Raw genomic sequence first — 92202 nt, 5'->3', positions numbered from 1 at the left:
ACGGACGGCTCCCTTGTTTGAGATCTCAACGAACTCATTCTGGCACATCCGATGCCGTCGGGCGCCGTCCACCCCATCATGCCGTCACGGCAACCGAAGAATACAGCGGCTCAGAACGGCGCTTGTATCCGCAACTGTGCCAGCTACCCTTCAGCCATGACCGGCTATACCTACATGACCGCGAGCCAGAAGCGCGGCACGATCTACATCGGCGTCACCAACGATCTCGGCCGCCGCATGCCGGAGCACAAATCCGGCCAAGGTTCGCGCTTCACCGGCCGCTACGGCGTGCAGCGCCTGGTCTGGTGCGAGGAACATTTCGACATTCGTGACGCCATTCAGCGCGAGAAGTCGCTGAAGCGCTGGCCGCGCCAATGGAAGATCGAGCTGATCGAGAAGACCAACCCTGAGTGGTTCGAGCTTTTTCGCGGGACGGGGTGGTAGTTCGGTTCTGGTCCGCAGGCGCACTGCCGCGTGGTAACGGCATGGATCCCAGGGTCTGCGCCGCGTCGCTTTGCTCCTTGCTCCGCCCTGGGATGACGAATTGGAGGGATATTTCAGCCAATCTCCAAGGTTTGCGATTTGCCACTGAACGGAACTATCGACGTTCGCTGCCGATGACCGCAACCTGTCAAAATCACTATGCGGCGGAACTCGCTTCCGGGGGGACGCGCAGCCAGAGCGCCTTTTCGCCCAATGTGCCAACCATGCCCGCGTGCGCGGTGCGCTCGGCATCGGTCAGGCGCGAGGGCAAGGCGATCGGCCGCACACCGATCGAAATATCGATGTAGTCGACATTCTGCCTGCCGCCCGCCGGAGTCAGGATGCTGTCGAGGATGAGGCTTGCCTGCTTGCCGCCGATGAGCTCGATATAGACCTCGGCCAGCAATTCCGAATCGAGCAGCGCGCCGTGCTTGGTGCGGCGGCCGTTGTCGATGCCGTAGCGGCGGCAGAGCGCATCGAGCGAATTGGGGCCCATCGGATGCTTGCGGCGCGCCAGCGCCAGCGTGTCGACGATCCGTCCCGGATCGATGGCCGGATGGCCAAGCCGGCCGAATTCGAGATTGAGGAAGCCGATGTCGAAGCCGGCATTGTGCGCGACCAGCTTGGCGCCGTCGATGAAGGCCAGAAACTCCTCGGCAATCTCCATGAAAGTCGGCTTGCCCTGAAGATCGGCGGCGCTGATGCCGTGCACGGCCTGCGCCTCGTGATGGATCTGGCGGCCTTGCGGGTTGATGTATTTGTGGAAGGTTCGGCCGGTCGGGAAGCGGTTGACCAGCTCGACGCCGCCAAGCTCGATGACGCGGTCCTCGCGCGTGTCGAGGCCGGTGGTTTCCGTATCGAAGATGATCTCACGCATCGAATCAGTCCACTGGTTCCGGCATCATTCTAGCCGAATCACACCTGGAACAAAATGGCAACAGGTAAAGCGGGCTGCAAGCCTCTTAACCAGGCCTGGCTGCCTTATCCCCGACTAGTTCGGCGACGATCGCATTGACAGCCGCGCGCGCCGCATCAAAGCCCTGGCCGGTGTCGATGACGAAGTCGGCGCGCCGGCGCTTTTCGGCGTCGGCAACCTGCCTGGCCAGGATCGACGCCAGTTTCTCCTCGCTCATGCCCGGGCGCGCCAGCACGCGGGCGCGCTGGACTTCAGGCGGCGCGGTGACGACCACGACCTTGTCGACGCGATCACGGCCGCCGGTCTCGAACAGCAGCGGTATATCGAGCACCGCAAGCGGCGCGCCGGCGGCACGATGTTCAGCCAGGAAGGCATCGGCATCGGCACGGACCAACGGATGGATGATCGCTTCCAGACGTTTCAGGGCGGCGGCGTCGCCGAGCACCCGTTCGGCCAGCTTTGTGCGATCGACCGCACCGGATCGGGTGGTCCCGGGAAAGGCCGCCTCGACCATGGGGGCGGCCTGGCCGGCATAGAGGCGATGCACCGCCTCGTCGGAATCATGGACCGGCACGCCGGCCTCGGCAAACATCTTTGCGGTGGTCGACTTGCCCATGCCGATCGATCCGGTGAGGCCGAGCACGATCATTTTATCGCGCCGATATCGGCGATGATCATTTGCCGCAGTTCGGCGGTGACCTGCGGCCTGGTGCCGAACCAGCGCTCGAAGCCGGGCACCGCCTGGTGCAGCAGCATGCCGAGCCCATCGACGGTTCTCAGGCCGCGCGCTTTGGCCGCGGCAAGCAGCGGCGTCTCCAGCGGCACGTAGACGATGTCGGTGACGATCGCGCCGTCCGGCAGTCTGCGGGGATCGGCGGACAGGCCTTCATTGCCATGCATGCCGAGCGCTGACGTGTTGACCAGCAAGCCGGCATCTTCGAGCAATTCGCCGGTCGCCGCCAAGCCATGGGTGGAGACGCCGGCACCAAAGCGGTCGCGCAGCTCCTGCGCCCTCGCAAGCGTCCGATTGACGATGCGGATGTCGCTGACGCCGCGCTGCTTCAGCGCATGAATAACCGCGCGAGCGGCGCCACCGGCGCCGAGCACCACGGCGCGGCCGTTGGCCGCCCAGCTCGGTGCATATTCGTCCAGATTGGCGGCAAAGCCATGGGCATCGGTGTTGCCGCCCCACAATTCGCCATTCTCGAACCACAGCGTGTTGACCGCACCGATCTGTTCGGCGTCGGCGTCACGCCGCTTGGCCAAAGCGAAGGCGGCTTCCTTGTGCGGGATGGTGACGTTGCCGCCGCGATAGCCTTGTGCCTGCAGCGTCTGCAGGAATTCGGCAAACGCCTCCGGTGCAACGTCGATGGCCTCGTAGACGCCGCTGATACCGTATTTCGCCAGCCAGTAGCCGTGGATCTTCGGAGACCTGGAATGCGCGATCGGGTGGCCCGTGACAAACGCCTTTTTCGTGGCCTCAGCCATCGATCGCCCCGAACTCACGCAGCTTGGCCAGCACCGGCAAAAGTGGCAGGCCGACAATAGTAAAATAGTCGCCTTCGATTTTTTCGAACAGCTGGATGCCTTCGCCTTCGATCTGGTAAGCGCCGACGCTGGACAACGCCTTGGCGCCGACGCGCGCAAGATGGCGGCCGATGAAGGCCGGATCGAGCTTGCGCATGGTCAGGCTGGCGATGCCGACATGCCGCCACAGAACCTGGCCGTCACGGCCGAGCACGACGGCGCTGTTGAGATGATGCGTCTTGCCCGACAGCGCCAGCAGATGACGGCGCGCTCCTTCCATGTCGGCCGGCTTATGGAACAGCTCGTCGCCGAGCGACAGCGTCTGATCGCAGCCGAGCACCAGGGCGCCGGGCTTGCGCTCGCTGACGTCGGTGGCCTTGGCTTCGGCAAGCACCAGGGCGACGTCCTCCGGCGACACGCCACTATTCTGCAGCGGCGCCTCGAGCGCGCGCTCATCGACAGAAGCCGGAACCGCTTCGACAGTGACGCCGGCATTGACGAGCAACGCCTTGCGGAACGGGCTGCCCGAGGCAAGGATGATTTTTTCAGCCATTTTTTTCGCCTGATCTTTCCTTCTCCCCTTGTGGGAGAAGGTGGATTGGCGCGCAGCGCCAAGACGGTTGAGGGGTGCTGGACGGAGTGCAGGTGATGCCAAGCTGGAACACCCCTCATCCGAGCGAGCTTCGCTCGGCCACCTTCTCCCACAAGGGGAGAAGGTAAGGACCACCCACAGCACAAGCGCCCAAAACCCTAGCGCGTCTTGCCGCGCAGGGCAACGATGGCCGCCGCCGTCTCCTCGATCGAACGGCGGCTGACGTCGATCATCGGCCAGCCATGCCGCGTGCATATCTGGCGGGCATAGGTGAGCTCTTCCGCGATCGCGGCGCGGTCGACATAATCGGTCGGCTCATAGGCGCTGGTGCCGAGAATGCGGTTCTGCCGGACTTGCGATATGCGTTCGGCGGTGGCGACCAGGCCGACGATCAGCGGTCTCCTGGCATTGACCAGGGTTTCGGGCACCGGTACGCCGAGCACAATCGGAATGTTGGCGGTCTTGATGCCGCGATTGGCGAGATAGATGCTGGTCGGCGTCTTCGAGGTGCGGGAGATGCCGACGAGCACGATGTCGGCATCATCCATATTGGCCGGCAGCTGACCATCGTCATGCTCCATGGTGAAGTTGAGCGCGTCGATGCGGCGGAAATATTCGGCGTCCAGCACATGCTGGGCGCCCACGCGTCGGCCGGCAGGCGTGCCGAGATAGGACTGGAACACCGTCAGCACCGGCTCCAGCACCGAGACGCAAGGCAGGCCCATGGCCGCGCAGCGTTCGTCGATACCGCGGGCAAGCTTCTGGTCGACCACCGTGTAGAGGATGATGCCCGGCTCCTCCTCGATGTCCTCGAACACCTTCGTCACCTGCTTTTCGGTGCGGATGAGCGGGTAGATATGTTCGATGGCGCGCGCATCCTTGTATTGCGCGGAAGCCGCGCGGCCGGCGGCCAGCAGCGTTTCGCCGGTGGCGTCTGAAATCAGATGAAGGTGAAAGAAGCTCTGCGGTTTGTTCACAGGATACATTCCAGGCTGTGGGCCGATGTGGATAAGCCGGGCGGAAAACTCGGCCACCGCAAAGCGACTGTATCAGATGGCGGTTTGTCCACAATTCGATGTGCTGTCGGCTTCTCCGGGCGGTTGGGGACAAGTCCGGGGACCGAGCTTTTTGCCTTCGCTTCATCCACAGGGGCAATTTCCCTGGCCTGGCGGCAACGCATTGACTCCAGTCGTAAATTCCCGGTTTTCCACAAAGTCCTGCAATCCCGCTGGAGAAGCGCGCGACAATATGCTGGCTGGTCTTTTCGAGGGCAAAGCGGGACAGGAGACAACCACCACAACCAACAGACTCTTAGAATCATAAGATTCCTAAAAATAGAATATTTAATTATAGGGAAGCCTGGAAAGGCGAGCGCTCAATGCCTCAAGACCGGATCGTGCTGGACGTGTTGAGAGGCAAAGCGGCGTTTCCGCCGCCGCTCTGGATGATGCGCCAGGCCGGCCGCTATCTGCCGGAATACCGGGAGACGAGGAGACGGGCCGGATCCTTCCTCGATCTTTGCTACGACCCGGATCTCGCCGTCGAAGTGACGCTGCAGCCGATCGAACGCTTCGGCTTCGATGCATCGATCCTGTTTTCCGATATTCTTGTCGTGCCGCATGCGCTCGGCCGCGACGTGCGCTTCGAGGAAGGACGCGGCCCGCTGCTGACGCCGATCACGGCTGCGGAAATTGCGGCTCTCGACGGCGAAACGTTTCACGTGAATCTCGAGCCGGTCTACGAGACGGTGCGGCGGTTGCGCGCCAGACTGCCTGATGAAACGACGCTGATCGGCTTTTGCGGTGCGCCCTGGACGGTGGCGACCTACATGATTGCCGGCCACGGTACGCCCGACCAGGCGCCGGCCAGGCTGTTCGCCTATCGCGAGCCGACGGCCTTTCTCCGGCTCTTGAAAGTGCTCGCCGATCATTCGGCTGCCTATCTGATCCGCCAGATCGAGGCTGGCGCCGACGTGGTGCAGATATTCGATTCGTGGTCAGGCGTGCTCGACCAAGCGTCTTTCGAGTTGTTCTGCGTCGAGCCGGTGGCCTCGATCGTCCGGCAAGTGAAGGCTGCCCATCCCAATGTTCCGATCATCGGCTTTCCCAAGGGCGCGGGAGATCACTATCGAAGCTATCGCCAGAAGACCGGCGTGACCGGGCTGGGCCTCGACTGGACCGTGCCATTGTCGACCGCGAAGGAATTGCAGCGTGACGGCGCCGTGCAGGGCAATCTCGATCCGCTGCGGCTTGTAGCCGGCGGCAAGGCGCTTGACGACGGCGTGGGGGCGATCTTGAAGGCGCTGGGCGACGGGCCGCTGATCTTCAATCTCGGCCACGGCATCACGCCGGAGACGCCGCTCGCTCATGTCGAGCGGATGGTCAAGCTGGTGCGGAGCGCATCGTGACGATGATGGGCGCGGACAATGCGAACGGCACCAACACCGGTAAGGGCGCGATGCGCCGCGCGGCAATCGCGATCGCCATTTTCCTGGTGCTGGCCGGGCTGCTGTTGCTGTTCGGGCCCGATGATTTCTATCCCTGGGCGAAGGCGATCCACGTGATTGCCGTCATCTCCTGGATGGCTGGCATGCTCTATTTGCCGCGCTTGCTGGTCTATCATGCCGATGCCGAAAAAGGCTCCGTCCAGTCGGAGACTTTCAAGGTGATGGAGCGCCGCCTGCTGCGCGGCATCATCAATCCGGCAATGGTGATCACCTGGGCATTCGGCCTGTGGCTCGCCTGGAAAGGCTTTGGTTTTCAAGGCGGCTGGCTGCATGCCAAGATCGCTGCGGTGGTTGGCCTGTCGGCCGTGCATGGCTATCTCGCCGCCGCCGTCCGGAAATTTGCCGAAGACCGCAATGAAAAATCGGCAAGGCACTGGCGGATCGTCAATGAGATCCCTACATTGCTGATGATCGTCATCGTCGTCCTGGTTATCGTGAAACCGTTCTGACGTCTTCGGTTGCCCGCAAAAGGCGGCTTGCTCTTTCAACCGACCGACGATAAAAGACGGGTCTTCCTTCCCGTCATGCGCCGCCCATTTATCGCTTCGGCCGCGCCCGGCATTTGTCGCATCCCGCCGATATTTTTCCCAAAGCTTACTCAGAGTCCGTCTAATGATGCAAGAAATGAAACTCACAGAGTTCAAGAACAAGAAACCGCCAGAGCTGATCGCTTATGCGGAATCGCTCGAAGTCGAGAACGCCAGCGTCATGCGCAAGCAGGAGCTGATGTTCGCGATCCTGAAGAGGCTGGCGACCCAGGATATCGAGATCATCGGCGACGGCGTCGTCGAAGTGCTGCAGGACGGCTTTGGCTTCCTGCGCTCTGCCAATGCCAACTATTTGCCAGGTCCCGACGACATCTATATTTCACCGTCGCAGATCCGGCGGTTCTCGCTGAAGACCGGCGATACGGTTGAAGGGCCGATCCGCAGCCCGAAAGAGGGCGAGCGCTATTTCGCGCTGCTCAAGGTCAACACGATCAATTTCGACGACCCGGAAAAAATCCGCCACAAGATCCACTTCGACAATCTGACGCCGCTTTATCCGACGTCGCGGCTGAAGATGGAGATGGAGGTTCCGACCTCCAAGGATATTTCGGCGCGCGTCATCGACCTGGTGGCGCCGCTCGGCAAGGGCCAGCGCGCGTTGATCGTGGCGCAGCCGCGCACCGGCAAGACGGTGCTGCTGCAGAACATCGCCCATTCGATCACCACCAACCATCCGGAATGCTATTTGATCGTGCTTCTGATCGACGAGCGGCCGGAGGAAGTCACCGACATGCAGCGCTCGGTGAAGGGCGAGGTGGTGTCGTCGACGTTTGACGAGCCGGCGGTGCGCCACGTCCAGGTTGCCGAAATGGTTATCGAGAAGGCCAAGCGCCTGGTCGAGCACGGCCGTGACGTCGTCATCCTGCTGGATTCGATCACCCGCCTCGGCCGCGCCTACAACACCGTCGTGCCGTCATCCGGCAAGGTGCTGACCGGTGGTGTCGACGCCAACGCGCTGCAGCGGCCGAAGCGCTTCTTCGGTGCTGCCCGCAACATCGAGGAAGGCGGCTCGCTGACCATCATCGCCACGGCGCTGATCGATACCGGCAGCCGCATGGACGAGGTCATCTTCGAAGAGTTCAAGGGCACCGGCAATTCGGAAATCGTGCTCGACCGCAAGGTGGCGGACAAGCGCATCTATCCGGCCATGGACATCCTCAAATCCGGCACCCGCAAGGAAGACCTGCTGGTTCCGCGCCAGGACCTGCAGAAGATCTTCGTGCTGCGCCGCATCCTGGCGCCGATGGGAACGACCGACGCCATCGAGTTCCTTATCGACAAGCTCAAGCAGACCAAGACCAACGCGGATTTCTTCGATTCGATGAATACGTAAAGGTGGCAAAGGCGCTGTCCCGCCGGCGTTCCGGTTCTGTGCACCTCGACCTATCGATGGCTTAACTGCCGCTCGAGTTCCTCAGCGTCGGTTATCACCGGCAGGCAGACCTGCCCCGTGCAGAGCCAGGCGCCGGGCTCGGCCGTTGGCGGCAGGACGCCGCCTGGCAAGGCTGGCAGATTTGTCGCCGAGCCAACAGGCACGACGATGTCCACCCGGCGCGGGTCTGGATTTCGATTCGCAACCGGAACAAGCCTTGGAATCTCCGGTCTATCCACGATCACCAGCTTCAGCGGTTCAAGCGCCAAGGCACAGGCATTGACTATACCCGCCTGGCCATAGCCCTGGTGCTCCGCCCGCCCGCCCGCGTGCTCTGCGACTGTCCAGGCTTTTTCCCAGAGATCGAGATCGCCCGAAAGCGACGACAATCGGACCAGAGCCTCGATGATCTGGCCGGTAGCGGAAGGAATGGCTTCGTCGACATCGCCGCGGATGCGGATGGGCACATCCGCGCTGTCGGACGCGGTCAGATAGTAGCCGGTCTTGTCGCTGTCCCGGTGCCAAAGATCGAGTTGCTCAATGAAGTTCCCGGCGCGATCGATGTAGCCGGGATTGCCGGTCGCCTCGAACAGTGAGATGGCGGCGTTGGCCATGGCGGCATAGTCGCTCGACAGAGCCGGAAACAGCTTCTTTGCGCCGAGCATCGAATGCGGCAGGCGGCCGTCACGTCCGGCAGCCGCCATCGCGGCAAAGGCCGTTGCCGCCGCTTCGATCCAGTCGGATCGGCCAAGCGACCGTCCGGCCTCGGCAAGGGCTGCGATCATCAAGCCGTTCCAGTCGGTCAGGGCCTTGCCGTCACGCCCGGGCCGCACGCGCTGTTCCCTCGCTGCCAGCAGCCTGTGCTTGAGCGGAAACAGAAGGTCACGATCGACGACGCTCTGCGCCTGTTGAGCATCAGTCTGGCAAATGATCGGCTTGCCTTCCCAACCATGCGGACCGGCAAGCGTGAAGTATTTGAAAAACAATGCTGAATCGTCGCCAAGGGCTGCTTCGAGCTCATCCCTGCTCCAGGTGTAGAACAACCCCTCCTCGCCCTCGCTATCGGCATCAAGGCTGGCGGCAAAGGCATCGCCCTCGACTCGCATTTCGCGCAACAGCCAAGCAATCGTCTCTTCGATTCGCAGCCGGAACAATTCCTTGCCAGTCGACGCATAGGCCCAATTGCACAAGCGCATGAGCTGGGCATTGTCGTAGAGCATTTTTTCGAAATGCGGGACCAGCCATTCGGCGTCGGTCGAGTAGCGGCTGAGTCCGCCGCCAATATGGTCATAGATGCCGCCGGCCAGCATCTTTTCGAGGCTGAGGAGAACGGCGTCGCGGTGCGATGCGGTGCCGTCGCGCAGCCAGGACAGCCAGAGGCTCTGCATGAACGGCGCGTTGGGGAATTTCGGCGCGCCGCGCAGACCGCCCAAATCGCGGTCGATCATGCCGTCAATGCCATTGGCGAGGTTCGCCAGCATGCCGCGGTCGAGCACGGCCTTGGCATGGCTGCCAGCCAGCCGCGTCTCGACATGCGTGGTCAGGCCGTCGGCATTCTGGTTAACGCTTTCTTTCTTCTCCCGCCAAGCCTTGTCAACCGCCTCCAGCACCTGGACGAAACCCGGCCGGCCGTAGCGGGCTTCGCGCGGAAAGTAAGTGCCGCCCCAGAACGGCTTGCCCTTCGGCGTCAGGAACATGGTCAGCGGCCAGCCGCCCTGCTCGCCCATCGAGGATAACGCCGCCATGTAGATCTGGTCGATGTCGGGGCGCTCCTCGCGGTCGACCTTGATATTGACGAAGAGACGGTTCATGACGGCGGCGACGTCGTCGTTCTCGAAGCTCTCATGCGCCATGACGTGGCACCAATGGCACGCGGCGTAGCCGACAGAGAGCAGGATCGGACGCTGCAGCACCTTTGCTTCGGCCAGAGCGGCGGGCGACCATGGCCGCCAGTGCACTGGATTGCCGCTGTGCTGCTGCAGATAGGGGCTGGCCTCTTCGGCAAGCAGGTTTTTTGCAGGCAATGTCACGGCGTTACTCGATGGCGGATTGAACAAGCATAGCTAGGACGCTTCGGCAGAGCGGGCAAATGATTTCAAAAGACTCCATCGTGGCGCTGTCGAGCGGGCGCCTGCCGGCCGGCATTGCGGTGATCCGGATTTCGGGGCCGCAGAGTCGATTCGTTTTCGAAACGATTGCGGGATCGAAGGTGCCAAACCGCGTTGCCACCTATCGCAAGTTCCGGGCGCCCGACGGATCGGTGCTGGACAGCGGCCTGGTCGTCTTGTTTGCCGGCCCCGACAGTTTTACCGGCGAGGACGTTGCAGAGTTCCATGTGCATGGCGGGCGCGCCGTTGTGGCGAGGATGCTGGAAACGATCGCCTCCTTCGACGGCGTCAGGCATGCCGAGCCTGGCGAATTCACCCGCCGCGCCTTTCTCAACGGCAAGCTCGATCTGGTCGAAACCGAGGCGCTGGCCGATCTCATCAACGCCGAAACCGAGGCGCAGCGGCGCTTTGCCGTTCACAACGCCCAAGGCGTGCAGAGCGAACTCTATCTGGGTTGGCGCCGACGGCTGATCCTCGCCCGCGCGATGATCGAGGCCGAGATCGACTTTGCCGACGAGGATGACGTGCCGGGCTCGGTGGCCGATACAGTCTGGTCCGATGTCCGGGCGATGATCGGGGAAATAGAGCGTCACGTCGCCGGCTTCCGCGCTGCCGAAATCATTCGCGATGGGTTCGAAGTGGTAATCCTCGGCGCGCCGAATGCCGGCAAGTCCAGCCTGTTCAACGCGCTGGCGCGGCGCGAAGCGGCCATCGTCACCGACGAGCCGGGCACGACCCGCGACCTGCTCGAGGTGGTACTGGACCTTGAGGGGATGCGGGTCAGGGTAACCGACACCGCCGGCCTGCGCGAGGCGCGTGGCATGATCGAGGCGATCGGCATCGAGAAAGCCAGGACCAAGGCGCACAGCGCCGATCTGCTGTTGCTGCTTGAGGATATGGCGGAGCCAATCGCGATCGGTGTGCCGCCGGGCGACATTCAGGCGCTGAGGGTCGGAACAAAAATTGACCTGTTGGGGGGCAAATCGCCCTCGCCCGCGGCGCACTATAATTTCGCTATCTCGACGCGGGACGGCACGGGTCTGGCCGAACTGCTGGACGAGATCGGGCGTCGTGCCGCAGTCCAGATCGGCAAGGCCGGCGATATCCTGCCGTCGCGGCTGCGGCACGTCGAGCTGCTCAACGAGACGAAACGCTTCCTGCTCGCAGCAGTGGCCAGTGGTGATCGCGGGCAGGAGCTACGGGCCGAGGAACTGCGCCTGGCGGCGGATCGGCTTGGACGCATCGTCGGGGCGGTCGATGTCGAGGATATGCTCGATGTGATTTTTTCGCAGTTCTGTATCGGCAAATGACTCACGTGAAACATAGGGGAAGGAACACACCGGGGTGATTCACGTGAAACATGGGCCCAGGAATAGGGGGACTGTTTCACGTGAAACGATCTCGCTCGTAGCGTCTCCCCTTCTCCCCTTGGGGGAGAAGGTGGCCGAGCGAAGCTCGGTCGGATGAGGGGTGTTCCAGCTTGGCACCAACAGTGCTCCGTCCAGCACCCCCTCAACCGTCTTGGCGCTGCGCGCCAATCCACCTTCTCCCACAAGGGGAGAAGGAAAGACAAAACGGCGCCAGGCGATCTCTGTCTGCATTGTCGGGGGCAGTCATGCGTCTGAAGCGCCCCTGCGTCCTTGACAGCGCGTGCCTCCAGGGACATGTGTCGGTCCACTTGAATTCGGGATTCTGAAATGACCAATCACTATGATGTGGTTGTGGTGGGCGGCGGTCATGCTGGTTGCGAGGCAGCCAGTGCCGCTGCGCGGGCTGGCGCCAGGACGGCGCTGGTGACGCTGCGCTTCGACACGATCGGCGTGATGTCCTGCAATCCGGCGATCGGCGGCCTCGGCAAGGGCCATCTGGTTCGCGAAATCGACGCCATGGACGGGCTGATGGGGCGCGTCGCCGATGCCGCCGGCATCCAGTTCCGCCTGCTCAACCGCCGCAAGGGGCCAGCGGTGCGTGGTCCGCGAACGCAGGCCGACCGAAAACTCTATCGCCTCGCCATGCAGGCGGCAATCCGCCAGCAGGCTGGCCTCGATGTCATCGAAGGCGAGGTGCTGGATTTCGAAATCAACAACGGGGAAATCGACGACGGACGCATCGCGGCGGTACTATTGGCGGATGGGAGCCGGCTCGCCTGCGGCGCCGTGGTGCTGACGACCGGCACTTTTTTGCGCGGGCTGATCCATATCGGCGAAAAGAAGATCGTCGCCGGCCGTATGAACGAGCAGGCGAGCATCGGCCTGTCGGCGACGATGAGCCGCGCCGGCTTCAGGCTCGGGCGGCTGAAGACCGGCACGCCGCCGCGGCTGGATGGCAGGACGATCGATTGGGCGTCACTGGAGAGCCAGGCGGCGGACGAGGACCCCGTGCCGTTCTCGCTGCTGACCGATCGCATCGAAAATCCGCAGATCCATTGCGGCATTACCCGAACGACCAATGCAACGCACGAGCTGATTCGCGCCAATCTCGGCCGCTCGGCCATGTATTCGGGGTCGATAGAAGGCGTCGGGCCGCGTTATTGCCCGTCGATCGAAGACAAGATCGTCAAGTTCGGTGACCGCGAAGGCCACCAGATCTTTCTGGAGCCGGAAGGGCTGGACGACGACACGGTGTACCCGAACGGCATTTCGACCTCGCTGCCCGAGGACGTACAACTCGACATCCTGAAGACCATTCCGGGGCTGGAGCGGGCAACCATGCTGCAGCCGGGCTATGCCATCGAGTATGACCATGTCGATCCACGCGAGCTCAAGCCAACGCTGGAAACAAGGCGGATCGCCAGCCTTTTCCTCGCCGGCCAGATCAACGGCACCACCGGCTACGAGGAGGCCGGCGCGCAAGGGCTGCTTGCCGGCTTGAATGCAGCGCGCAAGGCGTCGGCGAGCGAGGAAATCGTGCTGAGCCGCACCGAAGCCTATATCGGCGTGATGGTCGACGATTTGACCAGCCGCGGCATCGCCGAGCCGTACCGCATGTTCACCTCAAGGGCCGAGTTCCGGCTATCGCTGCGAGCCGACAACGCCGATGAGCGGCTGACGCCACTGGCGATAAGGCTGGGGATTGCCTCGCCGGAGCGGATGCAGCGGTTCAACAATGTCGTGCAAGACCTTGAGAAGGCGCGACAGCTCGCCCTCGGCACCACCATGACCCCCAATGAGGCAGCGCGCCATGGGCTCGAAATCAACCGGGACGGCGTCCGCCGCTCGGCCTATGAGTTGCTGGCCTATCCCGGCGTCGACATCGCCTGGCTGGCGCGGATCGAGCCGGCTTTCGCGGCGATCGACAGTAAAACGGCCGAACGTCTTGAAACGGAAGCCAAATATTCTGTCTATCTCGACCGCCAGCAGGCCGATGTTTCGCAGATCAGGCATGAGGAGAGCAGGCTTATTCCCGAGTCGCTCGACTTTGCTTCTGTTCCCGGCCTGTCGAACGAGTTGAAGCAGAAGATGCTGGCACGCCAGCCGCGCTCGATTGCCGATGCGCAGCGCATGGAAGGCATGACGCCGGCGGCGCTGGCGATTATTGTCGCCCATGTCCGCAATGCCGAGGCGGCTGCGCGAAAGCAGGTCGCGTGAGCGCTGCGTCCTGGGCAAACCTGCAGACTGCAGCGGGCCCGGTTTCACGTGAAACATTCGATCGCCTGGTCGAGTTCGAGGCCGTCTTCCAGAAATGGAACCGCCGGATCAATCTGGCCGCGCAATCGACGCAGGATGATGTCTGGCGCCGCCACATCCTCGACAGCGCGCAGCTGGCGCGAATCAAACCAGAGGCGAAGCGCTGGGTCGATCTCGGCTCCGGCGGTGGGTTTCCCGGCCTTGTGCTGGCCTTTTTGCTTGCCGAGCGGGACGGCGCCGGTATCGACCTGGTTGAAAGCAACCGAAAAAAAGCATCGTTCCTGCAAGCGGTCATCGGACAGTTCAGGCTGCCCGCCAAGGTTATCGCGCGCCGCATCGACGACAGCTATCCTCTTGTTCCTGCACCGCAAATCGTCACAGCCAGGGCGCTTGCGTCGCTTCCGGCCTTGCTCGACCTGGCGGCACCGTGGCTGACCAAGGGGTCGCGCGGCCTGTTTCACAAAGGCCGGGATTACCGCGCCGAAGTGGCAGAAAGCGCTCAACGATGGTCTTTCGATCTGGTAGAACATGCCAGTGCAACCGACGCGCAGGGCGTCATTCTCGAAGTATCCGACTTGCGACAGCACCCTGGCTTGTGACCGGCGACCCAAATGAATTTCTGGCATAGACCCATGATGAAGAACGGCCCCCGAATCATCACCGTCGCCAACCAGAAGGGCGGCGTCGGCAAGACGACGACCGCCATCAATCTGGCCACCGCGCTGGCGGCCATAGGCGAACAGGTGCTGATCGTCGATCTCGACCCGCAGGGCAACGCCAGCACCGGGCTTGGCATCGACCGGCGCGACCGCACCGTCTCGTCCTATGATGTGCTGACCGGCGAGCTAGATCTCGAAGCGGCGGCGATCCCGACGGCGGTGCCTGGCCTGTCGATCGTACCGTCGACGCTCGACCTGCTCGGCATCGAGATGGAAATCGCCTCGGCGCCGGATCGGGTGCTGCGGCTGCGCAACGCTCTACGGGCTTCGGCCGAGCGCTCGGCCAATTTCGGCTATGTGCTGATCGACTGCCCGCCCTCGCTCAACCTGCTGACGCTGAATTCGATGGCTGCGGCCGATTCGGTGCTGGTGCCGCTGCAGTGCGAGTTTTTCGCGCTGGAGGGCCTGAGCCAGCTTTTGGAGACGGTCGAGCAGGTGCGCCGCTCGATCAACCCCGACCTGACGATCCAGGGCATCGTGCTGACCATGTTCGACGGGCGCAACAATCTCGCCAACCAGGTGGTGCAGGATGTGCGGGCGCATATGGGCGACAAGGTCTACGAAACCGTCATCCCGCGCAATGTCCGCGTTTCCGAGGCGCCGTCCTATGGCAAGCCGGCGATTCTCTACGACCTCAAATGCTCGGGCAGCCAGGCCTATCTGCAGCTTGCTTCGGAAGTCATCCGCCGCGAGCGCAAATTGCGTGCTGCCTGAACATAAACCCGATTCGATACCGAAACGATCTGGACGGACGATGAACGAAGACCCTTCGAGGAAAAGACTGGGACGGGGACTGGCGGCGCTGATCGGCGAAATCGATCGCCCGGCGGCACCGGAAAAGCCCGGGCTGGCGGCCGACGGCAAGGTGCCGATCGAGTTCCTCAGCCCCAATCCCAAAAACCCGCGCCGGCATTTTGGCGACGCCGACCTGACCGACCTCGCCCAGTCGATCCGCGAACATGGCGTGGTGCAGCCGGTGGTGGCGCGGCCGTCGAAAACCCAAACGGGCCGCTACGAGATCATCGCAGGCGAGCGTCGTTGGCGCGCGGCGCAACGCGCCGGGCTGACCGAAATCCCGATCATCGTACGCGACGTCAACGATCGCACGGCGCTCGAGCTGGCGATCATCGAAAACGTCCAGCGCACCGACCTCAACCCGGTCGAGGAGGCGCTCGGCTACCAGCAGCTGATCGACGACCATGGCTATACCCAGGCCGATCTCGGCCAGGTGATCGGCAAGAGCCGCAGCCATGTCGCCAATACGCTGAGGCTGCTCAAGCTGCCCGACGTCATTCGCGACATGCTGGTCGACGGCGCGCTCTCGGCCGGCCACGCCCGCACCCTGGTGACGGCCGAGGACCCGGCCGAGCTTGCCAAGCGGATCATCGACGAGGGGCTTTCGGTGCGCCAGGCCGAAGCCTTGGCGCAGATGCCGGTCGGCGCGCCGGCGGCAAAGCGCCAGCCCACCGCACCGCCGCAAAAGGATGCCGACACACTGGCGCTGGAGCGGCTGATGACCAGCACGATCGGCATGATCGTCACGATCGAGCACAACCAGCGCGGCGGCGTGATCAGCGTCGCCTACCGGACGCTGGAGCAGCTCGACGAGCTTTGTCGAAGGCTGAAGCGGGAGTAGGTAGGTTGCTAAAATTAGCCGGCAAATAACGTTTTGCTGCCGCGCGGTGATTGGCGAAATCGTCGAAGTAGTTAATCTCCCCCCTTGAGGGGGAGATGGCCGGCAGGCCAGAAGGGGTCGTCAAATTTCAAGCGCCCACGTCCTCTGTCTTCGCGGAAGGGGCTGGTGTTCTACGCGCTGTGACCCCCTCTGTCGCCTTTGGCGACATCTCCCCCTCAAGGCGGGAGATTAGGTGCGCTGCGCCAGCCTTGCGCTCTCCACCGCAATGCCGAGCAGCGCCTGCCGCGCCAGCGCCACCGACAAATCGGGCCGCCGGCGTGTCTGCAGGACCGCCGTCTGCAGGCGGTTGAGTGCGCGGCCAAGCGCCTCGCTGCTCCAGCGTTCGAGGGCTTTCTCGACCAGCTTGCGCCTGGAGAAAAACACCGGCGGGCGCGCCGCGGCTACGACCGAAGCGGCATTGCGGCCGCCGGCGTCCATCAGGCCGCGCATCGCCTGGATCGCCTGCAACTGCCGCATCGCCGATGAAAGCACCAGGAAAGGCTGGCCGCCTGACTGACAATGGCGGTTAAAGGCGGTGTCGAAGTCGGCGATCCTGCCTTCGAGCAGGGCGTCGACCGCCGCGTCGAAGGAGAGGCCCGAGACATCGCCAGACGTCGCCTTGACGTCGTCGAGGCCGATTTCGGGCTGGCCATGCGCATAAAGCACAAGCTTTTCGATCTCGCCGCGCGAGGCCAGCCGGTCGCCGCCGAGATTGCGGCGCAGCGCCTGCCGCGCCTCCAGTGTCATCGACATGCCGGCCTTGCGCAGTTCGTCGTCGATGACCGTATCGATATCCCTGGCCTCATCGGCATAGCAAGGCAATGCCATGGCATTGTCCGCCGCCTCCACCACGGCGCGCAGGCCGACGCCCTTCTTCAGGTCGCCGGCCTCGATGAGGATGATGGCGTCCCGCGCGGGCTCCGACGTCAGCGCCTTGACGTCGTCGGCAAGCGCCTTCTGGGCGCCGGCATTGCGCACCCATAGCAGGCGCCGCTCCGAAAACATCGGCACGGTGCGGGCCTCGTCGAGCAGGCGGCCCTCGTCGCGATCGACCTCCGAACCGTCCAGCCTGACGACCGAGAACGGATCGTCAAGCGGCAGGCCGGTCTTGCCGGCAAAGGCCTTTGCCCGCTCGGCAACCAGCCCGCGATCGGGACCGTAAAGCAGCACGATCGAGACGCGCGGATCCGGCTTCGCGAGCCATGCATCGACCTCGTATGCTTTCTTTTGTGCCATGGGCGCTGATTAGCATGACGCGGGCGCGGGGTGAACGGAGGGATGGCGGTATTGTATCGAGACGCCGACGGGGCAGAGGGGGCGCGAAGGAAGACCAGCCTCTCAAGACGTGGGTTCCTCTCCCCCACTTCCGTGGGGGCGAGGAACCGGAGCTGGGATGATGCCGCGATCCTCCGGCAGGACAGAGGGGGGCGCGAAGGAACTCGACCGAGCGATCTTCCCGCAGGAAGTTCCTGCTCTTGCGCCAGACTGGCCCGGGCATTCGCCAAATTGCGCGCCGGCGCGGAAGATCGACAAGAAATTTCGCCGACATATCTCCATCCTGTCGGCCGCGGGCAGCAGCCAGCGGCAGCGAAGCCTCGCCCGACGAATTGGCACTGCTCTGGCGGTGTGCAAATATCCTGGCCGGGCAACAGTGGAGGACCGAGATCATGGCCGATGCCGGAATGCTGCGCTTCCATGTTCCGGAACCGGAAGTGCGGCCGGGCGGGACGCCGGATTTCTCTAATGTGAGCATTCCAAAAGCTGGCTCGGTGCCGCGCCCGAAGATCGACGTCGACCCGCGCGACATCCGCGATCTGGCCTTCTCGATCATCCGCGTGCTCAACCGCGCCGGCGAGGCGGTCGGGCCGTGGGCAGGACTGCTTTCGGACGACGAGTTGCTGGAGGGGCTGCGCCATATGATGACGCTGCGCAGCTTCGATGCGCGCATGCAGATGGCGCAGCGCCAGGGCAAGACCTCTTTCTACATGCAGCATCTCGGCGAAGAGGCAGTGAGCTGCGCCTTCCGCAAGGCGCTGTCGCGGGGCGACATGAATTTTCCGACCTATCGGCAGGCCGGCCTGCTCATCGCCGACGGCTACCCGATGGTCACGATGATGAACCAGATCTATTCGAACGAGGCCGATCCGCTGAAAGGGCGGCAATTGCCGATCATGTATTCATCGAAGGAGCACGGCTTCTTCTCGATCTCCGGCAATCTGGCGACGCAGTACATCCAGGCGGTCGGCTGGGCGATGGCCTCGGCAATCAGCAACGATTCAAAGATCGCCGCCGCCTGGATCGGCGACGGCTCGACCGCCGAGTCCGACTTCCATTCGGCGCTGGTGTTCGCCTCGACCTACAAGGCGCCGGTCGTGCTCAACGTCGTCAACAACCAATGGGCGATCTCGACCTTCCAGGGCATCGCCCGCGGCGGTTCCGGCACTTTTGCCGCCCGTGGGCTCGGCTTCGGTATTCCGTCGCTGCGCGTCGACGGCAACGACTATCTCGCCGTCCATGCGGTGGCCAAATGGGCGGCGGAACGGGCGCGCAGCAATCTCGGGCCGACGCTGGTCGAATACGTCACTTATCGCGTCGGCGCCCATTCGAGCTCCGACGACCCGTCGGCCTACCGGCCGAAGGCCGAGTCCGATGCCTGGCCGCTCGGCGACCCGATCGTCAGGCTGAAGAACCATCTCATCCAGCGCGGCGTCTGGTCGGACGAACGCCACGCCCAGGCCGAGGCCGAAATCCTCGACACGGTGATTTCGGCGCAGCGGGAGGCCGAGCGCCACGGCACGCTGCATGCCGGCGGCAAGCCCTCGGCGCGCGACATGTTCGAGGGCGTCTATGCCGAGATGCCGCCGCATCTCAGGCGCCAGCGCCAACAGGCAGGGGTCTGACCATGCCGCGGCGGACCATGATCGAGGCGATCCGCGACGCCATGGACGTGTCGATGGCGCGCGACAGCCAAGTCATCGTGTTCGGTGAGGATGTCGGCTTCTTCGGCGGCGTCTTCCGCTGCACCCAGGGCCTGCAGGCGAAATACGGCAAGAGCCGCTGCTTCGATGCGCCGATCAGCGAATCCGGGATTGTCGGCGCGGCCATCGGCATGGCCGCCTACGGGCTGAAGCCTTGCGTCGAGGTGCAGTTTGCCGACTATGTATATCCGGCCTATGACCAGATCGTCTCGGAAGCCGCGCGGCTGCGCTACCGGTCGAACGGCGATTTCACCTGCCCGATCGTCGTGAGAATGCCGACCGGCGGCGGCATTTTCGGCGGCCAGACCCACAGCCAGAGCCCGGAGGCGCTGTTCACCCACGTCTCCGGCCTGAAGGTCGTCGTGCCGTCGAACCCGCATGACGCCAAGGGCCTTTTGATCGCGGCGATAGAGGATCCGGACCCGGTGATCTTTCTGGAGCCGAAGCGGCTCTACAACGGCCCCTTCGACGGTCATCACGAGCGCCCGGTAACGCCATGGTCGAAACATGAGCTCGGCGAAGTCGCCGACGGCCATTACACGGTGCCGCTCGGCAAGGCGGTGATCCGCAGGCAGGGCGCGGCAGTCACCGTGCTTGCCTACGGCACGATGGTCTATGTCGCCCAGGCGGCAGCCGAGGAGACCGGCATCGATGCCGAGATCATCGATCTGAGGACACTGCTGCCGCTCGATCTCGAGACGATCGTCGCCTCGGTCAACAAGACGGGGCGCTGCGTCATCGTGCATGAGGCGACGCTGACATCGGGGTTCGGCGCCGAACTTTCGGCGCTGGTTCAGGAGAGCTGCTTCTACCATCTGGAAGCGCCTGTGGCGCGGGTCACCGGCTGGGACACGCCCTATCCGCATGCGCAGGAGTGGGACTATTTTCCCGGTCCTGCCCGGCTAGGCCGCGCGCTCGTCGAAACGGTGGAAGCCTGAAGGGGGAACGATGGGCGAATATGTCATCAAGCTGCCCGATGTCGGCGAAGGCGTAGCCGAGGCCGAGCTCGTCGAATGGCAGGTCAAGGTCGGCGACCTCGTGCGCGAGGATGCCGTGCTGGCCGCTGTCATGACCGACAAGGCGACGGTCGAAATTCCTTCGCCCGTCGATGGCGAAATCGTCTGGTTGGGCGCCGAGATCGGCGACACGGTGGCGATCGGCTCGCCGATTGTCAGGTTGAAGGTGGCGGGCGAGGGTAACGTCAGCGATGCTGCGTCGCAGGCCACTGAGGCGGGCGCCAAGAATACCCCCACCGGGCGCAGTACCCCCACCCCTAACCCCTCCCCACAAGGGGGAGGGGGACGCGTCACGGCCGCCAAAGCCGATGCCAAACCCATTTCGCCATCATCCAGAAAAGTTTCAACGCATGAGGGTGGAAGTGGGCCGGCGGAATCCCCCTCCCCCTTGTGGGGAGGGGTTAGGGGTGGGGGTACTGCGCCGGCTTTCGGGGGTATAGCCCCGGTCGGCGCGCCGCGCCCCGAGGGCGAAAAGCCACTGGCCTCGCCGGCCGTCCGCTTGAGGGCGAAAGAGGCCGGCATCGACCTTCGGCAGGTCCCGGGAACCGGCGCGGCCGGGCGCATCCGGCACGAGGATATCGAGGCTTTCCTGGCGCGCGGACCCCGGCTCGCCAAGGTTTCCGGCCTTGCCCGCAACGAGGCGGTCGAGGACATCAAGATAGTCGGGCTCAGGCGAAAGATCGCCGAGAAGATGACGCTGGCCAAGTCGCGCATCCCGCATATCACCTATGTCGAGGAGATCGACGTCACCGCGCTCGAGGATTTGCGCGCCGCGCTCAACAAGGAGAAGCGGCCGGGCGGGGACAGGCCGAAGCTGACGCTGCTGCCGTTCTTGATGCGGGCGATGGTCAAGGCAATCGCCGACCAGCCCAATGTCAACGCACTGTTCGACGACGAAGCCGGCATCGTCCACCAGCATGGCGGCGTCCATATCGGCATCGCCGCGCAGACGGCTTCCGGGCTGATGGTGCCGGTGGTCAAGCACGCCGAGACGCGCGACATCTGGGACTGTGCAGCCGAGGTTGTCAGGCTGGCCGAGGCGGCAAAGTCCGGCACGGCGACGCGCGACGAGCTCTCGGGCTCGACCATCACCATCACTTCGCTGGGCGCCATGGGCGGCGTGGCGACGACGCCGGTGATCAATCATCCGGAAGTGGCGATCGTCGGCGTCAACAAGATGATGGTGCGGCCGGTATGGGACGGCACCCAGTTCATCCCGCGCAAGATGATGAACCTGTCCTCCAGCTTCGACCACCGCGTCGTCGACGGCTGGGACGCGGCGGTGTTCATCCAGCGGATAAAGGCGCTGCTGGAAACGCCGGCGCTGATTTTTGTGGATTGAGGAGATGAACAGAGGATCGCAGGGGCGCGGGATGAGAGCAGTAGTGATCCTTCGCGCCCCCCTCTGCCCTACCGGGCATCTCCCCCTCAAGGGGGGAGATCGGCCGTCATCCCGCCTTTCGCCAATCTCCAGCCTTGCAGGACTAAGCCGAACGCGAAAGCTGCCAATCTCCCCCCTTGAGGGGGAGATGTCCGGCAGGACAGAGGGGGGCGCTGCCCCGCCGGCTCGTCGAACTAAGGTGCAATGATGAAGGAAATCTCCTGCAAGCTGCTGGTCATCGGCGCCGGTCCGGGCGGCTATGTCTGTGCCATCCGCGCCGGGCAGCTTGGCATCGACACGGTGATCGTCGAGGCAGGCAAACCGGGCGGCACTTGCCTCAATGTCGGCTGCATCCCGTCAAAGGCGCTGATCCATGCAGCCGAAGAGTTCGAAAAGCTCTCGCACATGGCCGGCGGCAAAAGTCCACTCGGCATAACGGTCGCGGCACCGTCGCTTGATCTCGCGGCGACCATTGCCTGGAAAGACGGCATCGTTAGCCGGCTGAACAACGGCGTCGCCGGCCTGCTGAAGAAAGCGGGAGTGAAGACGGTGCATGGCTGGGCGACATTTCGCGACGGCAAGACCGTTGCCGTCGAGACCGAGATCGGCATGCAGGTGATCCGCGCCGAAACGGTGGTGATAGCAACCGGCTCGGCGCCGGTCGAGCTGCCATCGCTGCCGTTCGGCGGTCCTGTCATTTCGTCGACCGAGGCGCTGGCGCTGAGCGAAGTTCCGGAGAGGCTGGCGGTGGTCGGCGGCGGCTATATCGGGCTGGAACTCGGCATCGCCTTTGCCAAGCTGGGCGCCAAGGTGACCGTGGTCGAGGCGTTGCCGCGCGTGCTGGCGCAATATGATGCGGAACTGACCCGGCCGGTGGTGAAGCGGCTGGCCGAACTCGACATCGAGGTGCTCGTGAACGCCAAGGCCAAGGGGCTGTCCACTAAGCGCGACGCGCTGCTGGTCGAGACGAATGGCGGCAAGAACGGCAAGATCGCTGCCGACAAGATGCTGGTCACGGTCGGTCGCAAGCCGGTGACCGAAGGCTGGGGGTTAGAGCAGATCGACCTCGACATGGCCGGATCCTTCATCCGCATCGACGACCAGTGCCGCAGCTCGATGCGCGGCATCTTTGCCATTGGCGACGTCACCGGCGAGCCGATGCTGGCGCATCGGGCCATGGCGCAAGGCGAAATGGTCGCCGAGATCGTTGCCGGCCACAAGCGCAGCTGGGACAGACGAGCGATCCCGGCTGTCTGTTTCACCGACCCGGAGCTGGTCACCGCAGGCCTGTCGCCGGAGGAGGCCAAGACCCGTGGCGAGATCAAGGTCGGACAGTTTCCCTTCACCGCCAATGGCCGGGCGATGACGAAGTTGGGCGAGGACGGATTCGTTCGGGTAGTGGCGCGGGCGGACAACCATCTGGTGCTTGGCATCCAGGCCGTCGGCCAGGGCGTGTCGGAGCTGTCCACTGCGTTTGGGCTGGCGCTGGAGATGGGCGCGACGCTGGAGGATATCGCCGGGACGATCCATGCCCATCCGACACAGGGCGAGGGTTTTCAGGAAGCGGCGCTGAAGGCGCTGGGGCACGCACTGCATATCTGAGGGCTCGCGCTCTCCCCCCTTGAGGGGGAGATGGCCGGCAGGCCAGAGGGGGTCGGTTCGACTGGATGCGACCTCCCTTGCGACAGATGGAGGTTGGCGCTCTACGCGAGGCGACCCCCTCTGTCGCCTTCGGCGACATCTCCCCCTCGAGGGGGGAGATTACGCAGCTCATCCTGCAAGCCGGCTAACCATCTCGTGCTGCGCATAGGCGCGGCCGAAGCGGTTGGCCAGGAACGCGTCGAGCGCGATGTCCTCCTGCTTGATGAAACCTCTGGCCGGCAAGGTGCCGTCGGCGAGCATGTCGAGCACGGCGCAGATGGCCGATGCGGTGGTGATCTGGATGGCGCTGCGCACCGTTTCGCCGTCGCGCCTGGCGTAGATCTTGTTGGCGTAGGTTTCCTGCAGCAGACGGCCGTTCTTGCGGCCGCTGACGGTGACGAAAACGATGACGACGTCCTGCAGCGTCGCCGGCAGGGCGCTTTCGAAAATGTCCTTCAGCACGTCGCGGCGGTGGCGCAGGCCGAGGTCGTTGAGCAGCGCCTTCATGATCGCGGCATGGCCGGGATAGCGGATGGTGCGGTAATTCAGCGTGCGCACTCTGCCCTTCAGCGTTTCGGCCAGCGTGCCCAGCCCGCCCGAGGTGTTGAACGCCTCATAGGTGACGCCGTCGAGCGAGAATTCTTCACGCTCCTCGAGCGGCGGCACTTCGATCAGCTCGCCTTCGACGATCGCCTCGCAAGGCTCGCAATATTCGTTGATGACGCCGTCGGTGCTCCAGGTCAGATTGTAGTTCAGCGCATTCGACGGGTACTGGGGCAGCGCGCCGACCCGCATGCGCACGCTTTCCAGCGTGTCGAAGCGGCTGGCGAGATCGTTGGCAACGATCGAGATGAAGCCCGGCGCCAAGCCGCATTGCGGGATGAAGGCGCTGCTGCCGGAACGAGCCAGTTCCTTGACCCGCCTGGTGCTGACGACGTCCTCGGTCAGATCGAGATAGTGCACGCCGGCGCTGGCCGCCGCCTCCGCGATGCGCGTGGTCAGATGGAAAGGCGCGGCGCTGAGCACCGCGAATTTGCCGGCCAAGGCCGCTTCGAGGGTGCCGGCGGCCTCGATGTCGAGTTCCAGCGTCTCGACCGTTTCAGACAGTTCGGCCGCGCCGAGCTGCGCCGCCGAGTGGTCGATGAGCGTGACATGGTAGTCGCCCGTGAAAGCCAGCATCTCGGCAATGGTCGAGCCGATCTTGCCGGCGCCGACGACGATGATTTCCTTCATGACCGGTCCCTCGCACCAATGCCAAATTCACGGTTAGAATCGCAGCTTGCCTGTCGAAAGGAAGCGTGAGATTGTACGAAACGCAGTCTCTCTTTGCGCAATGTGCCGGCAGGGTTCGTCTAAATGCTCAGCGATGCCGACCTGGCTCTGCTTTCCCTGCTGCGTATCAATGCGCGCGCCTCGACCGCCGAACTGGCGCGGCGGCTCGGCGTCTCACGAACCACGGTGCAAAGCCGGATCGAGCGGCTGGAACAGCGTGGCATCATCGCCGGCTACGGGGTCAGGCTGTCGCCGGATTACGAGCAGGGGCTGGTCAGGGCGCATGTCCTGCTCACCGTCACCCCCAAGCTTGCCGACAAGGTGGTGCGCAGCCTGCAGGCGTTGGCACCGGTTCGCACGCTGCACTCGGTCAGCGGCAATTTCGACATGATCGTCATCGTCGAGGCGCCTTCGATCAGGGATCTCGACACGCTTCTCGACCAGATCGGCGCCATGGACGGAGTCGAGCGCACGTCGTCGTCGATCATCCTGTCGACGCGGATCGACCGCTGAGCCGGCTGGTGTCGCGGGTCCAGACGCTGGCGGGACAGCGTCCCCCTCTGCCCTGCCGGGCATCTCCCCCTCCAGAGGGGAGATTGGATGTCACCGCGGCTTTCGCCAATCTCCAAGGTGGCTGAATGGATGCTATCGGCGAAGCTGCCGATCTCCCCACTAGAGGGGGAGATGCCAAGTGATCGCAAAGAGGGCAGGACAGAGGGGGGCGCGAAGGATCACCAAGGGCGGTGATCGTTCTGGCGTTACCGCAGCAAAGCGATATAGGCTTTCAAAATGTGGATCGATGGCGTGCAGCCGCCCCCTATCTCTCGCAGCATCGCGCGTTCACCCAAAGAACCTAGATAGGAGGCCTCCTTGCCCAAGCAGTGTTTTGGAAAATCCCATGTGCCGTTGTCGCCGGCGGTCAGGGCCGGCGATTTCGTCTATGTCTCAGGCCAGGTGCCGGTCGGCACAGACGGGCTGGTGGTCAAGGGCGGCATCGCCGAACAGACCGAGCAGGTGCTGTCGAACGTCAAGGCGGCACTGGCGCTGGCCGGCTGTACCCTCGACGACGTAGTCAAGACGACGGTCTGGCTCGAAGACGCCCGCGATTTCGGCATTTTCAACACCGTCTATGCCAGGCATTTCCCGAAAGACCCGCCGGCGCGCACGACAGTGGAGTCGCGGCTGATGATCGACATCAAGATCGAGGCCGAGGCCGTTGCCTACAGGCCGGCCTGACGGGAAAGTGGAGACAGGCGCGATGCAATTCGATCTCCTGATAAAAGGCGGCCGCCTCATCGATCCGGCATCCGGCCTCGACGCGCAGCGCGATCTGGCGATTGCCGACGGCCGTATCGCCGCGATCGACACCGAAATCCCCTTCGAACGTGCCGCCCGCGTCATCGATGCCACGGGCTCCATCGTCGCGCCCGGCCTGATCGACCTGCACAGCCATGTCTATTGGGGCGGCACGTCGCTCGGCGTCGATGCCGACCGGCTCGCCGCAAAGAGCGGCACCACCACCTTCATCGATGCCGGAAGTGCCGGCGCCGGCAATTTCCTCGGCTTTCGCTGCCACGTCATCGAGCGCTCGAAAGTCCGCATCCTGGCCTATGTCAACATTTCCTTTGCCGGCATATTCGGCTTCTCGCAGACCGTGGCGGTCGGCGAGTGTAGCGACCTCCGGCTCTGCGAACCGCGCGAGACGGTAGCGGCGGCTCGCGAGCACGCGGACGTGGTTGTCGGCGTCAAGGTCCGCTCGGGTCGCCATGCCGGCGGCACCAGCGGCATCGCGCCGGTCGATCTCGCGCTCGAAGCCGCCGACAAAGCCGGCCTGCCGCTGATGGCGCACATAGACGAGCCGCCGCCGGGCCGCTCGGAAGTGCTGCCGCGGCTGCGCAAGGGCGACATTCTCACCCACTGCTTCCGGCCGTTTCCCAACGCGCCGATCTTCGCCTCGGGGGCGGTGCGGCCAGATATGCGGCTGGCGCGCGAGCGCGGCGTCATCTTCGACATCGGCCACGGCATGGGCTCGTTCGATTTCGAAGTGGCGAAAGCGATGCTCAGCGAGGGGCTGGCGCCGGACGTGATCAGCAGCGACGTGCATCTCTACTGCGTCGACGGGCCGGCCTTCGACATCCTGGTCTGCATGTCGAAGCTGCTGGCGCTCGGCATGCCGCTGGTCGAGGTGCTGCGCGCCGCCACGCAGCGCCCTGCCGAAGCGATCGCCAGGCCCGATCTCGGCAGGCTTGCGGTGGGTGCGGTCGGCGACATCGCGGTGTTGCGGCTGCGTCCGGGCCGCTTCACCTTTGTCGATTCGGTCGGCGCCTCGCTGGTCGCCGAGCAAAGGCTGGTCTCGGACGGAATCGTGGTCGGCGGCAGCTGGTGGCCGAACGAGGCGGTGGACGATCTCGGCGAGACCGAACGCTTCGAAGCGCATGCGCACGACACGCATGTCGAGGTGGCGAGCCGGCATTTCGGGCGTGGCCACGATTGAGGGCTGTGCGGCTCTTCCTTCTCCCCTTGTGAGAGAAGGTGGATTGGCGCGCAGCGCCAAGACGGTTGAGGGGTGTTGGGAGGATCGCCGTCTTTGCCAAGCTGGAACACCCCTCATCCGACCGAGCTTCGCTCGGCCACCTTCTCCCACAAGGGGAGAAGGGAAGGGCCGCGCAGCCTACTTCCCCGGCGCTCCATAGACCGGCGTCGCAATGCCTTCCATGCGCGCCTTGATCTGCAGCGCGACGTACTTCGAATAGAAGCGCGACAGCGCCAGATTGCCGCCGTGGAACCACAGCGCTTCCTGTGCCGTCGGCTTCCACATGTTGCGCAATTCGCCTTGCCACGGCCCGGGATCGCCTTTCACGCCCGAGCCAATCCCCCAGCACGGGCCGACCTTGTCGGCGACTTCGCGCGAGACGATCGCCGCCACCGTTTCGTTCATCGACTGATAGCCGGTGCAGGCGATGATCGCGTCGGCCGTGAGTTCGGTGCCGTCGTCGAAGAGAATGCCTGTCGGCGTCAGCGACTTGATCCCGACGCCGCTGCGGATGCCGATCTCGCCGTCGATGATCAGATCGCAGGCGCCGACGTCGATATAGAAACCCGAGCCCGTGCGGTAGGCCTTCATCAGGAGCCCGGTCTCGTCGTCGCCGAAATCGATGGCGAAGCCGGCGCCGCGCAAGCGATCGTAGAAGGCCGCGTCGCGCGCCTTGATGATGTCGTAAAGCGCGCGCTGGCCTTGCGGCAGCAGCGCGAACGGCGTCGAGGCGACGATCATGTCGGCCTTCTCGGTGGTGATGCCGCGGGCCAGCGCCTTTTCCGAAAAGATCTCGAAACCGATCTCCATCAGCGTGTCCGACTTGACCACCGTCGTCGGCGAGCGCTGGACCATGGTCACCTCAGCGCCGCTCTCCCAGAGGTCGACGCTGACGTCATGGCCGGAACTTGCCGCGCCGATGACGGCGACCTTTTTGCCGCGGAATTTCTCGCCGCTGGAATACTGGCTGGAATGCAAGATTTCGCCGTCGAAGACCTCGGCGCCCGGCAGGTCGATGCGCCTGGGCGGGCCATAAGCACCGGTTGCAAAGACGATGTGCCTGGGCTTCAGCGTGATGCGCTCGCCGGCGCGATCGAGCTCGACCGTCCAGATTTTTTCGGCGTCGTCGTAGGACGCGCTGACGCATGTCGTGGAGGTCCAGTAGTTGAGCTCCATGACGCGCGTATACATTTCCAGCCAGTCGCCCATCTTGTCCTTGGGCGTGAACACCGGCCAGTTCTCGGGAAACGGGATGTAGGGCAGATGGTCGTACCAGACCGGGTCGTGCAGCACGAGCGAGCGATAGCGATTGCGCCAGGAATCGCCGGCCTGCGCATTCTTCTCAATGACGATGGCCGGCACGCCCAATTGCCTGAGCCGCGCCCCCAGCATGATGCCGCCGTGGCCGCCGCCGATAACCAGGCAGTAGGGCTGCTGGCTAACGCCGAGATCACGCGCCTCGCGGCGCCTCGCCTCCAGCCAGGTCTCGCGTTCCGGATCCGCCTTGTGGCGGACGCCCAGCGGCCGCGCCGGGCCCTTGCGCTCCTCCAACCCCTTGAGATCGCTCATCGCCGTAAACAGCGTCCGGCATTTGCCGTCCCTGAGGCGCATGATGCCATGGCCCCACGCCGATGACGTCTCGAAAGAAAACCAGGCCTCGATCGTGCCCTCGTCCGAAGTCGCTTCGCCGCTGAGCTGCCACTGGGCAGGCCTAGTCATTGCCAGCGTCGCCGCCAGCATGTCGCGGATCGCGGCGCGGCCTTCCATCGTCTTGATGTTCCAGGTGAAGGTCAGCAGATCGCGCCAGTAGCAGTCCTCGACGAACAAATTGGTTGCGGCCTCGACGTCGCCGGCCTCGAGCGCCCGGGCAAAGGAATCGAGCCAGGTGGCCGCCTGTTTCGTCGGTGCGATGTCGAGCATCTGTCTTCCCTAACTTCCAGTGACGTTTGCGCTGCCCTCATTCTTACCCTTTCCGGGTTCTTTGCGGGAGAGGGTGAGGGCAGCGCAAACAGTCCGGAAGCTAAGGGGCCAACGTAGGCCGAAGCGATCGCCGCTGCCGTCAGGCCCGCGCGCGGGCCTGATCCGAACCGCTATCCAGCCATGCAAGATCGTCCGGCGAAAGTGAAATGTCGAGCGCCTGGAGGCTGTCTTCCAATTCGTCGAGCGTGCGCGGCCCGATCAGCGGGACGGACGGAAAGGGCTGCGCCAGGACATAGGCGAGCGCGACGTGGATCGGGCTTTTGCCCAGCCGTCTGGCGAGCTCGATGGCGCGGTCGCGACGGCCGAAATTCCTCTCCGAATACCAGACCCGGACCAGCTCCTCATTGTCGCGCCGGTCGCGGCCGGCGCGGTCGGTGAAGAAGCCGCGGCCTTGGCTCGACCAGGCGAAATTCGGCATCTGCCGGGCGGCGAGCCAGGCCTTCCATTCGTCGCTGGAGGAGGTGACGCAGCCTGCCCAGATCGGCTCCAGCATTTCGGCCAGCGAGAAATTGTTGGAAAGCGCGCCGGGCTTCTGCTTGCCGGTGCGCTCGGCATAGGCAATCGCCTCATCCATGCGTTCCATCGTCCAGTTCGAGCCGCCGAACGGACCGCGAATGCGGCCGGCCTTGACCTCGCGGTCCATCGCATCGACGAATTCGTCGACCGGCACATCCGGATTGTCGCGGTGCATGAAATAGACGTCGATATGGTCGGTCTGCAGCCGTTCGAGCGACTGGGTGAGCTGCTTGCCGATGACGTCGGGATAGCAGAGCGGCGAGTGCGCGCCCTTGCCGATGACCACCGACTGCTCGCGCACGCCGCGGTTCTTCAGCCACTGGCCGAGCAGCGTCTCGGTATAGCCGGAACCGTAGACGAAGGCGGTGTCGAACAGATTGCCGCCGGCCTCGAAATAGGCATCGAGCAGGATGGCGCCTGACGAAAAGGTGCGGAAATCCTCGAAGCCGAGCGCCAGGCACGAGGCCGGCCGCGGCAGGCCAGGAATGCTGCGCTTGGGGATGGTGGTTCCGCCGGAGCGCAGCTTCCGTCCGGAGATCGTGTTGACGCGCTTTGCCGGTTTCTCGATGTCGTATTCGAGCCCGATTGCGGCCCGCCATTTGTCGAGCACGCGCAGATTGCCGAGACTGTCGGCCCAGCCCATGCCGGGCCAGGCGAACTCCTGCTTGCCGCCGAGAATGGCCTCGCCGGCGGCGTCGGCCTCAAATGCGTACAGCCAGCCGTCCTCCGTGACCTCGACCACCTCGGTGACACCCGGACGGATGATGCGGATTTCGCCGGTGCCGCCTTGCTGGCCGCCGGCATACCAGAAATCCGCCACCTCGATGCGGCCTTTGCTGCCGAGAATACGCAAGACATTGTCCTGAGCGAGCGAGATGCTGCAGGACACTTCCGCGACGATGCCGCCCGGAAAATGCAACAGCGCCGACGCCCATTCGTCGACGCCGGATTGGCCGAGATGCGCAGCGCCGACGACTTTGTCCGGCTCGGCGAAGGGCTTTCCCGCCGCGGCGCCGGCAATCAGCCGCGCCATCGAGACGGGATAACCGCCGACATCGAGAATGCCTCCGCCGGCGAGATCCTTGGCGTAGAGACGGTGCTCCGGCATGAAGCCCGGCATGGCGAAGCCGAAGCTGGATTTGATCATCTTGATGTCGCCGATCGCGCCGGCCCTGATCAGCTCGACCAGCTTGGCCGTCTGCGGATGCAGCCGGTACATGAAGGCTTCGCCGAGAAAGGTGCCGGCCTTGCGCGCGGCATGGATCATGGCGTCGGCTTCGAATGCGGTCAGGCCAAGCGGCTTTTCGCAAAGCACGTGCTTTCCGGCCTCGGCCGCCTTGATCGCCCATTCGGCATGGCTCGGATGCGGCGTCGAAATATAGATCGCGTCGACATCCGGATCGCCAACCAAAGCCTCGTAGCCGTCGAGGATGCGGGCGCCGGGGAAAGCTTCGGTGAGCCCCGCCTTGCCGGGATTGCGCGCCCCTAAGGCGACCAGTGTGCCGGTGCGCGAATGGGCGACGCCCCCGGCAAAAGCCCTGGCGATGTTGCCGGGCCCGAGAATGCCCCAGCGAACTTTTTCTGGTTTGGACGTCATGTCAAATCTCCGTGGGGTGGCCGCGAGCAATCGCGATCGGACAAAAGAAAGATGGGTTAGCGAATGCGTGCGCCGGTGGCGTCGAAGAGAAGCGAGCGGTCGGCTTTGATCGACACCACCAGGTCGTCGCCGTTCGCGCGATGCCGCGAGGCCTCGCGCTCGATGATCAGTTCCTCGCGTCCGCCCCCGGTACCGGAATTGGCATAGACATAGCTCACCGATCCCAAGTGCTCGGCGACGTCGGCCTTGAGGGTAAGGTCGCAATCGCCCTGGCCGGCGTCGAAGAAATGCTCCGGCCGCACGCCAAGCACGACATCGCCGCCTGTTGCAGGCAAGGCATCCGAAAGCGGCTTGCGCAGTCGCGCGCCGCGATGATTGACCAGTTCGACGACCGCCGCATCGTTGTCGGCCCCGACCATTTTTGCCGCCAGGAAGTTCATTTTCGGCGAGCCGACGAAGCCGGCAACGAAGCGGTTGGCGGGGTCGTCGTAGAGATCGAGCGGCGCGCCGATCTGCTCGATATTGCCGGCGTTGAGCACGACGATCCTGTCGGCCAGCGTCATCGCCTCGGTCTGGTCGTGCGTCACATAGACCATGGTAACGCCGAGTTCCTTATGAAGGCGCGATATCTCGACGCGCATCTGCACCCGGAGCTCGGCATCGAGATTGCTGAGCGGTTCGTCGAACAGGAACACTTGCGGCTCGCGCACGATGGCGCGGCCGATGGCGACGCGCTGGCGCTGGCCGCCCGACAATTGCCGCGGCCGCCGCTTCATCAGTTCGGCGATGCGCAGGATTTCGGAAGCCCGCTTCACCCGCCGCTCGGTATCTGCCTTGGGGTTGCCGGTCATTCTCAGGCCGAAGCTCAGATTCTGCTCGACCGTCATGTGCGGATAGAGCGCGTAGGACTGGAACACCATGGCGATGCCGCGATCGGCCGCCTCGACGTCGTTCACCACCTTGCCGCCAATGGCGATCTCGCCGTCGCTGATGTCCTCGAGCCCGGCGATCATCCGAAGCAGCGTGGACTTGCCGCAGCCGGAAGGGCCGACGAAGACGACGAATTCGCCGTCATCGATGTCGATATTGGCGCCGTGGACGATCTCGAAGACGCCGAAGCGCTTGATGACGTTTTTGAGTGTGACTGCCGCCATGCTGATCCTTACTTGATGGCGCCGGCGGCGATGCCGGCAACGAAATGGCGCTGCAGAAGCACGAACACGACGAGCATTGGCGCCGTCAGCATCACCGCGCCCGCCATGATGCCGCCCCAGGACACCTTGGTGAGACCGATCAGCGTGCCGAGCGCCACGGGCGCGGTCATTGCGCCCGGCTTGGAATTGATCAGCAGCGGCCAGAGATAGTTGTTCCAGGAGGCAAGGAAGAGGATGATGGCGAGCGCCGCCAGCATCGGCCGCGCCAGAGGCAGTGCGACGAACAGGAATATCCGCCATTCCTTGACGCCCTCGACCTTGGCGGCGTCGAACAGCTCGTGCGGCATCATCGAAAAACTCTGCCGCATGAAGAGCACGCCCAGCGAATTGAACAGCGGCGGCACGATCAGCGCCACCCAAGTGTTGGCGAGCTTGAAGTCGCGCCACCATGATGAATTGCGGGATCAGCACGACCGCATAGGGCAGCGTGATGGTGCCGAAGATGATGGCGACGACCATGCCCTTGCCGAAGAAGTTGTAACGCGCCAGCGCCCAGCCGGCCATCGAGGTCAGCATCACCGACAGGAAGGTATAGGTCACCGCCACCGAGACGGAGATGCCGATGGCGCCGATGAAATTGGTGCCGCGCTGCAGATTGCTGACATTGTCGAGGAAATTGCCATGCGGCAAAAGCTCGATGTCGGGGCTGAAGATGCCGTTGTCGGGCATCGTCGAAAAAACCACCATCATCCACAGCGGAAACAGCCAGACCAGCGCCAGCGGCGTCAGGAACAGATGCAGCGCGATGCTGCGTCCCAATCTGGCCTGGGAACGGCTGACTCTTGAGTGCGAGGTCATTTCGGTTCCCTCGTCAGCCATATCTGCACCAGCGAAATGGCAATCGCCAGCCCGGCCATGGTGTAGGCGACGGCCGAAGCGTAGCCGAAATTGAGCGACCGGAAGCCCTGGCGGTAAAGCAGCAGCCCGAGCGTTTCGGTGCCGCCGCCCGGCCCGCCGCGCTCGGTGATCAGGAAGGGCTCGGTGAACAGCTGCATGGTGCCGATGATCGACAGCACGGCGCAGAACACGATGATCGGCTTGAGCAGCGGCAGCGTGATGTAGAAGAACTGTTTGACCTTGCTGACCCGGTCCAGGGTCGCCGCCTCGTAGACATCCTCGGGAATCGACTGCAAGCCGGCGAGCAGGATGATGGCGTTGTAGCCGGCCCAGCGCCACGTCACCGCCATCATGATCACCGCCATCGCCGGGGTGACGTTGGTAAACCAGTCGACACTGGGCAGGCCGATGCTGTTCAGCAATTTGTTGATGATGCCGTAGTCGAGATTGAACATCAGCCGGAAAACCGCCGAATAGGCGACCTCGCCGACCACGACCGGCGCGAAGAAGGCAAAGCGGAACAGGCCACGGGCCTTGAGCAGCGGCGAATTCAAAAGCACCGCCATCACAATCGCCAGCGAAATCATCACCGGCACCTGGATGACAAGGATCAGCAATGTGTTCTTCAAGGCATTGAAGAAGGCCGGATCGCCGATCAGCCGGCCCCAGTTGAAGGTCGGCGCGAAGCGCCACGGCACGGTGCGCGTCGCCTGGAACGAGATCAGGAACGAATCGATGATCGGCCACAGCCAGAAGATCGAAAAAATCAGCAGATACGGCGCGAGGAAGCGATACGCCGTGGCGTTCTGGTAGCGCATCGTTTTCCTCCTTTCTGCTTTCAAGTTCTTGCCTTCTCCCCTTGTGGGAGAAGGTGGATCGGCGCGAAGCGCCGAGACGGATGAGGGGTGTTGGAAGGAATGCCGTCCGAGCCAAGCTGGAGCACCCCTCATCCGTCGCCTTCGGCGATCCCTTCTCCCACAAGGGGAGAAGGGGAGCCGCGCGCTCGGAGCCGCCTCGTCTAGATCACGACTTGACCGGCAGGCCGGTCGCCGCGGCGATCTGGCTTGCGGCATCGTCGAGCGCTGCCTTGGCGTCGGGATAGCCGCCGGCCAGATATTTGGTCTGCACCGCGCGGATGATAATTTCGGCGTCGCTCTGGAACGGCGTGCCGCGGCTGGGGACGACCTTGGGCAAGGTGCCGAGGATGTCCTTCCACACGGCCTGGCCACCCCAATAGGGCAGGCCTTCGGAGACATAAGGGTCGTTGAGCGCCGAGATCAGCGACGGCACCAGGCCGAAGCCTTTCAGCATGGTGATCTGGCCCTCATTCGTCGCAAGCGTGTATTTCAGATAGGCGTAGGCGGCTTCCTTGTTCTTCGACACCGAGGTGATGGCGAGCGAGGAGCCGCCGAGATTGGCGGCGCGCGGACCGTCGGCGGTCAGGCTCGGCATCAGATAGACGCCCCATTTGCCTGCCCCATCGGGCGATTCGGTGCGCACGGTGCCTTCATACCAGCCGCCATACATCTGCGTGGCGACCTTGCCGGCGGTGTTGTTGGTGATCTTGGTGCTCCAGTCGGCAGAGGAAATGATGCCGGCGTCCTTCATCTCCTTGATCTTGGTCATGGCATCGACGCATTTGGGCTGGTTGACCGTGATCGATTGCCCGTCGGCGGAGAAGTAGGCGCAACCCTGCTCGTTGGAGATCATGCGGAAGAATTCGGAATCGCCGTTGAAATCGGCGTTGGTCATCGTGACGCCGGGATTGGCGGCCTGGATTTTCTTGGCGGCGGCGATGAAATCGTCCCAGGTCTTGATCGAGGACGGATCGACGCCAGCCTTCTCATAGAAGTCGCGGCGGTAGAACATCGCCACTGGACCGGAATCCCAGGGCATCGCATAGGCCTTGTCGTCAACCTCGAGCTCGGTACGCTTGAAGTCGGGGAATTTTGCCTGGTCTTCCGCGGTGTAGCCGAGCGTATGCAGGTCGACGAAGCAATCCGGGAACTGGCTCCAGTAGTTTTCGGCTTCGCCGTTCTCGATCGTAACGATGTCAGGCAGCCCCTCGCCGCCGGCGGCACAGCCGGCGATCGATTTGTCGTAGGTCGGCTGGTTGCCAAGGTCCTCGACCGTCACCTTGATGTCGGGATACTGCTTGTTGAAGCCCGCTATGGTGGCCTTCAGCGACGAAGCGGCGATATTCCAGCTCCAGATCGTGATTTCACCGGACTGCGCAAAGGCCGGGCTGGAGCCCAAGGCAAGCGCGAGCGCGGCGCAGGTCAATTTTATGCGCATTGAAATCCTCCCATTTCAGTTGCTCTCTGTTTGCGAGCGTGGCTAGACTAGGCCTCGGGAAAGCCTTGTCCGCGACAAAGGGAATAAGAAATGAGCGGAAAGTAAGATGCCGGAAAGGCCGTTTTACCAGCCTGGCGCCAGCAGCGTGGAGGGCCTGCCGCTGCTGCTGCAGATGTTCCACACCCAGCCCCTGGTGATGCTCAAGCCGCATTGGCACGCCCAGGTCGAGGTGAATTTCATCGTGCGCGGCGCCGTGCATTACCGCATGGACGGGCACGGGCTTTCGCTTTCTGCGGGCGAGATGTGCCTGTTCTGGGGCGGCCTGCCGCACCAGATGGACGAAGCCTCCGACGATGCCATCTACGCCGGCGCGCATCTGCCGCTGGTGCATTTCTTCCGGCTGCATTTGCCCGTCGAGGTCCGCAACAGACTGATGACCGGGGCGACGCTGGTGACCGACGCCACCGACCGGTCGGACGACCACAATTTCGAGCGCTGGAACCGCTATGCCCGCTCCGGCGACCCGGTCAAGGCCGAGCATGCCGTCAACGAGCTTTTGCTGCGGCTGGAGCGGGTGCGCTTCGAGCCTTACCGGCTGGTGCCCGAAACCCCGGTCGAACAGGAGATAGGCACTCCCTTCGATCAGCAATCGCTGCGCAATGTCGGGCGCATGTGCGACTTCATCGCCGAGAATTTCCTCTACGAGATCGATTGCGTCGACATCGCCGCGGCGGCCGATATCCATCCCAAATACGCCATGAGCATCTTCAAGAAATCGACCGGCATGACGCTCAATGAATATGTGAATCTGCTGCGCCTCAGCTACGCTCAGGCGCTGCTGATGCATCAGGATGCCAATGTGCTGCGCGTCGCCATGGAATCGGGCTTCGGCTCGCTCAGTGCCTTCAACAAGTCGTTCCGCAAGCTTTCCGGCATGTCGCCGTCGGATTTCCGCCGGGGCGTGGCCGGCGCCAGATAACGGCTGGATTCAGCCGATAATATCCAGGCGCCTCGGCAGGCGGTTCATCGGTGACGGACCGTTGGCGGTGATCAGGAACTGGTCCTCGAGATTGAAGCTGGCGAGACCGTCGATGTAGAGCGGGATCTCGAATGCCAGCACCATGCCGGCCTCGATCATGACATTGCTGTCGGCCGAGATGAACGGCCATTGCTCGGAAAACACGGAATGGCCGACGCTGTGGCCGAAATGGCCGCGGCGATAGGAACGCAGGCCCTGGCGCGCCAGGCTTTCGCTGGCGGCGCGATGCACGGCGGCTAACGGCTTTCCGGGCACAAGCGCGGCAAGCCCGTCGGCGAAGGTGCGTTCGGCTATCGCATGCAATTCGGCCTGTTCGGGCGACGGCGGCCCGAAGGTGAAATTCCGCGACATATCCGAGGCATAGCCGTTCACGCTGCACACCATGTCGGCCTTCAGCGGATCGCCGGCGGCGGCGACGGCGTCGGCGCCTTTTGGGCGAGCGCCCAGCGTGACGTATTCCGCCGTCGAGATTTGCTGCGACGACCCGGCGGCTGCATCCGCGACGCCTTGCCGGTAAAGCGCGACCAGCTCAGACTGACGCATGCCGGTCGTCGCATGCTGCTGCAGCCGCGACAGGCCGGCTTCCGACAGGGCGATGCCCTGCTGCAGAAGGTCGATCTCGCTCTGCGATTTGATTGCCCGCAGCCTGTCGAGAACCGGCGAGCCGTTGACCAGGGCAGTGCCCGGCAATATCGCCTGCATCGCGGAAAAATCGCTGGCCGAGACGAAATCCAGCTCGATGCCGAGCGTCGCACGCTCCAGCCCGAATTCTGCGAGGATCGTTTTCAGCTCGCGGACGGAGCGGGCAAGCTCGAAGGTCGCCGGACGTGAAAAACCGGGGGCGCGGCCAACCAAGCCGGCCTCGATGCGCTGCGCAACAGGCCGGTCGGCCGTCGCCGGCTCGAGCGACGCCGATTCGATCCAGATCGCATGCGTGCGCAGCACGGCGCCGGCCATCGCCGCCCGGAGCTGGGCAGCCTGGAAATCCGCCACCACGACGCCGATCGGCAGGTCGCCTCGCTTGGGAATAACGACGAAACCGGCGCCGGCCCGCCGGAACAGGCCGGCCGGGCCGATCCAGGCACCGGTGGCATATTGGAACGCCTCGGGCTCGCAAAGCACCAGCGCCTCGATGCCGGCGCGCTGCATCAGGTCAGTTGCGCGCTCGCGGTCGACAAAGCCGGTCATGGGATCTCCTCGAATGCACTCGAATCCGACGCCGATGCGGCGGCGTTTGACCTTAGCGTAGCTTCAGTGCCGCCGTGGAGCAGCTTTTTTCTGGAAGCGCTGTTCACCTTGAGAGTTCGTCGTCTGGAAACGAAAAAAGCCGCGGCGAACCACGGCTTTCAACGCGACAAGTGGTCTGTTTCGAATGCTTACTCGGTTTCGTCAGAGGTGTCGTCGGCAGTGTCTGCCGCGTCTTTCGCGGCCTTTCTATCCAGCGCTGCCTGCAAGGCCAGCGTAGCCTGCGGTGAGGCCGGTGTCGTGGCAACGACCGCCATTGCATGAGCAACGCCGGTCGTCGACTTGTCCTTGGCCGCGGCGGAAGTGGCGGCTCCGTGTCCCTGCGAGCCGGCCCCGGCCGAGTTTCCGCCGTTGCCGTTGCTGCCGCCATTGCCGTTGCCATTGCCATTGCCCCCGGGAGCAGCGAGTACCGGAGATGCGACAAGGGTGAGAGCGGCTACAGTCGCGAATAGACAGGTGCGCGTTTTCATAGTTCCTCCTTCGAGTCGCCCTCCCGCCAGGATGGGTTCCAGATGAAAAACGTCAGGACTTTCGAATCCGAAAGTCGGCTGTTACCTAGCTTTGTTCAAATACAGTATTCTACAAGACGGACCTTGGTCCGAAATCGATACGCAAAAGTCCTGGATTTTATCGACAGCGTACTTCGGACGACCGCAGCGGCGGGATTTTTGCTGCCGGCAGATCCGGCGCCGCTACAGCGCAGTGTGCGTCGGCTGACATGAGGCTAGGGTCGAGGAAACCTAGCTGCTCGGCTATCGGTGACTGAGGAACATTCCACATTTCGTGAAGTTGGGAGCGCAGGCGTGCTTTTGAGGTGCCAAAATGTTTGATGCCGGCGGGCTTTTGGGAGGAAGCCATGACCCGCGTCACGCCTGCATTTCGTGTTTCGTGCCGCCGCGAATTGCAGTTTGGCCTGGGAGCAACGCTCGCTTCGGCCACCGGGCTTGCCCCGGTTTCCCGCGCCTATGCGCAGGATGAGGTCAAAGACGAAGACATTTTTTTCCGGTTCGCCCTCAATCTCGAATATATATGGAAGCCGAATATTACCTGCGCGGTACAACCGGAAAAGGGATCGAAGACTCGGATGCCGGCCCGAAGGCCGGCGCTGTCGTTGGCGGCAAACAGGTCAGCTTTGACAAGCCTGCAATCGGCGAGTTCATGCGCCCATGGCGTCCAAAAAGCTAGTGAGTTCAATTGGCTCGCCCGAAAAGAGTCGAACTCCTGACCCCCAGATTCTGGTCTGAGAAGTCAAGATCTAGGCGGTTCGAACGTGTCCCCTACTCCGTCAACGCTCCGGCTTCCCACCGCCAAGGCACATCATGGTTTAGGAGCTTGGCTTAGACGCTCGGAGTGAAGTACCCAGCCCATACCTTATTCCATTCTGGAGTTTCCACGTTTTTCGCAGCGGTCAAGGCCGCCGAGAATCCGAGATGGTCAATACCAGTGAAATGATGCAGGTTCTTCTGGACCACGTGGCAAGCAGGCCGCTGAGCAGACGTAGCTTCCTGGTTTCAGCATATGGACCCTCTTTGTAATACGAATTGAAAATTGCGCCCTCATGTTTCAGAACAGGTCGGTAGACCCGCGAGGATGGTTTCGAATCCTGCGGGTCGCTCACGGTCCTCAAGGCGAGAATTCTAAGAGACGTTCAACAATGACCCAGCACGCAGAAAACGCTCGAATTCTCATGTACAGCCACGACACGTTCGGGCTCGGCCATTTGCAGCGCTGCCGGACTATCGCGCATTCGCTGGTCGAGGATTTCCGCGGACTTCAGGTGCTTATCATTTCGGGTGCGACTATCGCTGGCGCCTTCGACTACCGCGCCCGTGTCGACTTCGTGAAGATCCCCAGCGTCATCAAGCTGCGCAACGGCGAATACACCTCGCTGGAAAAGGACATCGATCTGCATGAGACGCTAAGGATGCGCCAGTCGATCATCCGCCATACAGCTGAGACCTTCCGGCCGGATATCTTCATCGTCGACAAGGAACCGCTCGGCCTGCGCGGTGAGATTGAGGACACGCTGTCCTACCTCAAGACGCGGGGCACCACGCTGGTGCTTGGCCTGCGCGAGGTGATGGATGCGCCGCATCTGCTCGAAGCAGAGTGGGCACGCAGAGACGTGATGCGCAAGATAGGCGTCTTCTACGACAAGGTCTGGGCCTATGGTCCGCCGGATTTCTACGATCCGTTGACCGGCTTGGATGTGCCCCCGGCTGTCAGGGCAAAGATGAGGTTCGTCGGTTTCCTGCAACGGAGCCTGCAGCGGAACGAGTTGCCCGGCCACCGGCCTGAGGGCGACTATATCCTCGTTACTACCGGTGGCGGCGGTGACGGCGCCGATCTGATCCACGACGTCATCGATGCCTATCAGCAGGATCCGCAATTGCAGCATAGAGCCCTGATCGTGCTTGGGCCTTACATGCCGGCGCGCAAGCGCAACAAGCTGCTCAAGAAGGGGTCCAAGATACCCTACATCAAGATCATCGAGTTCGACAACCGCATGGAAGACCTGATTGCCGGCGCCAAGGCGGTAGTGGCGATGGGCGGCTACAACACCTATTGCGAGATACTGTCTTTCGACAAGCCGGCGCTGATCGTGCCGCGCGTCGAGCCCCGCCGGGAACAACTGATTCGCGCACGGCGCGCAGCCGAACTCGGCCTCATCGAGATGCTTTTGCCGGAAGAAGCCGAGGATTCCCGGCGGTTTGCTGATGCACTGAAGGTGCTGCCGGACCGGCCCCGCCCATCGCAGAGCAATCCGCATCTGACGCTGGAAGGGCTGCCTCATATTTCCGAAATCGTCGCGGAACTGCTCGACCGGCGAGCCGGCCATCACCTTTCGGTCATTGAAGGAATGACCTGAGTTGCAACATCGCAAGATCGTCGTGGTTCTGAAGGGTTATCCGCGGCTGTCCGAAACCTTCATCGCGCAGGAACTGCTCGGTCTTGAGCGTGCGGGGTTCGACCTGATACTCGTCGCGCTCAGGCGGCCGACCGACGAAAAACGCCACCCCGTGCATGACGAGATCAAAGCGCCCGTCCATTATCTGCCGGAATATCTGCATGAAGAGCCGCTGCGCGTGCTTCGCTCGCTGTTTGCCTGTCTGCTGCGTCCGGGCTTCTGGCGCGCGTTCGGATCGCTGGCTGCCGATATGCCCCGCGACTTTACGCGCAATCGCGCGCGCCGCTTCGGGCAAGCGCTCGTGCTGGCGGCCGAATGGCCGGAAAACGCGGGCTGGCTGCATGCACATTTCGCGCACACGCCTGCATCGGTGACGCGCTATGCCAGCCAGCTTCGTGGCCTGCCCTGGACCTGCTCGGCCCATGCCAAGGACATCTGGACTTCGGCGGACTGGGATCTGGCCGGCAAGCTTTCCTCGGCGCGCTGGACGGTCACTTGCACGAAAACCGGCTTCGATCGTCTGAAAAAACTCGCTAACGGCAACTCGTCTGTGCATCTGAGCTATCATGGGCTCGACCTTGATCGCTTCGGCAGTTTCGGCGAGGCGCGAAAGCAGCATGACGGCTCGGCTCCGGACGAACCGGTTGTCGTTCTGAGTGTCGGGCGCGCCGTTGAAAAGAAAGGTTACGATACGTTGCTGGAGGCCCTTGCCCTGTTGCCCGGCGATTTGGCGTGGCGTTTCGAGCATATCGGCGGCGGCGAAGAACTGGAACGGTGCAAGGCGCTGGCGCAAAAGCTCGGCCTGGATGGTCGCGTCTCTTGGAAAGGCGCGCTTGCGCAGGAGGAGGTGCTTGAGCACTACCGCCGTGCCGACATCTTCGCCCTGGCCTGCAGGATCACCGCAACTGGCGACCGCGACGGTCTGCCGAACGTTCTGGTGGAGGCGGCTAGCCAGCGGCTTGCCTGCGTGTCGACCGATATTTCCGGCGTGCCGGAGCTTTTATCGCCGGATGAAACGGGGTTGCTGGTTCCGACGGAAGACCCGATTGCCCTGGCACAGGCGCTGGAGCGCCTGATCCGTGATCCCGTGCTCCGCGACCGCCTCGGCGACGCCGCAGAGCGGCGCGTGCGCGGCAATTTCGATCATATGGCAAGCATTGGACAGCTCAAGGAACTGTTCGAGCGGGAGTGGCGGGCCGCCGAATGAAGCGGCTGCGCGCTTTCTTCTATGTCCAGCACCTGCTCGGCATCGGCCATCTCGCGCGCGCCAGCCGCATTGCGGCGGCTCTGGTCGATGACGGGTTTGACGTTACCGTCGTGACCGGCGGAGCGCCGATCGCCGGGTTTCCGGGACTGGGTGTACAATCTGTAACTCTGCCACCTGTCACCTCCGGTGATGAAGGATTTTCGGGACTTGTCGACCTGCAAGGCAACCCGATCGACGATGATTTCAAGAAATGGCGTTCAGAGATGCTGCTGCAGGCATTCCGGGATTGCAGGCCTGATATCGTCATTGTCGAGGCGTTTCCATTTGGACGCCGGCAGATGCGTTTCGAACTCTTGCCGCTGATCGAGGCCATCGACGCGACGTCGCCCAGACCGCTACTGGCGACGTCCGTCCGTGATATCCTCCAGGAGCGCGTCAAGCTGGGCCGAAACGAGGAAACGGTCGATCTCATCAACAGGCATTTCGATCTTGTTATGGTCCACGGCGATCCGGCTTTCGCAACCATCGACAAGACATTTCCACTGGCTGGGGCGATCAGGGCCGAGGTCACCTACACGGGGCTCGTTGCCGCGCCGCCATCGCCCGCGGGCTCCGAGCGCTTCGACGTTCTGGTGTCAGTTGGCGGCGGGGCTGCCGGAAAGAGCCTTGTCAGATCCACCATCGCAGCGGCGCGGAATGCCAACAACGCTTGGAAATGGTGTTTGATCACCGGCCCAAACCTGCCGAAAGACGAGTTTGACGCGATCGCACGCGATGCCACGCCGGGCCTGTCCATCTTCCGGTTCCGCGAGGATTTCGCCAGCCTGCTGACCGGCGCCCGCCTGTCAGTCTCGCAGGCGGGTTACAACACGGTCTGCGATGTCCTGCGCGCGGGCTGTCGCTCCCTGCTCGTCCCATTTGCAGCCGGCGGGGAAACCGAACAGACGGTTCGCGCCCTGATGCTCGAAGAACTCGGTCTTGCAACGGTGCTGATGGAAAAGGACCTGACGCCTGAAGGTTTGGCGCAAGCGGTCGAACAAGCGCTTGTGGAACCGACGCCATCTGCGCATCGTCTCGATCTGGAAGGCGCGCGTCGCTCCGCGCAAATCCTGCGCGAGCGACATCGAACATGGTCCCTAAACGTGGGGCCCGGTTTCGGAAAAGTTCATGATTAAACAGACGATAGATCCTAGAGCGGTTCATCGTTTCACGCAGAACCGCTCTGTCTCTTTGTTTTGACGCAATTCCGGACGGAAAGCCGTTTGCTTTCCTGCAAATGCCCTAACGCGCGTCGCGTCTGGTGAGATTCGTGCGACGCGCTTCAAGTCCTGTTTTTATGCGTGTCGTTGTCCCAAAACCGCTACGCGCTTTTGGGCGAAATGCATTAAACAGTTCCAATCAGCATGAAGCGCGTATAATTTTTTGTCGGCAGTTCGCCGGAGAACCGCACCTCCCGTAGCGCCGCCATTTCCTCGAAGGCTGCAAGCGAAGCCACGCAGTTGATGTGCGTCGGCTCGCTGAAATAATCGTTCGATTGCAGCAGTACATTCGTGCCCGGCGGAAGCAGAGCAAGCCAGGCCCGCAGATCGGCTATGTGTTCGCAGCTCGTATTGACTATCAGATCGGGCCGCCCGGCCGCATAGTCGAGTGCGTACATATCTGCCGTCAGCGCCCGGAACCGGTCGCCGGCTTCCCGGTTGAGGGTCCGGGCGACCGGCGCGACTTCGGGATCGATGTCGATGCTATCGACCGCCGCGATGTCGAAGCGGGCATCGTTGAAAAGCATTGCCGGCAATACGCCGTACCATCCACCCAGAACCCATATGCGCCCGAAGCGGCCGCCGCCGCTTTCGAACAGCCTGTCGAGCGCCCACATCTTGCAGGCGACCTGCTTGTGGTTGAAGGCGTTGGCGATATCGGCCTTCGGATGCTTGGCGACGACGCGCGCCAGCCCTGCCACGAGAGGGCAGTTGACATAAGCAGCAATTCCCCGCGTGAGGTCCAAGGCTTGCTCGTGCCAGTCCATGGCATTGCGTGGTTGCGTGACATCCATCATAATTCGTCTTGTATGTTGGGATTTTGGGCGACACAACGCAATCTTGCCTCCCGCAAGACTGTTTGATTCCGCGGACGTGATCATGCTGCAAGCCGCTTGGCTATTGCCCGGTGCCGGAGAGAGCCTGTTGCATCTGTCCGGATCATCGGCGTCCATCCGCCAGCACCAGCCGCGCAGCTGCGGCCTCGTGCTGCTCGGCTGTTCGCCAAAGCCCTACGAAAGCCGCGGACCGTTTGGCCAGCTGCTTTCTTCGCCGATCAACAATGCCCATGTCGTTGCCATCGACCATGCGCCGGAACTGGATCGCGCCGCCTCGCAGGTTCCTTGCATCGTTGAGCGCAGGACAATGTCCGTGCACAGCAGCTTCGAGCTTGTCGATAGCGATGAAGAAATTGCCGATACGCCATTCGCCAGCAGGTGCTTTTACATCCTGCATCCTTCCAACTGAAGGGTCCACAGTCGCATATGGAAGCCAGCCTAGCCCGCTATATCTGGACGCACACCAAGAAGCAGCAGCTCTGGATATTGATGATCGTCGTGCTTTCGATGATCCCGTATTTCATGTCCTTCGACCTGCCGAAGCTGATCGTCAACGGACCGATCCAAGGTCGCGGCTTCGAGCAACCGGGCGCGACCCAGCCATTCATGAGGCTACACTACAACCTGCCGTTCATTGGAGAGGTCCAGTTCTTCTCCGGTTTTCAGCTCGACCGCGAGGAGACCCTGTTTGCCCTGAGCCTTGTGTTCCTCTTGCTAGTCGTCATCAACGGCCTGTTCAAATTCTACATCAACACCTACAAGGGCCGCCTCGGCGAACGCATGCTGCGGCGTATCCGCTTCGATCTGGTCGACCGTGTGCTGCGTTTTCCGCCGGTTTACTTCAAGCGGGTGAAATCCGCCGAAGTGGCGACCATGGTGAAGGACGAGGTGGAGCCGCTGGGCGGCTTCATCGGCGACGCCTTCCTGCAGCCGGTACTGCTCGGCGGCCAAGCGCTGACGGCCATGCTGTTCATCATGATCCAGAACGTCTGGCTCGGAATGATAGCGGTCGTGATCGTGGCGATCCAGATCGTGCTCATCCCGCGAATGCGGCGGCGGCTGATCGTGCTCGGGCGCCAACGGCAGTTGACGGCGCGCGCGCTTTCGGGCCGGGTTGGCGAAATCGTCGACGGCATCGGCGCGGTTCACGTCCACGATACATCAAACTACGAGCGCGCCGACATAGCTGCCCGGCTCGGGCTCATCTTCAAGATCCGCTTCGATCTTTACCAATGGAAATTCATGGTGAAGTTCCTCAACAATTTTCTCGCGCAGCTCACGCCCTTTCTGTTCTACATGATCGGCGGGTATCTGGTCCTCCAGGGGCGGCTGGACGTCGGCCAGCTCGTGGCCGTGATCGGCGCCTACAAGGACCTGCCCGGACCGATGAAGGAACTGATCGACTGGGATCAGGATCGGCAGGATGTCCAGGTCAAATATCAACAGGTCGTTGAACAGTTCACCGTTGAAGGTCTCATCGCGCCGAAAATCGGGGCATTGACGATCGACGATCCCGATCCGATGACCAAGCCGCTGTCGGCGATCAATCTGTCCATAGCAGACGATGGCGGTGCAATGCTCCTCAACCGTATCTCCCTCCAGGTCAAGCCGGGTGAGACGGTGGCACTGGTCAGTACCGCAACAGGTGGAGCGGAGGCGCTTGCAGAAGCCTTCGCGCGGCTGAACTGGCCGGACAGCGGAAGGGTCGCTTCGGGCACCGACGACCTGCTTGAACTTCCCGAAGCAATAACCGGCCGGCGCATGTCGTATGCCTCGTCGGATGTTTTCCTGTTCCAGGCAAGCCTCCGCGACAACCTGCTCTACGGGTTGAAGCATGCGCCGCTGACATCGGTGCCTTATGACGGTGCTGCGGCAGATCAGCACCGCTGGAACATTCACGAGGCGCGCCGGTCGGGCAATCCGGATCTTGATATCCACAGCGACTGGATCAACTATGCTTCCGCTGGCGCTACCGGCCCGCACGACCTCTTTGAAGCCGTGCGCCGGGTGCTCGACGCGGTTGTTCTGTCGCGTGACATTCTGGATCTCGGCTTGCGCTCTTCGGCCGACCTCACGCGTCACACGGAGCTTGCCAGGCGGATCGTCGAACTGCGTGCGGCGCTGCGGACCCGGCTGGAACAAGAGGGGCTGAGCGGACTGGTGGTTCCTTTCGAACCGGGCGCCTACAACAAGGAAGCAACGATCGGCCAAAACCTGCTCTTCGGCGCTGCCGCCGGCCCCGAACTGGCCGACAGGGCCCTGGCGGCCAATCCCTATTTTGCTTCCGTGCTGAGGCAAGCCGGCCTCGACCGCACGCTCTACGAAATGGGCTTGGAGATCGCCAAACAGGCGATCGAGCTGTTTGCCGACCTGCCGCCCGATCACCAGTTCTTCCAGCAGCTCGCCTTCATGAGCGCGGAGGAGATACCCGCCTACGAAACCTTGCTGCAACGGCTCAAGAACCGTCCCTACGAGGCGGTTTCGGAGAACGATCGCGCCATGATCGTCACCTTGAGCTTTGCCTACATCGAGCCCCGGCACCGCTTCGGCCTGCTGAGCGACGAGCTGATGAGCAAGATCGTCGCTGCACGCAACCGGTTCTATGAAGACCTGCCGCCCGAGCTGCACAATGCGGTCGAACGGTATGATCCTGCCAAATACATTGCCGCGGCCACCGTCATGGATAATGTCTTGTTCGGGCGTGTGGGCAACAATCATCCCGACGCGCCCGACCGCATACGCTCCATCGTCTATGACATTCTTGACGAACTGGGGCTTTATGGCGAACTTCTGGATGTCGGCCTGGACTTCAACGTCGGCTCCGGCGGCAGGCGGCTGACCGGTGGACAGCGACAGAAGCTCGATGTTGCCCGGGCCTTGCTCAAGCGTCCCGATTTTCTCATTCTCAACCGGCCGCTGTCGGCGCTCGACCAGCGCATGCAGGATAAGGTGCTGCGAAATGTGCTCGGGGAAGCCAGGCGCGACGGCCATTCGCCGGCAATTGTGTGGGTCGTGACGAATCCGGCAATGGCGATGATGTTCGATCGCGTTATCGTCTTCGACTCGGGTCAATTGGCGGAAGACGGAACACACGAGACACTTTTGGCAGGGAACGGTATCTTCAAGGAACTGTTGTCATAGAGCAACGGACATTCAGATGGGATCATTCTGCCGGTGCACGACATCGGGCTCGCCACCTTTCGCGTGGTTTGTCTCGCCATCCCGGAAAGAGAATTGATTCCATCTGGGCGTGCTCTAGTCTGGCAAACGCGAATTTTGGAAGGTTTGCGACAATGCTGCTCAAGGATGAAGTTGGAATGCTGCAACGCGTTCCCTTGTTCTCTGCCATCGAGCCGACAAAGCTCAAGCTGCTTGCGTTCACATCCGATCGTGTGAGCTACAGCGCCGGCCAGATCCTTTTCCGGCAGGGCGACGAGGGAGACGCCGCCTATGTCATCCTTTCAGGCAGAGCGGATATTCTTGTCGATTCCGACAGCGGACCGATAAAAGTTGCAGAACTGGAGCCAAATTCGATCGTTGGCGAGATCGCCATATTGTGCAACAGCTCCCGCACTGCCACCGTCAGAGCGGCAAGTCCGCTGGAAGCCCTGAGAATCCGCAAGGATCATTTCCTGAGACTTATGAGGGAGTTCCCGGAAATGACCATCGAGATATTGCGGGTTCTTGCCGATCGCCTAAGCCATACGACCGCGGATCTGATCGACGCACGAAGCGCCAAATAACGAAGGACGTGCGCTCGATCCTCGCCGTCGTGACGGCACTGTCCTCTCGCTGAGAAGATCACCCGGAGAAAGCCTGTCTCGCCTAGCGGCAGTTGTTTAGATATGATGGGCGAAGGGGTAGCATGGACGACAACGTTTTCCTGGTCAGGTTTTGGGGTGTCCGCGGCAGCATTTCGGTATCAGGGCCAGAGTTCTCTCGCTATGGTGGCAACTCAATCTGCGTCGAGATGCGATGCGGTAAGCATACGCTTCTGTTCGACGCAGGCTCTGGCCTAAGGCCAGCCGGCGCGGCGCTTCAGGCGTTGGGCGTGACCGATTTCGACCTGCTTTTCACCCATTGCCATTACGATCACATCATCGGGCTGCCGTCTTTTGCGCCGATCTATGACCGGGGCGCCCAGGTTACGCTTTGGTCCGGGCATCTTGCAGGACACATGACGACCCGGCAGATGGTCGATGAGTTCATGCGGCCGCCGTGGTTTCCGGTGAAACTGGAGGCCTGCAAGGCAAGCCTCGACTATCGCGATTTTGTATCCGGAGACGTGCTTCGCCCGCGCGAAGGGGTGGTGGTCCGAACCGGCAGTCTTATGCATCCGGGCGGCTGCATAGGCTACCGGGTCGAATGGGGTGGCGGCGTCGTGGCGGTGATCACAGACACTGAGCATGAGCCGGACAAACTCGATCAGGCGGTGCTCGGCCTGATCGAAGATGCCGACCTCGTCATCTACGATTGCACCTACACCGAGGAGGAAATGGAACGCCGCCGCGGTTACGGGCACTCGACGTGGCAACAGGGCGTCAAACTCTGTGAGGCGGCCGGTGCGCGGAGGCTTGCGCTGTTTCACCACGATCCGACACGCACCGACAAGGAACTGGACAAGATCCAGAAACTGGCCAAGGACAGGTTTACCGGCGCTTTTGCCGCGCGGGATGGCCAGACGCTCAACATTCCGGTCTCATTGCGCAAAAAGCACTGAGCTATTTTCCTCTATCTCTTTGTTTTGACGCAATTCCGGACGGAAACCGTTCACACTTTTCCTGGAATTGTTCTACCGGCGCTGCGCCCGATCAATGTCCTGATCGGAAGCCATGCGCAGGCTTCAGTCTGTGCGGTGACTGTGAACAGCCGTTCGAGGAAGAGCCAGGCCGATTCATCATGTACGAGATGGTGGGTGAGCAGGCCCACCGGTTCGCCCCCATCGAATGCATGCTGCAATTGCGCGATGATAGCCTGAACCAATAGGCCATGATCGCGGCAGCCGCGCGTGCCATGCCAATCCATGATGTCGACATTGCTGTTGATGACCGCAAGTGACGCCGGCCTTGGCGGTCCATAGACCGACAATGCCGAAAATCCTATCGATCCAAGGTCGGATACGAAGCCGGCGTCGATCCTGTTCCAGGGTGGCACCAGCATCGGAACGGCACGTGCGCCGTGCAGGCCGGTTACGTGCGCCAGCCCGCGAGCCAGATCATCGAGCACCGCCTCGCGTGGTCGATGCGCGCCGAGCTCCTGCTTCTTCTGGCCCTCGGGCGCATGATTTCGGTGCGCCCAGCCATGGATGGCGACCGTGGCATGCGGCGCCTCGTCAAGCCGAACGACAAGCTTCTCGTCAGTCACGGCGGGAATGACGGCCAGAGTCACCGGAACCGCGAATTCACCGGTGAGGTCGAGCAACCGATCAAGCGCAGGCGTCGGATCCACGGCGTCATCGTCGCGCAGCCAGAACTCTGCCTTACGATCCGCCCGTTGCCGGCTCGCCAGTTCCTCCACCAAGGGTTGCCAGATTTGATCGGATGTCATGAGACGGGGATCTTCGCAAGAAGTTCGGCCAGACGCGCCGCTGCAGCACCGAGAGAACGTTCTTCGAGGATGAAACGTCTGGCTTCTGCGGCCATGATGGATCTTTCGTCGTTATGGGCCAGAAGCCTTTCAATGGCAGAAGCGAACGCCGCCACATCGTCCGGCGGGGTGAGAAACCCGGCCTGGCCATTCCGGACGACCTCCGGCACGCCGGCGACGTCCTGAGCCACAACCGGAAGGCCGGCGGCCTGTGCTTCAAGATAGGCAACGCCATAGGCCTCGCCGAAACCCGGCCAGACGTAAATTCCCCCACTGTAGAGGACATCCGGCACGGCGGCTGGCTCAATCGCGCCAAGCCATTCGATACGCTCGGCGGGCAAGCCGGCGAATTGCGCTTTGATCTCCTCGCGGGCAGGTCCGTCCCCGACGACCGACATGGTCCAGGGCAGGTGACCGATCGAACCGAGCGCCTGCGCCAGCATGCGATAGCTTTCGAGTTTGTCGCCCGGGCGCATCATGGCGACGGTAACGAGGCGCGTCGGACAACCGCGTGCCGGCGTTTCCCGGAATAGCGATGTGTCGATGAAGGGCGAAAGCATGCCGAAAGCGGCGTCGGGTACCGCATCTGCCAGTCCCTGACGATCCCTTTGCGTGAAGCAGATGTTCAGCGCCGCCTGTTCGACGGCTCGCGCCACCAACGCTTGCGTATCGGCCCACAAACCGGTGTTGCGCCGCCTCGAATAGGAGGCTTCCGCTGTCACATAGGGGACACCAAAGGCCAACGCCAGTTCGGGCCCGATCAGGTCGGGCGCCTTGTAATAGGGATGATAGGTGAACCACAGATCGGGCTTGCCGTCACGATCCCAAAGCCTCGCCAGCCGCGCGGCTTCCTCGCGGGCCTGGATCTTGAGCGCATCGAAACTTTTCGAATCCGGTTCGCGTAGATAGAAGCGCAATTCGGATGCCAGTTCGACGCTATGTCCTCCATGCTCCAGCGCCTTGACCAGCATCCGTGCCATCTGGCGGTCGCCGGAGGCAACGGGATGATTGGGCGACTTCAGCGGCGCATAGAAGGCAATTCGCATCGCCGGACCCTATCATCGGAAAGCCTGCGCAAGTCAATTTCGAAGCATGATCGACTTCACCCTCAAGCACTGGAATGTGCTATCTGATGCTCATGGAAACAGCTGCCGCGTCCGATCCGTTTGTTGCTTCTCTGCCGGTCTTCGCAAAGTTCGAAAGCGTTGCCGATATCGATAACTATCGGCCTCTCCCCGATGGCTGGGCGCTGGCCACCGCAGACATCGTCGGCTCGACCAAGGCGATCGAGGCGGGGCGCTATAAAACCGTCAATATGGCCGGTGCCAGCGTCATTTCGGCGCTGCTCAATGCGCTGGGTAGGCAAGATCTTCCCTTTGTCTTCGGCGGCGACGGCGCGCTCGTGGCGTTTCCCGACTCGGCGCTGGAGATCACCCGCAACGCGCTGGCGGCTGTCCAGAGATGGGTGGCGGACGAACTGGATCTGACCTTGCGTGCCGCAATCGTGCCGATAAAGGATATAAGAGCGCAAGGCCTCGACGTTCGCGTGGCGAGGTTCCAGGCCTCCGATGCGGTCTTCTATGCCATGTTCGCCGGAGGTGGCGGCAGTTGGGCGGAAGCCGAGATGAAAGCGGGGCGCTACCGCATCGATCCTGCGCCGGCCGGCGCGCGGCCGGACCTGACCGGCCTCTCGTGCCGCTGGAACCCGATCGAAGCCCGGCATGGCGAAATCGTCTCGATCATAGCCATACCGGGGGCGTCGCGCGACTTGCGCGGTTTTCAGTTTCTGGTTTCCGACATCATCGCCCTTGCCGGCAGGCAGGAACGCGATGGCCACCCGGTGCCGGTGAACGGGCCGGACTACAGTTTGCTGCCCGCCGGCCTCGATATCGAGGCGCGGGCCACGGCGCCGGCAGGACGGCGGTGGCTGTCGAAGCTGTGGATAGTGTTCCTGATGACGCTTACGGCTGTTACGGATAGATATGGCTGGACGATCGGCAGATTCGATCCGAAGATCTACAAACGCGAAGTGGCCAGCAATTCGGATTTCCGGAAGTTCGACGATGGCTTAAAGATGACCATCGACGTTGACGCGGATGTGTTGCAACGGATCGAGAACCGGCTGAAACAGGCGGAAGAGGCGGGCATCTGCAACTATGGCCTGCACCGCCAGAAATCGGCCTTGATGACATGCCTCGTCGCATCGCCGCTGCAGCGCGATCACGTTCATTTCATCGATGGCGCCGCCGGCGGCTATGCGATGGCTGCCGCAAGCCTTAAGGCGAAGGTGCCGGTCTGACGGCTTGCGGACATCGATTTTCCGCAATATGCCTCGGGGCTCTTGTGAGCGGTGAGCCTCACCATGGAAGCGGACGGCCTGTCCGAATTGACGGGAAGCAGATTTTTGGACGCCTCACGATCGACATATGACCGCCTTCTGAACCGGATTTCGACGCGTGCCGCGCAAGTCGGCGTGATCGGACTGGGCTATGTCGGGTTGCCGCTGGCGGTTGCGATCGCACGCGCCGGCTTCCCTGTTTGCGGCTTCGACATCGAAGCCCAAAAGGTCGAGAGCCTGAACAACGGACAATCCTACATCGAGGCGGTGACGTCGACAGCCCTTGCCGGCCAGGTGGCGAGCGGACGGTTCCGCGCCACTGCGGATTTTGCCGAACTGGCCGTCTGCGATGTCATCATCATCTGCGTTCCGACACCACTGACGAAACACCGCGAGCCGGATCTCTCCTTTGTCAGGAACACCGCAGGCACCATCGCGAAGCATCTGCGTCTTGGTCAGCTGATCGTGCTGGAATCGACCACCTATCCCGGCACCACCGACGACGTGATCAAGCCCATCTTGGAAAAAATCGGCTTGCAGTCGAGGATAGACTTCTTCCTCGGCTTCTCGCCCGAACGCGAGGATCCCGGCAACCGCAGCTTTGAAGTCGCGACGATCCCCAAGGTCGTGGCAGGTGACGGCATTGAAGCGGCGACGCTCGTGCAGGCTTTCTACCATGGCGTGGTCAAGACCGTCGTTCCGGTTTCCACCACGGCGACCGCCGAGGCGGTCAAGCTGACGGAAAACATCTTCCGCTCGGTCAATATAGCCCTCGTCAACGAGTTGAAGATCGTGCTCGGTGCGATGGGAATCGACATCTGGGAGGTGATCGAGGCGGCAAAGACCAAGCCCTTCGGCTACATGCCTTTCTATCCTGGCCCTGGACTTGGCGGGCACTGCGTTCCGATCGATCCCTTCTACCTGACGTGGAAGGCTCGCGAATACGAACTGCCGACCCGCTTCATCGAGCTGGCGGCAGAGATCAACACGGCCATGCCGCGTCATGTGGTCGATGAACTGGCGAAGGCGCTGGACCGGCGCTGCGGCAAGGCGCTCAGCCGCTCGCGCATTCTCATCATCGGGCTCGCCTATAAGAAGAATGTGCCCGACATCCGCGAAAGCCCCTCATTGCGGCTCATTGAACTCATCGAGGAATGGGGCGGCAAGGCGGAATTCCACGATCCGCATGTTACCGAAATCCCGGCCACACGGGAGCATATGGCGATCAAGGGGCGTCGTTCTGTCGAATTGACCGAGGTGGCCTTGAAGGATTTCGACGCTGTCGTCGTTGCGACCGACCACGACGCGATCGACTATCAGGCGATCGCGGATCACGCTCTACTGATCGTCGACACACGCAATATTTTTGGCCGCCTCGGGCTAGCCCGAGAGACGGTGGTAAAGGCCTGACGGCGTCCGAGCCGGCGAATTTGTGCAAGGAGATTTCGAGATAGCATGAGCACAGCGCAAGCAGAAATTTCAGCCATTCTCATGGATAAGGTTGCCGATTGGCTGACCCAATCGGCGTTGGCGGGCGACGACCTGGAAACATTGGTAAGGGGCTTTTGTGAACGGCTGGCTGCTGCCGGCCTGCCGTTGAAGCGGGTGCATTTGAGCTTTTCGATGCTTCATCCGCTTTATGACGCGCTCGGCTTCACCTGGCTCCGCGGCCAGGGCCTGGAAGTGGAAGGCTTCCGCAAGGAGAACGGCGTTCATTCCGACAGATTCCTGACCAGCCCATACTACCATCTGCTCAGCCACAAGCTCGACCATCTGCGGCGCCGGCTCGACCCGTCGGTGCCGTCGGAATTTCCTGTTTTCGATGACCTCAAGCTGATGGGCGTCACCGATTACATGGCTTTCGTCCATCCCTTCAGCGGCAACACCAGTCAGGGCATGATCGGGTCTTGGTCCACCGACAGTGCTGCAGGCTTCAGCGACAGCATGATTTCGGCGCTGCTGCGCATCCAGAACCATCTCGCTATCGCAACCAAGATGGCGGTGCTCACCAAGCTTGCCGACAACATGATGACCACTTATCTCGGCGGCGACGCCGGCAGGCGCGTGCTCGACGGCCAGATCAAGCGCGGCGAGGGTGATACAATCCGGGCGGCACTGGTCATGGGCGACATGCGCGGGTCGTCAAGACTTGCCGAAACCTCCGGCCGCGAAGTCTATATCGATACGCTGAACCAGTTTTTCGACGCCGCTGCTGCACCTTTCAATCGCAAGGGCGGGCAGATCATGAGTTTCATAGGTGATGGCTTCATTGCCGTCTACCCTTGCGCAAGGCACCGTTCACAGTCCGAGATCGCCTGCCAGGCTGCTCTTGCAGCAGCGCACAAGGCCACCGCGCGCATGATGGATCTCAATCTGCGCAGAAAGCAGCAGGGATTGAGCGACATAAACTATGGTATCGGCCTGCATGTCGGCAATGTGATGTTCGGCAATGTCGGGCTTACCGACCGGCTCACATTCTCTGTCTTCGGCTCGGCTGTAAACGAGGTCCAGCGTCTCCAGACCCTGACCAAGAAATATCCGCACAGCGTTCTCGCCAGCAAAGACTTCGCCGGCTATTGCGGCGCCAACAACTGGCTGGCGCTCGGCATGGAGGAACTGGCGGGCATCAGGCAGAAGCTAACGGTGCTTTCACCCGATTTGTCGGGTACTCTCTCGCTCGACGAAGACGGTGCGCTGGAGCCGATTTACGACCGAATATCGGACGCCGAGCAGGTCATGCTGCTTCATCGCAATGCCGCGCGGCCGTCCGCGGGCGACCCGAGGAAGCTCCAGTAACCGCCACGATCTGATCCGAACGCGTTTGGTATGCAGTCCGGTCGCCGGTTCCGCCAGGGAGCTGGCGACTGTTCGAATCCAAGTTGCTCTAGGCTGGCAATGCGATAGTCTCGCCTTCTGGACCTGCCAGAGTGGGGGCTGGTGTGAGAATGAATTTGGGCGTTGATCTGCTGCGGATCGAGGATGTTGGCATCTCTTTTGCCATTATAGGGGGACCGTTGCATGCCGTGAGGCGTGCAAATCTTCGCGTCCTGCCCGGCAAGGTTACCGCGCTTGTGGGCGAGTCCGGTTCCGGAAAATCGGTTCTCAGCCAGGCAGTGATGGGCATTTTGCCGAACACAGCCCATGTTCGCGGGCGTATCCTGTTTTCCGATCCTGAAAAGCCCGGCACGACGCAGGATATCCTGCAGATGCCGCGTGACGGACCCGAAATCCGGGCGTTGAGAGGCAGCCGCATCGGCAAAATATTTCAGGAGCCGATGACATCACTGTCGCCGCTGCATACGATCGGCAATCAGGTGAGCGAATCCCTGCAGATTCATACGCCCATGGCTTGGGTGGAGCGCAAGGCGCGGACCAAGGAAATGCTCGGACTTGTCGGCTTTCCCAACCCCAAGCGCGCCTATGACATGTATCCCTTTGAACTTTCGGGAGGATTGCGTCAACGCGCCATGATCGCCATGGCGCTTATCTGCCGGCCCGCGCTGTTGATCGCCGACGAGCCGACGACGGCGTTGGACGTCACCATCCAGGCGCAAATCCTGCAATTGCTGCGCGAGCTTCAGACGAAGCTGAACATGGCGATGCTGCTGATCACGCACGACCTTGGCGTAGTCGCCAACGTCGCCGACGAGGTGGTGGTCATGTACCATGGCGAGATCATGGAAGCGGGACCTGTGGAGGCGATATTCCGCCGGCCGGGCCACCCTTACCTGAAGGGCCTGATGGCAGCCGTTCCGCATTTCGACCTGAAGCCCGGCGAAAGGCTAAAGGCGCTCCGCGAGGTGCCGGTGAATGTCGGGAACCTGCTCGGCAAGCAGACGGCGCCGGCATCGAAGGGGCCGGACGACATCCTGCTGTCGGTCAGGGATCTGACAAAGACCTTCACGATCCGCAAGTCCGGATGGTTCGGCGGAGATCATCAAACCTCTGTTCGCGCCGTGGACGGCGTGAGCTTTGATATCAGGCGGGGTGAGTGCCTGGGTCTTGTCGGCGAAAGCGGCTCCGGCAAAACCACCGTCAGCAAGATCCTCATGCGGGCTGTCACCCCTAGCGGCGGCTCTGTGATCTTCAATGGCCGCGATGGTCCGATCGACGTCTTGGAAGCCGAGGGAGACGCCCTGCGCATGCTGCGCGCGAAAATCCAGATGGTATTCCAGGATCCGGTTTCGTCGCTTTCACCCCGCATGACGGTGGAGAACATTTTGAGCGAGCCGCTGGAAATCCATCGACGTGGCAATGCCGCGTCCCGACTCGCCACGGTCAAGAGCCTGATGCAGGCAATCGGGCTCGACCCGCGCTTCATAAAGCGTTATCCGCATAGTTTCTCCGGCGGGCAGCGTCAGCGTATCGGCATCGCGCGCGCGTTGGCGCTGGGGCCTGAACTCCTGATCTGCGACGAGCCGGTTTCGGCACTCGATGTCTCTGTCCAGGCGCAGATCCTGAACCTTCTGAAGGACCTGCAGAAGGAACTGGGCCTGACCTACCTGTTCATATCCCACAACCTCGCGGTGGTGGACTACATGGCAGACCGTATCGCGGTGATGTGCGGCGGGCGTATCGTCGAGCTCGCGCCGCGCGAAATTCTGCTTAGGAAACCGGTCCACCCCTACACGCGCTCACTGGTCGCCGCAGTACCTTTCCCCGATCTCGACAGGCCGATGGATTTCAAGACGCTGAAACTCAGCGGCGCTTCCGACACCAGCGCATGGGGACCGCAATTCCGCGACGAGGGCGACGAGGATATGCTGTCGCCGCTCGATCTTGGCGGCGGCCACCTCGTGCTGGCCCGACGTTCGGCCGATTTCAGCGAGCTACGCCATTGATCAGCCGGCGCACCGTCCTTGGACTCATGGCTTCGGCATTTCTGCCGGGCACGTTGCGCGCCGGCGATCTGGAGCCGGAATTTCTTGAGCCGCAGCTGAAGGCCAGAGCGCTGCCGGCACTCGCCGAACGCCTGCCCAAGCGCCCTCGCGCGTTGAATCTCGCCGCGATGGGCCGGCAGCCCGGCCAATATGGCGGCACGCTGCGCACGATCATCGGCAGCCAGAAAGACATCCGGATGATGACAATCTACGGGTACGCTCGCCTGGTCGGCTATGACGAAAAGCTTAACCTGCAAGCCGACATTCTCGAAAGTTTCGATGTAGCGGATGATCGTGTCTTCACTTTCAAGATACGAGAAGGACATAAATGGTCTGACGGTAGCCTGCTGACGTCGGAGGATTTTCGCTATTGCTGGGAAGATGTCTGGCTGAACGATGAGCTTTCGCAAGGCGGGCTCGCCCCGGCCCTGCTGGCGGACGGCAAGCCGCCACGCTTCGAGATCGTCGATCCGTTGACGGTCCGCTATAGTTGGGATGCGCCCAATCCCGACTTCCTGCCCAAGCTCGCCGCTGCTTCGCCCCTATCGCTTGTTCTGCCGGCCGCCTATCTCAAGCAGTTCCACAAGAAATACCAAGATCCATTCCGGCTCGCCGGCCTAATGAAGGAGAACCGGGCCCAGAAATGGACTCTCTTGCATATCCGCATGTCGCGGCAGTATCGCCCGGAGAACCCGGAACTGCCGACGCTCGATCCCTGGCAGAACCGGACCAAGCCGCCGGCTGAGCAGTTCGTCTTCGAGCGGAACCCGTTCTTTCATCGAATAGACGAGAATGGCCGGCAACTGCCCTATGTCGACCGGATTGTCATGAATGTCAGCTCGTCGGCGATCATTTCCGCCAAGACCGGTGCGGGCGAGAGCGACCTGCAAGGCATGGGAATTGACTTCACCGATTACTCCTTCCTGAAGGATGCGGAGAAGCGCTACCCGGTGAAGATGCATCTCTGGAAACGCACACAAGGTTCGCGGCTGGCGCTGCTGCCCAATCTGAATTGTGCCGACCAGGTGTGGCGTGGCCTTTTTCGTGACGTGCGCGTGCGCCGCGCACTTTCGCTCGCTGTGAACAGGCGCGAGATCAATTTGGCTGTGTTCTACGGATTGGCGCAGGAAAGTGCCGATACGGTCCTGCCGGAGAGCCCGCTCTACCGGCCGGAATTCGCGAAAGCCTGGGTCGCCCATGATCCCGACCAGGCCAATGCCCTGCTCGACGAGGTCGGGCTTCAGGCGCGTGACGATGACGGCCTGCGGATACTCCCCGACGGACGCCCGGCGCAGCTCGTAGTGGAAACGGCCGGCGAAAGCACGCTGGAAACCGACGCGCTCGAGCTCATCACCGATCACTGGCGCAAGATCGGCATCGCCCTGTTCATCCGGACTTCGCAGCGCGACATCTTCCGCAGCCGCGCGCTTGGTGGCCAGATCATGATGTCGATGTGGTCGGGCATCGACAATGGCGTGCCGACCGCCGACATGAACCCCTACCAACTCGCCCCCACCGTTGATGACCAGCTGCAATGGCCGCTCTGGGGTGCTCACTACTTGTCCCGTGGCAAGGTCGGCGAAGCGCCCGATCTTCCGCCCGTGGTCGAGTTGATGGCTTTACTCAAGCGCTGGAACGCATCGACCGAAGCCACGGAGCGCGCCGAGATCTGGAATTCAATGCTGTCGATCTATACCGATCAGGTGTTTTCGATCGGCACGGTAAACGGAACGCATCAGCCGATTCTGGCATCCTCGCGGCTGCGCAATCTGCCTGACAAGGCGCTCTACGGCTACGACCCGACCGCCTATTTCGGTGTCTATATGCCGGATACATTCTGGCTTGGAGAGTCCTGAGCGTGCTTCGATATTTTGTCTGGCGTATCGCCGTGATGGTTCCAACGCTGCTGGTCATATCGGCACTGGTGTTCACGATCATCGAACTTCCCCCAGGCGACTATTTCGACAGCTATGTTGCCGAGCTTCGGGCTCAGGGCGAAGCGGTGGATTCCGATCGCATCGAGATGATGCGCAAGGAATATGGTTTCGACAAGCCACCGGTCATTCGCTACTTCTACTGGGTCGGCGGGATGCTGCACGGCGATTTCGGCTATTCCTTCGAATATGAGCTGCCGGTTCGCGACGTCGTCGGGGACCGAATGTGGCTGACGGTGCTGGTTTCCTTCGTCACGATCATCTTTACCTGGCTCATCGCCTTTCCGATCGGCATGTACTCCGCCACGCATCAATACAGCTGGGGCGACTACGGCCTGACTTTCTTCGGCCTTCTCGGCCTTGCGATTCCGAACTTCATGCTGGCGCTGATCCTGATGTATTTCGCCAACATCTGGTTCGGCACGTCTATCGGCCATCTCATGGACCAGCAATATCTCGGCGAGCCGATGAGCTGGGCCAAGGCGAAATCGATCCTCGCCCATCTCTGGATTCCGGTCTTGATCATCGGAACCGGGGGCACGGCAAGCATGATCCGGCGGCTGCGCGCCAATCTGCTCGATGAGCTACATAAGCAATATGTCGTGACCGCGCACGCCAAAGGCCTTCATCCCTTCAGGGCGCTGGTCAAATATCCGCTGCGCATGGCGCTCAATTTCTTCATTTCGGATATCGGCTCTATCCTGCCGGCCATCATCTCCGGTGCCGAAATCACGGCGATCGTGCTGTCTTTGGAAACGACCGGGCCGATGCTGATCAAGGCGCTGCAAAGCCAGGACATGTATCTCGCAGGGTCGTTCCTGATGTTCCTCGCCTTCCTGACAGTCATCGGCGTCCTGATTTCCGACCTGGCGCTGGCGCTACTTGATCCGCGAATTCGTTTGCAAGGCGGCAGCACCAAATGAACACGCAATCGCCGCTGCCCGCTCCGGGTGCCCCACTGCAACACTACGTTTCCATCGAGCCCTTTGACCTGCAGTCGGTCGAGGCGATGACGCCGGAGCAGGAGAAGGTCTTTCAGGCGTCGCAGTTGCGGCTGATGTGGTGGAAATTCCGTCGGCACCGGCTTGCCCTTGTATCCGGCATATTCCTGGCAGCGCTTTATTTCGGGATACTGATCTGCGAGTTCCTGGCGCCCTACGATCTGCACACGCGCAACATGGACTACATCTATTCACCGCCGCAGCGGGTGCACCTGTTCCACAACGGCGAGTTCGTCGGGCCGTTCGTCTATGGCCGCCAGATGACGCTGGATATGGACACGCTCAAGCGGAACTACGTCGAGAAACAGGATGATGTTCAGCGGATCCGTTTCTTCTGCAAGGGCGACAGTTACCGGTTCTGGGGCCTTATCGAAGGCGACAGGCATTTTGTCTGCCCTGCCGAAAACGGCCAACTCTTTCTGGCCGGCACTGACAGGCTGGGGCGCGATGTGCTCTCGCGCATCATCTATGGCGCACGTATTTCACTGACAATCGGCCTCGTCGGCATCAGTTTCAGCTTCCTGCTCGGCATTGTCATCGGCGGACTGGCCGGCTATCACGGCGGTATCTTCGACCTGATCGTCCAACGGATAATCGAAGTTCTGCAATCGATCCCCAGCATTCCGCTATGGCTGGCTCTGGCGGCGATCATGCCGATAACCTGGAGTCCGATCCTGATCTATTTCGGCATCACCGTCATCCTCGGGCTGCTCGACTGGACCGGACTGGCGCGGGCCGTGCGTTCGAAGCTTCTAGCCTTGCGCGAGGAGGATTACGTTCTGGCCGCGCAATTGATGGGCGCCAGAAGCAGCCGCATCATCGGGCGGCATCTCATTCCTGGCTTCATGTCGCATCTGATCGCGACGGCGACGATCTCCATACCCGGCATGATCCTGGGCGAGACGGCGCTGAGCTTCCTCGGGCTCGGCCTGAGGGCACCGATAACCAGCTGGGGCATCCTGCTCACCGAGGCGCGCAGCGTCAGCGTGATCGCGTTCTATCCATGGCTGCTTTTGCCGATGCTCCCCGTCGTTCTCGTCATCTTGGCGTTCAACTTCCTGGGCGACGGGTTGCGGGACGCCGCGGACCCCTACAAATGACATCGCTGTTCCGCCGCGTGCTGCGCCGCCGACTGCACCCGGTATGATCCTTGTCGGCAGCCTGTTCGCTTGTTGCAGTGTTCATCGTTCGCCTCTACACGCGGCAAGACTCGATCGGGGTTTAGCACGTCGGCCTGGGGTTTCAGCCGCGAAACGCTCTGGTCGGGGGCAGTTGATTTCGTGAACTGGTTCTGGACATACAATCGCACATGAGTCGCCTTGACAGTTTCATCCGGAGGATGACCGCACAGCGCGACATACTCGATCATGTCTGCGCCGAGGTTGCGGAGATGGAGGGGCCCGTGCTCGAGCTCGGCCTCGGCAATGGCCGGACGTTCCACCATCTGCGCGAGCGCCTGCCCGGACGCCGGATCGTAGCGTTCGATCGCGCACTTGCCGCACACGCCAGCTCAATTCCCGAAGCTGAAAACCTCGTGCTCGGCGAAATACGCGAGACGGCGAGCAGGTTCATTGGCATCGACGCCGCTCTTGTTCATGCCGACATCGGCACCGGCTATGAAGATCGCGATGCAGTGACCTCTACGTGGCTTCCCGATCTGACCGCGCGCCTGCTTCGCGTCGGCGGCATCGCGGTCAGCGGCACGCCGCTCGATCACCCGCAGTTGCAACGCCTCTCGCCGCCACCTTCGATTGCCGCCGATCGTTATTTTATCTGTAGGCGCGTGTGAGGGGCCGGGACGAGCCAACTCTTCAGGGGCCAAGCCTTCAGGGGATCGTGTATACTGCTATCTCCCGGTCAATGCCGCGCAGCGAGACCTCGTGGGGCACGGGCGTCAGCGCGTTCCTGTGTAAGAGATCGGCGGTGAGATTGTCGTCGACCACCGCTCGAGTGGCGAAGATCGCCTGTGCGTTGGCAAGGTTCTGGACCCGCGAAGCAATGTTGACCGTCTGGCCGAAATAGTCCTGTCGCTCATTCATCGACACGGCGATGCAGGGGCCGGCATGGACTCCGATCTTGAGCAGCAGATCCTCGCGCCCGCTCTTGTCGTTGAGCGTACGCATGGCATCGCGCATCCTGAGGGCTGCAGCAATCGCACGATCAGGCGTCGCGAAGGTCGCCATCACCGCATCACCGATCGTCTTCACCACCGCGCCTGCCTCCGCCGTGACGATCTCGTGCAGAACCTGGAAATGCTCGCGCACGAGATCGAAGGCTGAAAGGTCGCCCACCCGCTCGTAAAGCTCGGTCGATCCGCGCAGGTCGGTGAACAGGAACGTCAGGCTGGTGATCTTCAGGCGCTGGTTGATGTCGAGTGTATCCGTGCGATAGAGATCGCGGAACGTCTGGTTGGTGAGCAGGCGCTTGGCGGTCAGGAAGGGCCGGCGTTTTCCCAGGAAATCATGCAATGTCTGGCCGGCGATGAAGACTGTCGGCAGCACGCGGGTGTCGGTCCGGTTTTCCAGCGAAATGCGCAACGGGCCGGGTTGCATCTCCAGCGTCTGGTTCTGGACATGGTCGCGGTCGAAGGCCAAAGAGAGGCTCCGGCGCTCCTTTGTTGGTTCGCCCTTCCCGTCGATGAACTGCGCTGAATGGGTGACCGGCTCGAAGACGATGATGAATTCAGACGGAAGCTGTATGGTCAGAACCGCCTTTTCACCGGGCGCAAGCTCGATATCCTCCAGCGAGAACGCTTCCAGCTTTTTCACGAAATCCTCTTCCGGCAGATCGACGCCGGACGCCCAGTAGATTTGGCGGAAATATTCCGCCACCGGCAGTTCGTGTGGATTGTGGGCGGCAATCCTGCGCACGCGGGGACTGACGGTGAATGTCACCTCGACCATCTCGTCGAGGGTCGGTGAATAGCCCTCGGAGCACAGCGCGCAGGTGTATTCGTCCTTTTGCAGGGTTTTCAGCGTGGCGTTGGTGTCGAGCACGCCGCCGCAGCCGGGGCACAGAACATTCCAGGAAATGTCGAAGATGCCCACCCGCGCCGCATGGAGAAAGGCGCTTATTGCGCGCTCCTCGTCGAGGCGATGCTTGCTGGCGAAGGCTGGCGCATTGATGCGGCAAAGTTCGCGGTCCTCGCCCTCCGCGATGGTTCGCTTGATCGCGTCGATCGCCTGCGGATCGACATCGGCCGATTGTCGCAGAAGTGAGAACAGATCCTGAGCTTCGTTCATCGTGCAGGCTCCGGAAAATGCACCCCGAGGCGTTTTGACCGGACCGGTCTTTGGTCCGAGTGCTCCATCTTACTTCGAAACGGACCGTACGGCCATTCGAATGGATAAGCCTGGTGACCGTTCAATTTCCATTCGGCGGATTTTAACCGGCCGCAAGCAGCACTATGATGGTCCATGGCGCATTCATCTTTGGGATTTTCTCCCATGCCGACATCCGACAATCCGCCATTTCCCGCGGCCCTGCGCCTTTTTTCTGCGGTGGTCATCATCGTCCTGATCGTAGGCGCCGGCCTGTTTTTCATGCCTGCGCTGGTGAAACCGGGCTGGCCTTGGGCCGTCACGCCGTTCAATGCGCGCTTCCTCGGTGGCTTCTACACCGCCGAAATGGTCGTGATGGCGGCACTGCTGGTCTGGAATCGCTGGTCGCCCGGCAGGCTCGTGCTCGTCATGGCCTTCATCTTCACCGTCATCGTGTCGGTGGCTTCGTTCATCAATCTCGGCTATTTCAACTTCGAGCGCAAAGCGCCCTGGCTGTGGTTTTTGGTCTATCTTGCTTCGGTCGCGGTATCCGGGCTGTCCCTGTGGCGGGCCAGGGCCCGTCCTTCTGCAAAAGGCGTGACCTTAAATCCCGCATGGCGCGGCTACATGCCGGCGGAATCCGCGATCCTTGGGCTCTATGGCGTCGGCCTGTTGCTGTTTCCCCTGACATTCAGTGGCATCTGGCCATGGCCGATCGATGCCTTCCACGCTCAGGTCTACAGCGCCATCTTCCTCGCCGGTGCGGGCGGTATATATCTCGTCTGGAGAAGCGCGCCGCGCGAGGAACTGCTGGTGCTCGGGTTGGCGCAGTTTCTGGTTGGCCTGCTTGCCATCCTCGGCGTCGTCATCACCAACGCTGCGGTGCACCGGATCGACTGGACGGCGACCGTGACATTGTGCTGGCTCGCCCTTTTCGGCTGGATAGGCATCAGCGGCGTCTTCAAACTCTACGCTGCCTCCCGGTATTTTTAGCTCGCAATCGGCATCATAGGTCAGAGACGGCTGGATTTTCAGGTGGCGTCCGGTGCATCGTACCGGGCCGATTGCCTTCGCCGGGAACGCCATGACCAGCACGACCTCGCCACCCTCCGAGAAAATCGAGCCGCTGCTGCGGTCCGTCCGGCCAAGCGATGCGGAGGCGCTTTGCGCTATCTTCAACATGCCGGGCTTCCGCTGGGGCACGCTCAGGATGCCTTTCGAGATGGTGGAGCAGGTGGCGCGGCGCATTGCCAAGTCCGGCCAGGAAACCACCTGGATCGTTGCCGAGCTGGACGGCAAGGTCGTCGGCCATGGCAGCCTGGTCGTGCAGGGTTCACCGCGCCGTTCGCATATCGGCGAGATCAATATTGGCCTTGACGATGCCTTTGTCGGCAAAGGTATCGGCTCTGCCATACTTGGCGCGCTGCTTGACGTGGCCGACAACTGGCGCGCCCTGAAGCGGGTCGAATTGACCGTCTATGCCGACAACGAAGCGGCTCTCCGTCTCTACAAAAGCCACGGCTTTGAGGTCGAAGGCCGGCATGTGAAGGCCGGCTTTACCGACGGGCAGTACCACGACCTCCTGAGCATGGCCCGGCTGCGGTTCTAAGATCCGCTGTTTGGCGTTAGCTGTTTAGCCAGTCTGACAATTCGTGCCGAGCGAACAGGTGATTGCTCATGGAGAGCTGCGTAGGATACGGCCATTTCGTCTCACGCCATCTTAATCGAGTTGACGATCTATGTGTGGGCCGGCCGCATCCAGCAAGTCTGGTCTCGCTTGGCGTTTGCACCGCAAGCGGCTAGACGGGACCAATGACCGCCGTCTTTGATCCTACCCCTTCCCCTACCCCTACGCCTCCGGTGGAAATTCTGACTGTGCTGTCGCTGCTCTGCCCGGAGGTCGTGCGCGACATCGAGCAGAACTGGAATGCACCGGTTTCCGACTACGCCCGCCATCTTTGGCGGCCGGTGGCAAGGCCTGCATCGGGCCCGGCGATCGCTGCTCGCTCGATCCTGCGCGAAGTCCTGCACCAGCGCCTCGGTATGATCATGCAGCCTGACGAGATCGGCAAAGCCCTCGACGAGTTCGAGCACAGACCGGTGATTCAGTCCGGCCTGCACTGCCTGCTTCTGATGGACCGGATCACCTTCGATGCCCTCCTGCTTGCCTGGCTCGGCGCAGTCGAAAACGGGCTGTCGGCCTTGGTCGGCTTCATGGGAACGACGATGACCATGGAGACAGTTGGCCGGGAGGGGCCGGGATGGCTCGATGTCGGCGACGACAAGGTCAACCTGTTTGGCATGGGGCGCCACAAACTGTGCCGCAAAAGCGCCTGCGTGGCCGGTCCCGTCTCCCTCAACAAGCGCGCGCTCGAAGCGGTGGGCGATGAAACGGATGCCAGCCGCTGGCTGGGCACACTGCTTGCCAGCCAGGACAAGGTGTTTGAAACCGCCGCCGATGCGCTGACTGCCCTGAACCAGGATCTGGTCGCCAATTGGGATCGTGCCGGCATGGCCCTGCCGGTTTTCATCGATGATCGGGCCGCCGCGGCTGCCATGGCGCGGCATCTGGAATATGACGGCAGCCTTCTTTCCAGGCTGCTCATTGAACCCGCAAGACGCCAGCGTCTCGAACATGCCTGGCAAGAGGCCACATCGAGCCCATTTGGCAGATTCCTGCCCAATGCCACGGACTATTTCTGGGGCATCCGCGAGGAGCGCGTGCGCAAGCTCGTTCTCGAGAACGGGCACCTGATCGAGCCCGACAGGCCGCAAGGTCTTTCCATCCCGTTCGAGCGGCCGTATCTCAGGCAGGCGCTGCTGGACGGCGTGCTGCTGCCGAACTTGTTCCTGACGTTCCTCGTCCTTGCCATATTGCCGCGCGTGCGGGTCGTGGGGGGCCTGAGACAGATTGGCTATGTAGCGCTTTTCCACTCGATCCTTCTGGCCGTGCTAGACGAAAACGCGCCGGAAGAGCGCGATCTGGCTGCGGAGCTGCAGGTTCGGGAAAATGCCTGGGGCATGCGGGTCATCGATGAAAAGATCTCAGTCCGCGAGCAGCTTGCCGGCCTGCCGGAAGGAGCGCTCTTCCCGGACCTGCTCCGGCAATACCGATTGCGGACATTTGCCGAGACGACCGACGACCTGAAACTGGTTCGCGAAAACGCCAGATGGCGCAAGATCGGCCAGGCAGAGATCAAGCCGACCTGAGCCTAATTCGCAACCGCAAGCCACGGCGATCTATCGGGGAGCCTCTGGCGTCTGATCCGGCCGCATAGGCCTCACCTGTCATTGCACCGCACCGCCCCTTGCGGAGCCCATCCACCACGTGTTCGAAATCGACCGGTTTCTTGTAGGGCAAGACTTTGCGACGGTATTCCAACGAATAGTCGGGATTGACGCGAAGCGCCTCCTGCCATGCCGCGCGGGCTTCGGCGAAACGGCCCAGATGGCCGTAGCTGCGGGCCGGAAGCACGCGAGACGTCGGTGACAGCGTTGCGAGTCAGCCCGTTGCATCAAGAGGTCAACGGCCTCCTCATCTTCATGATAGCAGGAAGACGGAGGGTAAGAGGGAACTTTCGCAGACGACGGCCACGCAGCCGCCCGAATGGGCAGCGCTCTGCCACCGGACCCACACGGATCGCTCGCTGCCGCTTGCCCGTCGACGACTATCGGTGCATCCTTGTGAATAGCCTGGCCGTGAAGTGCGGGCGAGATCACGCCGTCACGGCCACTAGTGAGGTCTTGTTCGATGGACTGCTCGGGCTGCGGTTTCGAGATTGAGGGCGGTTACGCCTTCTGTCCGAGGTGTGGCAGGCGCCAGCCCGTGCCATGCGCCAGTTGCGGCTACACCTGCGCACCTGATTTCGAGTTCTGTCCGAAATGTGGGGCAAGCGTCGGTGCGCCCGCAAAAGCCGTCGAACGGCCTGCTCCGGCACCAAGCCGGACCATTGTGCCGCCTTCTCGAACTCCGTCGCTGCTTTCGAACATGGAAAGCGAAGAAGGGCTGCATCCCGTCTCTGACGCCGATCGCCGGACGGTAACGGTCCTGTTCGCCGACCTTTGCGGCTTTACGACACTCAGCGAGCAGCTCGACCCCGAGGTCATGCAAGCGCTGCAGAACAAACTATTCAAGGAATTGACGGCGGCCGTACGAAACTTTGGTGGTTTCGTCGACAAATTCATCGGCGATGCACTGCTCGCTTTGTTCGGTGCGCCGGTCGCGCATGAGGACGATCCGGAACGTGCGCTTCGCGCCGCTCTCGACATGATCGCCCGGACGGCGCGGCTCGGCGAAAGCACCCCCCACTCCGGCTCGCCTCTGTTACTCCACATCGGCATAAACACTGGTCCGGTCGTTACTGGCGGATTGGGCATCGGCACCGCCAGATCCTATTCCGTGACCGGCGACACAGTGAATACGGCGCAACGCCTGCAATCGCTGGCCGCACCGGGTGAGGTGCTGGTAGGCGAGCTCACTCACAGGCTGACCCGGCATGCCTTTTCTTACGAGTCGCTGGGTGATGTCGTGTTTCGCGGCAAGGCTGGCAGCGTGCTCGTTCATCGACTGGACGCACCGCTAGCGGTGCCGCGTGCAGCGCGCGGGCTCGAGGCGCTCGGCCTCAGTGCGCCGCTAATAGGTCGTGGTGCGGAGCTCAATAGAATGATGGCGAGCCTTGACCAGGCGTGCGGCGGCTCGGCCCAACTTGTCCGCCTCGTCGGAGAAGCCGGCATCGGGAAATCGCGGCTGGTGAAGGAGTTCGTCGCCCGCGTCGGCGACGAGGAGCGTTTTCGCAACGTCGCCGTGCGGCAGGCCACGTGCTCACCGCTGGGTGAACAATCTTTTGGCGCCTTGGGCGCAGTGGTGCGCAGCGCTGCCGGGATGATGCAAAACGACAATGGGGACGAAATGCGGGGGAAGCTCGCAGGCTTGCTTGCCGATCTCGGCCTGCAGGGCGAGGAGGCGAAGCGGCTGATGCCTTTGCTCTACCATGTGCTTGGCCTTGGCGACCCCGATGCCACCTTGCAGCATGTCGAGCCCGAGCAGCTGCGGCGGCAAATTCTCTACGCAGTCCGCACAATCATCGAACGGCGGCTTGCGTTGTCGCCGTTATTGATTGTCGTCGAAGACCTGCACTGGGCCGACGCCGTGTCGCTCGAGGCACTACGTTTCGTGATGGACAGGTTGGAACGCACGCGGTTGATGTTGCTGGTCACGCATCGTCCGGCGCCGGACAACGACCAGCTCGACTCAAGTCGGGTCAGTCACACAGCGCTCAGGCTTCCGCCACTCAACAATGATGACGGACGCAGCCTGCTGGCAGCGCTTTTCGGCGAGAGCTGGGTAAGCTCCGCGGGAGGGCTTCTCGACCAGATCCTCGAGCGCGCGGGCGGCAACCCCCTTTTTGTAGAGGAAATCGTTCGCGGCCTTATCGATCGCGGTGTACTGATGCGAGACGGCCAGCGATGGCGGACTGTGGCAGGCGAAGTCGCAACCGGCATCCCCGCCACTATCCAGGCAATGTTGCTTGCCCGCGTCGACCGGCTGCCCCAAGAGGTGCGCCGGTTGGCCCAGGAGGCCGCGGTAATCGGCCCGCGCTTCGATGCCACACTTCTGAAAACCGTGACAGCCGACCCCGGCCGGCTCGAAGCCGGCTGCGAACTGCTTTGCGATGCGGAAATCATCGAGGAAGTTGCCGGATCAGGCTCGGTCTCGTCTCAAAGCTACCGATTTACGCAAACATTGCTGCAGGACGTGATCTACCAGAATCTGCTCCTGCAACGCCGGACCGAAATCCACGGGCGGATCGGTGCTGCCTTGGAGCAACTGTGCGGCGACGAGCCGGAACGGCTCGAGGATTTGACCGTGCTCGGTCATCATTTCGCACAGAGCGCCGAGCGGGAGAAGGGCGCGCATTACCTGCAGGCGGCAGGCGATCGCGCTCGCATGATATATGCCAATGACGACGCCCTTCGTTTCTACGAGCGAGCACTGACTGCGTTGGGCGCGATCGGGCAAACACCGCTCAAACTGGCAATTGCAGAGCGCATTGCCGATTTGAGCGGCCCGGCAGGCCGCCGCGAGATCGCGCACCACCACTACGAGACGGTGTTGCAGGCATACCGCGAGTCGGCCAATCGCGTCGCCTCGGCGCGAGTTTTGCGTAAGATCGGTCGGCTACTCTGGGATGTCGGCAAGCGGGACAAGGCAGAACCCCGCTATGCTGAGGCGGCAGCGCTCCTCGATGGAGCGGATGCCCCGATCGAGCAGGCGCATCTGTGGCAAGAACGTGGCCGACAGGCGTTCCGTAGCGGAGATCACGCTCTCGCGGCAAAATGGGCAGACGCGGCGCTGGATTGCGTAGGCACACTGACAACGGAGCATGTCTCCGAGGTAAGGTGTGATGCCACTCTTGTGACCGCCGAGGCACTCAATACCAAGGCTGTCGCGCTGGCTCGCCTTGGGCGAAACCGTGAGGCCGTGCGTCAGGTTGAGCGTAGCATTGAATTGGCCGAAGCCGCCGGTCTGCTGGGCGCGGCCTGCCGCGGCTACACCAATCTCGGCGTGCTCTACACGACCATCGATCCCGCAAAGGCGATGGAGGTCTGTCGACGCGGTCTTGAAGTGGCGCGCCGTATTGGTGATTTGGGTTTCCAGGCGCGCCTCCTCGCCAATCTGGCGGTCGCTTGTTGTACTTTCACGGATCGCTGTCCAACGGAGGGCGTGCCTGCTGCCGAGAAGGCCATCGAGCTCGACCGGGCGCTCGACCAGCGCGAGCACCTGCCGGTGCCGTTGATCGTGCTTGGGCAGATCCACCAGTGCAACGGCCGTCCGGACCTGGCGGTTGGGTTGTTCCACGAAGCACTGGACGTAGCTCGCGAAACGGGCGAACCCCAACTGCTGTTTCCGTGTTATGATGGTCTCGCAACGCTTAATCTCGACCTCGACAATCTGGCCGAGGCCGAACGCTACTTTTCCCTGGCGCAGGGTATATGCGCCCAGCACGGGCTCGACCCGGAAGCGCTTGTGGTGCTGCCTTTTCTCGACTAGCCGGGGTTGGAGGTTGGAAATGTCCGCGCGTAGTGACTTGGTGCCGCTTCAACCGGGCGACCGTGCGCCAAACGTGGTACTCGACGCCATTACCCAGGAAGGCAAGATCGCGCTTGACGATTTTCGCGGCCAAAAACCGGTGCTGGTCGGCCTGTTTCGAGGTCTGCATTGCGCGTTTTGCCGACGCCATATCGCCGCCCAGGCGCGGCTTGATCCGGAGCTGCGCGAAAAGGGCGTGGAGAGCCTGACGGTGGTCAACACGCCGATCGAACGGGCGCGTCTCTATTTCCGCTACCATCCGATGCCGAATCTGCTTGCGGCCTCCGATCCTGAACGCGCTTCACATCGTGCTTTTGGACTGCCCAATCTCGAATTCACCCAAAACGAGACGAACTGGCCGTACAAGGTCTCGATGGCAGCGGCAAAGGATATGCGGGTCGACATACCAGGCGAGCTGCCCGGTCCTATGGATCCTCTTGCGGCCAGTGAAATCCTCAACAAGAGGGACCATTACGAGCTGACCGAAGCCGACGAGCAGATGCTAGCAACGGGACACGGACAATTGGTCGGTCAGTTCCTGCTGGACCGGCAGGGGATCGTCCGCTGGAGCTTCACGGAGGTTCCAGAGGGTGGGCGATACATGTTTGGGGCGCCAAGCCCGCAGGAGCTGATGTCAGCCGTATCCCAGGTCGCCCAATAGACTTGCGAACGAGGTAAGCGGAGCGGGACGCTGAACAAAACGCGGAACCAATTTGTTACGAATCTAGACACTGACAAGTTCACGGCTCACGCGAGCACGGCCTCGACAACGGCAACAAAGTCATCGAACGAACGATCCCCACGAATCTCGATGCGCGGAAGGTCGATGGGATCGCAATCGAGGTCCGCCGGCCCGTGTCTGCCGCCGAAGCCGATTCGATAGCCGCACTCCTTGGCCAGCCTGCCAAGCCGTCGGTCGGTGACAGAGAAGGGTGCCGCGAACGCCGCGGTTGGCCGACCGGTCCACCGTTCGATGAACATACGAGAGCGCAGGAGCTCGGCGGCCAAGTCAGAGCTCGACAGACCATCGATCGCGCGATGCGTCGCCAGATGGCTTCCGAAGAACGCACCTTCGCCGGCGAGGCGTCGCACCGTCCCGGCGTCCATAAGCTGCGTCGGCGGGCCGCTGTAGGCGTCCCACTGTGCACTTTCACCCACCAAGTCCGTCACCAGGAACACTTCCGCGGTCAGGTCGTTCGCGCGCAAGGCCGGCCAGGCATGGTCGGCAAAGTTCTGGAAGCCGTCATCGAAGGTGATGAGCACTGGGCGGCCAACGAAAGGCTGGCGCTTGGCGATGAACCATTCCAGCTGCTCGGAGCTAATCGCGTGAAAGCCATTGGCGCGCAGCCATGTCATTTGGCTGGCGAATGCGGCGGGCGCGAGCCGAAAACGGGCGAGCGCGGCCGGACCTTCATCGGAGACGCTGTGATACATGAGGACAGGGATACGCTGCCGCCGCTCGCTATGTGCGACGTCGCGGCGCAAGGCCCGCGCCCCGCCCCAGACGATATTTCGCGCGACTCCGATTTCGACGGGGGCGCGGATTGGCACATGATCTATCGTCGGTTCCGTCGCCACGTCGCCTGGTGACAGGCGGCCGAAGCGGTCTATGCGGTAGAGCTCGGTCTGGATCGATTGCTCGAGAACGAGGCCGTGGGTCGCTGCCAGCGTCTCTGAGATCGCTTGTGCACCGAATGTGTTCCAGTCGAAGCCCGTCCTTTCAACATTGTCTCGTAGCACGAATGCGTGTGCGCTGATGAAACTGCCGCCAGGCGCCAACGCCTCAACGAGTTTTTTGGCGATGCGCCGCAACTCGGTGAGATCGTCCAGGTAGTAGAGCACTTCCGAACACACGATCAGATCCATCTCGCCCGGCAGCGTGTCCGCAGAAAAATCCAGTACGCCGAACTCAACGTTCGGCTGATCGCTGCATCGCGCGCGCGCCCGCCCGACGGCTACGGCGGAGATGTCAGTTGCGGTCAAATGGCCCACGCGCGGCGCCAGCTGCCGCGTGAAGTGGCCCTCCGCGCAGGCCAGCTCAAGCGCCCGTCCGATGGGACCGGCAGGCAGAATTTCGAGCTGCCGCTCATATTTTTCCTGCTCATAGGGCGAACCGTAGTTCCAGGGATCCTCGATCGCAAAATGGCGATTCCAGAAAGATGTGCGATCATTGTCGCGCCCATCCGCGGCCCGTGCACGGCGCGGCGCTGCAAAAGGCTCTTTAGTTTCGGCGCTCGACCGAACCAGCGCCTGCGCTTCCGCGGCCAATCCCGCGAGTTTGCCGAAATGGCTGTCCCGATCAGACCGGCGTCCCGCCATGGACAACAATGCCTCGGCTGCAGACATGTTTGACTTGTCGGCACCGGCGCCCTTTTGCGGTGCATCTACAGGCGATCGCCTCGCAAGTCGCGCGGCACTGTGCATAGGCCGCTCAGAGGGCAGGAAATTCAGGATCAATTCAATCCAATGACGCCTCGTCACTCTCCCGAGTACGCCGAACTGCACGAGAGCCTCGATCTGGCCATCCATCATCAGATGGGCATAGATTTGATCGATTCCTTCCGGTACTTCGATCGAGGCCGGATTTCGCGCGTCGACACGAATTCCAAGTGTCCGCGCCAGCCTGCGCGGCGCGGCAAGATCGTCGACATCGAGCAGCATTTGCTCAAAGTGATACTGCACGCGGCGAGCCGCGTCGGGATTATTCCAGACCTTGCCGAGTTCGAGGATCAACTCGGTGAGGGAAGCGCCGAACCTGTCCCACCTGGCAGCCAATTGCGCTGGCACCGACAGGCTTCCTACCATAAGGCCATCGACGGCCACCTTGGCGATCTCACGCGCCCACTTACGTCCTGCCGGGAGCGCGCGCAGGGACTGCGGGTTGATCGAGCGCGAGCCGCAGCCGCAATCCGATGCGGCGTTCCACAACGCGAACCACGCGAGTGCTTCTGAAGCGGTGTGGCCGTTCGCGTCGGTCGCTCCATTGGCGTGAGCCGATGCCGGGTGTTTGACCCTCGGATCGGCGGAAAAGCCGCGAGCGATCACGACTTCGCCATCTGCCAGCATCTGCGCCGAATTGCGGCTGAGCGCGTTGGGGCTGGCCCGATAGAAAGCGAGCGGCGCGTCGACCATCACCCAATTTTTGCCTAGACGTGCGAGGCGCTGCCACAGATCCCAGTCCTCACAGGTGCGCAGCGACACGTCGAAACCGCCTAACTCGACAATTATCTCCCGATCGACCAGCAGCGCGTGAGTGCGGACGGCACACCGGCGCGCGAATGTCTCGAAGGGTTGAATCGCAACCTCCGTTGCGATGCTCGACGCCGTGAGTTCGCCATCGGGCATCACGCGTCGGGAACCGCAATAGGCAGCCACTGCATCGGGAGCGGATTTCAGTGCGGCCAGCATTTTGGCAAGGAAGCTGGAATCCACCCAATCGTCCGCATCCAGAAACATGAGCCAGTGGCCGCGCGCCGTCGACATCCCGCTATTGCGCGCGCCGGCGGGGCTATGCGCGCAAGAGCTCAACATCCGAAATCGGGCATCGTGCTCCACATAACCGGCGATGATCGCAGGGGTGCGGTCCGTGGAGGCGTCGTCGACGATGATCGCCTCCCAATCCATTATTTCCTGATCGAGAAGGCTATCGAGTGAGCGCGCCAGCGTTACCTCCGCGTTGTGCGCAGGAACCACGATTGAAACCAAGGGATCATGCGCCACGCCGTGTAACCCGCGCGTTGGTTCGAAGGTAGAACAAGAGTCCCGAAACATAGCCGGCGATTTCCTGCCAAAGGAAACGGTCCTCAGGGACGCTGCGTCCAAACAGTCTCCTGCGAACTCTTCCGAGCCGCCGCGACGCCGCCATTTGGCTGCAGAGCGAGCTTGCTCCTGTCGTGCTACCGAAGTTGGAAGCCTGGCGCAGCATTCGCATCCGTGCCGCCGAGCTTGGGCGCCAGCTGTCGCAGATGCACGTCAAAGCCAAGCATGCCGCATATTCATGTCGATCCCCGGAGTCGGCGCCATGACCACAGGCGGCGGTCCCGGGCGCCGTATGAGTGCAATAGCTATGGCAACCTGACGTCTTTTGCAATTGGGGGCGCAACAAATGCCGCCCACTGAAGCTTTGGTGTGAATGACTGCAGTTATTGGGACTTTCGCTCCCCTCCTATCGACCGAAACGCCTCGATTCCGAGGTGCATTCTCGAACAGCCATTCTCCGTGCGAAAGAAGACCTTCCTTCTACCGTGGAGCCCGCATCGGAAGCTGATCGTCGCAGTATACAGCCGGGTGCGAGACGGTACGTGCACCGCCAGACTAGCTACTTTAGGCACTTCTAATGAATCTGCGCTACTTAATTGCGCTCCAGTAGCTATAGCCTGACATTGTATTACTCATTTCGATAGTAGATTGCGTCCAATGATCGATTAGATTAGCCGGTTATGGCTGCTATCACAAAGAGATGCGAGAGCGACATCAATCGGAACTCGTGCATTTGCTGCTAGTTCAAGAGATGTAAAAGGGAGGCACGAATTGGCTTACGTCAAGAAGATTCCGGCTTGCGAGCCGGGTATTTTGCTGGCATGCTTGCTGGTTTCTGAGTGATGCACTGTGGCAATTGTTCAAAGAAGGGGGCATAAAGATGGCCAAGGAATCTTCGAATACCGCTTCTTCAGCAAATAAAGCGGACGCAAATCTGATAAGTAATGCAGACGGAAGCGGGCTGACCTTCATGGCGGGCCAGGCTCGCGAGAGCGGGGCCCCCGGCGACGCTGTAGGTGTCGACAAGATACGTGATCTGCTGTTCGGCAACCAGATGCAGGACTATGACCGCCGCTTTTCCAAGCTTGAAGAACGGGTCTTGCAGCGCTTCAAGGATGTCGAATCCGAGGCCAAGCGCAATCTTGAAATGTACGAGTCAAATGCAAAGAAGCAGGTCGACTCGCTTGCGGCGCAATTGCGGAACGAAAAAGACGCGCGAGCCGACGCCGATAAGGAGATTGATCGGAATCTTCGCGAGCAAAATCAGGCGCTCGAAAAGCAGGTGCGCGCGTTGTCGGATCAGTTGAGCGAGCTTGAGCGGGAAGTTGCGGACCGGATAAATCGAAACGATCATTTGCTGCGTGAGGAAATCAAGCAAAAGAATGAAAGCATTCAGATGCTGATGGAGAAGATGTTTTCCGATCTCGGCAATGTCAAGACCGACCGAAATCTTTTGGCTGGCCTGTTTGTCGAGGTTGCAAAATGTCTAAATCAGGATCCCGTCGGCAGCAAGAACAACTCGGAGCGTACCTGGAAAGTGAGTTGATCGGAACTTGACGTCGACTGTCGACCCAACCAGCCTCCCTCAAAGAGCAGCTTCGAACGATACAGAGATTGATCGCGAGGCTCTGGCTCGCCTTTTGATCGAAATTGCCCGGAACGTTGATCCGGACTATCGTGCGCGTCTCGACGGAATCCCAACCGCCGACCCTCGCATGGAAACGCTGCGCCAGTTGCTGGTCGGCCGCGAAATTTCGGAGCTTTCACGAGTTAGGCACCTGCTCGACGAACCCGAGCAGCTTGCGGCTGCAGTGGGGAGCGTTCTCCCCAGTGCAGCCGCACGTGCGCCTCATGCGCAACTCGGAGAGGCCCTTGCGCCAGCTGTCGAGAGGGCCGTGCAACGGTCCATCCAGAAGAGCCCGCGCACACTGACGGATATATTGTACCCGGTGTTTCTGCCGGCTATTCGCAAGTCGATCGGCGAAAAGATCGATCAGACCTTTCAATCGCTGAATGAAACTTTAAGACATATATTTACCTGGCATGGGCTCAAGTGGAGATTTGAAGCTTGGAGAACAGGTGCAAGCTTCTCAGAAGTTGTTCTTAAGCATTCTCTTGTCTATCGTGTGGAACATGTGTTTCTCATCAATCGCAATTCCGGGCTTTTGATATCGCATGTAACTGCCGATAATGCAACTAGCGAAGATCCGCAACTAATTTCTTCTATGCTTAGTGCAATTCAAGATTTTGTAAAAGACTCATTTAACGAGAAAGAGCAGAGTGGCCTGGACACTATTCGTTTCGGAGAGCTTCGTCTCTGGTCGGAAGTTGGACCGTTTGCGACCTTGGTTGCGGTGATCCGGGGAAATCCGCCGGAGGAATTACATGAAATAATTCGCGATGTATTGCTTCGCATCCATGGTGAATGCTCACAGGCTCTAGAGCAGTTTGACGGCGACAGTTCGCAGTTGGCCGGCGTAGAGACGCAGTTGCAGACCTGCGTTGAACTGAAGCAGGAGGAATCAAACCAGGGATTTCCGTGGCTGGTAGTCGCTGCAGTCCTGCTGGTTTTGATTCCGGCAGGCGGTTGGTTCTTTCTTTCCTGGCAATCCGGGCAGCGCTGGCAGGCCTATGTGTCGCGACTGGGGGCCCAGCCGGGCATCATCGTTGCCGAACAAAAGGTGCGCGATGGCCAATTCTATATTGCCGGCCTGAGAGACCCGCTTGCCGTCGACCCGCAGGTTCTGCTGTCCGGAACAGGTGTCGACCCCGCCCGCGTTCATTCGCAGTGGCAATTCTATCAGAGCCTTGAGCCGGAGTTCGTGTTGAAGCGCCTGATGGCGTCGCTGGTTCCTCCGGATTCAGTACGACTTTCGATCGTCAATGATCGCATCGTTGCCGAGGGGGAGGCTCCCGACACCTGGATAGATCGCGCACGTGCAGCGGCCCAACAACTTTCGGCAGGCGGACCGGAATTCGACATTTCCAGGGTTCGTGATGTGAGCCCCGAAGCACGCGCGGCGGAGCACTGGCAGGCCTATGTGTCGCGACTGGGGACCCAGCCGGGCATCATCGTTGCTGAACAAAAGGTTCGCGATGGCCAATTCTATGTTGCCGGCCTGAGAGACCCGCTTGCCGCCGACCCGCAGGCTCTGCTGTCCGGAACGGAGGTAGATCCCGCCCGCGTTCATTCGCAGTGGCAATTCTATCAGAGCCTTGATCCGAAGTTCGTCCTGAAGCGGCTGATGGTGTCGCTGGTTCCGCCGGATTCAGTACGACTTTCGATCGTCAATGATCGCATCGTTGCCGAGGGTGAGGCTCCCGACACCTGGATAGATCGCGCACGCGCAGCGGCCCGACAGCTTTCGGCAGGCGGACCGGAATTCGACATCTCCAAGGTTCGTGATGTGAGCCCCGAAGCACGCGTGGCGGAGCACTGGCAGACTTATGTGTCGCGACTGGAGGCCCAAGCGGGAATCATCATCGGCCAACAAACGGCGAGGGGCGGACATTTCTATATTTCCGGCCTGAGAGACCCGCAGGCCGCCGACCCGAAGGCTCTGCTGTCCGGAACAGGGGTCGATCCTGCTCGCGTTCATTCACAGTGGCAATTCTATCAAAGCCTTGATCCGAAGTTCGTGGTGAAGCGGCTGATGGCGTCGCTGACTCCGCCGGATTCAGTACGGCTTTCGATCATCAAGGATCGCATCGTTGCCCAGGGTGAAGCTCCTGCCGCCTGGATAGATCGGGCGCGGGTCGCCGCCCAACAGCTGTCCGCGGACGGACTCTCTCTAGAAATCTCCGAGCTGCGTGAGTTGACCCCTCCGCAACTCACTCATTTGAGGGAGGCTATTCAAGCGGTCGACATTTTGTTCGATTCTGGCAAGGCTGTACCGGGACCAGAGCAACTGCCGGTTCTCGACAAATTGGCGAATCAGTTGAAGGAATTGGCCAAGGACGCCCGCAAGGCAGGCGTAACAGCACAGTTCATGTTGACCGGCCATTCGGACGAGACGGGCCGTGAAACGGCCAAGTTGTCGATCAGCGCCGCGCGCGCGGAAACAGTTCGTGCGCTTCTCAAGAAGCGCGGCGTCGATCCGGAGTTGCTCTTGGTTCGCGGCGCGGGCACCTTTGAGCCAGCGGAGATTGAAAATAGCCGAACCGGGAACTCCGCCAACCGCAGAGTTTCGGTTACGGTAAACTTCCACTAGGCGGAGCCCAGGATATTGCAAAAGAAGATCTGCATGTTGGGCGGGTTCGCTGTCGGAAAGACCAGTCTGGTTCGCAGGTTTGTGCAAAGCATCTTTTCAGAAACCTACTTGACCACGGTGGGAGTGAAAATCGACAAGAAGAGTGTCGCATTCCCGGACAAAACCGTGGATCTGATTTTGTGGGATTTGGCCGGCGAAGACGATATCGGCTCATTCCGCGTCAGCTATGTGCGAGGTGCGAGTGGGCTCGTGCTTGTCGTCGATGGAACACGCGCTGCTACTCTTGCCGTGGCGCTCACGTTGCGCGAGCGGGCCGAGGCTGAATTCGGCGCTATGCCGTTTGTATTGCTGTTCAACAAATCCGATCTGGCCGATCGGTGGGCAATATCGGATAGTGAAATTGACGAACTGAGGCAACTTGGATGGCAAATCTATCTAACAAGTGCGCTTTCGGGTGAACATGTTGATGATGCGTTTCGTCAACTTGCTTCGATGGTTAGCAAATAAACCATGCATATCTTGCCAAGAGAAGTTAGAAGCTGGATTTACGACTTCTTCTACAACGAGCGCTCGGTCGCATATCTGAAAATCGACGCCCAGCTTTGCATAGCTGCGAAGGGCGGTAACGTTAACCATTACGGACTCTCGTCCGTTCGCATAGGTGAGCCTGTTACCGAGCAGCTTGAATTCATGGAAGGTTTGTTGCCCTGCCCGGAGCTTCCATATGACATGGCCATGGTCGAACTGCCCAGCGGACGTGTCGCGGACCTCCATCTTTTTGCTGACAATGCCTGCGTGTGGCTGCTCTTTCTTGACGCCAATGCCGAACGCGACAATAGGCAGCGGCTTCAACAGAAGGCTTATGAAATGACGCTCCTGCAAGAGAGGGAGCGTCAACTCAACGAGAAATTACAATCGACAAACGAGGCGTTGAGGGCGAGCCAAGAGGGATTGTCGCGTGAATACCAGCGCGCCGAAGCCCTACTCCTCAACATTCTTCCGGCGTCGATCGCGGAGCGGCTAAAAGCGCACGAACAAATTGCAGACAACCACGCGGAGGTGAGTGTGCTTTTTGCCGACATCGTCGGTTTTACGGAAAGAGCGCGGAGCGTCGGAGCCGTGACGACGCTCGCTATTTTAAATTACTTCTTCAAGGCGGCGGATCTGCTCTCGGAGCGATACGGCTGCGAAAAGATCAAGACAATCGGCGATTGTGTGATGGTGGTCGCTGGCCTGCCCGCCGCGCGATCCGATCATGCGGAAGCCCTTGCGCACTATGCACTTGAACTGCGGAAGGCGGTTAAGCGCGAACGCTTCGCAGGAGAACCGATAAGACTCAGAATTGGAATTCACTCAGGACCAATCGTGGCGGGCGTCATAGGCAAAAGGCGGTTTGCCTATGACCTATGGGGCGACACCGTTAATCTCGCCGCACGTATCCAAACGTCCGCGGAGCCCGATGAAATCCGTATTTCGGATGCAACTCATCAACTGCTTGGACCAAATTTTGCTTGCGACCCGCTCGAGGAAACGGAATTGCGTGGTACAGGTCGTGTGCGAATGTGGCGGCTCCCGGCCTGATTTGCCGCATGGTAGTGCCGACCCGGAAGCGCATTGCATCTCAAGCAACATCATGGTTTCGAATGTCGGCAGCGGTGCGCGAAGCAGTTGACCACCGAGCGACCGCCAAAGGTCTGTCCTGGTCAACTCAGGAAATCAGTTCCTGAGATTTAACGTCGATGCCCAGTTCATAGAACGGCCGGAGGCTGGGCCGAGGTCGGAATGCCCTGCCCCCGCGGCTAAATAAACACCGCCAAGTACCCGGCGCAACGGTCTGGCTCGGAACGATGACGTCTTGCACCGCAACATCGGTTTCTTCAAGGTAGGGCAACAACGGACATAGATGTCGTTGCTCGCCGATCTGACCGGAAGGTTAACAGCACGATGCCACTTATGACTCGACGATTGGGAGCCAGGAACCTGGCGCGCCCGGCACGGCGTCTCGGAGACCTGACTGCGATGTTTGCCCTGATTGCCAGGCCGCTCGTCTTTGGGATCGCCCTTTTGTTGGCTGGTCAGGCGCAGGCGCAGGCGCCGGCGACCGTCCCGCCTGAAAGGGTCAAACAGCTGTTCGAGGTTCTCGACGATCCGTCAGTGAAGGCCTGGGTGGCCGAACAGCGAAATCAGGACGCCGGGTCAACGGGAGCGCCCGCCGAGAGAGGGGCTTCGCCGACCGACGCATCGTCCGGCGCCGTGGCCGCACCCGGCCAGATGAATACGATGGCATCCTCGACGCTCGATGGGATCAGGCATCATATCGAAAGAATCGTGCGAACTTTGCCCTTGCTGCCAGGCCAGTTCGCGCGCGTTCGGGCAGAGACGATGGAGGATATGTCCAGCAAGGGGCCTGCCGGCGTATTTGTGCTGATTGCAATGTTCATCGCTGCCGGCCTGGCACTCACTTGGGCAACGTTCAAGCTCACCCGTCCATTTCGTCTTTGGATTATCGCGCAACCGAAGGATACGCCCGTTGGGCGAGCCAAGAAGATTGGTGGCCGCCTGCTTTATTCCAGCATGCTGATAGTCTCTTTCGCACTGGGCAGCGCCGGCGCGTTCATGTTGTTCGACTGGCCGATGCTTATCCGCGAGATTGTACTGACATTTCTGATGGCGGCAGTCGTTACATGGGGTGTGCGCATGTACGTCATGGCCATGCTCGTCCCTTCCTTCATGAACGTCGAGAACGCCGTCGAGGTTCGTGCTTTGCCGATCACCAACGAAGCGGCTGACCATTGGTCCTATTGGCTACCCCGGATCGTCGGCGTCTTCGCCTTCTTCGGCGCCGCGTTTATCCTCTTGCCAGGTCTCGGCATCGATCAGGACGGAATGATGGTCCTGTCACTGGGCGCCGATTTCGTGCTGCTGTTGCTCCTGCTGCTCGCCATTTGGCGTCGGCCAAGAACGCAGCGAGACGGTGCGCGCCACATCGGTCACACGGAAGCGACATGGCTATTGACTGCTTATTTCGTCGTCCTGTTCCTGCAGCGTATCGCCGGCCTTTATACATACTTCTGGTTCACCTTCGCCGCATTCTTCCTGCCTTTGGCAATCGTGGTGACGCAGCGCGGGGTTAATTTCGTTCTGCGGCCAGGTTCGGAAGATGTCGGCCGGCCCACGATCCCGGCGGTGACGATCGCTGTCATCGATCGCGGAATCCGAATGATTTTCATCCTGGCGGCGGCTTACCTTCTCGCACGTGTCTGGGGTCTGGACATGCAATCCATGCGGGACAGCGATACGACGACGACGTTCATATTGCGCGGCTTGATCAATGTCGTGGTCATTGCCCTCGCCGCCGACTTCGGCTGGTCGATCATCAAAGCTTTGATCGAACGAAAGCTGGGCATCGAAACACCGCACCCTGTGATCAGCGACGAGGACGTCCCGATCCTCGATCCGCAGCAGGCACGGCTGCACACGCTCTTGCCGATCCTCCAGAATATTCTGCTCGCATCGATCATCGTGATGGCGGTGCTTATGATGCTCGCCTCGCTGGGTATCCAGATCGGCCCATTGATCGCCGGCGCTGGCGTCGTCGGCGTCGCCGTGGGCTTTGGGGCACAAACCATTGTCAAGGACGTCATTTCAGGCGTGTTTTTTCTGCTCGATGATGCGTTCCGTGTTGGCGAATACATTTCATCGGGCAATTACAAGGGTACTGTGGAAAGCTTTTCGCTGCGCTCGGTGAAGCTGCGCCACCATCGTGGTCCGCTGTTCACAATACCTTTCGGTGAACTCGGGGCAGTCCAGAACCAGAGCCGTGACTGGGTTATCGACAAATTCAACATCACCGTTGGTTATGACACCGATATCGACTTCGCTCGCAAGCTGATCAAGCGGATCGGCCTCGAACTGGCGGAAGATCCCGAGTTCAAACACTGGGTGCTCGACCCGATCAAGATGCAGGGCGTACAGGAGTTCGGCGAATACGGCATCGTATTGAGGGTCAAGGCGACAACCAAGCCGGGAGGCGCCTTCGGTATGAAACGCAAATTCTATGTACGCCTCCGCCAGGTCTTCAAGGAGCAGGGCATCGAACTCCCATTTCCGACCGTCCAGGTCCAGGGGCTACAGAACCAACATGGGGCAGAGAATGCACCGTTGGAGATCACGCCCGAGTTGAAAATGGCCGTCGCGCAGTCGCACACTATTCGGCGCAGAAAAAAAGCTAGCACAACGGAATAGAAAAGCTGCGACACCTGCTGGTCACAGCGCGGCTTTCCGCGCATCGCCATGGCAGGGACACTCTTTTCGCCACGTAAGCAAAAGGCGCCCCGAAAGGCGCCTCTTAATCGCTTGATTCCCCTCAAGGAAACTGGAGCGGGTGAAGCGATTCGAACGCTCGACCCCAACCTTGGCAAGGTTGTGCTCTACCCCTGAGCTACACCCGCTCGCGCGGCTTTTGGGCCGCAAGCCGCGCCTATATGGCTGAAGAGCGCGGCGATTGCAACAGGGAATTCGCAGGCCTTTTGCTTCGCCGGCAATGCGGAGAAGCGCTCCTCGGGACGTCGCAAGGCAATCACCCCCGCGTTGCGCGACGGGCTTGTCTTGGCCGCATCATTGGCCGTAAACGGCGTTAGCCGAACAAGCCGTTGAAAGCGGGCCATCAGAAGAAAGACCCATGCCGAAGACCGAAGCCGAACTTTTCGCCTTTCTCGCCGGACTCGGGATCGAGGTATCGACGCGGCGGCATTCGCCGCTGTTCACGGTCGCCGATTCGCAGGCGCTGCGCGGCGAGATTGCCGGCGGCCATACCAAGAATCTGTTCCTCAAGGACAAGAAGGACAATTTCTTCCTGGTCAGCGTCGGCGAGGAGGCGGTGGTCGATCTCAAGCATATCCACCATCTGATCGGCGCTGCCGGGCGCGTGTCCTTCGGCCGGCCGGAGATGCTGATGGAGCTTCTCGGCGTCGTCCCGGGCGCGGTCACGGTGTTCGGGCTGATCAACGACACCGAGCGAAGGATCAAGGTCGTGTTGGACGAGGAGCTGATGAGCCATGCGGTGGTCAATGCCCACCCGCTGACCAACGAAGCGACGACTTCCATCGCTGCCGCGGACCTGGTCAAATTCGTCGAGGCAACCGGACATGATGCTGTTATCTTGAAAGTCTCGGCATGATCGCCACATGGGTGACTGAAACCGGGTTCTAAAGAAGGATGTTGCGCCCGTCCCTTGGCCGGCGGCGCGACCGAAAGGCGACGAGATGAGTGATAGCAACCCCTTTGGCGGCCCATTTGGCAGCAATGGCGGCCGGTATGCCACCACCGTGCAATATGGCGGCACCGATGCCGCGCGTGAGAAGGTCGCGCTTGCGGAGGCGCCGGCCGACGTCATCAAGGACACAACGACCGCTGGATTTGCCGCCGACGTGATCCAGGAATCGCGTCACCAGCCGGTGCTGGTCGATTTCTGGGCGCCGTGGTGCGGCCCTTGCAAGCAATTGACGCCGCTGCTGGAGAAGGCGGTGAAAGCCGCCGGTGGCAAGGTCAAGCTGGTCAAGATGAATATCGACGACCATCCATCGATCGCCGGCCAGCTTGGCATCCAGTCGATACCGGCGGTCATTGCCTTCAAGGACGGCCAGCCGGTCGACGGCTTCATGGGCGCCATTCCCGAGAGCCAGATCACGCAATTCATCCAGAAGGTCGGCGGCAAGAACGGCGGTGCGCCGCAAGTTGCCGAGGCGCTGGCCGCGGCCGCCGAAGCGCGCGACGCCGGGGACGTGCAGACGGCGGCCGACATTTACGATGCCATCCTGGAACAGGCGCCGGAGACGATCGAGGCGATCGCTGGCTTGGGCGATCTGCTGTTCGAGGCCGGCGATGCCGAAGGTGCCGAGGCGGTGCTGGCGCGGGCGCCGGAAGCAAAGAAGGATGCGCCCCAGCTCGCCGCGCTGCGGGCCAAGATGGCGCTCGCCGCGCAAGCAGCAGTGCTCGGCAATCCGGCGGAACTGGAACGGCGGCTGGCCGAAAATCCCGGGGATCACCAGGCACGGTTCGAGCTTGCCATGATCCAGAACGCCAAGGGTGATCGCATGGCGGCGGCCGACAATCTGCTGGCGATCATCAAGGCCGACCGCTCGTGGAACGACGACGGCGCCAGAACCCAGTTGCTGCAGCTCTTCGAGGCATGGGGCATAACCGACGAAGCAACGCTGTCGGCACGGCGCAAACTGTCGTCGCTGCTGTTTTCCTGAGCCGGCCCAGACTGTTTTGTCGCGCGGGCTTGCGGTGGGCCGCGGCTGCGCCAGATTAGGTTTTCGGATGGCGTTCGATTTCAGGTTTCCGGTGTTGCGCCTTGTGCCGGCCGGGAGGAGACGGATTTGGTGCGCTTCCTGACAAAGCGATCGGAGGATTGAGGTGCAGGCGGGAAACGCGCATTACCGACTCGCTGCGGACTTACCGTCGACCATGCCGATCTTTCCGCTTGAGGGCGCATTGCTGCTGCCGGGAGGCCGCATGCCGCTCAACATTTTCGAGCCGCGCTATCTGCAGATGGTCGACGAGGCGATCGCCGGACCGCGGCTGATCGGCATGATCCAGCCCAGCCTTGACGGTGCGCTGCGTCCCAACGGCGAGCCGGAGCTCTGCAATGTCGGCTGCGCCGGGCGCATCATTGCGCTGTCCGAGAGCGGCGACGGCCGTTACTTGATTTCGCTGCAGGGCGTGTGCCGGTTCCGTATTGTCCAGGAGCTCACGGTCAAAACACCGTTCCGGCAGTGCCGGTTGGCACCCTTTCTCGCCGATCTCGACGAGGAGCAGGCAGACGCCGAGATCGACCGGCCGGCGCTGCTCAAAGCGTTTCGCGCCTATCTGCAGGCTAACGATCTGGAGGCCGACTGGGAAAGCGTCAGCCGCGCCGAAAACGCCATGCTGGTCAACGCACTGTCGATGATGGCGCCCTACGGGCCGGCCGAGAAACAGGCGCTGCTCGAAGCGGCCGATCTGAAGACACGCGCCGAGACCCTGATCGCCATCACCGAAATGGCGCTGGCGCGCGACAATGAGGATTTCGGTTCGAGTTTGCAGTAGGCTCTTGCCTTCTCCCCTTGTGGGAGAAGGTGGATCGGCGCGCAGCGCCGAGACGGTTGAGGGGTGTTGGAAGGATCGCCGTCGGTGCCAAGCTGGAACACCCCCTCATCCGACCAAGCTTCGCTCGGCCACCTTCTCCCACAAGGGGAGAAGGGGAAGTCCGCGCTCGAAACCTTAACCGATTGCCTTGTGAAAAGGATGGATCGAATGGCGGATGGACGTGACGGGAACAGGACTGTCGACCCCAAGCTGCTGGAACTCTTGGCCTGCCCGCTGACCAAGGGGCCGCTTGCCTGGGATCCGGAGCGCGGCGAGCTTATCTCGCGGGTGGCAAAGCTTGCCTATCCGGTGCGGGACGGCATTCCGATCATGCTGCCATCGGAAGCGCGTGTCATCACCATAGATGATGCCATGCCACCGCCGCCGCGCCTGGCTGGCTCAGAATAGAGGCCGCTCCGCAGCAATCCTTCGCGCCCCCCTCTGTCCCGCCGGCATCAAATTCTCCACCGCAACGCTCTGACGAAGACAGGGGACCTATTGAAAATTGCGTCCCTTGGGCATGACCTTCTCCGCCTTTCCCAATAATTCCGCTTGCGCGGTGCTATCGGACTGGTCCTCCTCTGGGCCGCTCGAAGGCTCATCCGCAGGCCTTGCCTGCTCAAGCAGCACCGACAGCCACGGCGTCAGATCCTCGACCTTCTCGGCGACGATATGGATAACGTCCGATTCCGATTGCAGCTTGCCGGTGACGCGGATGAGACGCGCGCCCATGACGATGGGGCGGAAGCGGTCAAAAGTCCTTTCCCAGAAAATGATGTTGGCGACCGCATTCTCGTCTTCCAGCGTCAGGAAAATCGCCTTGCCATTGCCCGGCCGCTGCCGCACCAGCACGAGGCCGGCGACCGAAACGCGCCGGCCGTCCCGCACCTGGCCGAGCCGCACATTGGGCGTGACGCCGGAACGATCCAGCCTTTGACGCAGGAAGGCGACCGGGTGCGCCTTCAGCGACAGGCCAAGCGAGCGGTAGTCGTGGACGACGTGCTCGCCGAGCGGCATTGTCGGGAGCCTGGTTGCAGGCTCCAGATCGCGCAAGCGGATCGCCGGCTGGTCGAACAGCGGCAGCTTTTCGGCGGCACTCTTGCCGTCGAGCGCGCGGACCGCCCATAGAGCGTCGCGACGGTTCAATCCAAGCGACCGGAAAGCGTCGGCCTGCGCCAGTTTTTCGATCTCGTCGACGTTGAGGCCCGAGCGCAGCCAGACGTCGCGTACGGATGCATAGCCGGCGCCGCGCCTCGACACAAACGCTTCCATGCGCTCCTTCGACAGGCCCTTGACCTGGCGAAAGCCGAGCCGGACGGCATGGCTGGTCCGGATGACGCCGCGCATCTGGGCATGGCGGTCAAGGATACGATCCGGATCGAAAGGCGATTTCTCCAAGGCGCAATCCCAGCCGGAAAAATTGACGTCGACCTCGCGGATTTCGACGCCGTGGTCATGCGCGTCGCGGACAAGCTGGGCCGGCTGGTAAAACCCCATCGGCTGGGAATTCAGGATCGCGGCGCAGAACACGTCGGGATAGAAGGTCTTGAACCAGCAGGAGGCATAGACCAGCAGGGCGAAGGAGGCGGCGTGGCTCTCGGGAAAGCCGTATTCGCCAAAACCCTCGATCTGCTTGAAGCAGCGCTCGGCGAAGTCTTTTTCGTAGCCCTTGGCGACCATGCCGTCGACCATTCTCTTGCGGTAATTGCCGATCGTGCCGGTGCGCTTGAATGTCGCCATGGCGCGGCGCAGTTCATCGGCCTCGCCCGGCCTGAAGCCGCCAGCAACGATGGCGATCTTCATCGCCTGCTCCTGGAACAGCGGCACGCCCAGCGTCCTGCCGAGTATTTTTTCCAGTTCCGGCTTGGGATATTCGGGTTTTTCCTTGCCTTGCCGGCGGCGCAGATAAGGGTGGACCATGTCGCCTTGGATCGGGCCGGGCCGCACGATCGCCACCTCGATGACGAGGTCGTAAAAGCTTTTCGGCCGCAGCCGCGGCAGCATCGACATCTGCGCGCGCGATTCGATCTGGAAGACGCCGATCGTGTCGGCACGGCAGATCATGTCGTAGACATGCTTGTCCTCGGCAGGCAGAGTGGCCAGCACATAGGGCAGGCCGTACTCGTCCCGCGCCTGCGGATAATGATCCTGGAGCAGGGTGAAGGCGCGCTGCAGGCAGGTCAGCATGCCGAGCGCCAGCACGTCCACTTTGAGGATTTTCACCGCGTCGAGATCGTCCTTGTCCCACTCGACCATCTTGCGCTCGTCCATCGCCGTCTTGACGATGGGCACGATCTCGTCGAGCCGGTCCCGGGTGATGACGAAACCGCCAACATGCTGCGACAAATGACGGGGAAAGCCCATGATCTCGTTGGCGCATTCGATCACATGCCTTGTCGATGGATCAGTCTGATCGAGGCCGCCGGCCTTTGTCTCCTTTTCGCCAAGCTCCGAGGTCGACCAGCCCCAGATCGAACTGGACAGCGCGCCCCGGACGTCGTCCGACAGGCCCATCGCCTTGGCCACTTCGCGCATCGCCGAGCGGCCCCGGTAGCTGACGACGGCGGCGGCCAGCGCGGTGCGCTTCGTGCTGTATTTGGAATAGATGTACTGGATGACCTCCTCGCGCTTTTCATGCTCGAAATCGACGTCGATGTCGGGCGGCTCGTTTCTTTCCTCGGAAATGAAGCGCTCGAAAAGCGTTTCGATCTTGTCCGGGCCGACTTCGGTGATGCCAATGCAGAAGCAGACGATCGAGTTGGCGGCAGAGCCGCGCCCCTGGCAGAGAATGTTCTGGCTGCGGGCGAATTTGACGATGTCGTGGACAGTCAGGAAATAGCGCGCGTAGTTCAGGCGCTCGATCAGAGCGAGCTCCTCCTCGATGCGCTGCGTCACAAAAGCGGGCACGCCCGAGGGGTAGCGGATGGCGGCTCCCTCCTTGGCCAGCCTTTCCAGTTCGGCCTGCGGCCCAAGACCCGATTCCGTCGGCTCGTCGGGATAGTTGTATTGCAGGTCACTGAGCGAGAAGGTCAGCTCGCCGGCAAAACGCAGCGTTTCCGCCAGCGCTTGCGGATGCCTGCGGAAAAGCCGTGCCATCTCCAGCGGCGGCTTTAAGTGACGCTCGGCATTGGCCGCCAGCTCCAGCCCCACCTCGGCGACGGGCACATTGAGGCGGATCGCCGTCAGCACGTCCTGCAGCGGGCGCCGTTCAGACGTATGGTAGAGAACATCGTTGGTCGCCATCAACGGGATGCCGGCCAGCTCCGCCATCGCCGCCGCCTGCTCGATACGGAAGCGGTCGTTGCCGCGGTAATCCGGCGAAACCGCAAGCCGCAGGTTTTCACCGAAACGATCCTTGAGCCGGCTAAGGAGTGCGAGGCTGGTTTCCGCGTCCGCCGACACATCCGGCAGTATGGCGAGCGACAGGAGATCGCCCCATTCGAGAAGATCGCTCTGTTTGAGGAGCGTCGCCCCTTTTTCGTTCTCGTCACGCAGATTGGCCTGCGTCAGCATGCGGCAGAGATGCCCCCAGCCCTTGCGATCCTGCGGGTAGGCGAGGATGTCCGGCGTGCCGTCGCAAAAAACCAGGCGGCAGCCGGGATGATAGGAAGCACCCTCCACCTTGGCCTGCTGCCAGGCGCGCACCACGCCCGCCACCGTGTTGCGGTCGGCGAGACCGATCGCCGAAAACCCCAGGAATTTTGCCGCGACCACCAGCTCCTCCGGTTTCGACGCACCGCGCAGAAACGAGAAGTTCGACTGGATGCCGAATTCGGCATAGGGGTTGGCCGTCAGCGCATTCATGCGAAGATCCCATGCATGAACCAGCGCGGCGAGGGCTGCGAGGCGCCGTAAAGGCCCTGGCGATAGAGCCAGTAACGGCGGCCGTCGGCATCCTCGATGCGGAAATAATCCCGGGTCGGGGCATCTTCTCGTCCCGCCGCCCCTCGCCACCATTCCGGCGCGATGCGCTCCGGCCCTTCGGCGCGCGCGACCCGATAGAGCGCGCGCCGCCAGCGGAAGTTCAAAGGCGGGCCTTCCGGCATTTCGGTGGCCGGCACCTCGATCGGCTCGGGCGAACGGAAAAGCCGGATCGGCCGTTCCGGCTGGAAGACAGTCGTGGGAGCGTCCTTCGCCTTGTCCGGCTGCTTCGGCGGCGAGCTTCTCTGCGGCGCTTCCGTGAAGGGAAGGGTGGCGACGGCGCGCTCCGGCAAATGGCTCTCGACGGCGACCGGCTTCAAGACCGCGCCTTCGCCGAGCCGGGCGCGAATGCGGTCGGCAAAAAGCGCGATATCGGCACCGTCGTCGCTCGTCTCGCCGGCAAGGTCGGCCTGCTGCATGTCGAAGGCGGCGGCGGTCAGCACCGAAAGGCGCACGAGATCGAAGCCGTAGCCGGCGTCGATATCCTGTTCGAGCACGGCAAGCCTTTCGTGGAACAATTTCTGGATCAGCCGCGGCTCGCGCAGAGGCCGCGAGGTGCCGACGGCGATGCGGCTGACGCCGCCATCGACGCGGAAAAGCAGCAGCGCCAGCCGCCTTGCGCCCTCGCCGCGACGCTCGAGGTCGCTCTTCAAGGTGGTCGCCAGCATGCCGGTCAGCCGCTCGATGTCCTCGGTCAGCATGATCGGCTCGGCAAGGTGACGCTCGACCGAAAGCGGTGCCACCGGCAGGCGCGGCGACACGGCCTCCTCGAGGCGGCCAAGCGCCTGGTCGAGGCGCAAGAGCAGCGATGCGCCGAAGCGGCGGGCCAGCGGCGCGCGCGGTGCCGCCATGACAGCGCCCGCCGTGCGCAGGCCGACGCTTTCGAGGCTGGCGCGTACCTCCGGGTCGATGCGCAGCGCCGCCAGCGGCAAGGGCGCGAGAAGCGCTTCCTCCTCACCATCGGGCACGATGCGGTCGCCAGCAAACCGCGCAGCCGCCCAGGCAGCACCAGGCGTGGCGGCAAGCCCGGCGTGGACATCGAAGCCCTGATGGAAAAAACGCGACAGGATATCGTCCAGCATCGAGCGTTCGCCGCCGAAAAGATGGGTGCAGCCGGTGACGTCGAGATAGAGGCCGTCGGTCCCGTCAAGCGCCACCAGCGGGGTGTAGCGGTCGCACCAGTCGGCGAGGCCTTCGAGCAGGCGCCGGTCGGCCTCCGGATCGGCCTCCACGATGTCGATCGAGGGATGCATGGCGCGTGCGTCGGCTATGCCCATGCCGCGCTTCAGATTAAGCGCCTCAGCCCGTTCGTCGAGGGCGGCGATGCGCTGGGTGTTCCCTTGGCGATGGCTGATCACCAGCGGCAGGTGATCCGACGGCCGGGAACGCCAGGACCGCCCCAGATGCTGCCGCAGGATCCTCTCGGCGGCGAGATGCGGAAACCACAGGGATAGGATTCTTTGGCCGTTCTGGGGCCCATTCCTGAGACCTTCCTTGCTCGCCCCGTCTTTCTTCGAATATGCGTTCATCGGGGTTCCACTCCAGTGTGAATTTTCCGGGCAAGGCCGTGCGGCTCTTGCCGATGGCGACGGTGAAGGCGGGCCGGCCGATCGAGCCGGCGAGCGGCCCGGCAAGCGTCTTACGCGTTGCCGCCGGTGCCGCCGACAGGATGAGGCGGACGGGCGCTGCCGTCGGTTCGGGCTCGCCGGCCTGGCGCAGCAGGAACAGCGGCCGGCCCGCACTCTGCGCGCGGGCGTGCAGCCGCCGCGTCGCGGTGAGGTCAAGCCGCTGCGGGCTGCCGCGGATTTCGAGGATGACGGCGGCCAGTGCCGTCATCCGGGCAGCCTCCTCGGCGATCCACAGCGCATCGAGCAGCCTTGGCGCCTCGGAAAACAGCAATTGCTCCGGCTCGATGCCGAAGAAGGCGTGAAGCCCCCTGGCATAGGGAAAGCCGGCCTCGCGGAAAACCTCGGATGTGCCGATCCACAGCACCGGCAATCGCGGCCCCTGGCTGAGGATCAGGCTGACGAGCGACAAGGCAAAACCGGCAACGGCCCCGGCATCGCGGGTCGCGGCGCCATGAAACTCGCTCACCGCCGCCTTCGGCAGGCCGCCGCTCAGCGCAGCATCGAGGCGCTCGGCGCCGGTGCGCAAAAACGCATCGGGCGGCGCCACGGCGAGGCCGCGCCGGACAATGGTCAGATTCCGAGCGGGTGTCGGATGCCGAGAGGGTGTCAGACTCTGACGAGGGACATCCGCGTCAAACGACGAACTGGCCGGCGCCTCCAGGCGCTCGGGCAAGGTCCCTTCGATCTTCGCGATCTGGCGGCGCAGGGCAAAAACAGTCTCCCGCGCCACGGCGGTCATCGCCATGACGATCAGCTTCCACTCACAATTGTTCCTGTTATGTTCCCTATAGATTCCAGAGGCCGCCCGAAGAGTCAAGCGGAGTCATGGGGAATTTATTCCTGTAGTGGGGCATGGCACGGGCGCTCCAGCCCCGCTATTTGCCGAGTCCGGCCTGAAAGCCTATATGCCGGGATCAAAGGACAAAGCATGGCTCGCATCTACCAAACACGCATCTGGCACGACCAGCTTTCGCCAACGATGGAGGAAATCGAGCTCCTGGCGCTGGAGGCCTATGCCCATCTGCCGGAGGACTTTCGCAAGTTGACCGGCGAGATCGTCATTCAGATCGCCGAATTCCCGACCGACGAGATCATGGACGACCTTTCGCTGGAAACGCCCTTCGACCTGCTCGGCCTGTTCGAGGGGCGCGGCATCGCCGAGCGCTGGAATCCGCAGACCGGCGAGGGGCCGAACCGCATCACGCTCTATCGTCGCGCCATCCTCGACTATTGGGCCGAGAACGAGGAAACGCTGGGCGACATCGTCACCCATGTGCTGATCCACGAGATCGGCCACCATTTCGGCCTTTCGGACGACGATATGGAGAAGATCGAAGAGGCAGCAGAGTGAGCGACCCCGCTCCTCGTCATCCTGGGGCGGAGCAAGGAGCGAAGCGACGCGGCGCAGACCCCAGGATCCATGCCGTGATAGTGATGCAGTGCGCCGGCGGTGCAGAACCGAACGCTCATCATCCCGTTCTGGGTAACGGGGCTATCCCGATCGGTGGTAGATCACACTAATCCTGATCCGCCGTGCCCTTCGGCAGAGGTAACGGCATGATGGGGTGGACGGCGCCCGACGGCATCGGATGTGCCAGAATGAGTTCGTTGAGATCTCAAACAAGGGAGCCGTCCGT

Annotated in this window: 70 protein-coding genes, 1 tRNA gene and 4 pseudogenes; 49 read left to right on the top strand and 26 right to left on the bottom strand. The window is 62.0% G+C overall.

From position 1 onward, the window contains the following. Positions 1–156: 156 nt before the first annotated feature. A complete protein-coding gene (locus NKI97_RS23340; protein ID WP_352836790.1) occupies positions 157–444 on the top strand; it encodes a GIY-YIG nuclease family protein in 288 nt (95 codons plus the stop codon). A 196-nt stretch (positions 445–640) separates the two neighbouring features. Here the strand turns inward: NKI97_RS23340 and dnaQ are convergent, their stop codons facing one another. The 5 genes from dnaQ to NKI97_RS23315 form a co-directional block, all read right to left on the bottom strand. Next, positions 641–1360, bottom strand: coding sequence for a DNA polymerase III subunit epsilon (dnaQ, locus tag NKI97_RS23335; RefSeq protein WP_352836787.1), 720 nt, complete (start codon positions 1358–1360; stop codon positions 641–643). Positions 1361–1445: 85 nt separating this feature from the next. After that, a complete protein-coding gene (coaE, locus tag NKI97_RS23330) occupies positions 1446–2048 on the bottom strand; it encodes a dephospho-CoA kinase (protein WP_352453665.1) in 603 nt (200 codons plus the stop codon). Next, positions 2045–2887, bottom strand: coding sequence for a shikimate dehydrogenase (locus NKI97_RS23325; RefSeq protein ID WP_352750665.1), 843 nt, complete (start codon positions 2885–2887; stop codon positions 2045–2047). The genes coaE and NKI97_RS23325 overlap by 4 nt, the downstream gene beginning before the upstream one ends. Next, the gene (locus tag NKI97_RS23320) at positions 2880–3479 is read right to left on the bottom strand and encodes a Maf-like protein (protein ID WP_352458815.1); all 600 of its coding nucleotides are present in this window, start codon (positions 3477–3479) and stop codon (positions 2880–2882) included. The genes NKI97_RS23325 and NKI97_RS23320 overlap by 8 nt, the downstream gene beginning before the upstream one ends. A 197-nt stretch (positions 3480–3676) precedes the next feature. After that, positions 3677–4495: a pyruvate, water dikinase regulatory protein gene (locus NKI97_RS23315; RefSeq protein ID WP_352453668.1), complete on the bottom strand. Its 819-nt coding sequence runs from the start codon at positions 4493–4495 to the stop codon at positions 3677–3679. Positions 4496–4896: 401 nt separating this feature from the next. On the opposite strand from NKI97_RS23315, the gene hemE reads away from it, so the two are divergent. From hemE to rho, 3 genes are all read left to right on the top strand, one after another. Then, a complete protein-coding gene (hemE, locus tag NKI97_RS23310; RefSeq protein ID WP_352749539.1) occupies positions 4897–5925 on the top strand; it encodes a uroporphyrinogen decarboxylase in 1029 nt (342 codons plus the stop codon). 2 nt (positions 5926–5927) lie between these two features. Further along, entirely contained in the window at positions 5928–6473 is a 546-nt protein-coding gene (gene hemJ, locus NKI97_RS23305) for a protoporphyrinogen oxidase HemJ (RefSeq protein WP_502900795.1), read from the top strand. Between the two features lie 166 nt (positions 6474–6639). Further along, the gene (gene rho, locus NKI97_RS23300) at positions 6640–7905 is read left to right on the top strand and encodes a transcription termination factor Rho (RefSeq protein WP_023675925.1); all 1266 of its coding nucleotides are present in this window, start codon (positions 6640–6642) and stop codon (positions 7903–7905) included. Between the two features lie 50 nt (positions 7906–7955). Here rho and NKI97_RS23295 read toward each other — a convergent pair whose 3' ends face one another. After that, positions 7956–9974: a thioredoxin domain-containing protein gene (locus NKI97_RS23295; protein WP_352750663.1), complete on the bottom strand. Its 2019-nt coding sequence runs from the start codon at positions 9972–9974 to the stop codon at positions 7956–7958. Between the two features lie 59 nt (positions 9975–10033). Between NKI97_RS23295 and mnmE the strand changes: the two genes are divergently transcribed. The 5 genes from mnmE (at position 10034) to NKI97_RS23270 (ending at position 16033) form a co-directional block, all read left to right on the top strand. Next, entirely contained in the window at positions 10034–11362 is a 1329-nt protein-coding gene (gene mnmE, locus NKI97_RS23290) for a tRNA uridine-5-carboxymethylaminomethyl(34) synthesis GTPase MnmE (RefSeq protein ID WP_352836782.1), read from the top strand. A 387-nt stretch (positions 11363–11749) separates the two neighbouring features. Further along, positions 11750–13639, top strand: coding sequence for a tRNA uridine-5-carboxymethylaminomethyl(34) synthesis enzyme MnmG (gene mnmG / locus NKI97_RS23285; RefSeq protein WP_352836779.1), 1890 nt, complete (start codon positions 11750–11752; stop codon positions 13637–13639). Next, a complete protein-coding gene (rsmG, locus tag NKI97_RS23280) occupies positions 13636–14277 on the top strand; it encodes a 16S rRNA (guanine(527)-N(7))-methyltransferase RsmG (RefSeq protein ID WP_352836776.1) in 642 nt (213 codons plus the stop codon). The genes mnmG and rsmG overlap by 4 nt, the downstream gene beginning before the upstream one ends. A 33-nt stretch (positions 14278–14310) precedes the next feature. Next, on the top strand, positions 14311–15111 hold the full coding sequence (locus NKI97_RS23275; protein ID WP_084642633.1) for a ParA family protein: 801 nt from the start codon (positions 14311–14313) through the stop codon (positions 15109–15111). Positions 15112–15151: 40 nt separating this feature from the next. Next, positions 15152–16033 carry a ParB/RepB/Spo0J family partition protein gene (locus tag NKI97_RS23270; protein ID WP_352453674.1) on the top strand — a complete coding sequence of 294 codons (882 nt, stop codon included), beginning with the start codon at positions 15152–15154 and terminating at the stop codon, positions 16031–16033. A gap of 228 nt (positions 16034–16261) precedes the next feature. Here NKI97_RS23270 and holA read toward each other — a convergent pair whose 3' ends face one another. Then, on the bottom strand, positions 16262–17308 hold the full coding sequence (gene holA / locus NKI97_RS23265) for a DNA polymerase III subunit delta (protein WP_352453675.1): 1047 nt from the start codon (positions 17306–17308) through the stop codon (positions 16262–16264). 431 nt (positions 17309–17739) lie between these two features. Here holA and NKI97_RS23260 point away from each other — a divergent pair, with 431 nt between their 5' ends. The 4 genes from NKI97_RS23260 to lpdA all read left to right on the top strand — a co-directional run bounded on the left by NKI97_RS23260 (position 17740) and on the right by lpdA (position 23049). Further along, positions 17740–18972: a 3-methyl-2-oxobutanoate dehydrogenase (2-methylpropanoyl-transferring) subunit alpha gene (locus NKI97_RS23260; RefSeq protein WP_254817940.1), complete on the top strand. Its 1233-nt coding sequence runs from the start codon at positions 17740–17742 to the stop codon at positions 18970–18972. A gap of 2 nt (positions 18973–18974) precedes the next feature. Beyond that, positions 18975–19988 carry an alpha-ketoacid dehydrogenase subunit beta gene (locus NKI97_RS23255; protein ID WP_352836772.1) on the top strand — a complete coding sequence of 338 codons (1014 nt, stop codon included), beginning with the start codon at positions 18975–18977 and terminating at the stop codon, positions 19986–19988. 10 nt (positions 19989–19998) lie between these two features. Further along, a complete protein-coding gene (locus tag NKI97_RS23250) occupies positions 19999–21408 on the top strand; it encodes a dihydrolipoamide acetyltransferase family protein (protein WP_352836769.1) in 1410 nt (469 codons plus the stop codon). Between the two features lie 246 nt (positions 21409–21654). Further along, complete coding sequence (gene lpdA, locus NKI97_RS23245) at positions 21655–23049, top strand: dihydrolipoyl dehydrogenase (RefSeq protein WP_352836793.1); 1395 nt, start codon at positions 21655–21657, stop codon at positions 23047–23049. 168 nt (positions 23050–23217) lie between these two features. Here lpdA and NKI97_RS23240 read toward each other — a convergent pair whose 3' ends face one another. Next, positions 23218–24321, bottom strand: coding sequence for a saccharopine dehydrogenase family protein (locus NKI97_RS23240; RefSeq protein ID WP_352836766.1), 1104 nt, complete (start codon positions 24319–24321; stop codon positions 23218–23220). Between the two features lie 123 nt (positions 24322–24444). Here NKI97_RS23240 and NKI97_RS23235 point away from each other — a divergent pair, with 123 nt between their 5' ends. The 3 genes from NKI97_RS23235 (at position 24445) to NKI97_RS23225 (ending at position 26854) form a co-directional block, all read left to right on the top strand. Continuing rightward, positions 24445–24873, top strand: a complete 429-nt coding sequence (locus NKI97_RS23235) for an Lrp/AsnC family transcriptional regulator (protein WP_352453822.1) — start codon at positions 24445–24447, stop codon at positions 24871–24873. A 357-nt stretch (positions 24874–25230) separates the two neighbouring features. Continuing rightward, complete coding sequence (locus tag NKI97_RS23230; RefSeq protein ID WP_352453823.1) at positions 25231–25596, top strand: RidA family protein; 366 nt, start codon at positions 25231–25233, stop codon at positions 25594–25596. A gap of 22 nt (positions 25597–25618) precedes the next feature. Then, entirely contained in the window at positions 25619–26854 is a 1236-nt protein-coding gene (locus tag NKI97_RS23225) for an amidohydrolase/deacetylase family metallohydrolase (RefSeq protein ID WP_352453824.1), read from the top strand. 177 nt (positions 26855–27031) lie between these two features. Here NKI97_RS23225 and NKI97_RS23220 read toward each other — a convergent pair whose 3' ends face one another. The 6 genes and pseudogenes from NKI97_RS23220 to NKI97_RS23195 all read right to left on the bottom strand — a co-directional run bounded on the left by NKI97_RS23220 (position 27032) and on the right by NKI97_RS23195 (position 35332). Beyond that, a complete protein-coding gene (locus NKI97_RS23220) occupies positions 27032–28813 on the bottom strand; it encodes an NAD(P)-binding domain-containing protein (RefSeq protein ID WP_352748321.1) in 1782 nt (593 codons plus the stop codon). Between the two features lie 139 nt (positions 28814–28952). Then, entirely contained in the window at positions 28953–30986 is a 2034-nt protein-coding gene (locus tag NKI97_RS23215; RefSeq protein ID WP_352836762.1) for an aldo/keto reductase, read from the bottom strand. A 56-nt stretch (positions 30987–31042) separates the two neighbouring features. After that, a complete protein-coding gene (locus NKI97_RS23210; RefSeq protein ID WP_352836759.1) occupies positions 31043–32140 on the bottom strand; it encodes an ABC transporter ATP-binding protein in 1098 nt (365 codons plus the stop codon). Between the two features lie 8 nt (positions 32141–32148). Beyond that, a pseudogene (locus NKI97_RS23205) lies at positions 32149–32998 on the bottom strand (carbohydrate ABC transporter permease). Then, positions 32995–33855, bottom strand: a complete 861-nt coding sequence (locus NKI97_RS23200; protein ID WP_254817930.1) for a carbohydrate ABC transporter permease — start codon at positions 33853–33855, stop codon at positions 32995–32997. Before NKI97_RS23200 ends, NKI97_RS23205 begins: the two are co-directional and overlap by 4 nt. A 205-nt stretch (positions 33856–34060) precedes the next feature. Beyond that, entirely contained in the window at positions 34061–35332 is a 1272-nt protein-coding gene (locus NKI97_RS23195; RefSeq protein ID WP_023675947.1) for an extracellular solute-binding protein, read from the bottom strand. A gap of 106 nt (positions 35333–35438) precedes the next feature. Between NKI97_RS23195 and NKI97_RS23190 the strand changes: the two genes are divergently transcribed. Then, positions 35439–36311: a helix-turn-helix domain-containing protein gene (locus NKI97_RS23190; protein WP_352450267.1), complete on the top strand. Its 873-nt coding sequence runs from the start codon at positions 35439–35441 to the stop codon at positions 36309–36311. 9 nt (positions 36312–36320) lie between these two features. Here the strand turns inward: NKI97_RS23190 and NKI97_RS23185 are convergent, their stop codons facing one another. Beyond that, positions 36321–37559, bottom strand: coding sequence for a M24 family metallopeptidase (locus NKI97_RS23185; RefSeq protein ID WP_352748245.1), 1239 nt, complete (start codon positions 37557–37559; stop codon positions 36321–36323). Between the two features lie 188 nt (positions 37560–37747). Continuing rightward, complete coding sequence (locus NKI97_RS23180) at positions 37748–38086, bottom strand: hypothetical protein (protein ID WP_023675950.1); 339 nt, start codon at positions 38084–38086, stop codon at positions 37748–37750. A 386-nt stretch (positions 38087–38472) separates the two neighbouring features. Here NKI97_RS23180 and NKI97_RS23175 point away from each other — a divergent pair. The 4 genes and pseudogenes from NKI97_RS23175 to NKI97_RS23160 all read left to right on the top strand — a co-directional run. Beyond that, positions 38473–38780, top strand: a pseudogene (locus tag NKI97_RS23175) (ferritin-like domain-containing protein); the annotation flags it as partial. A 490-nt stretch (positions 38781–39270) separates the two neighbouring features. Further along, entirely contained in the window at positions 39271–40485 is a 1215-nt protein-coding gene (locus tag NKI97_RS23170; protein ID WP_352450264.1) for a glycosyltransferase family protein, read from the top strand. A 1-nt stretch (position 40486) separates the two neighbouring features. Beyond that, a complete protein-coding gene (locus NKI97_RS23165) occupies positions 40487–41731 on the top strand; it encodes a glycosyltransferase (RefSeq protein ID WP_352836756.1) in 1245 nt (414 codons plus the stop codon). Then, on the top strand, positions 41728–42906 hold the full coding sequence (locus tag NKI97_RS23160) for a glycosyltransferase family protein (RefSeq protein ID WP_352450262.1): 1179 nt from the start codon (positions 41728–41730) through the stop codon (positions 42904–42906). Before NKI97_RS23165 ends, NKI97_RS23160 begins: the two co-directional genes overlap by 4 nt. 209 nt (positions 42907–43115) lie before the next feature. Here NKI97_RS23160 and NKI97_RS23155 read toward each other — a convergent pair whose 3' ends face one another. Further along, positions 43116–43784 carry a class I SAM-dependent methyltransferase gene (locus tag NKI97_RS23155; protein WP_156937317.1) on the bottom strand — a complete coding sequence of 223 codons (669 nt, stop codon included), beginning with the start codon at positions 43782–43784 and terminating at the stop codon, positions 43116–43118. 130 nt (positions 43785–43914) lie between these two features. On the opposite strand from NKI97_RS23155, the gene NKI97_RS23150 reads away from it, so the two are divergent. From NKI97_RS23150 to NKI97_RS23135, 4 genes are all read left to right on the top strand, one after another. Next, positions 43915–44235, top strand: coding sequence for a hypothetical protein (locus NKI97_RS23150; protein WP_352836754.1), 321 nt, complete (start codon positions 43915–43917; stop codon positions 44233–44235). A gap of 17 nt (positions 44236–44252) precedes the next feature. Next, positions 44253–46967: an ABC transporter transmembrane domain-containing protein gene (locus tag NKI97_RS23145; RefSeq protein ID WP_352450260.1), complete on the top strand. Its 2715-nt coding sequence runs from the start codon at positions 44253–44255 to the stop codon at positions 46965–46967. A 152-nt stretch (positions 46968–47119) separates the two neighbouring features. Further along, positions 47120–47569 carry a cyclic nucleotide-binding domain-containing protein gene (locus NKI97_RS23140; RefSeq protein WP_023675957.1) on the top strand — a complete coding sequence of 150 codons (450 nt, stop codon included), beginning with the start codon at positions 47120–47122 and terminating at the stop codon, positions 47567–47569. Between the two features lie 122 nt (positions 47570–47691). Further along, the gene (locus NKI97_RS23135; protein WP_352450259.1) at positions 47692–48546 is read left to right on the top strand and encodes an MBL fold metallo-hydrolase; all 855 of its coding nucleotides are present in this window, start codon (positions 47692–47694) and stop codon (positions 48544–48546) included. A gap of 50 nt (positions 48547–48596) precedes the next feature. On the opposite strand, the gene NKI97_RS23130 is transcribed toward NKI97_RS23135, so the two are convergent. Then, positions 48597–49373: a polysaccharide deacetylase family protein gene (locus NKI97_RS23130; protein ID WP_352836749.1), complete on the bottom strand. Its 777-nt coding sequence runs from the start codon at positions 49371–49373 to the stop codon at positions 48597–48599. Then, positions 49370–50458, bottom strand: coding sequence for a glycosyltransferase family 4 protein (locus NKI97_RS23125; protein ID WP_352748292.1), 1089 nt, complete (start codon positions 50456–50458; stop codon positions 49370–49372). Before NKI97_RS23125 ends, NKI97_RS23130 begins: the two co-directional genes overlap by 4 nt. Before the next feature lie 74 nt (positions 50459–50532). On the opposite strand from NKI97_RS23125, the gene NKI97_RS23120 reads away from it, so the two are divergent. From NKI97_RS23120 to NKI97_RS23085, 8 genes are all read left to right on the top strand, one after another. Then, positions 50533–51711 carry a DUF3095 domain-containing protein gene (locus NKI97_RS23120; RefSeq protein WP_352450256.1) on the top strand — a complete coding sequence of 393 codons (1179 nt, stop codon included), beginning with the start codon at positions 50533–50535 and terminating at the stop codon, positions 51709–51711. 105 nt (positions 51712–51816) lie between these two features. Then, on the top strand, positions 51817–53160 hold the full coding sequence (locus tag NKI97_RS23115; RefSeq protein ID WP_352450255.1) for a nucleotide sugar dehydrogenase: 1344 nt from the start codon (positions 51817–51819) through the stop codon (positions 53158–53160). Between the two features lie 45 nt (positions 53161–53205). After that, a complete protein-coding gene (locus NKI97_RS23110) occupies positions 53206–54546 on the top strand; it encodes an adenylate/guanylate cyclase domain-containing protein (RefSeq protein WP_352450254.1) in 1341 nt (446 codons plus the stop codon). A gap of 149 nt (positions 54547–54695) precedes the next feature. Next, the gene (locus NKI97_RS23105; RefSeq protein ID WP_352450253.1) at positions 54696–56591 is read left to right on the top strand and encodes an ABC transporter ATP-binding protein; all 1896 of its coding nucleotides are present in this window, start codon (positions 54696–54698) and stop codon (positions 56589–56591) included. Beyond that, positions 56588–58486, top strand: a complete 1899-nt coding sequence (locus NKI97_RS23100; protein WP_352450252.1) for an ABC transporter substrate-binding protein — start codon at positions 56588–56590, stop codon at positions 58484–58486. Before NKI97_RS23105 ends, NKI97_RS23100 begins: the two co-directional genes overlap by 4 nt. Positions 58487–58488: 2 nt before the next feature. Then, the gene (locus NKI97_RS23095; RefSeq protein WP_023675966.1) at positions 58489–59487 is read left to right on the top strand and encodes an ABC transporter permease; all 999 of its coding nucleotides are present in this window, start codon (positions 58489–58491) and stop codon (positions 59485–59487) included. Further along, the gene (locus tag NKI97_RS23090; protein WP_352450251.1) at positions 59484–60665 is read left to right on the top strand and encodes an ABC transporter permease; all 1182 of its coding nucleotides are present in this window, start codon (positions 59484–59486) and stop codon (positions 60663–60665) included. The genes NKI97_RS23095 and NKI97_RS23090 overlap by 4 nt, the downstream gene beginning before the upstream one ends. A 209-nt stretch (positions 60666–60874) precedes the next feature. Then, positions 60875–61354 carry a class I SAM-dependent methyltransferase gene (locus tag NKI97_RS23085; protein WP_352748285.1) on the top strand — a complete coding sequence of 160 codons (480 nt, stop codon included), beginning with the start codon at positions 60875–60877 and terminating at the stop codon, positions 61352–61354. 37 nt (positions 61355–61391) lie between these two features. On the opposite strand, the gene NKI97_RS23080 is transcribed toward NKI97_RS23085, so the two are convergent. After that, positions 61392–62807 (bottom strand): adenylate/guanylate cyclase domain-containing protein, encoded by a 1416-nt coding sequence (locus NKI97_RS23080; protein ID WP_352836745.1) that lies wholly within the window; start codon positions 62805–62807, stop codon positions 61392–61394. Positions 62808–63011: 204 nt separating this feature from the next. Between NKI97_RS23080 and NKI97_RS23075 the strand changes: the two genes are divergently transcribed. The 3 genes from NKI97_RS23075 (at position 63012) to NKI97_RS23065 (ending at position 66035) form a co-directional block, all read left to right on the top strand. Next, positions 63012–63818 (top strand): hypothetical protein, encoded by an 807-nt coding sequence (locus NKI97_RS23075; RefSeq protein ID WP_352450248.1) that lies wholly within the window; start codon positions 63012–63014, stop codon positions 63816–63818. Positions 63819–63909: 91 nt separating this feature from the next. Then, complete coding sequence (locus tag NKI97_RS23070) at positions 63910–64434, top strand: GNAT family N-acetyltransferase (protein ID WP_352450247.1); 525 nt, start codon at positions 63910–63912, stop codon at positions 64432–64434. Positions 64435–64637: 203 nt separating this feature from the next. After that, entirely contained in the window at positions 64638–66035 is a 1398-nt protein-coding gene (locus NKI97_RS23065; RefSeq protein ID WP_352836742.1) for a hypothetical protein, read from the top strand. A gap of 97 nt (positions 66036–66132) precedes the next feature. Here the strand turns inward: NKI97_RS23065 and NKI97_RS23060 are convergent. Continuing rightward, a pseudogene (locus NKI97_RS23060) lies at positions 66133–66362 on the bottom strand (adenylate/guanylate cyclase domain-containing protein); the annotation flags it as partial. 214 nt (positions 66363–66576) lie between these two features. Here NKI97_RS23060 and NKI97_RS23055 point away from each other — a divergent pair. Continuing rightward, positions 66577–69876, top strand: coding sequence for an adenylate/guanylate cyclase domain-containing protein (locus NKI97_RS23055; RefSeq protein WP_352450245.1), 3300 nt, complete (start codon positions 66577–66579; stop codon positions 69874–69876). Positions 69877–69895: 19 nt separating this feature from the next. Further along, positions 69896–70576: a redoxin domain-containing protein gene (locus tag NKI97_RS23050; RefSeq protein ID WP_023675975.1), complete on the top strand. Its 681-nt coding sequence runs from the start codon at positions 69896–69898 to the stop codon at positions 70574–70576. 86 nt (positions 70577–70662) lie between these two features. Here the strand turns inward: NKI97_RS23050 and NKI97_RS23045 are convergent, their stop codons facing one another. Next, positions 70663–73635 carry a trifunctional glycosyltransferase/class I SAM-dependent methyltransferase/polysaccharide deacetylase gene (locus NKI97_RS23045; RefSeq protein ID WP_352450244.1) on the bottom strand — a complete coding sequence of 991 codons (2973 nt, stop codon included), beginning with the start codon at positions 73633–73635 and terminating at the stop codon, positions 70663–70665. Positions 73636–73796: 161 nt separating this feature from the next. Here NKI97_RS23045 and NKI97_RS23040 point away from each other — a divergent pair. The 6 genes and pseudogenes from NKI97_RS23040 to NKI97_RS23015 form a co-directional block, all read left to right on the top strand. Then, positions 73797–73942: pseudogene (locus NKI97_RS23040) on the top strand (IS110 family transposase); the annotation flags it as partial. 612 nt (positions 73943–74554) lie between these two features. After that, a complete protein-coding gene (locus NKI97_RS23035) occupies positions 74555–75220 on the top strand; it encodes a DUF3450 domain-containing protein (protein WP_031211579.1) in 666 nt (221 codons plus the stop codon). Positions 75221–75314: 94 nt separating this feature from the next. Continuing rightward, entirely contained in the window at positions 75315–77885 is a 2571-nt protein-coding gene (locus NKI97_RS23030; RefSeq protein WP_352450243.1) for an OmpA family protein, read from the top strand. 15 nt (positions 77886–77900) lie between these two features. Then, positions 77901–78392, top strand: a complete 492-nt coding sequence (locus tag NKI97_RS23025; RefSeq protein WP_254818889.1) for a Rab family GTPase — start codon at positions 77901–77903, stop codon at positions 78390–78392. A gap of 3 nt (positions 78393–78395) precedes the next feature. Next, a complete protein-coding gene (locus NKI97_RS23020) occupies positions 78396–79466 on the top strand; it encodes an adenylate/guanylate cyclase domain-containing protein (protein ID WP_352450242.1) in 1071 nt (356 codons plus the stop codon). Between the two features lie 438 nt (positions 79467–79904). Next, positions 79905–82130: a mechanosensitive ion channel family protein gene (locus NKI97_RS23015; RefSeq protein ID WP_352450241.1), complete on the top strand. Its 2226-nt coding sequence runs from the start codon at positions 79905–79907 to the stop codon at positions 82128–82130. Positions 82131–82261: 131 nt separating this feature from the next. On the opposite strand, the gene NKI97_RS23010 is transcribed toward NKI97_RS23015, so the two are convergent. Then, positions 82262–82336, bottom strand: a tRNA-Gly gene (locus tag NKI97_RS23010). A 230-nt stretch (positions 82337–82566) separates the two neighbouring features. Between NKI97_RS23010 and NKI97_RS23005 the strand changes: the two genes are divergently transcribed. From NKI97_RS23005 to NKI97_RS22990, 4 genes are all read left to right on the top strand, one after another. Continuing rightward, on the top strand, positions 82567–83064 hold the full coding sequence (locus NKI97_RS23005) for a prolyl-tRNA synthetase associated domain-containing protein (protein WP_352450240.1): 498 nt from the start codon (positions 82567–82569) through the stop codon (positions 83062–83064). Positions 83065–83149: 85 nt separating this feature from the next. Next, complete coding sequence (gene trxA / locus NKI97_RS23000; protein ID WP_352450239.1) at positions 83150–84142, top strand: thioredoxin; 993 nt, start codon at positions 83150–83152, stop codon at positions 84140–84142. A gap of 163 nt (positions 84143–84305) precedes the next feature. Then, positions 84306–84977: an LON peptidase substrate-binding domain-containing protein gene (locus NKI97_RS22995; protein ID WP_352450238.1), complete on the top strand. Its 672-nt coding sequence runs from the start codon at positions 84306–84308 to the stop codon at positions 84975–84977. Between the two features lie 207 nt (positions 84978–85184). Next, on the top strand, positions 85185–85424 hold the full coding sequence (locus tag NKI97_RS22990) for a Trm112 family protein (protein WP_352450237.1): 240 nt from the start codon (positions 85185–85187) through the stop codon (positions 85422–85424). An 87-nt stretch (positions 85425–85511) separates the two neighbouring features. On the opposite strand, the gene NKI97_RS22985 is transcribed toward NKI97_RS22990, so the two are convergent. Genes NKI97_RS22985 through NKI97_RS22975 form a run of 3 tightly spaced genes read right to left on the bottom strand, consistent with a single transcriptional unit; the run spans position 85512 to position 91310 of the window. Further along, positions 85512–88820 carry an error-prone DNA polymerase gene (locus NKI97_RS22985; RefSeq protein WP_352450236.1) on the bottom strand — a complete coding sequence of 1103 codons (3309 nt, stop codon included), beginning with the start codon at positions 88818–88820 and terminating at the stop codon, positions 85512–85514. After that, positions 88817–90295, bottom strand: coding sequence for a DUF6504 family protein (locus NKI97_RS22980; protein WP_352450235.1), 1479 nt, complete (start codon positions 90293–90295; stop codon positions 88817–88819). Before NKI97_RS22980 ends, NKI97_RS22985 begins: the two co-directional genes overlap by 4 nt. Beyond that, a complete protein-coding gene (locus tag NKI97_RS22975) occupies positions 90237–91310 on the bottom strand; it encodes an ImuA family protein (protein ID WP_352450234.1) in 1074 nt (357 codons plus the stop codon). Before NKI97_RS22975 ends, NKI97_RS22980 begins: the two co-directional genes overlap by 59 nt. A 183-nt stretch (positions 91311–91493) precedes the next feature. On the opposite strand from NKI97_RS22975, the gene NKI97_RS22970 reads away from it, so the two are divergent. Continuing rightward, positions 91494–91916 carry a metallopeptidase family protein gene (locus NKI97_RS22970; RefSeq protein ID WP_023680515.1) on the top strand — a complete coding sequence of 141 codons (423 nt, stop codon included), beginning with the start codon at positions 91494–91496 and terminating at the stop codon, positions 91914–91916. Positions 91917–92202: the final 286 nt, after the last annotated feature.

Origin of the sequence: Mesorhizobium sp. M0296 (genome assembly GCF_040321675.1) — a bacterium.
Classification (GTDB): domain Bacteria; phylum Pseudomonadota; class Alphaproteobacteria; order Rhizobiales; family Rhizobiaceae; genus Mesorhizobium.
The sequence above is the reverse complement of the archived record's forward strand: the minus strand, read 5'-3'. Positions and strand labels throughout refer to the sequence as shown.

What these genes read in the sequence shown, in the direction of transcription:
- NKI97_RS23180 (WP_023675950.1), bottom strand. Translation starts at nt 38,086, where the DNA reads ATGAAAACGCGCACCTGTCTATTCGCGACTGTAGCCGCTCTCACCCTT.
- NKI97_RS23190 (WP_352450267.1), top strand. Translation starts at nt 35,439, where the DNA reads ATGCCGGAAAGGCCGTTTTACCAGCCTGGCGCCAGCAGCGTGGAGGGC.
- NKI97_RS23170 (WP_352450264.1), top strand. Translation starts at nt 39,271, where the DNA reads ATGACCCAGCACGCAGAAAACGCTCGAATTCTCATGTACAGCCACGAC.
- NKI97_RS23250 (WP_352836769.1), top strand. Translation starts at nt 19,999, where the DNA reads ATGGGCGAATATGTCATCAAGCTGCCCGATGTCGGCGAAGGCGTAGCC.
- NKI97_RS23085 (WP_352748285.1), top strand. Translation starts at nt 60,875, where the DNA reads ATGAGTCGCCTTGACAGTTTCATCCGGAGGATGACCGCACAGCGCGAC.
- NKI97_RS23235 (WP_352453822.1), top strand. Translation starts at nt 24,445, where the DNA reads ATGCTCAGCGATGCCGACCTGGCTCTGCTTTCCCTGCTGCGTATCAAT.
- NKI97_RS23075 (WP_352450248.1), top strand. Translation starts at nt 63,012, where the DNA reads ATGCCGACATCCGACAATCCGCCATTTCCCGCGGCCCTGCGCCTTTTT.
- NKI97_RS23160 (WP_352450262.1), top strand. Translation starts at nt 41,728, where the DNA reads ATGAAGCGGCTGCGCGCTTTCTTCTATGTCCAGCACCTGCTCGGCATC.
- NKI97_RS23090 (WP_352450251.1), top strand. Translation starts at nt 59,484, where the DNA reads ATGAACACGCAATCGCCGCTGCCCGCTCCGGGTGCCCCACTGCAACAC.
- NKI97_RS23125 (WP_352748292.1), bottom strand. Translation starts at nt 50,458, where the DNA reads ATGCGAATTGCCTTCTATGCGCCGCTGAAGTCGCCCAATCATCCCGTT.
- holA (WP_352453675.1), bottom strand. Translation starts at nt 17,308, where the DNA reads ATGGCACAAAAGAAAGCATACGAGGTCGATGCATGGCTCGCGAAGCCG.
- NKI97_RS23210 (WP_352836759.1), bottom strand. Translation starts at nt 32,140, where the DNA reads ATGGCGGCAGTCACACTCAAAAACGTCATCAAGCGCTTCGGCGTCTTC.
- NKI97_RS22970 (WP_023680515.1), top strand. Translation starts at nt 91,494, where the DNA reads ATGGCTCGCATCTACCAAACACGCATCTGGCACGACCAGCTTTCGCCA.
- trxA (WP_352450239.1), top strand. Translation starts at nt 83,150, where the DNA reads ATGAGTGATAGCAACCCCTTTGGCGGCCCATTTGGCAGCAATGGCGGC.
- NKI97_RS23130 (WP_352836749.1), bottom strand. Translation starts at nt 49,373, where the DNA reads ATGACATCCGATCAAATCTGGCAACCCTTGGTGGAGGAACTGGCGAGC.
- NKI97_RS23185 (WP_352748245.1), bottom strand. Translation starts at nt 37,559, where the DNA reads ATGACCGGCTTTGTCGACCGCGAGCGCGCAACTGACCTGATGCAGCGC.
- coaE (WP_352453665.1), bottom strand. Translation starts at nt 2,048, where the DNA reads ATGATCGTGCTCGGCCTCACCGGATCGATCGGCATGGGCAAGTCGACC.
- mnmE (WP_352836782.1), top strand. Translation starts at nt 10,034, where the DNA reads ATGATTTCAAAAGACTCCATCGTGGCGCTGTCGAGCGGGCGCCTGCCG.
- NKI97_RS23325 (WP_352750665.1), bottom strand. Translation starts at nt 2,887, where the DNA reads ATGGCTGAGGCCACGAAAAAGGCGTTTGTCACGGGCCACCCGATCGCG.
- NKI97_RS23035 (WP_031211579.1), top strand. Translation starts at nt 74,555, where the DNA reads ATGGCCAAGGAATCTTCGAATACCGCTTCTTCAGCAAATAAAGCGGAC.
- NKI97_RS23270 (WP_352453674.1), top strand. Translation starts at nt 15,152, where the DNA reads ATGAACGAAGACCCTTCGAGGAAAAGACTGGGACGGGGACTGGCGGCG.
- NKI97_RS23340 (WP_352836790.1), top strand. Translation starts at nt 157, where the DNA reads ATGACCGGCTATACCTACATGACCGCGAGCCAGAAGCGCGGCACGATC.
- NKI97_RS23050 (WP_023675975.1), top strand. Translation starts at nt 69,896, where the DNA reads ATGTCCGCGCGTAGTGACTTGGTGCCGCTTCAACCGGGCGACCGTGCG.
- hemJ (WP_502900795.1), top strand. Translation starts at nt 5,928, where the DNA reads ATGATGGGCGCGGACAATGCGAACGGCACCAACACCGGTAAGGGCGCG.
- NKI97_RS22985 (WP_352450236.1), bottom strand. Translation starts at nt 88,820, where the DNA reads ATGAATGCGCTGACGGCCAACCCCTATGCCGAATTCGGCATCCAGTCG.
- lpdA (WP_352836793.1), top strand. Translation starts at nt 21,655, where the DNA reads ATGAAGGAAATCTCCTGCAAGCTGCTGGTCATCGGCGCCGGTCCGGGC.
- NKI97_RS23200 (WP_254817930.1), bottom strand. Translation starts at nt 33,855, where the DNA reads ATGCGCTACCAGAACGCCACGGCGTATCGCTTCCTCGCGCCGTATCTG.
- NKI97_RS23215 (WP_352836762.1), bottom strand. Translation starts at nt 30,986, where the DNA reads ATGACGTCCAAACCAGAAAAAGTTCGCTGGGGCATTCTCGGGCCCGGC.
- NKI97_RS22975 (WP_352450234.1), bottom strand. Translation starts at nt 91,310, where the DNA reads ATGGCGATGACCGCCGTGGCGCGGGAGACTGTTTTTGCCCTGCGCCGC.
- NKI97_RS23155 (WP_156937317.1), bottom strand. Translation starts at nt 43,784, where the DNA reads ATGGATGTCACGCAACCACGCAATGCCATGGACTGGCACGAGCAAGCC.
- rho (WP_023675925.1), top strand. Translation starts at nt 6,640, where the DNA reads ATGCAAGAAATGAAACTCACAGAGTTCAAGAACAAGAAACCGCCAGAG.
- NKI97_RS23145 (WP_352450260.1), top strand. Translation starts at nt 44,253, where the DNA reads ATGGAAGCCAGCCTAGCCCGCTATATCTGGACGCACACCAAGAAGCAG.
- NKI97_RS23120 (WP_352450256.1), top strand. Translation starts at nt 50,533, where the DNA reads ATGTGCTATCTGATGCTCATGGAAACAGCTGCCGCGTCCGATCCGTTT.
- NKI97_RS23005 (WP_352450240.1), top strand. Translation starts at nt 82,567, where the DNA reads ATGCCGAAGACCGAAGCCGAACTTTTCGCCTTTCTCGCCGGACTCGGG.
- NKI97_RS23240 (WP_352836766.1), bottom strand. Translation starts at nt 24,321, where the DNA reads ATGAAGGAAATCATCGTCGTCGGCGCCGGCAAGATCGGCTCGACCATT.
- dnaQ (WP_352836787.1), bottom strand. Translation starts at nt 1,360, where the DNA reads ATGCGTGAGATCATCTTCGATACGGAAACCACCGGCCTCGACACGCGC.
- NKI97_RS23275 (WP_084642633.1), top strand. Translation starts at nt 14,311, where the DNA reads ATGATGAAGAACGGCCCCCGAATCATCACCGTCGCCAACCAGAAGGGC.
- NKI97_RS23140 (WP_023675957.1), top strand. Translation starts at nt 47,120, where the DNA reads ATGCTGCTCAAGGATGAAGTTGGAATGCTGCAACGCGTTCCCTTGTTC.
- NKI97_RS23110 (WP_352450254.1), top strand. Translation starts at nt 53,206, where the DNA reads ATGAGCACAGCGCAAGCAGAAATTTCAGCCATTCTCATGGATAAGGTT.
- NKI97_RS23260 (WP_254817940.1), top strand. Translation starts at nt 17,740, where the DNA reads ATGGCCGATGCCGGAATGCTGCGCTTCCATGTTCCGGAACCGGAAGTG.
- NKI97_RS23070 (WP_352450247.1), top strand. Translation starts at nt 63,910, where the DNA reads ATGACCAGCACGACCTCGCCACCCTCCGAGAAAATCGAGCCGCTGCTG.
- NKI97_RS23065 (WP_352836742.1), top strand. Translation starts at nt 64,638, where the DNA reads ATGACCGCCGTCTTTGATCCTACCCCTTCCCCTACCCCTACGCCTCCG.
- NKI97_RS23195 (WP_023675947.1), bottom strand. Translation starts at nt 35,332, where the DNA reads ATGCGCATAAAATTGACCTGCGCCGCGCTCGCGCTTGCCTTGGGCTCC.
- NKI97_RS23015 (WP_352450241.1), top strand. Translation starts at nt 79,905, where the DNA reads ATGTTTGCCCTGATTGCCAGGCCGCTCGTCTTTGGGATCGCCCTTTTG.
- NKI97_RS23020 (WP_352450242.1), top strand. Translation starts at nt 78,396, where the DNA reads ATGCATATCTTGCCAAGAGAAGTTAGAAGCTGGATTTACGACTTCTTC.
- NKI97_RS22990 (WP_352450237.1), top strand. Translation starts at nt 85,185, where the DNA reads ATGGCGGATGGACGTGACGGGAACAGGACTGTCGACCCCAAGCTGCTG.
- NKI97_RS23220 (WP_352748321.1), bottom strand. Translation starts at nt 28,813, where the DNA reads ATGCTCGACATCGCACCGACGAAACAGGCGGCCACCTGGCTCGATTCC.
- NKI97_RS23055 (WP_352450245.1), top strand. Translation starts at nt 66,577, where the DNA reads ATGGACTGCTCGGGCTGCGGTTTCGAGATTGAGGGCGGTTACGCCTTC.
- NKI97_RS23255 (WP_352836772.1), top strand. Translation starts at nt 18,975, where the DNA reads ATGCCGCGGCGGACCATGATCGAGGCGATCCGCGACGCCATGGACGTG.
- hemE (WP_352749539.1), top strand. Translation starts at nt 4,897, where the DNA reads ATGCCTCAAGACCGGATCGTGCTGGACGTGTTGAGAGGCAAAGCGGCG.
- NKI97_RS23225 (WP_352453824.1), top strand. Translation starts at nt 25,619, where the DNA reads ATGCAATTCGATCTCCTGATAAAAGGCGGCCGCCTCATCGATCCGGCA.
- mnmG (WP_352836779.1), top strand. Translation starts at nt 11,750, where the DNA reads ATGACCAATCACTATGATGTGGTTGTGGTGGGCGGCGGTCATGCTGGT.
- NKI97_RS23080 (WP_352836745.1), bottom strand. Translation starts at nt 62,807, where the DNA reads ATGAACGAAGCTCAGGATCTGTTCTCACTTCTGCGACAATCGGCCGAT.
- NKI97_RS23320 (WP_352458815.1), bottom strand. Translation starts at nt 3,479, where the DNA reads ATGGCTGAAAAAATCATCCTTGCCTCGGGCAGCCCGTTCCGCAAGGCG.
- NKI97_RS23105 (WP_352450253.1), top strand. Translation starts at nt 54,696, where the DNA reads ATGAATTTGGGCGTTGATCTGCTGCGGATCGAGGATGTTGGCATCTCT.
- NKI97_RS23135 (WP_352450259.1), top strand. Translation starts at nt 47,692, where the DNA reads ATGGACGACAACGTTTTCCTGGTCAGGTTTTGGGGTGTCCGCGGCAGC.